Source organism: Streptomyces sp. NPDC041796 (genome assembly GCF_055590785.1).
This window is the reverse complement of sequence record NZ_JBVJAH010000017.1, coordinates 1-115,343: the sequence shown is the minus strand read 5'-3', so window position 1 is coordinate 115,343 and position 115,343 is coordinate 1. Positions and strand designations below refer to the sequence as shown.

Below are 115,343 nucleotides of genomic sequence, written 5' to 3'. Positions count from 1 at the left end.
CAGCATCCGCAGTCGCCGCCGGATCGGCAGCCGACGAACTGCCGTGGCGACCAAGCGTGTTCGGGTACGCACAACGCTGCGGCGACAAGGGCGACGCCGATATGATTTGTCCGCTCGGCAACGTGTTGCCGCAGGTTGTCATGGAGGGGGCCCCTTGGAACCGCTGTCGCCCGATGATCCACGTAAGGTCGGTCCCTATCAGATTGTCGCGCGGCTGGGCAGTGGCGGGATGGGCCGGGTCTATCTCGCCCGTTCGCCGGGCAATCGGCAGGTCGCCGTCAAGGTGATCCGGCCCGACCTCGCGCAGGAGTACGACTTCCGCAGACGGTTCGCCAGGGAAGTGGCCGCCTCGCGGTCGGTGAGCGGGCTGTTCACCGCCGGGGTGGTCGACGCGGACCCCACGGGAACCCCACCGTGGCTTGCGACCGCCTACATCCCGGGCCCGTCGCTCCATGACGCGGTGGTCGCCTCGGGGGCGTTGCCGGAGCGTTCGGTTCGGGCGCTGGGCGTGGGGCTCGTGGAGGCGCTCGCGGCGATCCACCGCGCCGACGTGGTGCACCGGGACCTCAAGCCGGGCAATGTGCTGCTGGCCCAGGACGGGCCGCGGGTCATCGACTTCGGGATTTCCCGTGTCGGCGCGGCCAGCGTGCTGACCGAGGTCGGCACCACCATGGGCTCCCCCGGATACATTTCGCCCGAGCAGATCCAGGGCGGCCGCGTGGGACCCCCTACGGACGTGTTCTCCCTCGGCGCCGTACTGGCGTTCGCCGCGACCGGCAACGGACCGTTCGGCGTGGGCTCGGTGCCCGTGATCCTGTACCGCATCGTGCATGAGCCGCCGGACCTCGGTGATGTGCCACCGGGGCTCCGGCAGGTCATCGACTCCTGTCTGGACAAGGATCCCGAGTGCCGGCCCACTCTCGGCGAGCTCGCTCACGCGCTCGGCGAAGGCCGCGCTGTCACGGAGCTGTTCGTGCCGGGCTGGCTGCCCCGTACGGTGCCGCCGGGCACCATGGATCCCCGGGCCATCCTTGCCCGCGGGCCCGCGGCCGCCCCCTCGGCCGCCTCGTCGGTGCAGCACGCCTCCGTCCTGGAAGCACCCGCGCCGACCCCTGCCGAGCCGGACCTCGCCGACGCGGTCCCCGAGAGGCCGCGTGCCGGGCCGAGCCGCAGGCAGTTCCTCCTCGCCTCCGGCGGTCTGGCCGCCTCCGGGGCACTGGGATACGCCGGGCTGCGGTTCCTGCGCACGGAGAACGAGCCGTCGGGTACCCGGCTGTGGCGATTCCCCACCACGGGGACACTCGTCAACTACCCGCGGGTCGCCGGTGATCTGGTGTACGCGGCGAGCAACGACGGCACCTTGTACGCCGTGGACGTCGGCTCGGGCGAACAGCGGTGGGCGTACACCACGGACGCGGCACTCGGCTCGGCCCCCTTCATCCTCGGTGGTGTGGCGTACCTGGGAAGCGACGACGGCAAGCTGTACGCCCTCGACGCGGAGAGCGGCCGCCGCCGGTGGACGTTCGCGACCGGCGGCATCGTGCACTCCCCTGTGGTGACGGGAGGCGTCGCGTACATCGGCAGCGCGGACGGGTACCTGTACGCCGTCAAGGTGGACGACGGTGGTCGCCTGTGGCGGTTCAGGACGGGCAACGACACCCACTCCCCCGTCGTCGCGGGCGAGACGGTCTACGTCGGCTGCAGCGACACCAATCTGTACGCCGTGGACGCCCACGCGGGCACGGTCCGCTGGAAGTTCACCACGGCGGGCGCCGTCTCGTGGTTCCCCGCGGTGGACGCCGGTCTGGTGTTCTTCACCAGCACGGACGGAAAGCTGTACGCCGTGGAGGCCACGTCGGGAAAGCTGGTCTGGAAGGCCGACGGCGTGGCGGCGCAGGCCGGTCCGGTGGCCGCCCGGGGCACGGTGTTCGCCGGTGGCGGGCGCCGGCTGCACGCCTGGGACGCGGCCGGCGGCGAGCACCGCTGGACTCTCGACACCGAAGGTGATGTGTCCGCCCCCGCGGTGTCGGACGGGGTGGTGTACGTGGGCAGCAGCGACCAGCTCCTGTACGCCGTGGACGCCGGGAGCGGCAAGGCGCGCTGGAAGCACACCGCCGCGGCCTCGGTGCATCCGCCCACCGTGACCACGGGCGCCGTCTATTTCGGTGGCTCCGACAACAACCTCTACTCCGTCCGGATCTGATCGGCTGGAACCACACGTGCACGCTGTGTGTCTTAGGCGTCGCACACAGCACTGTGCGGGCGCGCATGCCTTGTGCGGCGGCCCGGGGGGGGAAGGGGGACTCATGCCCGTCCGCGTGTCCGAGAAGCGAGAACGCCGCAATCGGGAAGCCCAGGAGGCGTACCGGCGTTGTGCCCGTATCACGGGCCCGCTGATAAGGCCGGAGACGGATTCGGTGCGGGTGGCGTTCCGCTCGGTGCTGTCCCGCGGGGAGCGGGGCGTGCTCACCCTTCTCGCGATCTCGACGGCGCTGAGCGGCTGCGCGCTCGTCGGGTGGCTGCTGCTGCCCGGGCACGTACCCGGGCCGCCGTCCGGTCCAGGCCCGGACGGCGCGGGCACCCCGTGGGTGGGAGACTGGCGGGTCCTGCTCGCCCGGATCAGCTTCTGCGTGGTCGTCAGCGTCGAGGTGATCAAGCTGGTGCAGGCTTTCGCCGTCTGGACGTTCACCGTGCACGCGAAGGACCCGGTGCCGCTCACACCGCCGCCGGGGCTGCGGGTGGCGATGCTCACCACCATCGTCCCGTCCAAGGAGCCCATCGACGTCGTGGAGCGGACCCTGGAGGCGATGCTCCGCGTCACCTACTACTCCGGCAGCGTCGACGTGTGGATCCTCGACGAGGGTGACGACCCGGCGGTGCGTGCCATGGCCGCGCGGCTGGGCGTGCACCACTTCACCCGGAAGGACCGTCCCGAGTTCAACCGGCCGACCGGTATCTTCCGGGCCCGGACCAAGTCCGGCAACCACAACTCCTGGCGGGCCGAACACGAACGGGGTTACGACGTGGTCGCCCAGATGGACCCGGACCATGTACCACTGCCGTGCTTCCTCGAGCGTTCCCTGGGCTACTTCCACGACCCGGACGTGGCCTTCGTCGTCGCGCCCCAGGTGTACGGAAACATGTACGACAACTGGATCGCGCACGGTGCGTCCGTACAGCAGTACCTGTTCAGCGGACTCGTCGAGCGCGGCGGTAACGGCCTCGACGCTCCCCTGCTCATCGGCACGAACCACCTGTACCGGACCGCCGCGTGGCGCAGCATCGGCGGCTACCAGGACTCGATCATCGAGGACCACCTGACCAGCATGCGGGTGCACGGCACGGTCAACCCCGCCACCGGCAACCGGTGGCGTGGGGTCTACACACCCGATGTCGTGGCCGTCGGCGAGGGGCCCACCAGCTGGACCGACTACTTCAACCAGCAGAAGCGCTGGGCCTACGGCGTCTGGCAGATCAAGCTCAACCGGCGTCTCACCGAGGGCATCCGGCTGAGTGCCCGCCAGCGGATGCTCTACGCCATGGTGCAGTTCTACTACCCGAGTGTGGCCCTCACCCTGCTCCTCGGCACCGCGGCCACCGCCCTCTACCTGGTGCTCGGCATCACCTCGGCGGAACTGGACGGATCGGTCTGGGCGGTGTTGTGGTCGGCAGGGATGACGAGCTGGCTCGCCATGTGGCTGTGGCTGCGCCGCTTCAACCTCGCCGAGCACGAGCGGCGTGACGTCGGGACCCTCGGCTTCGCCCTGGTCCTGTTCACCGGCCCGGTGTACGTGGCCGCCGCCGTCTCCGCGCTGCTGCGCCGTCCCCTCGCCTACGCGGTGACCGCCAAGGGTGAGCTGCGCAGCCCCGATTCACCGGCGACGTTCCGGCTCCACCTGGTGTGGGCGGTGTTCGCGGCGGCCCTCCTCGCCGCGAGCTTCGTCCGGGAGTACGATCACCCGGCCCCGAGGATGTGGGCGGTGCTCGCACTGGTGGCGGGCGCGCTGCCGCCGCTGCTGGCGTCCGTCGGGAACGCAGCGGCGGACCGGGGCGCGCGATGAGGTTCACGGTCACGAAGGTGTTCATCGTGGTCTTCGCGGTGCTGCTGGGGGGCTACGCCTTCGTGGTGGCGCCGCACCTCGCGTGGGAACGAGAGCGCGAGCGGCGGGCAGCGATCGACGCCGCCCTCCCGCCCAGCGTCGCGATCCCGTCGGCCACGGGGCCGGCCCGGCCGGGGCCGGTGTTCCCCGCCCGTGGTGACGCCTTCGTCGGCATCATGACCGGGGAGGGCCTGGACGACTTCGCCGAGGCCGCCGACTTCACGCGGCGTACCCGGCACCGGCCGCAGGTCTACCAGTTCGCCCAGGACTGGGCGCACGACCGGTTCGACGCCGAACGCCTCGACCAGGTCGCCCGGCGCGGGATGATGCCCATGGTGGCGTGGGAGCCCTGGGACCACACCGAGGAGGCGGAGGAGCCGGAATTGCGGGGCGAGCAGCCCGACTTCCGGCTCTCCCGCATCATCGAGGGCGCCTTCGACGGCTACATCAGGTCGTGGGCGGAAGGCATCGCCTCGCTCGGCTATCCGGTCGGCATCCGCTTCGCCCACGAGATGAACGGCTACTGGTACCCGTGGTGCGAGCAGTCCAACGACAACCGCCCCGGCGAGTACAAGAAGGCATGGCGGCACGTGCACGACCTGTTCGACTCGGCGGGCGCGACCAACGCCGTGTGGGTGTGGAGCCCCAATGTGGACTATGCGAACGCCACGCCCTTCAAAGCGCTCTACCCGGGAGACGCCTACGTCGACTGGGTCGGCCTGTCCGGCTATTACGGCACAGTCGGCAAGGAGAACTACCAGTCCTTCGAACGGCTCTTCTCCCCCTCGAAGGCGAAATTGCGCCGGCTCACCGACAAGCCGCTCGTGATCACCGAACTCGGCGCCACGGACGCCGCGGGCCGCAAGGCGGAGTGGATCGCGGAGATGTTCAGGACACTGCCACGACATCGCGACATCATCGGCATCATCTGGTTCCAGGCGGTCAAGGAGATCGACTGGCGGGTCACGTCGTCGGAGGCCGGCCTCCGCGCCTTCGCGGCAGGAGTCGCGAACGCCCGCTACCGCACCGCCTGGACCCCCGGTTCGGTTCCGCGAGGGACGGGGTGAGCGGGGTGCCCTGGGGCCGCCGCCCGTGTCGGCAGGACGTTCACCGGCGTTGGGAATCGGCGACGTCACCCGCCCCGAGCCCTATGCCTGGACGCGCACCTGCGAGGTCTCCCGCGGCTTCCTCCCGGAGGACGGCGCGGACCGCACGACGGGCCCGGGCCTTTCTGAGAGGGAAACGATGAGCAGGGGGCAGCGGACGCATGCGTGCTCGTGGACGCAGTCGGTGCCGTATGCGCGCCCGCAGTCACCGAGGGCAAGCTTGCGGCGCTCGAAGTGTCCGAGGAACTCCTCCCACCCCTGCGCCGTGACGGCTCGGTATTCCCAGGGAGGCCGAGCCGCACGACGGCGGGCGATAAATGGCCGGTGAGCCTCGATAGCGTCCTTGGGGTAGATCGCGGCATAGCCCATCGTGGTGTTGAGTTGCCGTGACCAGCAATGACTTGCGCGATGCGCGTCGGCAGGCCGTTCATGGTGGCGTCCGTGATGAAGATCCGCCGGAAGTCGTGGGCTGCGAAGGTGAGAGGCCTGCCAGCAGCATCGGTGAGTCCGACGCTTCAAGGGTCTCGCGAGATCCGGCGGTTCTCCCCACTGACATGCCACTGGTGGTGAAGCGGCATGGGCGGGTTCCACGTGCTCTCGTGGGAATCGTAGCGATGGACCAGAGGCACGGTGCCCTCGACGGAGACGGAACTGCGAGATCACAGCGCTGAGCACGTCCGCGAGTTCAGGAGTCACCAGTAGAAGCCGCTCTTGACCGTTCTTCGGGTGCGATCTGCAAGGAGCGGAATGAGTTCTCGGCTGATCGGCAGCTGGTAACTGATGACCCTGTGGTGGCGGATCTCGCTGAGCTCCTCGACCCGGATCATCCGGTGGTCAGCAGAACATTACTTCGCAGGACCCTCCCCAAAGAACGTCACGCTCGTCGGCCTCTGGCAGGACCGCAAGCTCAACGAGGCGTTTGCTACCGGTGATCCCCTCAAGCTGCTGCGGCTTTTCGGGATCAGCGCGAAGACCGCCATGCGCCATGTCGGCGCCGCCTGCCCGGAGCGAACCGCGAAGCTGCCCAGGTAGCGGGCCGGCTCCGAGCCCGATCCAGCAGCTGAAACCCCGTGGCGGTGCAGCAGTGGGTCGGGCATCATCCCCGTGTGATTTTGATGCAACCCGTTCTGGAGATCTCCGCCGCCGTCGACTTCGCGCTCTGGCCGGTTGGCGAGCACGAGTCATATGGCTACCTCGTGCTGAACGGGGAGCTGACGCCGGCGGAGGTCGGCACGGCGGTCATGCAGATCGCCGAATGCAACGACTTCGAGTCGGAGGAGGAGCACGGGCCGTGCCCGACCGACCCGCTCGGCACATTCCTGCACGGGCTGCTCACCATGCCTGATCTGTTGGCCGCCGGAGGGTTCCGGGTGACCGAGAATGCCACCGACACCGTCTTCGTCGAGCCGGGCTGCTGCAACGGCCTGGAGACCTGGCGGGACTGGCTGGAGGTGCTCGACGGCACTGGCTGCACCTACTTCGGCCACGATCCGTCGTCGGTGGCCGAACGCGTCGGCGACATTGTCCGGCTGACGTTCGACGCTTACGGGACGGATGGCAGCCCGGTGATCGAGCTGCCGGTGGACCAGATACGCAGGCTCGTCGCGGGCGCTCAGCAGGATTTGCAGGACTTCCTCGGTCTTGCCGGAATCTGGGCCGAACAACACCTGCCGGCACAGGCTGCCGCCGTCACTGCCGCCCTGGCACGGGCACTGGACCTGGCGCCCACACGATGACCAGCTTCCTGACCCACCGAGCGCACGTGCACGACGCCCGTCTGCCCCTCCGCCGTCGGCACAGCGCGCTGCGGACCTGCATCACCCTCTTTGCTCCGTACGGCTTCCGGGCGACGTACCACCACCTCACGCTCAGCGCCACGATCCCCCGGCGGCTGGAGGCTGACCCGGACGCGCTGGTGCGGGCGGTGGAGGAACTGCATGAGGCGCGGGTGCTGTGGCTCGCGCGAGCGGAGGAGTACGCCGTGCAGCGTCGGGCGGAGAAGCGGGCGGGGCGGCGGGCTGTACCGAACCCGCGACCGTGGTGGCTACGGAGCAGGTGGGACGGCCCCGACCGCGTCTGGCACCAAGACCCGTTTCGCCACCCGTCCCTGCGACTGGCCCAGTACGTCCGGCGACAGAACGCGATTCTCGACGGCGCCGATCTGCCCGGCTGCCCGGCTTATGGGGATGAAGGACCGCGGGTGCTGCCCTCTCGAGGCGTCACCTCGGTGAGGGCGCCTGCGACGCGCTCAAAAACCTGGTTTTGAGGTCGGCACGCCAGGTGCCGCTCACCCGGGCCAGCATGGCATCCTGTCTCGGTCCGTTAGAGGGTGTTTCGAAGTGAATAGAGGCGCGGCCCGGTCATCCTGCTCAACGCGAGCGATCGGCGAAGCGCTCGCGTTGAGGCCAGTACGTGTGCAGGGGGTGCTTCCTGTGATCGGCGTGCCCTTTACGCTTCCCTCGGCATCGGTTCTTCTGGGGTGGGGAGACGCATGTACGAGGACAAGGCGCCTGATTCGGTATGGCTTCCGAAGCGGCGGCTGCGTGCGCTGAAACCGGTGTGGGAGGCCCGGCACGACGGTCGCGCCGATTCCGAGGCGCTGGGCACCTGGCACTGCAATGGGCTCGTCGTGAGGGCCGCCTTCGATCGGCTCCGGGCCTTCGACACCGGGACCGGTGAGCAGCGCTGGGCCTGGGAGGTACCCGGCCGCGACGTGCTGTCGGCCATGGCCGACGAGGTGGTGGACGGTGTCGCGCTGCTGGCCCACTGGCCGGACACCTCAAACGGTCGGAAGGACGCCACCGTCACCGCCCTCGACGTGACATCGGGCAAGGAGCTCTGGTCGGCACGGCAGAACCTCGAAGGGCTCTGGCCGGGCGCCTCCGGTCTCAGGGCCGGCACCGTTGCCCTGTCCGGGGAACGGGCGATGGTCGCCACGGGAGCGGGCGTCGTCGCCCTGAACATGAGGACGGGCCGATCGGCATGGACCGTGCCGCACGGCCCAACGGACGAGGCACAGATCGGGGCCGCAGGGGATCGGCTCGTTCTCGTCACGCGGCGGGCGGGCACCACCACCGTCAGGTCGGTGGATGCCGGCGACGGCACCGTGCGCTGGGAGAAGCCGATGCCCGTCGACGGCCCCGTCGCGCGGGTACGGATCGTTGCCGCGGACCCCCTGCTGCTTGCCGTCGAGGGCGAGGGCCGTCGCGGCCCGAACTGTGTGCTGCGACTGGACGCGGACGGCAATGCCGTCGCGGAGATCTCGTCGGCCTACGACACCTCGATAGCCCCGTACGCCTCCTGGGTCCTCGCCGACGGACGACGCCGGGTCACCTGGGCCGGGGACACGCTGATCGCGTTCGTCAGGTTGTCGGGGTACGACTACCTTGCCCGTCTCGCCGGCTTCTCGCTGTCGACGGGCCGGCACCTGTGGACGTGGGACGACGGCCGGGGCATCGACGCGCTGGCCTGCCATCGTGGTCATGTGGTCGCGTTGCGCCACTACGAGGATGAGCAGGAGGGGCAGCATGTCGCTTGGCGATGCCAGGCACATGTGCTCGACCCCGCCGATGGCCATGAGGTAGCGCGGCGTCGCCTGCAGGTGACACGGGACGGGCCGTACACGATGCACCTGTCCGGCAACCGGATGCTCTGGATCAGTAAGGAGGGCAGGCCCCGCACGCCGCCGGTGAAGGCCTTTGATTGGCGCTGAGCGCGGGTGGCCGATGCTCAGCCGATTGAGACCTTCAGCAACCTCCGGAATGAAGTGATCTTGATGTGGCAAGATCCACTTTCTGAGGAGGCATGATCTGGACCCGGACGGCCGCCGGTGCACACCATCGTCCGCGCCCACCAGCAAGCGGCGGGTGCCCGCAAAATGGGGATCTGCAGGTCGAGCCGCCAGGCGGTGTCTTCACCGAGCTCGACGACCACGGGCTCGGACGCTCCCGCGGCGGGCTGACGACCGAGCTCAACCTGGCGGTGGAGCAGGCCCAGAAGCCGATGTCACTGGTGATCACGGCCGGGCAGCACGGTGACTCCCCGCAGTTCCAGGTGGTCTTGGGCCGTATCCGGGTGCCCAGGCTCGGGGCGGGCCGCCCGAGCAGCCGACCGGACAAGGATCGCGCCGACAAGGCGTACACCTCCCGCGCGAACCGCGCCTACCTGCGCAAGCGCGGTACCCGCTGCACGATCCCGGAGAAGCGCGACCAGATCGCCAACCGGTCTGGCTGCTGAGCGGGCCATCGACGAAATCGCGAGGCCACAGCCCAGCACCCGACGGGCACCGAGCGTGATCACCGCGGGGGTGAGGACGCCTTCCAGGGGGCGAACGCGTTGTTCACCGACTTCATGGTCGAACGCAGCTCAGGGAAGTGCCGCAACAGCACGCTGACCATGGTGTTGTTCTCGATCCAGTCCAGCCCGGTCTGCGTGTACACCTGAGGCGTGTAGTCCTTGGTGAGGAAACGGTCGCTGTTGAGCCGGCGGGACGCCATGAGGACGAAGATCCGGAAGGCCGTGTCGCTGAAGGCGAAACCCTTCGGCCGGGGTTCGGCGAACATGCCCACCATGAGGTCTACGCGTTCGATGTCGTCCTCGTACACCCGGCGCAGCTCCTCGGCCCAGACGGGGTTGTCCGTGAGCGAGTCGAAATCCTTCGCCGGGGGAAGATGCAGCAGGCGTCTGAATTCGTTGTACCGCGGTACGCCGAGTTCGCGGATCCTCAGGATGTCGACCGCCCCGAGGTCCATCAGCTTGCCGTCGGGGCGCTGGAACTCTTGCAGGAACTTCGGGAAGTTGTGCAGGGTCACCAGACCCGGATGGGAGGTGCCGAAGGAGTAGAAGAGATCCGGCAGGGTGTGTTTGCCGAGGATCTCATAGGCCTGCCGCCCGGCCAGCTCCCGGAACGTCGCCTCCTGCAGCAGCGAGTCGTCCGCGACCGAGCGGAAGCTCCAGTCGTCGGGGACCAGCGGATGCATCCGGTAGACGGCCACGAACTCCTCGGTCAGGGAGTAGGGGACGCCGAAGTGGTCGGTACGCCCGCCCACGATGCCGCTGAGCACCTCGCTCGAGCTGATCCGGCCGAGCAGCCGGTGCACCCGCTCACCCAGGACGCCGAACCAGTTGACGCGCATTCCAGTGACCATCGTGGGATGGCTGATGACCGCCGGAGTCCATTCGATGGTGTGAATCTTGGCGATGAGTGCCGCCGTGATCAGGCGCGCCCGCTGGAAGATCTCCTCATCCGACCAGCCGGGGTACTCGTCGCGCAGCCTGTCGCAGATGGCGTTGTGCTCCAGGATGAACAGGGTGTGCATCATGGCGAGGCCCACCCAGAACCCGGGCACGCTCGCCGGGTCCCGTTCGGGGTCGTCCGAGAACAGCGATCCGTTCCGGGGGACCTTGAGTTTGCCGTCCTCGCCCGTGCGCAGCTGTCGCTGGGAGGCCAGGTCGTCGCCGTAGAGCTGGGACGCATCCCACCAGTGCGATTTCTCGTTGATGTACGTCGGCGGCAGCCCGTCGTCACTGTCCGGGCGGGTCGGGTCGGCGAGCGTCCGCGGCACGAGCATCGGCCGGGCGGGCCAAGGGTCGTCGTCGGCCAGCTGGATGTGCCAGGAGTGATCCAGTGTGCCCTGCCCGTGGCTGACCCAGTCCCGGATCATGAACTGCAACCATGCCGCGACCAGGGCGTTGACGGACTCCGCGGGGACGAATTCGTGCCTCGTGAGGAGGGCTCGACTCACCTCACGCGGGCTCGGAGACATGATCTGCGGCTCGGTTTCGGGGAAGCTCCGCTCCGGCGGGGCGTTGCGGCCGAAGCGTGAACCGGTCATACCCATACGAGGGTTCGCCAGGTCGTTGTACGTTCCGTCGGCTGTGCGCTCGGTGAGGTGCCGCGGTTCCGGCGGCCCGATCGGTGGCAGGTTCTGCGTCGGGTAGGTGTTGGTGTCGAAGAGGTTCTTCCGGCGCAGATTGTTCCGGAGACCGATGAGGGTCAGCATGCCGAGCGGCTTCGGCAGGTTCTGCCAGCCGACCCCGTGGTCGACGGCCAGCGCCAGCCTGTTGTGCAACTGGACGAACCAGGATGCGGTTCCGGTATCGCCGGCACTGCGCGGTGTCGTGCGGCTCGCTGAGCCGTCGTGAGCTCTGCCCATTGTGGAATTCCTTCCGGCGTCCGGTGCGGGTGTTCGTGAAGGCATCGTCAGCGCGTAGCCGGACGTCAGCAGCTGCGCCGCTGGGCCAGAAAAGTGAGGGCGACGTTGACCGTCGAGATCGCCGTGGCGGCCATCGCCGGCCGCCGGGCGAGCGTCCCTTCCTGCCCGGCCCAGGCGGCTGACAGCGCATCGCTCGTATGGATGAGCGTGCCGACGCGCAGTGCCCGGTCGAGCTCGTCCGGGTTCTTGACGAAGAGCAGCTCGGCGCCCAGGACCACGGTTCGCACACCGAACATCCGCAGCGCGTAGATCAACGCCGGCCGGCTCGGGTCCGCTCCCAGCCGGCGGGCCACCACCTGGGGGGCCAGGAGCGCCGCCACGCCGTTCACCAGCCGGATGCCGGCGAGGCTGTACCGCGCGACTGTGTGGCCGTCCATGGTCAGATGCCCCTTCCCAAGCGGTAGTGCATGCCACGTATGACGCTAGGGCATGTGCCGTCGGCACGCGCGGCGACTGCTCCGCGTGGCCGAGCCGTGTCAGGTGCCGTCACCGGGGAGCCTCGTGAGGTGTACCGTTCATCGATTGCCGGAGCCCGGAGAGCCGCAGATAGATGGCACGGCGGGCACGGTTCTGGTTGCCCAGCGGCCGGTGCTCGGGCAGCGCGTGCCAAGGGTTGAAAGACAGCCGGTCGGCAAGGGCGAATTGTTGCGTCGCGTCGAAATCCTGTCTCGGGAGCCGCAGCGTGGCCACGGGGATGAACGGCGAGAGCCGTTCGGGCCAGACCACCGAGGCGTTCTCGATCGGCATCCGATGCGGATCGGTTTGCAATTGGATGAGGAAGTCGAAGGTGACGTCGCGGTCCCGCAACGTCGTGGCCAGCGCCTCCCGCAAGTAGTCGTCCGGCGGGTTCCACGGCGCCCGCGTGCGGGTTCCGTCGCGCGGAACCACGGAGTACTGCATGGCCTGGCCCTCACCGAGCAGATACGGCGTGCAGCTCCAGTACCGGGCCTCCAGCGGACTTGAGTGCGTTTTGGCGTACAACCCCTGCATCACCATGTCGCACAGGTGCGGGTCACGGGGACCCAGGAAATACAGGAGGGGCGTGCCGTCGAAGACATGCCGCTGCAGCTTGAGGTTCTCCACGACATCGGGAGTGGTGAAGGTCGGCGCGCTGATGCCCGTGAAGTCCTGGGTGCTCCGTTCGTCGTCGAGCAGCTTCTCGCCTTCGACCCCGAGCAGCTTGACGCCGATGCTGAGGACGCCGTTGTCCTTGATGTCGGGCGGGGAAAGGGGGCCCGGCCCGGCGAAGCGGACCCAGGCCCGGAAGGTGGTGGGACGGCTGAAAACACCGTGACGCAGCCGCTCGGGCAAGTCGGCGGACACGGTGAACTCCCCGCGCACGACCCCGTAGGTCTTGGTGTTCCCGGCCCGCTGCGCGCACCCCGGCGCGTACTCGCGTGTGATGAACCGGGCCATCCGACGTGCGATGTCCTCGGCGATCCCGGCCTCCTCGGGCCGGACCATCTCCTCGGCGGGACGAAGGTGCTCGTCGCGGCGGCGGACGTTGATGAGCCACTGCACCAGAGCCTGTACCGGTCGGCGCAGCAACCGGTCGAGCAGCGGGCGGATATAGGGATCGACGCGCCGTTCGTGCTGGACGCACCACAGGATCGCATTGTTGACCCGCTGCGCCGCGGTCACCGCTGCTCGCCCTTGCCGGTGGCCGAACACAGGAAGTTCAGTGCCCGCAGGCCGGGAAGGAAGAAATAGGCGCCACCTCGTACGGAGACGAACTGCGGAAGGTCGAGGTGGCGGGTGCGTAGGGGCCTTGCCTGTTCGGTGAAGGTAGAGCGGTGGTTGGAGCGGGGTGCGACGAGCGGGTCGGGGGAGTCGTAGAGCCCGTTGAAGTTCGGATTGTTCAACCAGGTGTGCTGAATGAACTCGAACTGGCGTGAGATGTTCGCGTTGAGACAGAGGAAATGCAGCCCGCGTTCACCCCCGCCCTCCGTCCCACCATCCGCGTAGGCCCGGCCCCGGCGCAGGATCCGGTGCCGTCTGCCGATCGCGATCGATTCGGCCGATCCCGGCCGGGGGTCCAGCGAGTCACGCGGGTGGGCGCGGCGGATGTGCGCCCCGAGGGGGCAGCTCAAGCCGTCCCGGTCGGTGGAGAAATAGCCGAAGTCGTTGTCCGTGGCAAGGGCCGGGTCGTCCTGCAGCGGCGCGTGGACCAGTGGTGCACCGCTGGGCCAGCGTCCCACCATGCGTGCGGCGAGCGCGTCGCGCGCGGCGGGATCGCCGCTGCCGTCGGGGCGCCTGGTCGCCTCGTCGAGGTAGCCCCAGAACGCGTCGACGTCCTGATGGAGCTGCCGGAAGACCAGATAGCTGCCGTTGTGTCCGAGATCCGCGTCGGTGCCACCGGGGCCGCGCGGCAGCAGGCCGGCGGAGTCATGCGAGAGTGGCAGTAGAGGCCGGTCCGTCAAAAGGCCGTACTCGTTGGGGTAGCCGAGGACGAACTCCCCGGCCTTGACCACCTCGTCACCGGCTGTGGCGTTGGCACGAGCGGCCGTGGCCTTGGGCATCCCCTCGATGAGCGGCTGCGAGATGCCGTCCCGGAAGCCGAAGGGTTCGCGTTCGGTCAGCTCGGCCGTTCCCAGCCGAACGAGCTCGGCGAGACCGCCCGTGGCGAGGACGACCTGGCGCACCTCGGCCTCGAGCCGTCCCAGCCCCGCCTCGTCGCGCGCGTACAGCAGGGCGAGAACGTGTACGGGAGGGGTGGCCGGGCCGCCCCATCGCCAGTACCGCGGGGCGTTCTCCCCGGTGTCGCCGAGGAAGCGACTGCGGTTGGGGTCGGTCATTCCCGAGACGAACTCTTCGGAAAAGCCGTCGGGGCTGGGGATTTCCAAACCCAGAAGCCGTATGCCGTCCGATGTGAAGGCGAGGTTCACCGCGGTGTCCGGGGGCTCCGCGCGGCCATTCGTCACCCGTGGCGTCAGCTCGCCGAGAGCGGCGCGTGCGCTCGCGGGGTTGTCGATCGTGAACATCAGGAAGCTCGCCCAGCGCAGGGTGCTGTAGCCACGGGGGATGAGGCCCTGCATGTCGTTGAGGTCCAACGTCGCCACCGTCACGTTCCCTTCCCTCAGTTCTTCTCAGATGTCCTCAGAGCAGGGCGAGCCAGGCCTCGGTCTCGGCCGGGCTGAGTGTGCCGAACAAGCCAGCGCGTATATCGGCATTGGTACGGAGGTTGTGCGCGGTCAGGGTGTCGTACGCGGAGTACCAGACGTGGGTCGGCAGCTGATGGGAGCGGAGGTAGTGCTTGAACGCCAGCTCGTCGTTGGCGCCACCCAGTACGAGCCACCGGGTGCGCGGATAGCCCAGCCCGTTGCTGAAGACGGCGTTGAGGCCCCAGGCGACCTTGTCGATGAAGTCGTCCATGTAGCTTTCCAGGCTGCCGTCGTAGTTGCTGGCGAAGATCATCCGGGGTTTGCCGTCGATGAACAGCCAGCGCGCGAAGTGGATGGTCTTGACCCCGGCGAGATTCCCCCGCTTGTAGAAGTGGCGGACTCCGTAGTCCACGACGAACAGGATCGCGGTCAGTGTGATCCGCCTGAACCGGCCGGGCTTGACCACGCCGACGGCGGTGAACGGGTTCTGTGCGACGAAGTCCTCGTAGGAGGCGAGCTCGCGCACGTGGTCGCGGTCCGGACGCTTCCGGCTGGGAACGTCACGACGTTCGTGCCATCTCACCAGCACGGCCCAGACCGGCAGAACGACCACGAGGAAGGGCGACAACGCCAGCCCCGCCAGCGGGACACCGACGAGATGAGTCGCCTGGCGGATCCGCCAGGGCAGGGCGGGCCGCGCGGGCCGCGAACGCGCCCAGGCCAGGTCCTCGCGACCGGTGACGTATTCCTGGACGGCGGCGCGTATCCGGGTGGGACTCCTCCCCGACAGTTCGGCAGCGTGCCGGTCGAGGAACTCCTCGATCGCCTCGCGCAACCGGGCCTCGTTCAGCATCTGCCGCCGCCCCCTGCCGACGGTATTGACGTAGAAGGCCGCGCACGGCACGCAACGCGACCGGAGCCAGACGATCCGCTCGCCGTCCGGAGCCCCGTCCGCCGGATATCCGTCGCAGTATCCGAACACCTTGTCCAGCTCGTCGCCCGCTGCACGCACAAGGTCGGCGAGGTGGGCGGACGGTGATATGTCCACCTCGCTCATGTAGACGACGCTGGCCGGCAGCAACGCCCCGGCGTTGTCGAAGCCTTGGGGAACAAGGAGCAGCCGCGCGAAATGGAGCCCCTCCACCTCGGCGAACCGGAAGACCTTACCCGCTCCCTTCCGGTTGGCTTCTTCGAGCACCTCCCGCACGTCATCGACCCGGGCCGGGGGCACGGTGGCCAGGACGGTGACTGCCGACTGGTGCGGCATATCCAGCACCTCCCACCTGCCTCGCGGCTGACAGGTCGTCGCCGCGGTGTGTGGCAGGACGTCTCAGGTATGTGGACCGGCGAAGTGCAGGGAGAAGTTGAGGATCCTGCGCCGCCCCCAGTAGACGATTCCCAGATAGAGATGGGGGCCGACCTGGCGGATCTCGTCACGTATCCAGTGCGCGACAAGCGAGGTGCGGGAATAGTCCAGGACGATGCATTCACCGCCGTCCAGCAGGCTCTCGTCCCGGTAGACCTTCGCGCGTATCGCCCGGATGCCGAACGGCGTGACCCTGTTGCGCAGTCCGCCGCCGTCGCGGTCGAAGACCTTCCCCTGCCATGCGAGGAGACGTGCGAGCGCGGCCACTGCCTTGGACACCCTCGCACCGCGCGCCGTAAGCACGGTGCCACGTGCCTCACCTCGAGGTGTCTCCCCCGGATGACTGGCGCGGAACAGCCGGTCGAGCTCCGGCCGCGACATGGTCAGCAGCTCGTCGACGTCCGCACCCGTGTCGTGGCTCATCGCGCACCTCCGGTCCCGTGCGTCACGCCGCCGTGTTTCGATTCGCCTTTCCCGGCATCTCAGACCCCGGCAAGGCCGGTGCGACCAGCCGGTACAACAGCCGGTCCGTCCGAGGTGCCCCACGCCACAGAGTCATCGGCGCCGACGGGCCCCGGCCCACGGTCGACCCTGTGGCCCCACGCCAACCTCTGCGAGGCCACCCATGACTGGATCCGGGGCGAGTTCGCCAAGGTTCTGATGGTCTTCTTCACGCAGATGAACAGGAGCGTGCGGGCCAGCCACATGGTGGCGGCCGGCGACGTCGAGGGACTGCCGCCGTCCTTCGCCGGACGGGCACCGCGGACCGACGCCCGGATCGCGCTGCCGGCCGGGGAGGACAACCGGTGCTTTCTCGCGGAGAGCCAACGCCACACCTTCGACTTCCTGAACCACTACCGCCCTGGCAGCGAAGCCTGCACCTCCTGCCCGGCCAAGGGCACCTGGACGTCTTCCTCGGCCGCCGCCGCGGTCACCGACATCTTTCCGCTGATCCTGGATGAGCCGGCGCGATGAGTCCCGCACCGGACCTGGCCCGGATGTTCTGGCGGCGCGGCCGTCACCCGCACCGCGCCGCCAGTGGCGCCTCGCCGGACGGCAGGCGCTCGCCGACGGCATTCCCTTCGGGCTGCCGGTGGAGTCCGCCGACACCCCCGCGCTGATGCCCGCGTTCCCCCTCGACCGGGCGGCCGCCGCCCGCCTGCTGCCCGCCGGTGAACTGCATCCGCTGACCCTGCCCGGCGGCCGGGGCCTGCTCGTCGTCACCGCGGTCGACCACGCCCGCACCGACATCGGCCGCTACATCGAGTTGTCCGTCGCCCTCGCCTGCACCCACGGCCCCCGGCCCGGGCCCCCGCTTGTGCCGGACTGCTGCGCGGCCACATCGGCACCGGCCAGTACGTCCTGGACCTCCCGGTCAGCAGCCAGGGCTCCGTCAAGGGCGGCAAGGGCGGCAAGGGCATCCGGGGCATGCCGAAGCACCGCGCCGGCCTCGACTTCTTCCGGTGGGCGAGCGGGCCGTGTGGAGCCAGTACGAGGACGACGGCCGGCTCGGCATGTACATCGAGTAAACCCGCCTGCCAGAGACCCGGCTACCGCCGAAGGTGGCCGCGATCAACTCACTACTGTGCGTTCCGGAGCATGCTGATGAAGTCCACCCTCTACCTCGAAGGCGCCGCTGGCTGGCGAGCCCGCGCCCGCTTTGATTTGTCGGGAAGGTAGGCCGGGCGCTCTCCTGGGGTGAGCTCGCGGTCGAAGGTGCGGCAGATGTGCTTGATTGCCTGGGCTGGTTCCAGGGAGGTATTGACGTCCCACAGTTGCACTGTCCCGTTGTACCTGGATGTGGCCAGGGTGCGGCTGTCGGGGCTGAACGCATCTCATACACCGCGGTGTCGTGTCCTTTGAGCGTGGTGCGTTCCTCCGACGACATTGTTTGAACCCCGTTCGAGCCGTCGTCTCCCCCGCCGGCCCGCCCGCCGGGGCGACCTGCCGCACCGCACCATCACGCAAGGTGTTGCGCGGATGCCAGGCGACGGTAGAAGGCGTCGATCGCGAGCAACTGCGCGTGGGTGCCGGCGGCCCGTACCCGCCCGGAGTCCAGCAGCAGGATCTGGTCGGCCTTGGTCACCGTCGACAGCCGGTGGGCGATCACCAGAATCGTGGTGGTGCGGCTGATGTCCGCGAGGGTCTCGTGCAGCGCGGCCTCATTGGCGGCGTCGAGCTGGGAGGTGGCCTCGTCCAGCAGCAGAAGTCCCGGGCGGCGCAGGAGGGCACGGGCGATGGCCACCCTCTGCCGTTCGCCACCGGACAGTGTGCTGCCGCGGTGGCCGATGGGTGTGTCGAGTCCGTCGGGCAGGCGCGCCACGAGGCAGTCCAGGCGGGTGCGGCGCAGGACGTCGCGCACCTGCGCCGCATCGGCATCGGGAGCGCTGAGGAGGAGGTTGTCCCGCAGGGTGCCCGACAGGATCGGGGAGTCCTGCTCGACGTACCCGATCAGGGCGCGCAGTCGGGACAGCGGGAGACGCGCGATGTCCTCCCCGTCGAGGAGGATGCGGCCACGGTCCGGTTGGTAGAAGCGTTCGAGCAGGGAGAAGACGGTGGTCTTGCCCGCTCCGGACGGGCCGACCAGGGCCGTGGTGGTCTTCGGTGGCACGGTGAACGTCACGTCCTCGTGCACGGGCGGGGCCTCGGGACCGTAGGAGAAGCGCACACCCTGGAAGACGACCCCGACCGGCCGGCGGGGTTCCGGCGTGGTGGCCGGGTCCTGGGGCGGACCGACCGGCTCGGTGTCCATGCAGTGGACCTCGCCGATACGCGCGGAGGCGGCCGCTCCGGCCTGCAACAGACCGACTGCCTCGACCAGTTGGCCCACGCGGGGGGCGAGGGCGAAGACGTAGAGGAGGAAGGCGACGAGGGTCGACACGGTGATGGCCCCGGTCGCCACGCGCGCTCCGCCCACGCCCAGTACGACGAGGAAGGACAGTTGCACGGCGACGGTGGAGGTGGTGGCCGACAGGGCCTGCCACCGGGCGGCCCGGGTGCCGGCCCGACGGGCGTCCTCGGCAGCTTGGTGCAGACCGGCCGTCTCCCGGCCCTCGGCACCGGACGCCTTGATGGTGCGCACGGCGCCCAGGGTGCGTTCGAGCAGGGAGCCCATGCGGCCGACCGCCTCCTGGGCCTGGCGGGCGGCCCGGGCGATGTGGGGGACGGCCGCGGCGACGGTCGCGCCGATCAGCGCGATGGTGACCAGCGTGATGCTCAGGAGCACCGGATCCAGCAGCGCCATGAAGGCCAGCGTCGCCACCACGACCAGCAAGCCGCTGCCCGCTGAGGCGATCGATCGGGTGGCGACCTGGCGCAGCACCGTGGTGTCGGACGTCACCCGGGAGATCAGCTCGCCCGGCTCGGTGCGGTTGAGCACGGGCAGACGCAGGCGCAGGAGGCGCTCCGACAGGCGTCGGCGCGCTGTGCAGGCGACCGACTCGGCGGTGCGCTCCAGCACGTACTGGCCCAGTGCGGCGGTCGCAGCGCCGGCGACGACCAGGGCACTGAGCAGGACCAGTGCGCCGGCCGCGGGGCGCCCGCGGTCCAGGGCGTCCACCATCTGCTTGGCCACCAGCGGCTGGGCGAGCGCCAGCAGGCTTCCCGCCAGGGACAGCGCGCTGCCCAGGAGGATGCCGGAGCGGTGCGGCCACAGGTGGGTGAGGACGTGCCAGGGTCGTGTCCGCTCGTCGCGTACGCCTGCCCCGGGGCGTGCGCCGCCTGCCTCCGGGGAGCCGCTCGGCCTGGGCTTCGGCGGTACGGAAGGCTCTTTCCCGGCCGGCACCGACTGTGTGCGGCGGTCCGTCGGCCCGGGCGCGGGCGGTCGCAGGGGAGGCTCCGCGAAGTACGAGGAGGGGGTCACCTGCGTTCAGTCCACCGTGAAGAACCGCTGGAAGTAGTCGGCCGGGGCTCCTTCGCCGACGAGGACGCCCTCGGCCTCCACCCAGGCGTGCGCGGCGAACGGCGGCTGGGTGCGCACGCCGACGCACCAGGTCGGCCACTGACCGCGCAGGCGGCACAGCAGCACGGTGGCCAGCGACCGTGCGAGGCAGCCCTGTTGCCCTCCGGCGGCCAGGCTGACGGCCAGGACCGTCTCGCGGGCACGGCCGGCCTCGGCGAGCGTCGCCGGCCGGGCGCCCTTGCGCAGCCACCGCAGTACGCTGCGGATAGCGGCCGGGGACCGGCGTGCGAGGACATGGGCGCAGACGACGACCAGCCGGGTGACCAGCCGCCGGCCGAGCGGAACCGACCTGGGGTCGTACGGGACGACTTGCGAGGTGGACACTGCTCTACCCTTTCGGAGACGACGACGGATGCGGGCCGCAGACGATGAGGGACACGGGCGGAAGCCGGGCCGGGCAGCTCTCGCGAGAACGCCGGGCGGCCTGACGGCGACGAGGCGCGTGCCGGGACGCGCCAGGACTCACCCCGTCAGCAGCCGGGCGTCGCGCAGCTCCTGCAGAATGCGGGCGATGTCCTCCTCGACCTGCTCGGCGCTCACGTCGTACTGGCCGGTGAGCGCGGTCACCGCCTGGTCGGTGGTGGTGCCGTCGAGCAGGGCGCGCACGATGACGGCGGCAGTGGGGTTCAGGGTGTAGTATTCGCCGCTGCTCTGGTCGAGCAGGGCCATCCCGTACTCGGTGTCGGCCGTCACCACGCCGGGGCGCAGGGTCATCGTCATGCGGGGATGCCTCCTGTGTCGGTTCGGGGCCGGCCCCTTCGGCCGGCGGAATTCTCCTGGGAACGCAGCCAGACCTCGCAGCCGACCGTGGCGTGCAGCAACGCGCTCTCCAGGTCCGCGGCGAGTGGTCGGCGGCACCACGCACGGACGGCCTCCACATCGATGAGTCCCAGGCCGTGCAGACGGGCGTCGTTCCACAGGGCGAGCAATGAGGAGCGGTGCTTGCGCAGCCCGGTTTCCTCTTCGAAGGCCGCGTGGGCCTTGGTGGTCCGCCGACGGCTGGCGTCGGGTACGACGCCCCGCATGGCCTCCTCGATCAGCGGCTTGTACCGCCAGGGGGTCACACGCTCCTGGGGGCGGACCGCGAGCGCCGCCTCGACCAGGAGGTCGTCGTAGTAGGGCGAGGCGAAGGTGATGCCCAGGGGCTCGGACATCTGCTGTACGTGCCGGGCGAAGCGGGCGAGGGTGCGCATCGTGGCCAGCTCGCGGTGCACACCGTGTCCGCTGCCGAGCGGCTCCGCCCGCAGGGCCTCCGTACGGATGAGGTCCCGCACGGCCTCGACGGCCCGGCCGGTGGCCCAGGGGGGCAGCCGTGGCGGGATGCCCCACTCGAAGAGGGGTACCGACATGGGCGGTTGGGGCAGCGTGAGGTCGCGGGCCACCTGGCCCAGCCAGGCCCCGTAGGAGCGGCCGTCGAGCAACTGCCGCAATGCCGTCCGGCGCGACCACCGGTGCCTCGTGACGAAGCCGCGGGTGTGCCGCAAGCCCGTACGAGGATGCCGGCGCAGCAGGCCGTGGACATGAGCGCTGGCGCCGCTGAAGAGTTCGTCCCCGCCCATCCCGCTCAAGTGCAGCGAGGAGCCACGCTCCGCGGCCCGCTCGATGATGTACATGCGCCGGTGGCGGTTGACGGAGTACAGCGACGGGGTGTCGAGCGAGTCGTCGAGTTCGTGCACGCCGTCGAAGGTCAGGGGTACGGCGGTAGCGGGCACCACGTGGTGTTCCAGCGAGTCGAGCGCCTCCGCCGTGCGCTGCGCGTAGGTGACGTCGTCGCCGAGGACATCGTGGACGGCGGCCGTGTAGGCGACGATCTTCACTCCTTGGCGGGCCGCGGTGCAGACCACCGCGGTGGAGTCCACCCCGCCCAGGTCGGCGGTGACCGGTCCGCCGCCCGCGACGCGTACGGCGACCGCGTCGGCCAGCCTGTCGCGGACCATCCGGGCACCGTCGGCCAGCGACAGCTCGGCCGGCGGCGGCGACCAGTGCCGACTCGTACGGGCGCGCCCGTCGCGGTCGAGCGTCAGGCGGTGGTCGCCGGGCACCACATCGACGCCGCGCCACACCGTCTGTGCCGTCAGGGGGTGGAGGATCCCGGGGCTGAGCAGGTGGACGGCCAGCCGGCCCTCGTCCAGCTCCGCGTCGACCAGGCCGGCCAGGACGTCGGCGCGGTCGGCCGCGACGCACGCGCCGCCCGCGCCGCGAGCCGACGCCACGAAGAGGCTGCGTACGCCGGTGACGGTGCCGAGGGCCAGGGTTTCGCCGTCGAAACTGGCGAGCAGATGGTGACTGCCGGGCCAGGTACGGGCGAGCCGCTCGGCCGCCTCGGGGGATCCGGCGCCGGCCGCACGCGCCGCTTCCCGCTTTGTCACCGCGTGCTGTCCCAGCACGCACAACCGGGTCCGTCCGCAGACCGCCGTCGTCACGCTGGCCTCCGGCCAGCACCCCAACAGCCAGGGCCGGCCCGAAGCATGCCGGATCTCCTGCACCGCACCTGAGCTGACCTGCGCGGCCAGGCCCGCGACGGCGTCGGTGTCCGGAAGGACCAGGAACCAACTCGCCCCCGGGGGCAGTGACGTACCGGTCGCCATGCACAGGCCTCTCTTGGTCGATGCGGTTCCAGCAGCGGTACGAGGGACGAGTGTGGGCGGCGCGGTACGCCGCCCACACTCCGGACCCGACGTGCCCCAGGACGTACCGTCGGTGTTCAGAGCGCCCGGGGCCGATGGGCGAGCCGGATCAAAGCAGGCTGTGGCCGCCCAGCAGGTCGGGGCTGCCCTTGCCGGCCAGTCCGGTGACCTTCTGGAAGTCGCCGACCTTGGTGAGAGTGGGACGCTCGTAGGCCATCGTCATACCCTTTCGTCGTGGGATGAACAGGACTCGTGCTGTTTCCGTACTGAGCCGACGCCCCCGGCACGATCGAGCGGGTCTCGCCGACGCAGTGCACAAAGCTAGGTGCGCGCATTTCCTCCCGGCAACGGCGCACACAAGCCATTCGGCAAGGCGCTTCCGCAGTATTCCGTGCGTGCTTCACCTGCGTGTTGCATAAGCGGCCCGAGCATCGGTGATAATCCTGAGCAATCGGGGTATGAGCGATGCCACTTTCGGCGGGCACGCGCGTTTCGAGACACGTGCGGCGGGCCACGGCGGCGCAGTTTCCGGCCGTCTCCCTGGCCTGACGTGCGGTGACGGACCGTTGGGTCGTGTCTGGAGGAAGTCGATCCGGCCAACCTGTCCCCCGCCGTCCTGGAATGCGCACTTGCATGTGTCCGGCTCACAGAAAACACGACGTACGCCTCGCCGGCCGCAGGAGAAGAACACCGCGTGCATCCGGCTGGAACACCAGATGTTCACTGCGCCCTTACGCGCCGATTACATGGAGGAAGCGGAGGGAAACGCGTACGGGGCTTCTCGAAAGGACAGAAGACCGTCTACCTCGCCGCCCCGGCCCTCGCCGTCAAAGACCTCCGCCCCAGCCTCGGCCACCGCCCCCTCGGCCCCCTCCGCCTCGCACTCGGCGACGTCCACACCTGCCCCGTCCCCGCATGGGCCGACATCGTGCAACACAAGGCGATCCCACGACGCGCGCACCGGAACCCGGAAATCGCGTGTAATCGTCGACAGGGGCAAGAGAGGTAAGCCCGCTGTGGGCGTGGTGATCACAGCCGGATCGTCGGTGCGCTGGTCGAGCCAGGCAAGACAATTCATGCCAGAGGGGAAGAGAGCCCGATGGACGGTCGATACCGGTAGGCAGTGGATCGGAACGATCCGGGCTGGGCCACGCTCTCGGGCACGGCGGAGAGGGCGTAGACAGGGTGCAGCCCCGGCGCGCCACCGGCGCACCCCTGTGTGCACTGAAGCACGGCAGAAAGCGACGGCTTCGGCGCGTACTCCCCGGTCCTGCTCGGCATCACCGACCACATCCGGGACCGGACGCGTGGCACCTGCACCGCCACACTGGCTCCGGACGCCTACTGGGTGCGCTCGGTGGCCATTGCGCCGGACGGTACCTGGCTGGTGACCGCCGGCAGCAACAGCGGCAGGCGGATCTGGGACCGAGGCAGCAGCGACCGCATCGCCATGCTGCCCCGGCAGACGCGTGGGGTGAGCTCTGTGGTGATTTCGCCGGACGGGACCTGGCTCGCCACCGTCGGCACTGACGCCACGGTGCGGAGCTGGTCCCGGCTCGACGAGCGGGTCGTCACCCTCGCACGCGCGGAAGGCCCGCTGATCGCCTGCGCGTGGGCCTCCGACAGCCGCCACCCTGGCCGGGGCCGGAGAGCGCGGGGTGTACTTCTTCGAGCTCCGCACGTGAAGCCGGCACGTGCGGAGCTGGGCCTGCCGTTCGTGCGGCGGCCGCACGAACGGCAGGTGCGGGTCAGGTGGTCTGCTTCACCCGGCCGCTCGCGAGGGGCCATTCGCGATGGAGGGCGCCCAGGGGGATGCGTTTCTGGAAGAGGGGGGTGCCGAAGACCGAGAGCTGGAGCTGAAGGTTGCCGCTCAGGTCGAAGCCGCCGTGGAGCGCCCAGGCACCGGTCAGGGCCGTGGCACCGTCCGTGGAGGCGGAGGCCTGGGCCTCGCCCTCGGCACGCAGGTACGGGGCGAAGTCGGCGGTGACGCCGGCCATGCCGTACAGGCCGACGGACGCCTCGGCCCCCAGGGCGGTCCTCGCCCGGCCGGCTGCCGTGACCGTGGCAGTCATGGGGGTGCTCGTCACGTCGGAGATGCTGACCGGGGCCCAGCCCGTGCCGGGTGTGTAGCCGCCGCCTACGCGGAAGTCGCCCTTGGTGACCTGCCGCACGTCGAGGGTGACGCGGCCGTCGGCCTCGACCTGGAGGTAGACGGTGAGGTCGAGGTTGACGACGACGGGCACGGGGCCGACCTGCACCACGGGGTCGGCGTGCAGCTTGGCGAGCGGGATGCGCTGGGATGTCCGGGCGGCCGCGCGGCCCTTCACCGCCCACTGGGCGGACCAGTCGCCGGACATGCCGAGGAACGCCGAGCCGGGTCCGGGCTTGCCCGCCTGCCCATGGGCGCTGCCGTCGTAGGAGAACTCCACCTCGGGTGCCAGTTGGACGAAACCGGAGACGGATGCGGCGGCCGAGACGGGCGCGTCGTCGGCGGTGGCGAGCGAGGTGCCGACGTCGAGGCGGAGCCGGCCGACCGGAACCTTCGCCCCCTGGGGACCGAAGCGGATACCGCCGGGCTTGGCCCAGGAGAACTTCACGCCCTTCACCAAGGGTTCGACGTCGACGCTCGCCGGGTCCACGGGTATCCGGCCGTCGGCCTTGTCGTCGGCGAGCAGCGCGCTGAGCGTCGCGGGCTCGGTGGCGACCTCGGTTCCCTCGTCCGTGGTGCGCACGACCTTCGTCACCTGGACGAGGAGGCCCTCGGGGGCGCCGGGCGCCGGGGCGCTGGCGATGATGTCGCCCGTCTTGACCGGGTCTTCGGCGCCGGGCTCGGCGGACCGCCCGGGCGTCGGGGCCGGCGAGGGGGCGGACGGGGTGGCGATGACCGCGTGCCGGGTCCGCCGGTCGTAACCGGCGACCTTGAAGGTGCTCTTGCGGGTGCCGGTGCTGCCTTCGGCCGCCGGTCGTGCCACGGCGGTGGGCGTGTCCCGCGGTGCCGGTGTGACGTCGAGCCGTTCACTTCCCTCCCCCACGGCGGCCGGGGTCGCGGCCGGGGTGGCGGCGGATGCCACTCCGTCGGTGGTGGTGGCGGTGTCGGCGGGTGTGGCAGAGCATCCGCTCGCCGCAAGGGCGAGGGAGATCAGCGTGGGTACCAGGAGTTTCCTGGTGTGAGTGCGCACGGGGGTGTCCTCCGGCGATGAGCGATGTGCATGAGGGGGGTTGGCTGCTGTCACCGCATGTACCTACTTGCCAGTAACAGCAGTCGGATCATGCCATGCCCGCCGACGGGCGCAGGACTCGACCCCGGTTACCTGCCCGGGAGTTGGCCGGTCTCCTGGGCAATTGGCGGGTTGTCGACCGCCCTCCGGGCGGCACTGCTTCCAGCGCGGTGGCCACGGTGGACCGCGGCGCGCCGTACGTGCGGGCCGACCACAGCACGCCCACCGATTCCCGGCGCATGACAGCGCGGGCGGGACGTACGACAGCGCCGGCGGGACGCACTTCGGGCGCCAACACCGGATCGCCGGGCGGATTCGAGAACGCCCGGAGGGCTGGGCTACCGTGCGGCGCATGAATGCCCAGGACGAGATCGCACAGCCCCTTCTCCGATTCCGGGACGTGGTGGCGCGCGGGGCCCTGTACGGGGTTGTCGCCGTTCCCCTCCTGGGGGTCGCCTCGCTGTTCGTGGCCGACCATCACGACCGGATGACGTTCCTCGCCGTCGTCGGTGGGTTCGCCGCCTCCTTGGCCGCGGTCGGCATGGTGTTCGGTCTCCTCTTCTGGTGGACCTGCGGGGGTGACATACGGCGCTGCCGCGACTGGCGCACCGTCAAGGGCCAGACCGAGAGCGTCACCGTCGCGGCCCCGGTTGTGCTACGGCTCGGTGTGCTGGCCCTCGTGCTCTTCCCCGGCGCCGTCGGGCTGTACCACGCGGTGGACAGCGCCGGGTACGACAGCTGGCTCTACGGCAGCTGACCCCACGCAGGGGCAGCGCCGCGCTCGGCCCTCCGGCCCACGAGCGGCGCACGTACGCCCGGTGACACGGCGGTGTGGCTTCCGCCGCTACGTCGAACGTCGAAGCCGTGCCGAAAGATGGTGCTGCAGCGGCTGACCGACCGCGGAGAGGTCATGGGTGAAGTCGAGAGTGTCCTCGTCGGTCAGGACGTAGCGGCGGCGGGTGGCGTCGACCTCCTTGGCCGTGGGTGCGAGGGTCACCTCATGGGTGGTGAGGTCGACCGTGCCGTCACCCGCACGGCCGACCGAAATCTCCGCGATGCCGGTGGGCTGGGTGATCAGCGCCTCCACGCGCCCGTCGGGCTGCAGCCGCCACCAGCCGCTCTCCCGCGCCGACGGCCGCAAGGGAGCCCCGTCCGCGTCGAGCAGCCAGGCGCGCGCCTCGTAGCAGAGGAAGGGACGCCCGTCGTGGCTGAAGGTGACCTCCTGTGCGTACGTGAACTCCTTCGAGAGCGTGGGGTATCCGCCGCTCCCCCGGCCGACCCAGGTGCCCAGGAGTCCGGTCACGGGCGCGAGCAGTGCGTGTGGCGCGGGCTCTTCGTCCGGACGGAAGGCGTCGGGGTACGGGTGCGGGTACTGGTGCGGGTGCGGGTTCGAGGGCGGTTGGTCGCGGGACATGCGGTGTCCTCCTGGGTCGGGACGGTACCGGTTCGGCAGCCCAGGGCGTCGGTCCGTCCGGCGCCGTGAGCTGAACCCTTCGTACCACCGCTGTATGAAGGGAGGCCCCGAAGCGGGTGGTTGCCGGGGCACGGCGGGGCGTCTCGGCGTGGGAAATCCAGGTGCCGCGCCGGGTCGGGATCACTACGCTCGGCGTAACGCGCTGACATCGGATCTCGGCGCGCATGCCGTGAACGAGACAGCCGAGGGGAGCCCGACCATGCGTTGCCGTGGTGTTGTCGTCGCCGCTCCCCGGTCCCGGTTCGACGTGATCCTCGTGTCTCCGTCCGCCCGGCGCCGGCTGCGCGGCCGTCGCCGGTTGCCCGTGACGAGCATCTGACCTCTCCCTGTACCGGTCCTGGCAGCCGACTGTCAGGACCCACCGCGCCCCATCAGGCCATTCCAGCCTGACAGGGTGATCCGCTCAGGGACTCTTCCGGCCTTCCTCAGGCCGCGTTCGCCCGGGAATCGCGCTGCCCTGATCTCGAACACACCGAAAGGCTTCGGGCCGTGCGTACCAACCTTCCGCCGTCTGCCATCCCTTCGCTCTCCGGCGTCCGCAACCTCGGCATCCTCGCTCACGTCGACGCGGGCAAGACCACCCTCACCGAACGGATCCTGTACGTCACCGGCGCCACCCACAAGCGTGGTGAGGTCCACGAGGGGACGACCGTCACCGACTTCGACCCGCAGGAGCGTGATCGTGGCATCACGATTTTCGCCGCAGCGGTGAGCTGTACTTGGGACGGCCACCGGCTCAACCTGATCGACACGCCGGGCCACGTCGACTTCTCGGACGAGGTGGTCCGCTCGCTGCGGGTCCTCGACGGTGCCGTCGCGGTGTTCGACGCCGTCGCGGGCGTGGAGCCGCAGAGCGAGGCGGTGTGGCGTCAGGCCGACCGGCTGGCAGTGCCGCGCATCGCCTTCGTCAACAAGCTGGACCGCGCCGGTGCCGACCTCGACCGGGCGGTCGAGTCGATCCGTACGCGGCTGGGCACGGTCCCGTTGGTGGCGCAGCTGCCGATCGGGCGGGAGGCGGATTTCACCGGAGTCGTGGACCTCGTGCGCATACGCGCGTTCGTCTGGGACGCGGACCGCGACACGGCCGAGGAGGGCCCGGTGCCGGACGCACTGCGGGAAGAGGCGCACCGACGGCGCCGTCTGCTGGAGGTGACGGTGGCGGAGCTCCACCCGCTCGCGCTGGAGGAATTCTGTACGGAGTCGACGCTCTCGGCAGACACGCTCGACCTGGCACTGCGCGACCTCACGCGCGACGGCGACGGTGTGGTGGTGCTGTGTGGGTCGGCCTACCGCAACCGCGGCATCGAGCCGCTGTTGGAGGCCGTGGTGGCGTACCTGCCCTCGCCTCTCGACGTACCGGCGGTACGGGGTACGTCGGGTGGCACGGTTGAGGAGCGGGCGGCCGACCCGGAGGCACCGTTGGCCGCACTGGCCTTCAAGGTGAGTGCGACCGCGACGAGCCGACTCACCTACATGCGCGTGTACGCCGGAACGGTCCGGAGAGGAGAGGCCGTGCTGAACACGGGCGTGGGGCGCACCGAGCGGATCGGGCGGATCCTACGGGTCCAGGCCGACCGGCACGAGGAGGTGGACCGTGCGGTGGCCGGGGACATCGTCGCCGTGACCGGCCTGAAGGCCGCACGCCCGGGGACCACCCTGTGCGATCCGGCGGCGCCGCTGGCGCTCGAACCGCCCAGCACGGCCGACCCGGTCGTCTCCGTGGCGGTCGAGGCGCGGAGGAGTCCCGACACCGGCCGGCTGGCGTCCGCGCTGGCCAGGCTGGTGGAGGAAGACCCTTCTCTGGTCGTACGGACCGATCCCGAGACCGGCCAGACGGTGCTGTCGGGGATGGGTGAGCTGCATCTGGAAGTGGCGGTGGAGAAGATCCGTCGCGACCAGGGGCTCGACCTCACCCTCGGCCGTCCGCGCGTGGCCTACCGTGAGACCGTCCTCCGCGGGGTCTTGGGACTGGTGTATCGGCACGTCAAGCAGGACGGTGGCGCCGGTCAGTTCGCCCATGTGGTCCTCGATGTCGAGCCGCTGGACGCGGCGCTCGAAGGCACGGGCGCCGAGGCTGCGGACGGCGGCGACGATGGCCGGGTGAAGGGGTTCGCGTTCCGGTCGACGGTTGTCGGGGGCCGGGTTCCGCAGGAGTACGTCCGTGCGGTGGAGGCCGGTTGCCGGGACGCCCTGGACGAGGGTCCGCTCGGTGGGCACCCGGTGACCGGACTGCGGGTGACGCTGACGGACGGGGCCACCCATCCCCAGGACTCCTCGGAGATGGCGTTCCGCACCGCGGGCCGATTCGCTCTGCGAGAGGCGTTGCGTGCCGCTCAGCTCGCGCTCCTGGAGCCGGTGGCCGAGGTCACGGTCGCCGTTCCCGGCGAAGCCGTGGGCGGCGTGCTCGGGGACCTGGCGGCACGGCGCGGCCGGGTGTCGGGCTCATCGACCCGGGCCGGCACAGTGGTGATCACCGCGACCGTGCCGCTGGCCGAACTGTTCGGCTACGCGACCCGGCTGCGCAGCCGAACACACGGCCGGGGAACCTTCACCACCCGGCCGGCGGGCTACGCTCCCGTGCCGGCGGCGGTCTCCCACGCGCTGCTGACGCGGTAGACCGAGGGCCGGCCCGCCTGTTGTCAGGCGAGCCGGCTCCACCCGGAGGTGTGATTGAGGAGCTGAAGTAGAGTGATCTTCCTGCCGTCGTATCCGTTGCCCTGTACCAGTATCGGCAGCCACTTTTCGACGGTGTCGTCCAGGCTCAGTCGCCCTTCCGACTCCAGGCTGGAGCAGGACGGTCGCGACGAACGTCTTCGTGTTGCCGGCCCCGTGAGGCGGTCGGCGGCCGAACGCTCGCGGCCTGTGGCAGTGTCCGCGTAACCCACCGCGCCGAACCACGTCCCCTCGCCGTCCTGGGCCGTCCTGGCAGCCGCTCAGCGGAGTCCCCAAAGGAACGAGCGCCGCTCCTACGGCTGCGGCAAGGACCGGAGCGAGTAAGGCGGTAGTACGTGCGGCTCGCTGCTTCATACGGGTGGCGCCCAGGAATTCCGAGGAGCCGGTCGCGGCCCCGCGGGGAGAGTGACGCCGAACGCTGACCACAGGGCTGATCCTCGGGTCAACGGCGCGGAGGTGGGCACCCCCGACCGCATCGCCCACGGCCAACCCGGCCAGGTGGTTGGGGCATTGCGGATGGGGCTACCCCCCTGGATGATCGCGGTGTGTTGGTCAAGGTGGAAGCAGCGAGGCAGGCCTCGGCGGGGCCCGTGACCGTCCGGGTGAATACACGGGCGGGCACCGTCGCGGTGCTCTGGCGGGGCGACTCGCGTGATGTGGGCCGCGTGCATCATGTCGAGTGGACCGTCGACGAGGACATGGTCTGGGCAGGCAACACGACGTCTGCCGGTGCGGCCTCGCCCGCATTGGGCGAGGAAGGGGACCGGATCGTGCTTCGGGGCCGACTCGGCCTGACCGGTGACGGGGCGGCCTCCCTCCAAGTCGCCGACGCGCACATCCTCTTCGATCTCGCCGACCCACCGCCACCGGCTGCGGTCGACGGAACGTGGGTGGAGGTCCGCGTCGGACGGGACAGCGTCGGTGTGTGGCCATACCGGGTCTGACCATAGAGGTCTTCCTCCTCTGCCGGTTACCATTTTCGAGGCTCCGCAGTGGGGCCTCCGGCCTTCAGGTCCGGCATGACTTCCCCCTTGTTGTTGATGATCCGGGGGATGGTGTCACCGGGTCCGGAGGCATCGACGGACCGCTGATGAGGGGCTTGAGCACCGGTTTTACCCAGGGCAGAGCGCCGGCCCCCCGCCGGGACGAGCCCCACCCGTTCCAGGGCGCGGTTGAGCCGCGTGGTGAACCGTGAGTACCGGACAGTCAGCCGGGAGAACGGCTCGGCGAAGGTCCGGCGTAGGCAGTCCGTCGACCCACAGATGAAGCGTCGGACCTTCAGCAGAATCACGCAGCCCTGGTCAGCCAGAGGAAGGCCCTCAGCCTGCGCTGATAGCGGTCGTGGACTCGGCCCAAGAAGCGGCCTCAGTTTGGACATGAAGCGCCGCCTGCACGTCCTCTCGATACCGTTTCGACCGTGCCGAACACGGCTGTAGCCGCCTCGACCTCCACATCGGTGATCTCCTCGAACGCCAGCGGGCTCCAGAACAGGGCGTTGGTCTGCGTGACCAGCACCATCACTGCCCATCGCCGACCACAGCGGCGAACGGGCAGAACCTGAGGCAGCGTCACTTCCGGCTGTCAGCGACATGGCGTACGCCGTCTCGCGGGAGCCAGACCCTCGTAATCGACCACCGAGGTAACACTCCGCGACGGCTCCCCGAGATCTGTGCCAGAACCGAGAAGTAGGAGCACCCCTGGGCGGCGGGGCTCGATTCTGTGTGCGAAGCCAGATGGGTTCGTGGCAGGATGGCGGCATGCTGCTGATCAGAAAGGGCGATGCCGCGTAGGCGCCCGAAGGCCGTCCGCGCCGAGCGATGGCGGCCTCGCAGACACGTTGTAGTTCGGCGGATCCCTGACGTCACCGCGAGGACTCGCGCAGCTGTCCGCCGCGTCGAGGATGAGCGGATGTGGCCTGGCGCAGTTGCTGAGGCGCTCGCCCGTTTCGAGTGGGCGTTCAGGCAACCAGGCCGTTATCTGAACGCGTCTCAGGTCTGGCAGCCCGGACTGGAGATCGAGTATGCCCGAGATGATCTGGAAGAGGTCATGCTTCACCTCCCTCGCGGTGCCCGGAGCGACTCGGCCGGTTGATTGCTCGTATCGACGATGAGTTCGAGCGTCGCACTCTGCCGAACCCTGGGCCGGTGAACGCCTTCACGGTGGGCGGCTGGTGGTGGTCAAGGATCCGTGAGCGCTGAGGATGCTCACGGATCCCTGTGCGCCCAGGTCAGCTCGTGGCCAGCTGTTGTTCGGCGCGGGCTCGAGTGGTGGCGAGATGGGAGAAATCGGTTCCTGTCTCGATGATGTTGCCGCCGAAGGCAAGGCGATCGACAATCACAGCGCAGAGCCTGGGGTCTGTGAAGGTGACCAGGAAGAGAAGTTCGGCGCCGCGGCGGTCGGGTTCCACGCCGAGCTCGTCGATGCAGAGCAGGTCGACGCGGCTTTGGCGGGCGATGGTCTTGGTCAGCTGCTTCTCGTCGGCAGCTTCGACCAGCTCGTTGACCAGCTTCGTCGCCAGGACGTACTGGAACTGGGCTTCGTTCATCTCTAGGGGTTCTGGCCCAGTTCTGTGACGCAGCCACGCTCAGTGACGGCTGCGATTCTCCGGGCAGTATGTGAAGTGTCCTCAGAATAGGCCGCGGTCACGGCGGTTGGCATGACAGTTCGGGGCGTGGACGAGATGTGCCCCGTTGCAAGACCTGTTGTTCCCGTCGATCACGGACGTCGTGGTGCTGTCGGTGGACTTGAGCATTGAGATAGTGCGAGCCTCGACGCCGAAGGCACTGCGAACGGTGCTACTTGCCCGGCGTGCGAGGTCTGGACGAACCGGGTTCATGGTCCCTAACTGCGGTTTCCCGCTGATGTGTCGAGCGTCGGACAAAGCGATGTTCTTCGGCTGAGGGTCTGTCGGTTCACCTGCGGTAACCCCGGGTGCGCACGCCGGACCTGCGTCGAGCGGATAACCGGCCTGACCCGTCCGTGGTCAGGGGACCAAGCGGGTGCGCTCGACGATGGCCTCGGTCGGTCTTGCCCTGGCGGGCCGGGGGCCGGCGGTCGGCTGAGCTCCGTGCTCCGGGGGCTCCATCAGCCGGAGCACCGTTCTGCACCTTCAACGCTCTTCCCGGGCCGGAGGTGCCCGCCCCGCGTGTAGTCGGCGCTGACAAGTACGCCACCCCCAAGGGCCGCCACTTCGGCACCGTTCTCGTCGACGTCGAAACCCGTCGTCCTGTCGACCTACTGCCCGACAGGGGACCATCGAGCCTGGCGGCGTGGCTCGCCGATCGGCCCGGAGTCGAGGTCATGTGCCGGGACCGGTCGCCATTCTTCGCCGAGGGCTCAAGCGCCGGTGCTTCGCAAGTCGTCCAGGTCGCAGGCCGGTGGCATCTCTGGCACAACCTGCGCGAGACTGCCGAGCGGAGCGTTGCCCAGCACCGTCGCTGCCTCCGCGCTCTGGTCCCCATGGCCGCTGGCCCTGGACCCGATCCCGAGGCCGTTCCAGCCGCGGACTCGTCCGGTTCTCCTTGGCCGCACGAACACCGATTCGCCGATCGGACCCTGGCCCGGCACGCCGCCGTCCACGCCCTGCTGAAGGCGGGGCACAGCCGGCGCTCGGTACAGCGGCAGCTCGGGACGACCTACCGCACCGTCAAGCAGCTGACGACGTCGCAACACCAGAAGAGCTGTTCACCGGTCAGTGGCAAAACCGGCCTCTGTCCTCGACGACTACAAGCCCTGCCTGGACGACCGCTGGAACGAGAGCTGCACCAACGCCTGGAAGCTGTGGGAGGAGAACCTGCCACTCGGGGGCTGCTGCTAGCGCGGCCGCGCCCACCGGCATGACAAGCGCACTCCACCCCACCGGTAACCGCCCGGCCGCCCTCGCCTCGGACCGTCGCCGGAGGGATCCTCCGCCGTCCGGCGCCCCTCACCGAGACCGAACAACTACAGCTCAAGACCGTCCGGGCGCACTGCTCAGACGTGAGTGGAGGAACAGGCATACCCCCGGACCTTCCACACCGCAACGACCGTCATACGAGCAAGCGAGAACGTCGTCCTGTGTCACGCTCATCACCCTTGGATCGCCTTCGCCCGGACGCGTCGGGACTGGTACGGAGAGGAGTTCCTCGCCCGGCCCCCGTGGGCTCATGCTTTCACGGACGCGGGCTTCGCAGTCCTCGGTAGTGAACAACTCGCCACACCACTTTCCAAAGTGGACACCTCAGTGCTCACACAGGGCGAGTGGCGTGAGATGCGCCTTTACGGCATCACCACGTTGGGCGGAGTGCTCTTCAACGCCGGCGCGCATCTCAACCGGTGTGGCCTCCGGAGCCAATGCGACATCACGCGCGAAATGCGCGAGCCATGCGGGCAATTGCTCCGCAGTGTGCGTGCCGGGTCGGTGACCGCGCGCCGACGGCTCCGCATCCTGGGGCAGCAGGAGCAGGGATCGTTCCTCAGCCGGTCCGACTCGTTGAGCCGCGTGCCATCCGGCTGACAGGCCGGGCCGCTGTCGGAGAGGTTGCACACCCATGCGTAAGACGATGCCGGCCACACTGCTGGCCCTGGTGATGCCCGCCATCGCACTGGCGACCCCTGGGCCGGCCAGCGCAGAGATGACACGATCACCCGCCGTTGCTCTCCAGGCTGCCGTGGACCTCATCTATACCGAACCGGTCAGGGACGGGCAGCGCATCACCTGGGAGTGGACAGCTGCCAATCACGGCGACACCGCGGCCGCCGACGTCGTCGTCACCACCGAGTCACGCCCACCGTACCCGTGACGCTCACCTCACCCTGCGAGGGCACAGCTGAGAAGATCACCTGCTCCGTCGGCGAGCTGTCCCCGGGCGCGACGTTCGAAGGCAGGATCGTGGCCGAACTGCCACCCGCCCACATCGACAACGCGCAGATTGAAGGCCGGGCCACCTGGACGGACACCCCGGCAACCCCATAGGACGATTGGTAAACAGGCGGTGTTCCGACCCTTCGCTGTCCCTTACCGAGCGCGGTTGGGACTTCGCGTTGGCGGGAACGAACCCGCGGCAGCAGCAGCTCCGCAGCGCAACCGCGCGGGCGGGTCGGGGCTCGGACCGGCGCAAGTCGCGAGGTGCTGAGGCGCCCCACCCGGCACCGCGTGACGGCGGGTTCCGAGTGTCGGTGGACGGTGCGAACCCGAGCCGGGCCCCGGGGAGATGGCTGATCCCACTGAGGGGCCCGCAGTGTGTCCGGCTGAAGGTCAGCCTTCGTAGGCTCGGCGAGCCAGGTGCCGACTTCGCCGTCATTCAACAGGACCGCCTGCGTCTCGTGCACGCCGTCGTACTGGACGACGTGGGCGCGGGCCGCACGGCCCGCCGGCGAGCCACCTCGAGCCGGTGACGGCCGGGGACGTCTTCGGGTCCTCCTCGTGCCGGAACGTCTCCCCGTAGCGGGCGTGCTGCCCGACGGTGGTTGGCCTCATCGATCGCGACAATCAGGCGCGGCACTTCGTCGAGGTCGCCGTCGAGGTCGAGGCGGCACTTGAGATTGGAGACAAGGCCGACAACGGCGTCGTGGATGCCGGCGACACTGCCGCAGCGAGTCACCGCCGACAGGTCCCTGGCCAACAGATGGAAGATCCACTGGAGGCCTAGAACCTCAAGGCGCGAGCACCTTGCTACAGCAACGGGACCTTCAGGAAACGGTGATAGATCGGCGCCTGTGCACCGACGGCCGCACCGACCCATCACCAGGTCGGGGGCACCGGGGGTCTCCTGCCCCCCGAGCGTCAGCGAGCGTAAGCCGAGCACAGGTCGGCGACGAACTCCCAGGGGAAGAGCTCAGTTCAGAGGAGGCGGCGGGGCTGGTCGAGGATTTCCCGACCCTACCTCCACCTCGGCATGGACGCGTCCCGGAAGGGTCCGGTACGGACCTACGCCTCCGGATGTGGCGCGTCCCGATGGGCCACGACCCGAAGCTCGGGCGCCGCATTGCTGAGTACGGTCGACCGGTTCGAAGACCAGCGAGGCGCACCTGGTCCGGCGGGGCTACGTTCCGGGGCGGAACTCGTACAGGTACACCCCGCCCATGCCGCCCACCGCCAGGTGGCGCCGGTTCTGTGACCAGGTGCAGGCGTAGACCGGACCATCGACGCGCATCATGGTCAGGGGGCGTCCCGTCGTCGCGTCCCAGATCCGTAGCGTGCCGTCGTCGCCACCGGTCGCGAGCCATGCGCCGACCGGATCGACCGCCACCGCGCGCACGTGGCCCGAGTGGCCGGTGAGGGTGGCCACGACCTCGCCCGTGGCCCGGTCCCACACGCGTACTTCGTCGTCGTCGCCCCCTGCGGTGGCGAGCCAGGTGCCGTCGGGCGCGAACGCCATCGCCTGAACCCAGCCCGCCCTGTGACTGGTGAGGGTGGTGGTGTTCACGCCGGTGGCCGGGTCCCAGATCCGGACGGCGCCGTCGCCGTAGCCGGCGGTCGCCAGCCAGGTCCCGTCCGGCGCGATCGCCAGAGCACGCACCTGGGAGTTGGGGCTCATGACGACGGGGGCGTTCCGGCCGGTGGCCCGGTCGTGAATCCAAACGCGACGGTCGGCGGCGACGGCGAGCCGGCCGCCGTCCGGAGCGATCGCCAGCGCGTGTGCGACGCCTCCGTCGGTGGTGTGGACGACAGTGTTCCGGCCCGTCTTCATGTCCCAGATCCGTACGGTGTGGTCGCCCCCGGCGGTGGCGAGCCAGGTGTCGTCGGGAGCGATCGCCAGGGCGTGAATCCGGCCGGTGTGCCCCGCTAGGGTCCTGGTGTTCCGGCCGGTGGCGCGGTCCCAGACGCGTACGACGTTCTTGTCGTCCACGTAGCCGGTGGCCAGCCAGGTGCCGTTGCGGGCGATCGCGACCGAGTTGACCCAGCCCGCACGTTCGGTGGGAGGAGGGGCGGTGCGGTCGCCGCCGGTGTCCCAGAGGCGCACGGCGCCGTCTCCGTAACCGGTGGCGAGCCAGGTGCCGTCGGGTGCCACCGCCATCGCGTGCACCCATCCGGGGCAGCCGAGGCGGGCGGTGTTCTCACCCGTGGCCGGGTCCCAGATCCGTACCGTGCCGTCGTGCTCGTTGTTGCTGGTGGTGGTGGCCAGCCAGGTGCCGTCGGGCGCGATCACCAGGGCCACCACCCGGCCCGCCGGGTCGGTGAGGGTACGGGTGACACGGCCGGATTCCGTGTCCCAGATGCGCACCGTACCGGTGCCGCCCGTGGTGGCGAGCCAGGTGCCGTCCGGGGCGATGGTCGCCGATTCCACCCAGGGATCGCGGCCGAGCGCGGCGACGCACTTCCAGGTGGCGGTGTTCCAGATGCGTACGGTGCCGTCGTGGTGGGCAGTGGTGGCCAGCCAGGCGCCGTTGGTGGCGACCCCCACCGTGACCACGGGTCCGGCGTGGCCGGTGAGGGTGGTGGTGTTCCGTCCGGTGGCCAGGTCCCAGATCCGTACCGTGCCGTCGCCGTGGCCGACGGCGAGCCAGTCGGCGTCGGGGGCGAGCGCCACTGCGTTGGCCGGGCGTGAGGGGCCGGTGAGGGTGGTGGTGTTCCGTCCCGTGGCCGGGTCCCAGATCCGCACGGTTCCGTCACCGTGGCCGACGGCGAGCGAGGCGCCGTCCCGGGCGATCGTCACCGCGCTCACGCGGCCGGAGGGGCTCTCCAGGGTGGCGAGTCGACGGCCGGTCGTGCTGTCCCAGAGGCGTACGGTGCCGTCGTGGCCTCCGCCTGTGGCGAGCCATGCTCCTCCGGGTTCGATCGCCATGGCGGCCACCTCACCGAGGTGGCCGGTGAGGGTGCGGCGGAGCCGGGGGTCGGGCATGTCCGGCGGGGGCCAGGCATTGACCAGGACGGGGGGTCCGGGGCGGCGTTCCTGTGCGGTGACCTGATCGTGCCAGGCGGAAAGGGGCTTGAGGCGGCTGCGGAGGACCGCGCGGAGGGCGTGGGCGGGCTGGGTTGCTTCGAGCAGGTGCATGGCACGGGCCAGGTCCTGGGCCCGTGCCCGTGCGCCGGGAGCGGGAATCCGGGCGAGGTCGCTCCATGGGGCGAGGGGGCCTCGTCGGTTCAGCCGGGCCTCGACCCAGCGCAGGTCGGAGGCCACGGTCTCGGCCTCATCGCTGTGCCCGGCCGCCATCATGTGGTCAATGGTGTGATCGAGCAGGTATCCGTCCGTCAGCTCCCACCACGCGGCCCGGTGGCGGGGCCCGGGGGCACGGCGTTCGCGGGTGGGGGCAGAGTGGCCGCCACGGCGTCGAGCAGCACGTGGTGCAGCTCGGTGACGCGTTCCGGCCCGAGGTCATGGCGCAGGTAGTCGCGGATAACGTCGTGCAGGGTCAGCCGGCCTCCGTCGGCCTTGTCCATGGTCAGGAGGGACAGGTCGTGGAACGTCTTGCACAGTTGCCGTGCCCGAAGGTCATCGAGCCCGGCGGTGGCCTGCCACAGCGTGACCGCGAGAGAGACGGGTACCGCCTCGTCCGCGGTGAAGACCGCGAGTTCGGCCAGACACCGCTGACTTTGCACGGGCAGGAGTCCGGTCGCGGCTTCCACACTCGCTCGCACCAGTCGCTTGCGCTGCTCGGGATCATCGAGCAGTTTCCTTCGCAGTTCGGGGTCGTCCGGTTGGGAGAAGCCGGGGAAGTGGGCCAGATCGTCCACTGCGGCAGGCCCCTTCCCCTCCAGCTGTTCCAGCACGCCGTGAGCTGCTGCCGCGGGTTCGGCACCCGAATCGAGCTGGGTGGCGATCACACGGTTGGTCAGGCGCAGCAGCAGCGGCCAGCGACCGGTGGCCGCCAGCAATCCCCGTACCGTCTCGCCGGGAAGTGGCGGCAGCTCCCAGGTGAGCACCGTCCGTGCCTGCTCCTCGGACATTTCGTCGACGCGGATTCGCTGGACGCCGCGCGGGAGACTTTCCAGGCGACGGGTCGTCACCAGGCGCACACAGCGACTCCCGCCGGTCAGGAACGGGGCGAGCTGCTCTGTCTCCCATACGTCGTCGATCACGAGCAGGAAGCGGTGTTCGCGGTGCCGGTCCAGCAGGCGCCCCAGGTGGGCACCGGCGAGATCCGGATCACCGAAAGGGGTGGTGTCGTCGGTGATGAAGCGCGCGGCCTCGCAGACCTTCTTGGCGATGTCGGCCCTGTGGCGCACGTCCCGGCCCATGCCGAAGACGTACACCCGGTCTGGATGAGGTCATGCCCCTGGCCCGAAACGGTTGACCTGCCGGTTGTGGTTGCCGAACTGGATGGCCGTGGGTCCGTTGAACGTGTTCCCGGACACGCCGCCCTCGGCCGCCGGGCCCGGTGTGTACTCCTGGACCAACGCTCGCAGCTCGTGCACGACCAGAGTGCGTTCCTGGCCGTCCACACCCGCCAGGAGGTCCTCGAAGCGAGTCTGCCAGGCAACGGCCTGCTGCGACCGCACCTGCTCCGCGTCCTCTTGACCCACCGACTCCAACGCTGCCGCCGTCCTGCCGAGGCACTCCTCCGTACGACCCGAGTGCTCCTCTTGGCCGCGGCCGAACAACCGGCCCACCGCCTGGCGCAGCCCTGTCCAGGCTTCCGTGCCCGCGGCCTGCACGACAGCGGTGCCACCCGCCGCCGCCAGCATCGTCAGCGCTTCGTCCAACACGTCAGTACCCCCGCCGCGTTCCGTTCGGACACTCGTGTGCGGTCACCTCCCGGCAGACACCCCGAAGGTGCCGGCTGGCACGCCACCGACAACGGAGGCTACCGCCCTTTTCCACGGGGCAGGGCGTGATGGGGCGAATCGGGCACGCGCCGATCGGTTGCGCGGGGTCGGGAAAGGAGGCATGCCTTCGACGAGGCCCTCGACAGGAGGGAGCGGCATGCGGGGCCGGGCATCCGGCTCTTCAGCACCTTGGTCCGGTGCAAGTGACCTTCCGGGACGCGCCTCGGGTAGTCGGTACTGATCGTGGGCCTTGGAGCTCGCGATCGGGCTGAGTGAAGGCGGCTGCGGGGCGACGAAACGCCGGCGCGGGATGGTGCGCTACGGCGGCGGCGCGCCGCGCACGGCAGTCGGACGACCGCCCGGCGGTGAGCCCAGCCGCTACCGAGCATCACCCGCACATGGTCATCGCGCCCCCGTCGGCACCTGGCCGGTGTCCAACAACTGCCCGCGCTGGTCACGGCCGGCGGCAGACCGCCCCTGTGCCGCGGCGCAAGCCGGCGCCTGGGTGCTCGACCCACCACCTGGAGACGCCTCCTGTGGACGCACGCTCCGCCGCCGATGACATAACGGTGGCGGTCGGCAGCAGCACTGCCCGCGGCCTCTGGTGGCCGCGCCGTCAACGGTCGACAGTTGTCCTGGAGCATCACCAACCGGAACTGGCGGGCGTGGAGCCGGCAGCACCTTTCACCGGCGGCGCCGGATGAGAACAGCCTTGGGCGCTCGACGTCGGGCTGATGGAGTCTGTGCGGTTTGGCCTGATCGGCCGGTCACACCGATCTGGACGTGGCCCCCGAGCCGGCCCCGGCTGTGCACCACCACTTCGTCTCCCACGGCACCGACGGCAAAGGCAGAAACATGGATGACGAGAACGTGGCGTTCGTCATCCAGGCCCCACCGCGCCGCCTGATGCGCCTTGCCGTGAAGCCGCCCCACCTGGCCGTTCCGAGCGTCCGTACCGGCAAGGTGAAAAGTCGTCACGGTCAGTGCGACGCTGGGAATGTGGGTCGGGAGGCAGCTTGAGCCTGCCGTCCATGGCTCCATCCATGTCGCCTGATAGGAGCACCGTGAACAGCCGGAACCCCATCCCGTACTTCCGCTGGCAGCGCCACTTGCCGCGTCTCATCCAGGACCGGACCGCAGGCCTGATGATGGCCTGGGCGGCAGCCGCCGCCCTCTCGCTAAGCGTCGTCGGCGCTGTCGTTGAGCTGTCCGGCCCATCATCGGATCCGTGCCAGCGGGCCCGCGACATCGCCGACGACGCCCGCCCCGCTGACGGAAAGGTGGATTCCGGTCTGGAGCGCGAGCACATCATCGAACCGGCAGGCGAGTGGCTCGACGCCGCGAACGAATGCCTCAAGCGCGGCGGCAACCCGGGGCCCGGATTCTAGCCACCGTCCCCGCACCAGCCTTCGATACCGGCGGATCGGCAGCCAGGGGCGCTTCCACTGAGGGCACGGGGCCCATCGGCACGGGGCTGGGCTTGCGTGTTCGGTTCGAAGGCGGACCAGTTGTTCCGTTCAATGACCGGGCCGGCACAGCCCGTACCGCGTGGTCGGGCCAGAGCCCTTCCGCTGAAACCGTGACTCGGTACCGGTCGGGGCCCTGGAATCCCTGACACGAACCGCCCCATCAAGAGTCCGGATCGTAGGTGCAGGTGGCCTGGACCTCGGCGCGCTTCTCTTGGATGTTGGCCTCTTTGCGAGACGGGAGGACCACGGCTGCGGTGACCGACCAGGTCAAGGACGACGCCACGACGTACTGCGCTCACGAGTGATACCGGATGGTGGACAACAGACCGCCGAACCAACCGACCGTCCGCCTGACGGGCCCCTCCACGACCAGGGCATCGCCTCGGGTCCTTGTGTGGTGTCGACTCCCTGGCCCTGCATGGTCGCACACTGTACGCAGCGCGGGACCGTTCACCGGCCCACACACGGTCGACATCGCCCCCGAGCGGGCAGCGATCGGTGTCTGCGCACGTGCGGGCGGTCCGCCGGCCCCCGGCCGAATGGGCGGCTTGTGTTCCCGAGGTTCCCTACCTCGACGTCTGCCCCCACCCCGAACCGAGCATCACGAGCCGGTTCAGTTCCGCCAGAACCGGCGCTACGAGTGGCGCCAGACCGCCGGATCCCCTTCACCTCATGCGGCTGCTCGGCCTGAGCGACGGCGCCGCCATGCCCGACGTCACCGCCGCGCGTAGCCCGGATCGTAGTGGGCCCCACTCGACAACGGCGGCGCACCGATCCGCGGGGCCTGGACCAGTGCTCGCCGCAGGCCTTGCGTGACAGCCGGGAGCAGTCGGCGCCAGCCACGATCCTCACGGCGTGCTCTTCGACCATGGTCCGCCTCCTGAACGCTGTTCTCGCCCGGCGCCGGTCGGCAGCAGCGCCTGCTGGAGATCTTCTGCTGCGGGGCAGAAAATCTGCCGGGTCCTGCGGTGCGGTCGACCGGGCTCTGCGTCCAGGAGTGGCCGGGGGCGCCCGGCGCCGCGATGATGGGGGCAGACCGGTCGGCGCACCGGTCGTCGCGGGTCGTCCAGACGCGGTAGGCAACCTGGCGGACGTGCTGGTGCTGCAGATGTGAGGCGCTCCGCGCTTGCCGCCGCAGCCGAGGAGGCGCTGTGAACGACTACCCCCCGATCGCGGACCACGGCATCATCGGCGACCTGCAGACGGCGGCGCTGATCGCCGCCGACGGCACCGTGGACTGGTGGTGCACGCCCCGGTTCGACTCCCCCAGCGTGTTCGCCTCCCTTCTGGACAGCGACCGCGGAGGCCACTGCCGTCTCGCCGCCGATGTCGGCGACGAGGCGACCGTCCGCCAGCTCTACCTCCCCGACACCGCCGTCCTCATCACCCGCTTCATGACCCTGGACGGCGTCGGCGAAGTGGTCGACTTCATGCCGCCCGACCCGTCGACCACGCCGTCCGCCCGGCACCGGCTGATCAGGGCCGTGCGGGTGGTGCGCGGCAGCATGCCCTTCGAGCTGATCTGCCAGCCCCGCTTCGACTACGGCCGTGCCTCGCACGACCTGACGCACCTGGACGACGGATCCGTGCTGTTCCGGGGGCCCGGCACGGACCTGCACCTGCAGGTCACGGCGCCGATCGCCCTGCACACGAACGGCACCGACGTCTCCGCTCGCTTCACCCTGCGGGCCGGGGAACGCGCCGCGGTCGTCCTGACCTGCGAAACCGGCGCCACTGGCGCTCTGAGCGGCCGTCCTGGCGGTCCTGTCCCCGCCGTCGAGGCCATCCTGGACGAGTTCGAGGCGTGCACCGCGTTCTGGCTGGACTGGCTGCGCGCCTCCCGCTACCGCGGCCGCTGGCACGAGATGGTCACCCGCTCCGCCATCACCCTCAAGCTCCTCACCTACGCCCCCACCGGCGCCCCGATCGCCGCCGCCACCATGGGGCTGCCCGAACAGATCGGCGGCGAGCGCAACTGGGACTACCGCTACACCTGGGTGCGCGACGCCTCCCTGTCCGTGCGGTCCCTGATCGACCTGGGTTTCACAGCGGAGGCGAACGCCTTCCGCCGGTGGCTGCGCGACCGCCTGGACGCGGGCGGGACCGCGTCGGGCGAACCCTTGCAGATCATGTACCGGGTCGACGGCGAACCGCACCTGACCGAGGAGGTGCTGGACCACTTCGAGGGCTACCGGCGCTCCGCCCCGGTGCGGGCCGGCAACGCCGCCGCCGACCAGATCCAGCTCGACATCTACGGCGAGGCCGCCTACGCCCTCGCCCAGGCCGAGGACATCGGCGGCCTCCGCGGCTGGCAAGCCTTCGCCCGCGTCGTCGACTGGCTGGTCGACCACTGGGACCGGCCCGACGAGGGCATTTGGGAGACCCGCGGCGGCCGCCAGAACTTCACCTACAGCCGCCTGATGACCTGGGTCGCCTTCGACCGCGCGGTCAGACTCGCCACCGCCCACTCCCGTCCGGGCGACCTCACCCGCTGGCTCGGCGCACGAGACGCCGTCCTGCAGCAGATCGTCGACCGGGGCTGGAACAGCGAGCGCCGTGCCTTCGTCCAGCACTACGACACCGACGTCCTGGACGCCTCCCTGCTGCTGATGCCCAAGGTCGGCTTCCTCACCCCCACCGACCCCGACTGGCTGACCACCCTCGACGCCATGGACAGCGAACTCGTCAGCGACAGCCTCGTCTACCGCTACGACCCCTCCGCCTCCCCCGACGGCCTGCGTGGCTCCGAGGGCACCTTCAACCTGTGCTCCTTCCTGTACGTGGAGGCGCTCGCCCGGGCCGGACGCCTCACCCAGGCCCGCTACGCCTTCTCCAAGATGCTCACCTATGCCAACCACGTCGGCCTGTTCGGCGAGGAGATCGGCCCCTCCGGCGAGCAGCTCGGCAATTTCCCCCAAGCCTTCACCCACCTCGCGCTGATCGACGCCGCCATCGCCCTGGACGAGGAGCTCGACCGGGCCGAACGCGGCACCCACTGAGCATCGGCCCGTGCCGGCCGCACCACCCGTCACCTGGGCCGGGCCCGGGCTCGTCGGGCGGTGACGCGGCCGCTCGGTTGCGCCTACGGCGTGCCCAACGGTCCCTCCGCACCGGCACCTGCCGCCGGGTGGGCGCGAGGGAGCAGGGTGGCGGCTGCCAGGCCGCCCAGGCCGATGACCGCAAGGGCCGCCATCGCCGCCGCGTACGCGCCCTTGCTCAGCCCCGACACCAGGATGGTGCCCGCGACCGCCGTGCCGAGCGAGGAGCCGAGGTTGGAGACGCTGCGCGACAGGCCGGAGATCTCACCCTGCCGCTCCTCGGGGAAGCACGACTGGACCACGTTCACCGACGGCGTGAGCATCACCCCCAGCCCCAGACCGATCAGCAGCAGCCCGGGGGCGAATGCCCAGGCGCTGGGTGATCCGGCGACGAGAGCGAGGAGCACCGCGATTCCGGCGATCGTCACGGCGAAGCCGGCCATGATCAGGGTGCGCTGGGCGCGGCGGCGGGCCAGCTTCTCGGCGGCCAGGGACGAGGTGAGGATGCCGAGGGTCGCGGCGGTGAAGATGACGCCGGTCCGGATCGCGTCGTAGCCGCGGACGACCTGCAGGTAGGCGGCCACGGTGAACGAGACGCCCATCAGCATCAGCCACTGGGTGTTCTGGGTGACGAGACCCAAGGTCGAGGTGCGGTTGCGGAACAGGCTGGTCGACAGCAACGGCTCCCGCCCCGCGTGCTCCCGCCCACGCACCCAGGCAAGGAAGCCCGCCAGCACAAGCGCGCCGGCCACCAGCAGTGCCAGCGCAAGCCAGCCGTTGTTGTCCACGGCCAGAATGCCGGTGACCAGCAGGACGAGTCCCGCCGCCGACAGCACCGCCCCGACCGTGTCGAAGGGACGGGCCGGGTCGGGCGGCAGCGGGTCGTCGATCCCGCGGCTCAGCAGCACGATCACCACGATCACCAGCGCCTGGAACACGAACGCCGCACGCCAGCTGATCGCGCTGGTGATCAGCCCGCCGATCAGCGGACCGGCCGCCGCGCCGATCCCGCCCATCGCCATGATCGCGCCGAACGCCCGTGCCCTCGACGCCGTATCGGTGAACAGCAGCGTGGTCAGGATGTAGACCGGCGGGATCAGCAGCGCCGTACCCACACCCTCCAGGATCGAGTTCCCGAGGATCAGCACACCCAGCCCCGGCGCCGCCGCGCTGAGCACCGCCCCGGCCCCGTAGACCACCAGCCCTGCCAGCAGACAGCGCTTGCGCCCCCACTTGTCCGTCAGCTTGCCACCAGGGATCATCAGCGCGGCCATCACCAGCAGGAAGAGCGTGATCGCCACTTGCACACCCTGCACCGTGGTGTCCAGGTCCTCACTGATGTCGTTGATCATCACGTTCATGTTCGATCCCGCGAAGCTGCAGATGAACTGGGCCAACGCCAGCGGGGCGAGCACCCGCCGTGCCCCGACCGGGCCTCCTCCGGATCCCGCCGCTGCTGTCCCCGCCATCCCGCCACCTGCCCATCCGCCGAGTTCGATGCCCTGAGGAGCTGCGACTTCGTCCGCAAACAGCCCGGTGCTGACCGAACGCAACCGCCACCACGACCGTCGCATGGACAACCGCCGTGGGGCCGAAGGCGCGCGCTGACAGGAAGTCAGCAACGACTACCGCGGGAGGGATGGGCGGTCCTGGAGCCATTGCTGCTGGTGAGTGACTTCGGTGCGGCCGGTGAGTAACGAGCGGCGTGGCCGGTGGTGGGGCCATAGGCCGGTGGTCACCGGGATCATTCACCGGCTCAGCCCGGTGCACAAGCGATACTCGCTCGGGTCGGCTGCACGGCATCTGGGAGAGGTTGCTTCAGCGAGTCGCCTTCTCCGTATTCACCGATGGTGACGGACAGCCCCTCCTCGAGTACGAGGAGGAAGTGACCTGGGATGAGATGGACGAACGCGCCCTACCAAGACGTGGTCGTCGCATCAGGACGTTGCGAGCCGTCTGCGGCCCGCCGGCGCCACTGGGGCGGATGACAACCCGCAGTCCAGGGTCGATCTGCATGCGGCTCTGCGGTGATGCAGGACGCTCCGGGATCGGAGCCCGGACGGAGCCAGCCATGCCTCATCGACGCAGGACGACCTCCTGTCCACCAGCGGTTGGGCAGTCACCGGTCTGGGCGGCCGGGCGCGACCGGGGCGGTACTCAGGCGCGACCTCCGTGACAGCACGGCGGGCGGCGGGACCACGCGGGCCGGCGACGCAGCCACGGCCGTCTTCTCCAACGGGCGGCGGACGGGCGGCGCTGCGTGCGGCCGGGCCGTCACGCCTCGCAGCCGGGGAAACTCACGCCCCCGGTTACCGTGGCCCGCAGTTCTCTCACGAAGGTGCGCACGACAGCGGATCCGGCAAGCTGGGACGTGGTGACGTAGCCGACCTGGCGTGTCGGGCGCTCGGGGCCGAGATCGGCTATCCCGACCGAGTTCGGCGCTCCGACCAAGGAGAGCGCGGGCATGATCGCCATTCCGTGGCCCCCACTCACCAAGGAGAGCACCGCTCCGTCGTCCTCGGCCTCGACGGTCGCCGTCGGGATCCACTCCTGGGCAGCCCACCAGTCGCGGGTGTACGAGCCGCAGTTCTCGGCCCAGTCGACCAGCGGCAGCGAACGCGGAGCGGCGTGTCCCGCCGCGTGCACGAGGGCATACGGCTCCTCGAAGAGTCCTTTCGCGACCAGGTCCGGTACGAGTGGCAGGGAGCCGCCCAGCGTGGCGATGGCTATGTCGGCTTTCCCGTCGGCTACTTCGCCCGCGCTGCCGCGCCCCACCTCGCGTACGATCCGCACCCTCGGCTCGATGGCGGGATGCCGGGCGCGCAGCCGCTGGAGGACGGGGGGCAGCAGGTGGAGAGCCGCGCTGCGGAAGGCCGCGATCCGCAGCGGCCCCTCCACCACGTCGGATCGGGCCGCACCGCGCGCCTCGGCGGTCAGGATGTCCAGCATGCGCAGGATGCGGCGGGCGTACGCCACGGCCTTCTCCCCTGCGGGGGTGGGGCGGGCGCCGGAGCGGCCGCGTTCGAAGAGGACGGCACCGATTTTTTTCTCGCTGCCGCGTATCGAGTGTGAGACCGCGGACTGCGTCAGGCCGATTGTCGCGGCCGCGGCCGAGAAGCCTCCGGTGTCCGCGACCGCCACCAGGACGCGCAGTTCGTGCGGGGCGAGATCGGAGTCGGTCGTGCGGGCCACGGGGCGCTCACCTCAATGTATGAGAACTGCTCATGGAACGGGGTGTCGCATGAGCCCAACCGGCTCCCCGCCGGGCGCATTCCCGTCCTACGGTTCGATCATGAACGACACCGCGCTCACCGTGCACCAGACCTCCCGCCCTCATGGCTTTCCCACCGCCGAGCACTTCGCCTTCGTCGAGTCCACGCTTCCGGACCCCGCGGCCGGCAGTGCGCTGGTGAAAAACCTCTACTGGTCCGTCGACCCCTATCACCGCGAAATGATGGACGACGTGCCCGGCGGCTTCGCGCTCGGCGCACCGCTGGAGGGCCGCACCATCGGGCAGGTCATCGCGTCGCGCACACCCCGCCTGGCCGAGGGCGAGATCGTGTTCCACCGGAAGGGCTGGCGCACGCACGCCGTGGTCACGCCCGACGAGATCCGGCGGCTGCCCCGCTTCGACGGCGTGCCCCTGACCGCGTACCTGAGCACCCTCGGTGGAACCGGCCTGACCGCCTATGTGGGCCTCACCAGGATTGCCCGGTTGCAAAAGGGCGAGGACCTGTTCGTGTCGGCCGCGGCGGGTGGGGTCGGCACGGCCACCGGGCGGTTCGCACGACTGCTCGGTGCCGGACTACTCGTGGGCAGCACGGGCTCGGCGGCGAAGGCCGACCATCTCAGGCGGGAGGTCGGCTATGACGCGGTCTTCGACTACCACGACGGGCCCGCCGCCGACCTGCTCGACGAGGTCGCACCGGACGGCATCGACGTGTTCGTCGACAACGTCGGCGGCCAGCAACTGGCCGCCGCGGTGGGAGCGCTGCGCGAGTTCGGGCGCATCGTCCGCATCGGCACGGTCAGCCAGTACAACACCCCCGACGCGCCGCCGCCGCGCTTCAACTACGCGGACATCGTCGAGAAGAGCCTCCGTATGGAGGGGTTCCTGGTCAGCAACTACCGTGATGTGCAAGAGGAGCTGTACGAGTTCGCCGTACCGCATCTGCAAAGTGGTGAGCTCGCTCTGGACGAGACCGTGGTTGACGGGTTCGAGCGCATCGCGGACGCGTTCCTGGGAATGCTGCGCGGCCAGAACACCGGCAAGATCATCGTGCGGGACCGCACGCAAGCCGCGCACGTGAGCTGATCACCACTTCGCCTTCGCCGAAGAACCTGAGGGCGCGGAGCGGCGCCATCGGAACCACGGGGCGGGCGGCTCGGACGCGGGTGGACTGTGGCGGGGGCGGGGGCGGGTGCAGGCGCGACTGCAGAGGCGGGGTGAGACCGTGGCAGGAGCAACTGCGGACGCGGGTGGACCGTGGCGGGGGCGGCGTCGCATCCGGGGCGGATCGGGGCGCGTGACTGGCGCCGGATACCGCTGTGGCCCCCTCTGCACGGGCTCCAACACCGACACGCTGATGCCTCATCTCGACAAAAGCCCTCCGGGCGGCGGCGGGCGGCCGACCGGACGGGAGTGCGCGGGCGAGCGGCGGGCCCGAGCCGCATCCGACATTGCGGGCACAGCACAGCACCGGATCGGACGCGACGACGCAGGCCCGCCAGCAGCAAGGTGACCGCCCTGTCCCGGCGCAACAACGGGGACGACGGGCCAGGGCGGAGCCGGGGCAGCGGAACGGCGCCGATGCGGCTTCGGCACGGGGCTCGGGAGCGGGCGGGGAACCGGAGTACCTCCCGGGCGGCACGGTTGAGCTCGGCGCGGCAGCGGAACGGCGCCGGCACCGCGAGTCGTCGGTCGGCAGGGCGGAGGCCGCGACGCCGTGGGACGGCTGGAGCGGGGTCCAGCACCCGTTCGTACGGCGGCGGTGTGGCGTCAGCACGGGCTGCACGGTGCCAACGCCGGCGGCCAAGAAGGCGATCCGCTTGAGGGGCTCGGTGACACGCCGCCGACCTGCGCATGGCGGGGCGCGGGCTCCGCGTCATGACGGCACGTCATTGCCCACCGTGGATCGCGGCGTTGTCAGTGGTGGCCGATAACGTCCGGGGTGGTGGAAGGACCGTTTCCCGACAGGAGTGGACGATGACCGAGAATCTTGTGATGCCCGCGCTCAGGGTGGTGTTGACCGACGTCAACGAGCGCGTGGTGGAGGCGTGGCGTGCGGCATTCGCCGACACGCCGGCGGTCGAGATCCGCCGGGGTTCGATCCTCGACGAGGATGTCGACGCCTGGGTCACTCCCACCAACTCCCGCGGCCGGATGGACGGCGGGGTCGACGCCGTCATCAAGCGGCACCTCGGAGCGGGCATCCAACTGCGCGTGCAGCGGGCGATCCGCGACCGGTTCGCGGGGAGCCTCCCCGTGGGCAGCGCGGTCTGCGTCTCGTCCGGGGCGGCCGTCCCGCGATACCTGATATCGACGCCGACCATGGTGCAGTCCTCACAGAACGTGAGTGCCACCCTGAACGTGGCCATGGCCTGCGCCGCCGCGTTCCAGGCCATCCACCGTCAGAACCGGAAGGCCCCGGGCAGCATCCGCTCGGTGGCGCTGGTCGGCCTGGGCGCGCAGACCGGCCGGGTGCCCGCCAGGATCTGCGCCAACCTGATGTGGACCGGCTACACGCTCTTCCACGACCACTGGTTCCAGGACGACGACGAGCTGCGCTCCACGATCAGCACGCAGCTCAACGGCATCGAGAAAGCGCCGGTCACCAAGCGGGTACGCATCGTTCCACCGCACGGACAGTCCCCTGCCTCCGACCACCTCCACCCCACCGGCCACCCGGCCGGCAAGCCCCATCCCTCCGCCACGACGACCGGGAGCCCTTCCCCCATGAGCGATGCCACCTCCACCACCCCGGCCCAGCCCGACGCGAATGATCCGCTCGGCCTCACCGATCTCTTCAAGGGTGGCGGTGAACCCTGGCTTCCGCTCCTGAAGCCGGTCATCGAGGCGCAGCCGGACGCCGCCGAATTCATCGGCCAGAGCCGCAGCCCGGAAGTCGTCCCGGTGCGGGAACTGACCTTCCAGGCGCTCAAGCCCAACCCGCCGCACAAGTGGAAGGTCGTCGTCTTCGGCCAGAACCCGTACCCGCGGCCGGAAAGCGCCACGGGCATAGCGATGTTCGACAACACTTTCAACGACTGGCAGGACAGCCAGTTCGGGAGGGTCGTCAGCGTCCGCTGCATCATCAAGGCAGCAGCGATGTGGAAGTACGGCATCGCCAAGAAGACGGCCATCGCCGACGTCCGGGCCTTGCTGAAGGAGCGGGAGACGGTCCAGCCGCCGGAGTGGTTCCAGGCGATGCTCACGCAGGGTGTGCTGCTGCTGAACGCCTCGCTCACGGCCAGCGGTGACGGCGCGATGGGGACCGATCGGCACACCGCGTTCTGGCGGCCCGTCGCCGAACGGATCGTCGAGGAGATCTTCAAGGCCAAGCAGGACGCCGACGAGGAGGACCGCGGTGTCGTCTTCGCCTGGTGGGGTGCCCACGCCCGCAATCTGAAGAAGATCGTCCTCCGGCTCCAGGAGAAGTACCCCGACGTCGAGGTCCGGCACATCGATCATGCCAATCCCGCGGCCCAGGGTGACATCTTCTGCGAGGGCGACCACTTCGCCATGGTGAACGCGGCCCTCGCGTCGCTGGGCGCGGACGAGATCGACTGGCTGCCGAGCAAGGGCTGGAACGAGGAGACGGCCGGTGCCGCAGGCGGGGGCGGTGATGTCGCGGCGCGCATGGGCGCCTTCATCGCGTCGACCATGGAGCTGCACCAGCTGTACCTGGAGCGGCTCACCAGCGTCAAGGACGAGGGACTCGTACTCCCGGCGATCACCGGTGTATTCGACACACCGCTGATGGACTTCCATGACGCCCTCGCCCCGGTCACCGGCGTGCTGTCCGGGCTCCGCCGGCACATCGAGCGGTCCCACGAGTTCGGCAAGCGGCGGGCGGACGAGATGGCCGGCTGCCTGTCCGCCGACGCGATCGCCGCGCTCTACCTCTACACCTGCGAATCGGCCTTCTACCGTGAGATCAACGCCGTACTCCGGTCCCCGGACCGGACCAAGGCCGTGCCCTACCTCCCCTACCTGCGGCTGCTGTTCTCGGCAGTGTCGGGGCTGCCCGCCCAGACCCGGCCGCTGTGGCGCGGCGTGTCGCTGGACCTGCGCGCGCAGTACCCGGTCGGACGGACGGTGACCTGGTGGGGTGTCTCCTCGTGCACCTCGGAGCTGAGCGTCGCCCGGGCGTTCCTGGGCAACCGTGGCAAGCGGACACTCTTCGAGGTGACTCCCGCGCGGGCGGTGGGTATCCGCAGCTTCTCCGCCTTCACCGGAGAGGAGGAGTACATCCTCGCGCCGGGCACCCAGCTCAAGGTGACGGACATCAAGACCGAGCGCGGCGGTCTGTGCACGGTCAAGCTGACCGAGGCGGACGACGCTCCCCTCGTCTCCTGATCGATCGGGTCCGGCGTGCGTGGCCGGGGACGCCGGTCACCCGGCCGCCCCCCGTGCCACGTGCCCCTCCCCCATGCCGTTTCGCATGGATAAGCAGGCGGACCATGTGAAGACGCCGGTGGTGTGGAGTCCGGTCGGGCAGATGGCCGAGGTCTTCTCCTGGCGCGTGGCGATGCCGTGCCACGGCTTCAGGCGCTTGATGCACGGCCCGGCCGGGCTGGGGCCAGCAGCCGCCCGGCCCTGGGCCTGAACGACGACGGGAACGGATATTCGCCCCGGGCAGCCCGGAAGCGGTACGGGGACGCTCGATAGATGAGGCCGGTGGGAAGTGGGGCTGGCCAGGAGCGACGTATGACCTGTCGTCAGACCGTATGCTGCACCGGTGCAGCGGCTGCCCTACTGCTGGGACTGGTTGCCTTCTCGAACAACCAGGCCGGCAAGTCTTCCGGGAGCCGAGATGCTCACACCACCACCCGGCACCGAGCCCGGCAAGCAGTTCTGCGTCCTGACCACGCGAGCCGTCAGCGCCGGAACGAACATGGCGACCCGGAACGGCGACAACACCGTGAGGAGCGCGGCGGCGCAGGACGCCGATATGACAGCCTGACGGTACCTGAGCAAGGCAAGGGCTAGGCGGACGAGAAGGCGACGGGCAGCCCGCCCGGCACGTCAACACGAGCGGCAATCAGGTGGGGCGGAGCGACCGGCGGGCGGGTGGGCGGCACGACCACGGCGCGCAGCGCGACACAGTGGACCGTAGTGGGCCTGACGCCCCACAGAGGCACGGTCGCGGCGACCGGCCCGAGCGACGACTCAGCCGGACACGGCAGGCACGACGCGGCACCCAAACAGCAGGGGGTGAGACGGAGGGCCGACAGCAGACCGAGGAGACGACTGCCAGACGCCGCGATCAGGAGGACCCGACATCACGCCAAGGTTCGGCGGCACGCCGAGCGGATGAGCTCCTCCGCATGGACTCGACACGACTCCGGTCAGCCGTCCTGACGTAAGACTGATCCGAAAGCACCCGGAAACAGTGGTCCAGCTGCGGCGCGCCCGCGGACAGGACCGTCACTCACCTGTGCGCTCTGTTCTAAGACGAGCAGGCGCCCGGCAGGCGGGACGTGACCGACTGCTGGGCCGCCACCGGCAACGGAGCGACGGGGCCGCGCGACACGCCTCGGCGGCGGCGGTCCCCGGCCGGTGGATGCTACGACAGGTGCATGAACAACGGTCACGGGCAGTCGGCGCCACAAGAGGTGGCGCACCGGATGCCCAAGCACAGGATCCTCGCCCTGACGGACGGCGTGGTGGCGATCGCCATGACCCTGCTGGTGCTGGACATCGAGCTCCCGGACGGGCTGGGCGGCGCGGCGCTGGACGACGCCCTGGAAGACGTCCTGTCCCAGATCGGTACGTTCGTACTGAGCGCGGTTGTGATCGCGCTGTTCTGGCGGGCCCACCACGCCGCGCTAAGAGAGGCCGAGTCGGTGGACGGCCACTTGTTCTGGCTGAACGTCGTCTTCCTGGTCCTGGTCTCCCTGATGCCGTTCCCGACGCGCGTTCTGGAGGAGTACTCCTACCTGCCCCTCGGCCCGGCCCTGTACGGGGCTGTCATCGGGGCGGCAGCGCTGGTGCTGTACGCGGTGGAGCTGCACATCGCCCGTACCCACCGCCGCGCGTCCTGGCGCAGCGTCGCCCTGCCGGCGCAGGCTGTGGTGTTCCTGCTGTCGGTGGCCATCGCGTTCTGGTCGCCTCCCGCCGCCATGTACAGCTGGATCGCCGCCGTTCCCCTGTCGCTGCTGGCCCACCGTGTCTCCGCCCTGCCCGGGTCGTAGGGGTGACCCCGCGACCCGCCACCCGCGGTGCAGTCCGCGGCCGTCACGGCGGGCATGTTCGGCGGTCCCCCGCGTCAGAGGTGCCCCGCATCGTGCGGCGGGTCTCCTGCTGGGCAGTCCGGGTCGTCACCACGTCGCGCTCGCCGACCTGCACCACACCGGTGCACGGCAGCTGCTGTCGGACGCCCTGGAGCAGCTCGACTATGGCGGTGAGAACGGGACCTGGCGCAACGTCTACCTCATGGGCGTCCTGGAACTGCGCCGGGGTGCGGTGGTGACCCCCACCTCCACCATCGCGCCGCGCCCGACATGATGGCCGCACTGCGCTGGAACCTGGCCCTTCGGGTGGACGGCCCACGCAGGGAGCCGGACACCATCTGCCTCGACCTCAGCGACGGCGGATCACCAGCGCAGACGGCACCTCTCGACCACCACCGCCCGCCATCCGACCACAGATCAGGACACCCCCGGACCGGCGACCACCGTCGTCACGGCTACCGAGGCACCAGCACCGTCCGACCACAACCCCACCCCAACCTGATCGACCCAGGCCAGAACACCCGTTCCTGATCACAGAAACTGCTCCTGGCCAGAAGCGCTGCGCGAGCTGGGCGGGGAATGGGCCGGTCACCGGAGGAGGCGAGCAACGAGCAGGCCGACCTGCTGGGTGTTGGCCCTCCGCTGGAAAACGGGAGAAGCCTTGCCCTCGCCCCTGACCAAGCGATTCGGTCAGAAGGCACCGGGCCAACGGTGACGATGCCGCACCTGTCAGAGACGGCCCCAGAGGCACGGGACGGGGTCAGTGGGAGCCCTGCTAGTTTTCACGCATGGCCGACTTCACCAACAGGCGACAGATCACTTCGGTGGCACAGCTCACTCCCATCCAGGCCGAGCAGGTCGCCCTGTGCGGTGCTGCTTACGACGACGAGGACCTCCCGGCCGACCGTCGCCTCTCCCCCGATCCCGACGATGAATCCGTACTGAACTACTGCGAGCTCTGGGACGTGGTGGTCGACGGTGCGCCCGTCTACGAGGCCTGGTTCTACCAGTCGGACAGCGGGTCGATCTTTCTGGCCGGGACCACCGAGATGGTCGCCCAAATCATCCAGTGCGGCCTGGAGTGCCCGGACGAGGATCGGGAGCTGGAGCTGGGCACGGCCATGGTGCGGGCGGGCCTGCTGCCGTCAGGAGACTCGGAATTCGAGCGGTTCCGCCGAGCCGCCGACGCGACACCGTAGTCACTGGCGACGGACTAAGACTCCGGTTGGCAGACCCCAACACGGTGTGTGGCGAGCGGCACGGTGCAGCAGGCGGTGGTTGGTCCCACAACCCGTCCTCGGCGTGGCACAAAGAGGCGGCCTGAGCCTGGTGATTGCCACCAGCGCGAGGGCAAACACCGTCCGGAACGGCCCGGGACGGCACGCGGCCCGGGGCGGCACGGCCCCGGCGCGGGTGCCGGCACGGTGGCCGTACACGTTCAGTCCGGCAAGCGCCGGCGGACGGACGGCGGCACCCCGGCGGAGCCGCACGATCCTGCGCAGCGGACGAGGCGGTGACGGGCCGACCTCGGCACGCGGACGGCGGCGGCCCGTGACTGCCTCGGCGCCGGACGGCCGCGGGACGGCCACGGGGCGGAGTGGGACGGCGGCCGGCGGCCGGCGGAGCAGCAGCGGAAGGGCGACCGGACGGGCGAAGCGGCTTCCGGCCCGGGCGGTGCGACGACGACGGCCAGCGACAGAGCGGGCGCCCGGGCGCGGTAACCGGGAGCCGGCTCCTTTGCTGAAGCCAGCCGCTGAAAGCAACTGGTGACTCCCTCCCAGCGCGTCCGCTGCGGTAGGGAGCGCCTGATCGACAGGTGAGGCGGTTCCCTCCCCATCCGCCGCTGCCCGCCCCGGAAGCCGGTCATGAGTACGCCGTCCCACCACCACCGCGAGGCGCTGCGGCGCAAGGGGGTCGTCTCGGTCACCGTGTCCCAGTCGCACGGGGTCCTGGCAATCCGGACATCGGATGCCGCCCGCCTCCGCTGTCGGCGCAGTTTTCCACCCGCTTGGACGCGAGCGCCGCCAACAGGGGTGTCGGTGCCGGGAATAGGGGCATCCGGATCAGGCCGTCGCCCTTCCATCGGGACAGCGCCATGAGCGATATCAGGTCAATATCCCGTTATGTGAAACATGTCCTACTGGCCGGTAGTGCCGGGAGCTAGCTTCTGGGCCATGACCAAAGCCAAGAAGACAACAGCGGAGGCACGCCGGGTGCTGGCCGCCGCGGCCGCGGCCGTCGGTGTCGCCACAATGGTTCCGGGCACGGGCCAGGCGCACGCGGCAACGGCTCAGCGGATCATGGTCGACCGCGTGATCGACGCACCGGACGCGTCCGCGCAAGACGGGAAGTGCCTGTCGACCAAGGGCGGTTGCACCCTGCGTGCGGCAGTCATGGAGGCCAACGCACACCCGGGTTCGACGATCGCCCTCCCCGCGGGCCACTACAGCCTCAGCATCCCGCCGCTGCTCGGCCGGCCCTTCACCGACTACACCCTGGCCGATACGGCACACGGCAACCTGAAGATCTTCGCACCCACCACGATCACCGGAGCCGGGGCGGACGCCACGGTCATCGACGGGCGTGGGATCGACCGGGTGTTCACCGTCATGCGACCGGCGACGATCTCGGACCTCACCATCACCCGGGGCCGCTCAGAGCCCACGGCGTCCCTCTACAACTACTACGGCGGTGGCGCCGCGCTGAACTCCTCGCAGCTCACCATGGAGCGAGTGCGCCTCACCAGGAACACCGGCAGGATCGGCGGCGCCGTACAGAACATCCCCTTCAGCTCCTTCACCCTGCGCGACAGCCTCGTGGACCACAACGAGGCCGGCGAAGCCGGTGGCATCCGGTTCGACTCGGCGGGCCTGGTCGAACGGTCCACGATCAGTAACAACCGGGTCATCGACCCGTACGAGCCCACGCGGCCGGGCGAACTGGCGGGCTACGGCGGCGGCATCGATGTACGAGGAATCAGGGACGTCACCCTTGTGGACACCAAGGTGACCGACAACTACGCGGAGAAGGGCGGGGGCGGCATCAACATCACCCTCGGCTACACCCCCGCCCCGCCAGTACGAGTCGGCCCCGGCAGCGTCCGGTTGAAGAACTCCACCGTCACCGACAACTCCCGGCTGGAAGGCGCGGACAACTGCCGGGCCGTACTCGCGAGGTTCGTGGACCTCGGTGGCAACACCGACTCCGACGGCACCTGTGGGCTGAACTCCTGACCGCCGTCGATCGGCTTGGGGACGATCATCCCGCTCAATGCCTGGACGCACGGCCTCATGGCGTCCGATGCTTGGTGTGGGCCCGGGCGAGAGCGCTGGCGCCCACGGACGATGGCGACCACCCGTACTGTTGGTGCACGCAGCGCGTCATCCGGCCGCCCGAGGTGCCGGTGTCCACCAGGGGCGGCAGTCGGGCCCTGGGTACCGGCGCGACCTCTGACGTTCGACACCCTCAGGAGGCCCATCACCTCGTACGTCTCCCTGCGATCAGACCGCCACGGGTTCCTCGGCGACGAACTTTTCCACGATCTCCCGGGCGCGCCGGTCGAGATCGGCGTACTGCGCCTCGCGTTCAGCGCCCCCGACCGCTTCGCCGACCAGGAGGTTGCCTTCGGCGTCGACGCGCTGCGGGCGCTCCTCCGCGTCGGTGAGCAGGCCGACGGCGGAGAGGGAGAAGCCGCAGTAGTAGGCGATGCCTTCGCTCAGATTCGTTTCAAGGACGGTTTGCATCCCCTCCACGATGGGATCGCCGGAAGTGGCACCGGCCAGGCCCAGCCACAGCATGCGCTTGCCGGCGAGGCGGGGCTTGCTGCGGCCGTAGGCGAATCCGTAGTTCCATACGCGGTCGATCCATCCCTTGAGGATGGCGGGCACGCTCTGCCAGTACACCGGGAAGACGGCGACGACGACATCGGCATCGAGGATGCGCTGCATATGGGCGTGCACTTCGTCCGAATACGCCTTGTCCCTGTTGCCCCAGTCCGGCTGGTCGGAGGTGTTCATCCGCGGGTCGAACCCTTCGGCGTGCAGGTCGAGCAAGTCAATGCGGTATCCGGCGGCTTCGAGCCGGGCGGCAGCACGGCGAGCCGTGTGCGCGGTGAGGGAATCGGTGCGGTGGTGTGCAACGACCACGAGGGCTGTCCTGGCATGGGTGTCGTACTGCGTCACGGTGTCTCCCGGCTGATCTCGGTCGGTTCGATGGATCCAGTACAGCCGCGACGAGGTGGATGATCCATGGGAGAAACGCTCCAGAACATAGGAGATCGTCTACGCTGAGCTCCGTGGATCCTTTGAGTTCACTCCTGAGCGGCATCCGGGCAGAGGGCTCGGTCCTCACCCACGCCATACTGACGGCGCCCTGGACCATCCGCTTCGCCGACGACGCACCGCTCACCATGATCAGCGTGCTGCGTGGCGGGGGCACCCTGATACTGCCCGACGGCACCGAACGCGCGGTCGGCGTGGGCGACACGGCCATTGTGAACGGCCCCGCACCGTTCCATCTGGCGGACCGCCCCAGCACTCTCCACAGCCCCCATGCCGCGTACGAGATCGCCTGCTTCACCACGGACACCGAGTGCACCGCCCAGGAACTCGGCGGTATCGGATGGGGCACCGACTCGAAGGAGGCGACCGCGCTGATCGTGGGCGCCTACCGCGCGTCAGGTCACCGCCACGAGCGGCTCCTGCGTGCCCTGCCGCCCGTCTTGGTGATCAAGGAGGACATCGAGGTCTGTGCCTGGCTGGAGACGGCCGCCGTCGACGCCGCCCAACTCTCGGCCGGCTCACAGGCGCTGATGGACCGGCTTCTCGACTGGGCCCTGGTGTGCACGTTGCGCAACTGGTTCGACCGGGCCGGCGCCGACGCGCCCATCTGGTACCGGGGTCTCGCCGACCCAGTCCTCGCCCCCGCCTTGCAGGCCTTCCACGACCGGCCCGCCGAGGCCTGGACGGTGGCGTCACTGGCCGCTCGATCCGGAGTCTCCCGCGCCCTGTTCGCCAAGCGCTTCACCAAGCTGATGGGCCGTCCGCCCCTCGCTTACCTCACCGAATGCCGCATGGACGAGGCCGAGACTCTTCTGGCCGACACCGATCTCAGTATCGCCCAGATCGGAAGGTTGGTCGGCTACGCCGACGCTTTCGGTTTCAGTGCCGCGTTCAAACGCCACAAAGGCCTGAGCCCCAGCACATTCCGCGCCGCGGCGGCCTGAATTCCGGTTCGGCGAAGGAACCTGCGGGTGGGAAGCCTCGTCCCACGCGCAGAAAGTGAGACACCCGCAGGTGCTGGAGCCCTTGCCTGAGTACCCAGTTGAGGTGGTCGTCGCCCTGGTGCGCGCGTTCTGGCTGCCCACAGACGCGCCGCTTCCGCCGGCAGGCGTGCGGACTGGGGTTATCGTGGCCCACCAGCAACGGCAAGGCGCTGCTGGCCGTGCGGACCGCCGAACAGTTCGACGCCGGCCGCATACCTGGTCCTGATTCCCTCGCTCGTGGTGAGCAACGGGTCCGTCCGCTGGAGCGTGGCAGCCGCGGCGAAGGACGGTGAGCCTTGGGGGTAGCCCCCTCTGACGGCGGTACGCCGTGATACCGCAGCACGGCCAAGTGGGCCCAGGATCAGCACCGCGCCCACTCTCTTACACAAGGGCAATGGCCGAACCGGCCGAGAGGGACAGCTTGGTGGCATGGAGGAGTTGCAGGCAGACGTAGGACTCGATGCCGTAGCGCTGCCAGCCGCCGGCGACCGGCATCCCGGCTTCGGCCGCGTCCCAGACCTCGTCGGAGTGCGGGTGAAGGTCTTCGGGCAGACCGAGAGCCTGAGCGAGACGGCGGGTCTCGGCGAGCAGCCGTACCGAGGAGCCCATGTAGCCACCCGGGGCGGCTTTGTCGACGATGACGTGAGGGAAGTCGACGGGGACGTAGTAGCCCTCGCAGTCGGAGTGGTGGATCAGGTGGTCGAACGGGCCCGGCCGGTCCCTGTCCGGCACGGTTCGATACACCTCCCGCAGGAGCGGATCGTCGGTGGCGCGCGAACCGTCGAGCGGCAAAGGTTCAGGAAGCCGCCCGTCGGCCGCCAGGTGGACGGCGAGGCGCCGAACGGTGTGCAGCCCGGCGTAGCCCACATCTCGAACTCGGTCTCCCGTGCGTCGACCCGGTCCGGCTCGGTCCACGAGGGCGCTCCGGCCCGCTCCAGCAGCTTGCCGAGCGCGGCGAAGTCGGCGCCGAGCGCCTCCGCGTACTCTTCCTCGGCATCGGTCAGCACGCCGACGACCATGTTCAGCCCCATGCCGCAGATCCTGCCAGCAGCCACTGACAACGCACCTGATCACGAAAACCCACGTCGCTGTTCGACGCCGCCGGGTCACGCGTGTGCACGGGAAGGGTGGCCCCTGCGGGAGAGCGCCGACATCTCGGTGTTGAACTTTCCCGGAACGGAACGGCAACCGTGCCGCTCTCGCTGCTCCCCGTGTGCGCCCGATGGCGCGCTGCCCGTTGCCGGCCTTCACGGCTGTCAGCTGAAGATGTCCAGGACATCCAGCCGGGAGCCGGCGGCGGCGGAGCGAACCCGCAGCGGGCGCGGCTCCGGGTAGGTTTCCGCTGCGGCCCTCGCGCGGACGATGTCGGGCCCGCCGCACGCCGCGACCGCGAAGGCGCCGAAAACCTTGGCGAACGCGGCCGGGTCGCGAAACTCCATGCCGAGCGCCTGGCCGTCCCACAGCGGCACCCACACCACCCGGTCGGACCGTGACCATGCCCCCACCGGCTGGTCGTCCGCGGTTGACCGCCCCTCCAGCCACAGCCGCGCCACGTGCAGCAGGTTCACCTTCTCTATCGGCAGCCGCCTACGGCGTACCCGCAGTTCACGCGTGGTCAGCTCGATACGCTGGTCCTTCTTCGGGTACCAGAAGACGCCGATCCCGAAAGGCGCCCACAGCAGGATCCCGATCATCGGCCAGACCACAGCGTGGCCCCACGACCGGAGCAGCCCGCCGTCCACCAGGGACAGGGCCCCGAAGACCACAACCCACTTCGCCGTCATCCGCCAGAACCCACTGCTCTGCCGGTACAGGACCTGCCGCTTCCCCGTTGTCGTCATGCCCGCACGCTATCCGCCGCCCCGGAGCTCACTGTAGGCGCCCTCCGCCACCGCGGGGCAGGCGGCTCATCGAAGCCACCCGTCGAGCCTGCACGCGGCATTGACCACGGCGCCCGCGGGACACCGAGCAGGCGCACTCGTGCTTGTCGCGAAGGGCGGGCCGGCTGCTCAAGCGGGAGACAGGTGCGTCTGGCGCAGGCCTCAGGCCGCCTTCCTCCAGACGCTCATGCCCAGTTGCAGGAAGGCGGCTTCTCGTAGGGCCGTCTGCTTGACCTGGATCGCGAGGACCGCGATGTCGCCGGAGGCGTTCTTGACGCAGAGCTGGGTGCCGACGTCCGCCGCCGCGAGCGACCAGGTGCGGTATGCGGAGCCGGTGGCGCCGCTGAGGAGGTGACGGCAGGTGTCGAGGGAGGCAGCCTTTCCGTTGAACAGCTGCACGAACACGCTGGTGTCACTCTGCAGCGCGCAGTCGACGTCGTCCTCGCAGTCGAGGCGGATGTCGCCCGTGCGGTCCTCGCGCAGCATCGGCTTGGTGAGACTCAGGGAGTTCTTCTCGTTCAGCCACACGGGGGACTCCACGACGGCTCCCGGCGCCGGGGACGTGTTCGGGGCGGGCTGCGACCCCCGGGGGGAGCCACCTGCGGCCGGCAGGGGGCCTGACGGCGGCGCCGTGGACCGTGCGGACTTCGTCGCGCCGGGTGTCGAAGCGGGCGTGTCCGCGGCCCGCTCGCCGAGGCCGAACCGGTCTCCGGCGAGCCATGTCAGTCCGGTGAGCACCAGAGTGCCCGCCGTCACGGCCGCGGCCGTGATCAGCACGGTACGCCGTCCCGGCACACGCCGCCGGGCGGGCTTCAGCATCCGCGTCGCGGCCGCGGTCGACGGAGCCACGGGGGTGCGTACCGGGTCGGGAACGGTCGCCTCGGGTCCCGTGATCTCGCGCCACACGGCCGGCCCGGTGCTCGCGTCGGCCTCGGTGTCCAGTTGCCGCCGGCACCACTCGACAACCTCCGCCGGCGTGGGACGCGCTCCTGGATCAAGCGCCAGGCACCGGGCGATCAGCGGCCGCAGCGGCTCGGGCAGCCGGGACAGGTCGGGTTCCTCGTGCACGATCCGGTACAGCACGACGGGCGCGATGCCGTCCCCGTACAGCGGTTCACCCAGCGCCGCGAAGGCCGCCGTCTGGGCCAGTGCGAAGACGTCGGTCGCCGGGGTGATCGCACCGGCGGTCGCCTGCTCGGGGGCCATGAAGTGGGGTGTACCGACGGTGGTACCGGTGGCGGTGTGCGAGGAGAGGTCGGCGGCGATCGAGATGCCGAAGTCGATCACGCGCGGACCGTCGGCGGCCAGCAGCACATTGGACGGCTTGAGGTCCCGGTGCACGATTCCCGCGGCGTGGATCGCCTGGAGCGCCTCGGCCACGCCTGCCATCAGCCACAACACGGCGGACACCGGCAGTGGGCCACTGCGGGCGACGGCCTCCGTGAGGGAGGGCCCGGGCACGTACACCGTGGCGAGCCAAGGGGGTACGCCGTCGGTGTCGGCGTCGACGAGTTCCGCGGTGTAGGCGCCCCTGACGCGGCGGGCGGCCTCCACCTCCCGGCCGAACCGCCGCCGGAAGGCCGGGTCGTCGGCCAGTTCCGGCCGTACCACCTTGATCGCCACCGGGCGGCCGCCCTGGGTGTGCGACAGGTACACCCGGCCCATGCCCCCCGCGCCGAGCCGGGCCGCGAGGCGGTAACCGGCCACGACGGGTGGGTCATCCGCCTGGAGCGGCTGAAACACCTCGGTGGTGCTGCTCATCGGACTGTCGTCCCCCTGATCCCCTACCGGCCGACGGGCCGGCCCGGGACGGCAGCCTAAACGGAATGAATGGACCGCGCTGACCCGGGAGCCCCTCCGTCACCCCACGAGGCATCGGACCCAGCCGCGCCATCGGCACCGACTGGACCAGCCCGCCGACCAGGCGGCGTCCTTCGGTCAACCGCCGGCCGCCTGACGGCCACGTTCTACCGCCGACCGCCTGACGGCCACGTTCTACCGCCGTCGGCGTTGCCGACCGGCGCTTGCCCTGCCCCTCGGCCCGACGGCGAACTGATGCCACCGCTCCAGCCGCGTTGCATGCCTATGTGCGGAGCTGTACGCGGTCCCGCTCAGTCGGGGCCGGCGCAACAACCGGAAGGGCTCCTGCTCGGGGACGGCGCCGCGACTGCGACCGCGCATCGTGCGGCTCTGCCGCTCCACCGCCTCCGCAATCGGTCAGGTGGACCGGCCCGGGACGGCGGTGCGACCTCGCGGTGTGCCTGGAGGGCACAGCGGTCCCCTCGCACGCCGTCCGCCCGGGCTTCACCGGTCCGGCGGGGGCGGGCCCGGGCCCGGGTTCGGTGCGGCGTCGGCCGGCTCGGAGACCGGCACGGCGCCGGGGGGAGGATCCGCAGGGCACGCGCGACAGCCCGGCCCGCCGCCTTGTTGGCGACCGCGGTGACCCGGGTGTGTTCCGAGTGGGTTTCGTCGCCCGGGCTGACTGCTTCAGGCATGCGGTGGGCCGGCCGACGACCGGATCGAAGCCGACGGCGGCGACGTGCCTGGTGAGCTCAGGGGCGATGCCCGTCCACCGCTCAGGCAGCGTGGCGCCGAGGGGTGCTCGAAGCCGCCGGCACCGCTGCCGTCGCGATCCTGCGAGGGAGCCCCGGCCAGTGGGTGAGGCGGGACACCGCAAGGTTTCTCCCACGAGCCGCGTCTGTCCCGACGGCGCTCCCGGAACCGGCGACCTGGCGACCGGCCCCGGTACGGATGCATCGGAAGCCGGGTCGCCGGAAGGTCCGGTGGGTCGTCAGGCGCGGCAGCGCAGCATTTCCAGCGGGGGGTTGGCGTGGAGGTCCGCCCAGTGGTCCTCGCCGAACTCACGTACGCCGGCCTGGGACACCTCCACCGGGACCCAGGTCAGCTCGCTGAATCCGGCCGCCTTCAGGCAGCGCTCGTAGACCTCACGGCGCGGACGGTTGGCGATGAACGAGACGGGTGGGTCGAGCAGAGCCGTGGTGCGGACCTGCGGTCCGGTCTCGGCCTCCTCGCCGGTGAGCTCGCTGCGGAAACCGTACTTCTCCGGAGACGGCCCGTCGAAGCGGAAGTCCGGCGACTGGTTGAGCAGGAACAACTCGGCGCCGGGCTTCAGGCTTTGGTGGATGTTGCGGCACATCAGCTCAGTAGTGGCGATGTCCGGTGCGTAGCTGAGCAGCTGGACCGCCAGGCCCACGTCGAAGGGCTGCTCGAAGGCCCGCAGCGTGGACACGTCGCCGACCTCGTAACGCACGCCCAGCGGGTCGTGCTCCTCCAGCTTCTGCGCCACGGCGACCATCTCGCCGGAGATGTCGATTCCGAGCACGTCCGTGGCGCCCCGTCGCTTGAACTCCCGGCTGTAGAAACCGGTGCCGGAGGCCAGGTCGAGGACCGACTTGCCGCTCACGTCCCCGACCAGGGACCAGGAAGCTGGGCACCACCGCGTACTGCTCCAGAGGCAGGGCCTTGAACCCCTCGTACGCCTCACCGATCTCGTCATACTGTTGCTGCGCGCTCATCGCGTCGTCCTCCCCGCGTGTTTCACCATGTCACCGGCTCCGGCCGCCCGCGATCGGGACGGTTCGCCGCCTGTGGCTGGCAGTCTCTCCCAACCTGGTTGACCGTCAGGCTTGGCGGAAGACACGAAAATATGGACGTCGTCCCGGGTTCCCGCACAGGCGGGTGTCCCCGGTCCGCCGGCCTGCACCCCGGCCCAATCGAACGCACCCGCACCCGCCGGGCAGTCACAGGGAGGCCATGCCCCGGTCCGCTCTGGCCGCCCGCGATCTGCTGGGGAGAGATTCCAGCGGCACCAGTGCCAGTCCCCGGGGCTGGGGGCAGGCGCCCGCCGCGACGCAGCCCCTGTGGCGCGCTGAAGTCGGCCGAGGCCAAGGCCGCGGGGGCCTGGCTCTGTGGGCGCGCGGGACCGGAGCCACAGCGGTTCCTCACCCCCGGGGGGTGGGGTGGGCTCGGAGGGCACCGCCAGGGTCAGCAGGTGCTTGGTGCGCTCCTGTCGGCGAAGCGGTCCACGAGCCAGGGCAGGCCCTCGGTGCTGGTGGCTTCGGTCACTGCGATGTGCCCCGGGACGAGGTTGCCGGCGAACTTCACCGTCGCGTCCCGGCTGCACCATTCGGCGGCCAGGTTCTTGCCGACCTGCTGGGGGACGACATCGTCCAGGGCACCGTGGGAGAGCAGGACGGGAACCGCGGGCTTGCGCCTGCCGAGCTGCTGTTCCGCCACGATCGTGGCCCACGGGGCGCGCCCCAGGCGCTCGGTCAGGGGGCGCCCGTCCACCGTCAGGAAACGTGAGTGCAGGAAGGGGTACTTGGCGAGGGCCTGTGTGGTGCACAGGTTGTCCCACAGGTCGTTCGTCACGCGCTTGCCGTGGGCGTTCAGGTACGGATCGATGTCGATGCCGTACGCGGTGGCAAGGCCGGACAGGATGTAGTTGAAGAACGCCCCGTAGGCCGAGCCGTCCATGCTGTCGGCCACCTTGTTCAGGTCTGCGGGCGGTGCGCCGACGACGGCGAGGGGGCGCACTTGTCCGCCAGGCCTTGGGTGCCGGGGGCGAAGGCGATGGTGGGGCGCCGGCCGTGAGGGGATGTCCGGGGGATTCAGTACGGTGCCGGTGACGGCGATGGTCCGAAGGCGAGCACGGCGGAGGCCGCGGCGGTGAACGCTGCCACAGCACGCCCGCCCAGGGCGCGACGACAAGCCATGAGGGCTCCTCGGTCAGGGAAGCGGGAACAGAACACTCACGCAGTCGTGGGGGCGCGGCCCCTGTTGTTGTGCCATGGGGCCGCACGGGTCGCCTGGTGCGGGTCAGTGCACCGCGTTGTGGAACGCGTTGTGGAACGCGTTGTGGAACGCGTTGGGATTGCCGCCGCCGGAGTGGCTGTACGTTCCGACGGTGACGCCCTTGCCGCTCGTACGGGTGCCCGGAATGGCCCGGAGCGTCGAACCGGGGGTGTCGCGGGGAGTGGCGATGACGATCACCCGGGACAGATCGACATCACGGTTGTCGGCCTCGACGCGGTACACATGGCTCGATCGAGGCGGTGACCGCTCTCACCACGTGGAGTGCAGGACCGTGCCATCGGTGTTGACCAAGGCGCCGACCTGTACGTACGGCACTTGGGAGACGCTGCCGTCGCGGAGCCACGACGGCCGCCCCGGTCGGCACCGTCGCCGCCACGGCGAGGCCCGCGCCGGTCAGTGCTATGAGGCGGGTCCTCTTGACCTGGAACATGCACTCCTCTTCCACTCGAGATGCGGCCACCTCCCGGGGCGCCACACAAAAACGCTATGGCGCCTTTCAGTGACATCCCGAACTTTCCGCGGTAAACCACTGGTTGGAAGGGTGCGGAAGCTCATGCGGTGCGATCCCGGTGACACCACCGCACGCCGGATTGGGCCTGCTGTACACCAACTACCGGTGACGACACATCAGATCTGCGAGAGATCCCGGGCCGCCTGTGGGTTCCGCCTCCCTTGCCCTGGTCCTCGCGGCCGCCTCCGCGTGGGTGCGGCGCACTGCAGCTGTGATGCGCGCGTGCGGGCACCGGCACGCGCACCGGTGCGTCGGACCGGTCGTGGCCCGGCAGGTCAAGGCGGTCCGTCCGCCTCCGAGGGCATTCGGACCGGCCGGTCCGAAGGTCTTGTCCGGCGGATCATGCCTGTGCCGCGGCGCCCGGGCCTGCATCGGACCATCGCTCACCAGCACGCACCAAGCACCGCCCCGCGAAGACGGTCCGATGCGCTGGACGGCCCGCCCCCAGGGAACTTTCGTACAAGACAAGGCGATCGAAGTCGGCGACGGTAGAGGCATGCGCAGACACGAAGTGGGGACCAACCCCTTGGACCGCGATGCCGAGAAGGGCTGGGAGGTAGCCCACCCTCTCGGCGGCACATCCCTCGACGGCGTCCGGATGGCCGGATTCCGTGATCGCCTCGCCGCCGGGCTTGATATGCGGGTGCTCCCCCAGCCGGCCGTGATCGTCGTCATCGGGCTCGGGGGAAATCCGCTCACGATGGAGACTGCCACGGGGCACCAGCCCATGAGGAGCCTTGTTGCCTCGTTGTCGCCCGGCCCGGCCCGCATCCGTGGCGAGCGCGTCGAGTGCGTCGAAGTGTGCTTGTCACCCCGGGCCGCCTATGCGCTGCTGGGCGTGTCCCCGCACGAACTGGACGGATCTGTCACCGGTCTCGAGGACCTGTGGGGGCGGTCCGAGCGACTCCTCCGCGAGCAGTTGACCGACGCCACGACGTGGCAGGAACGCCTCGCGCTGACAGACGAGTTCCTGACGAAGCGGGCTGCGGGAGCACCGTCGATGTCGCCCGAGGTCGCCGCCGCCTGGGACGCCATCGTGGCCCGTCGAGGCAGGATACGGGTCGGGGACCTCGCCGCTTCCTGCGGATGGAGCCGCAAGCGGCTGTGGTCCAGGTTCAGTGCCCAGATCGGCCTCACCCCCAAGCGTGCTGCCATGCTGGTCCGCTTCGACCACGCTGCCCGAGCACTCCGCGCGGGCGAGAGCGCCAGCGACGTCGCCCTGGCGTGCGGGTACGCCGACCAGCCCCATCTCCATCGCGACGTACTGGCCCTCGCCGGGTGCACGCCGGGCGCTCTGGCCGGCAGGGCTCCGTCCACCGGCTGACCCGTGCCCGCATCAAGGAGACCGGCTACGCACGCGTGCCCACGCCGGTTCGTGCACGTACCACCCTACGAAGGAAGGAAACCACCTGTGGTGAACACCGATGTCCGAGCAGCAGGCATGGCTGACCGCGATCTGATCGTCCGGCTCGCGTTCGGGAGCATGGCCGCGCAAACCCTGCGTGCAGCGGTCCGATTGAGGGTGCTGGAGCTGGTGGGCGATACGCCACGCCGGGCCGCCGATGTGGCCGTCGACGCCGGTGCCGAACCCCAGCCCATGACGCGGCTGCTGCGCGCCCTGGCCGGTCTCGGCCTGCTGCGGGAACACGCCCCCGATTCCTTCTCGGTGACACCTGCGGGCGCACTCCTCGACCCCGGCCGCCCCGACTCGCTCGCGTCGTTCGTGGGGATGTTCACCGAGCCGGCGATAGTACGCGCCTGGGAGCACCTGGACGGCAGTGTCCGCACCGGCGAGGTCGCGTTCGACACCGTCTTCGGCACGGACTTCTTCAGCCACCTCGCCCAGCACCCCCAGTTGTCGGAGGCGTTCAATGTGGCGATGAGCCAAGCCGTCTCGGAGACCGCCGCCGCGCTGCCGTGCGCCTTCGACTTCGGCCGGTTCACCACGGTCACGGACGTCGGTGGGGGCGACGGGACCCTTCTGGCCGCCGTGCTGGCCGCGCACCCGGGCCTCACCGGTGTGGTCTTCGACACGGCGGAGGGTCTGGCCGAGGCTCCGAAGACGATGGAACGGCACGGGGTGGAGGGGCGCTGCTCCCTGATCGCCGGGGACTTCTTCCGTTCGGTCCCGGAGGGCTCGGATCTCTATCTGATGAAGAGCGTTCTGCACGACTGGACGGACGACCAGGCGGTCACGATCCTCAGCCACTGCCGCGAGGTGCTGCCACCTGGCGGTCTCGTCCTGATCGTGGAGCCCGTGCTTCCGGAAGTCGTCGACATCAGTGCGAAAGCCGACGTCATCGACGGCGGGGTCACCTATTTGAGCGACCTCAACATGATGGTGAACCTGGGCGGCAGAGAGCGCACCCGCAAGGACTTCGAGGAAGTGTGCCGACGCGCGGGACTGTCCCTCGCCTCGGTCACTCCGCTCACGGAGGCCACACCGTTCTCCCTCATCGAGGCGGTGGCCGGCTGACGGCAGGCCGCGTGCCGGCAGGCCCCTGAGGCACCGTCTCGCCCGGGCCGTTCCTAGGGCGTGGTCCAACGCCACTCGAACGGCACAGCGAGCATCGTCAGCCGGTCCACCAGTTCCCGCTCCGCCCCGCGCGCGGCCAGCCGGGCCGCGGCGTGGCGGGCGAGCCAGGCACTCAGTTCCTGTACGAGCGCCATCTCGTCGTCGTCCCAGTGCAGGTCGTACGAGGGGTACTCGTCCCTCTCCAGGTCGTCGACCCACGCCGACGCGGCGTCGAGAAGGTGCCGGTCGGGGACGGGGCCTGTTCGCCGCGCCCATTCGGCCAGCCAGGGGGTGACCGAGCCGGCCGCGAGGACGCACACCTCGAAGACGTCGTCCGCCGGGAGCGGTGGCTCATCCTGTTCCAGGGTCCATGCCCACCAAGCCTCGAGAAATTCGCGGATGACCGCCGCCTGTGGCCATGTGCGCCACTTCGCCAGTGCCAGCGATCGCCCGGCCTGCCCTGCATGGGTGCACTCCCCCGCGGCCAGGGCTTCGGCGAACTGGGGAAGAATGCGGCCCATCACCGCCCCGTGGTCGCGCCAGTCCGGCGCTGACCAGGTGCGGTACAGCAAATCGGGTTCGAGCGGCACATCTGGTGTCCGGAGCAGCTCGAGCTCTTCCTGGCTGCCCCAGTGGCAGTCGCACTGGTTCTCGTCGGCTCGGGCGGTCATCCCCGCGAAGGTCACGCGTATGCGGTCGAGGGCCGCTTCGAGACGGTCGGCCGGGGAGGTGGTGACGGAGGTCAAGGGAAACCCCTCGGAGGACTCCAGCCGGCTTCCACCGACCGAAGGTTCGGACTTTACCAGTGGACTGTCACAGCGGGGGCACACGGTCGGTCTACTCGGTCGGCAGGAAGGCCGCACCGGGACGGCGCAGGGGTCGACGGCAACGAGTCGGCGAATGGCGACCGTTAGCCGACGACCGACAACCCTCGACGGCCGGTGAGGTGAGGTGGGGTGGGGTGAGGTCGGCAACCCGGCAGCGCCCCTTGCGGCCCCGCCGGCGCGACTGGCGACAGGTGGGACGCGGGCTCGTACCGGGCCCGGTCGCCGCGGCCAGAGCCACCCGGACCCGGCCGGCCGCGCCCCCGGAGCCACTTACTTCCTCCTCCCGTCCGGCCCAGCGACCTCCCCGTTCGCCTGGGACTCCGGCGGGACACCCCCCCGGTCCCCCGCCGCGGCTCCGCCGCCAGGTCCGACGAGGCCGCGACCCACTGAGCAGCGGATGTAGCGCCCTCCCTACGTCGTCCAGGGGCGCGGGTTTGCAGAACGCTGCGGGGAGCGGGACGTACAGGAAAAACTGCGATCGGACGCGGGGAGACCGTCTGAGCCGGGCGTACAAAGACCGGGGGGATCATGGACATGGGGATATCGCTTTCCGAGGTGCTCGGAGAGTTGCGGCGGGAGCTGTATGCGGCGCAGGCCGTGGGGAGCGACCAGCAATTCCGGTTCGAGGTGGAGCAGGCGGAGCTGTCGCTGGAGGTGGAGTTCCGGCGGGACGCCAACGGCGGTGTCAAGGTAGAAGTCGGCCTGCCGGGAGCCAAGGTCGGTGGCGAGGCCGGCAGCGTGTCGGGCAGCACCCGGCGCCAGATGCTGACGCTCACGCTGCAGGTCCGGGACGAGGCCCTGGGCGGGCAGCGGCCCCTGATTCGCCGTAGTGCCGGAGGCCTCGACACCCCAGGCAACGACGGGCCGGGGCAACAGCCCCAGGCCGAGTCGGCCGACGGCGGATCGGATGCCTCGCAGGGGAGCGCTCAGCCGCGGCCTTGGGAGGCGTGAGATGGATCCACAACGTCTTGCCTTGGTACGCACGGGGGCACCGCACGGTTCGGGCTCCGGGTACCTGGTCGGTCCTCATCTGGTTTTGACAGCGCTGCATGTCGTGCGTCCTCACGAACGGTGGGCCGGGCGCGTTGAGGTGGAGGTGGGGCACCCCCGCTACGGGACCGACCTGGTTCAGCGGTCAGCGCGCGTGTGCTGGCCCGACCCGCAGAAGGCCTCCGGGCCCTCGGAGACCGTCGACGTGGCGCTGCTGTGGCTGGATGAACCGGTGGTGATCAGTACGGGACCGGTGCGGTGGGGCCGCCCTGGCGGCGTTGTCCCCGTGCCGTTCGAGGGTGCCGGCTTCCCAGCCTTCGCGGCTGACGCCGGGAGCGTGGCTCAGTGTGAATACCTGCGCGGTGAGCTACCGGCGGTTTCGACGTCGTCGTCGGGCTGGGTGCTGGACTGCCCTGTCTGGCCGGCGCCCGGAGGTGGCGGAGAACGGCCGTGGGCGGGCGCCTCAGGCTCGGCCATCTTCTGTCACGCCGACTGGTCGGTGTGGCGGTCGAGGACAACCGGACCATGGGCTGGCGCCGTCTGCACGCCGTCCCCATCCAGGAAGCCCTTGACCAGACCGACTTCGCCGACCTCATCACTCGGCACGGTCATCCCGGCACCACCAGCGCGCTGGAAGAAGTCATGGCGCAGAACGCGGTCATGTCGGGCCGTCCGCCGGCTGAGAGCGCCGGCCCCGTAATGCTGCCCGCAGGCCCTGCCGACCTGGTCGGACGGCACGGACCGCTCCAACAGGTACTGGCGTGGTTGAACCCCGACCCGCACCCCGAGGCGGAGTCCGGCCCGGAGGCGGGGCCGGTGGTGGTGTCGGCGGTGGTGTCGGCGGTGGCCGGGATGGGCGGGGTCGGCAAGACCGCGTTGGCCCTGCACGCCGCCCACCAGGCTTCTCAGGACGGGCGGTTTCCCGGCGGGGTGCTCTTCGCGGACCTGCGCGGCTACAGCACCGACCCTGAAGTCGGCCCGCCGGCGGTGGCCGACCGCTTTCTGCGCGCGCTGGGTGTCAAGGCCGAGGACCTGCCCGCCGGCGCGGAGGAAAAGCTGGACGCCTGGCGGATAGTCGTCAACGACCTGGCTCGCCAAGGCCGCCCGCTTCTGGTGGTGCTGGACAACGCGCGCACCGCCGACCAGGTGCGCTCCTTGCTGCCGGGCTCCCCGCACCGAGCCCTGATCACCTCCCGGCAGACCATGTCCGCGCTGCGCGGTGTCCGCCGCATCACCCTCGAGGCCCTCGAAGCCTCGTACTCGCTTGATCTGCTGGAGCGCGCCCTGCGCGCAGTCCGAGCCGACGATGACCGCATCGCCACCCAGCGCGAGGACGCCCTGCGCCTGGCTGCCTTGTGCGGCCACCTTCCCCTGGCCCTGCACATCACAGCCGCCTTGTTGAGCGACGTACGCACTCGGTCCGTGGCCGCCCAGGTCAAGGCTCTGGAGGACGTCCGCACCCGCTTGGACGCCCTTGCCTGCGACGACAAGGACGATGAAGGCCGACCACTGGCTGTCCGGGTCACCTTCGAACTGTCCTACCAGCACCTGAACGCCGACCAGGCCCAGGCGTTTCGCCTGCTCGCCTCAGCTCCCGGCCCCGACTTCTCCACCGACGCGGCTGCCGCCTTGCTCCCACACCCGGGCTCTGAACGCCTGTTGCACGCTCTGGCCCGAGCCCACCTGCTGCACCCCGATCCAAGACGTCAAGACCGCTGGTCCATGCATGATCTCGTCCGCGTGTTCGCCGACGACCACGGCCGCGTACATGCCGACACCGGCCAACGCGCCGCCGCGCTGGCCCGTCTGCTGGAGCACTACGCCACCCTCGCCGCCGCAGCAGACACCCACCTGGAGACCGTGGCCGGCCTGCCGGTCTCCGACCGCTTCCCCGACCGCGCCACGGCCCTGGACTGGCTGGACACCGAACGCCCCAACCTCCTTGCCGCTGCGGCCGCCGACGCCGGCGCATGCACCGTCCTGGCCTCGGTCCTCAACCGCTTCCTCGACCACCGTCGCCACTTCGAAGACGCAATCACCCTCAAGACAGCAGCTTTGGGCATCCACCGGGACACCGGCGACCGCCGCAGCGAAGGCGGGACACTGACGAACCTGGGGCTGACCCTGACCGAGGTGCGCCGCTTCGACGAGGCCATTGCCGCCCACACTGCGGCTGTGAACATCATGCGCGACTGCGGCGACCGTCATGGCGAGGGCAAGGCACTGACCAACTTCGGGCTGGTCCTGTCGCAGGTGCGCCGCTTCGACGAGGCCATCGCCGCCCACACCACAGCCGCAGGCATCTTCCGCGACTCCGGCGACCGTCGAGGCGAAGGCATTGCCTTGACCAATCAGGGGGCTGTCCTGGACAAAGTGGGGCGATTCGATGAAGCCATCGACGTCCATGCCACTGCGGCGGGCATCTTCCGCGACATCGGTGACCGCCATAGTGAAGGCAAGGCACTGAACAACCTGGGGCTGGTTCTGTGGGAAGTGCGGCGGTGGGAAGACACCGTCGAAGCCCTCACCGCCGCAGTGGAGATCTTTCACGACACCGGCGACCACCACAGTGAAGGCAGCGCACTGACCAACCTGGGGTACGCCCTGCGACTGGCGAGCGGTGGCTGCGGCAGGGAGGACTCCAGGTTGACTGGTTCTCATGACTGGACTTGGCCGCGGCTTCCCCTTGAGCACCTAGGGCGTGCATCGAAGTATTTCCGGAGCGGTCGTCGGGCCGCTCCACTACGGTGCGGCCATGGCGAACTTTGTGCTCATTGCGGGTGCGCGACTCGGATCGTGGGCGTGGGCCGATGTGGTGCCGTATCTGCGTGCGACCGGCCATGGCATCCACCCGCTGACGTTGTCCGGTCTCGCCGAGAAGCAAGGCGTGCCCGCGGGGCAACAGACCCACGTCCAGGACATCATTGATGAGGTCGAGCGCCAGGACCTGCGTGAAGTTGTCCTGGTAGGTCACAGCTACTCGGGTATTCCGAGCGGTCAGGCCGCCGGGCGGATCGGTGACCGGCTAGCTCACCTGGTCTTCCTCGACTCCAGCGTTCCGGCCGACGGTGAACCGTTCGTCTCCGCGTGGCCGGACGGCGGGGCGAGGGTGAGGGCATCGATCGCCGAGAACGGAGGATTCTGGCCGGTCGCGCCCGCGGCCCACTTCGAGGGCCACGATCTCACCGATGAGCAGATCGCCCGGATCATGGGCGGTTCGACGCCGCACCCGGGTGCCACGCTGACCGAACCCGCCGTGCTGGAAAGGCCGCTCGGTGACCTCCCGGCGACTTACATCAAGTGCACGCTCGGTGACCCCGAGCCGAGCGACGATGTGGCCAAGCTGCTGGCCGGCGAGCGCTGGCGGCTGATCGAGATGGACACCGGCCACTGGCCGATGTTCTCCCAGCCACGCGAACTGGCGCGGATCCTCCTCGACATAGCCGGCGCGTGAACCGCGGTTCCATGCTTGCGGACACCTTGCCGGCGTTGTATCAACTGCGCTGATCACAGACACTCGTTGACGGCCGCGACGACGACGGCGTTCAAGCGGGCCGTCCCGACGGTGAAACGGGTTCCGAAGGGGTCGTCGGCGCCGTTACGCGCGGTCCGTGGCTGCGTGCCGGGTGAAGTCCATGTGCCAGTTGGTGATCCATGTCTGCCCGTCGTCGAGCGAGAACGCCTGCTCCCAGTGGGCGTGGTCGGTCGTGATGCCGGACCATAGGAAGCGCGCGAGGACCTTGCGGCCGTCGTGCTCGTCGTCGCCGTGGAAGACACCGGTGCCGTCGGGGCCGAAGCTGCCGGTGACGGGTGGGAAGAGTGTGCCGGTGCGCTTGCTCACCCAGTACAGCGACCACTGTGCGGTCGCCGGATTGAACAACCGCAGGGTCAGCCCGGAGAAGCCCTTGGTGAGGAACTCGATCTCGTCGAAGCTGGCGGCGCCGTCGAAGTGACAGGAGGCACGCGTGATGCCGGGGAACTCCTCCCAACGGTCGTCCCCCTCGGTCGGGTCGAGGAAGTCCTTGCGCCACCGATTGACGACGTCGTAGGTGCCGGTGAAGAACGCGAAGTCGTTGTTCGTCATGTCGCAGACGCTAGGACCGGTCCCCTGACATCTTGTGTCAGTGAACGGGCGCAGGTTTGCGGCCATGCGCACCGGACCACTCCTGTCGCTTCCGCTCCTGCCGCGCCGTCGCGGCCGGACGACGGGACGCGCCGGGGTGGCACACAACAGACCATGTCGGCCCGCTGTCCGAAGCGTCCGCGAATCCCCAGTCGCATCGCGACGCGAACGGCCCCGGCACGTGCACGCGGTGACAGTTCCGAGCTGCGGCTGACCTGGGGTATGACATCGCGAGACTGAGTAACGGCATCCGGAAATCTCTGCACACGCGAGCCCCAAGGCATCCCGGTCTGCCCCGGACCGCCTCCGGCACCAGCGTCGCAACCGGTCAGCGCGGGAGCTTCCGCCCGCGCCGTTTTGTCATCACCCCGGACCCGACCGGTCCGCCTGGCAGGTGATGCCGTGCGGGAGCCGGCGACCTGCCGCCGAGCCGTACGCCGTGAGACGCCGAGTGCCCGCAAGGCCGCCGGGACTTCCACGAAGTCCGCTTCACCCTGCTCGAAACGGTGCGGAAGACGCCGCAACGACGGTGGCGACACGGCGGCGCGGCAGTTACGGCGGTGGCGCGGCCGTCACCGGGGGAAGGGCCACCGGCCGCACAGAGGCGGCGATGGTATGCGGCGGAGCGGCATTCTCAGGTGGCCGGCGGGCGGCGGCCGGACCGGCTCGGCGGCGGGTGGTGTGTCCTCGGCCGATCGCACGACCACGGTGTGGAGGGGCCGGATGATACGTCACCAGGGAGGCCGCGTCGTTGATGTGTACCGGCCCACATTTTTTCCTCACATGATCCTCACCGATGCGGACCGACGCGATCCGGCCGGACGCCCGGGGCGAACGAGCCGTGTGCCGTCTGGGCCGGGAGCATGCCACGGGTGCGGTGCGATGTCGTACTCCTTGGTCACTCACCACATGGAACCCGACATTCCACGTTACTCACGAGTTCCCAACCAGTCGGCGCAAGTCGCCTTTGAGTCAAAGATTGACGTCAAGTAATGCATTAAACGGCTATACCGGCGACTGATCGGACAGGAGCTGTCAATTCCACTTTGACTCCCCCTGAGTGATCTCCAAGACTGCGCCCCGACCACCTGGCACGCGTCGGGAACCGCGTGCGGGACCTAGCAGGGGGACCGAAAGCAGAATGAAGAACAGCAACCCGAACTCCGCCCGCGTGCGGAGAGCCGTCACGCGCGGAATCGTGACCGCAACCGCGCTCGCCTCCGTCACCGCCGTGGCCGCGCCGCAGGCCGCTGTCGCCGCCCCGCCGGCCGCACCGGCCGCGGCAGCCGGGATCGGCACCACCGACACGCAGCGGGTGGACGCCGCGGCCGTGGTGCGCCTCGACCCGAGCCCGGACGTACTGCTGCTCAGCGACCACGACTTCATCCACGCCATCTGGCAGAAGGCCCGCGACGGCGGTGAGACCTTCGACGCGGTCCGGCAGGCCGCCGAGGCCGCCATGATGAGCGAATCGGCCGACGCCCACGTGCAGTTCATCGTCACCGGCATCCACGAGGCGTACGCCGTCGACAAGCAGCGCGAGAAGGACAAGGCCGACGCCGCGCGCGCCGCCCGGCTCGCGAAGTCCCAGGCGCTGATCGCGGTCGGCATCCCGAACAGCCCGGACCTGCTCGACCTGAGCGACGACAACTTCATCCGCGCCGTGATGCGGCACGAGGCCGCCGGCCCCGAGGTCCGTGCCGCCGCCGCGACGGCCCTCGCCGGAGAACCGGCCGCCTGGCAGGAGTTCATCGCCAACGGCGTCCGGGAGGCCCACCAGCGCGACGTGGCCAACGAGCTCAAGGAGCTGGAGGAGAGGGACCGCGCGGAGGCCGAGCGCCGCAAGGAGCTCGCCGCGCGCACCAACGCGGCCGCGCTCTTCCGCATCACGCCCTCCGAGGCCATGCTCGCCCTCAGCGACGACAACTTCATCCGCGAACTGCTCCGCACCGCGCCTGCCGACGCCAAGGGCAGCGAGCTCTACGCGGCGGCGCAGCGCGCGGTCCTCAGCCCCGACCCGGCCGTGTGGAAGCAGTTCATCCACACCGGCGCCGAAGAGGCGTACAAGAAGGACGACGAGGCGCGCCGCAAGCAGATCGCCGAAGCCAACCGCCGGCTCGCGCTCCAGATCCAGGCCGCCGCCGAGAAGACCGGCGTCCATCCCCACCTGGTCGCCACCGCGAAGAAGGCCCTGGCCGGCACCGACGAGGCCGTCGCCCAGTTCCTGAGGGAGGACAGCCAGTACCGGGCGAAGCGCCAGTCCTTCCAGCCGGCGAGCGGCAAGCCGGCGGGCTTCTACGTCCGGCAGTCGACGCCCGACGCCGGGGAGGCGTTCATCGCCCCCCTGTCGGCCGCGTCCAAGCAGGCCGACCGGGAGGACGCCACCTGGGTCGTCGTCCCCGCGCTCAACGGACAGCCGGGCTGCTACTCGTTCGAGTCCTCCCGCAAGCTCGGCCACTACCTCACGCACAAGGACCTCCGGGTCAGGATGGCCGCGAGCGACAACAGCGCGCAGTTCCGCAAGGACGCCACCTGGTGCGCCAAGAAGGGGCTGAGCGGCTCCGGTACGTCCTTCGAGTCCGCCGGTCAGCCCGGCCGCTTCCTCCGCGAGTACTACGGCGATCTGTTCGTGGCCAACAAGACCGCCAAGAACCGCTTCGACGTCGAGAAGGACTTCGCCCAGGACGCCTCCTGGAAGATCGTCACCCCGCTCGCGCGCTGACCGCCCGCCCGCCGAGCCCCTCCCTTCAGACCTGAGAAGAACGGAAGCACCCATGTCCCGGATCGTCCGATCCGCCCTGGCCGTCGCGGCCGGTGTCGCCGCGCTCGCCGGCGGCGTGACCGTCGCCGTCGCCGACGAGGCGCGTACCCCGTCGACCTCCACCGCCGGCACGGTGTCCACGGCCGGCACGGTGTCCAACGCCACCACGGTGTCCACGGCGACCGTGGGCGCCGACGCCGTCAAGGCCGCCGCGGCCCCGGCCCCCTCGGCCGTACAGCTCAGGGTCGCGCACAGCGACCAGTGCCTCACCGTCCCCGGCGCCAGCCTCCGCAACGGCGTCAACACCGTCCAGTCGGCGTGCGCCGACGACGCCGAGAACCAGCGCTTCGACATGGTGCCCACCGGTGCCGGAACCTTCGAGCTGCGCTTCGGGCACAGCGGCAAGTGCCTCGACGCGGAAGCCTCCGGCACCAAGACCGGCACGGCCGTCCAGCAGTGGTGGTGCGTGGGGGCACAGAACCAGCGCTGGCGCCTGGTCATGGTCGACATCGCCAAGGAACTGTACGAGCTGAAGCCCGCCCACACGGCCGTGGGCGCGAACCTCTGCCTGGACATCGAGTCCGCGAGCAAGACGGACGGGGCGACCGCGCGGCTGTGGGCCTGCAACGGCACGCCCGCCCAGCAGTGGCGCATCCAGCCTGTCACGGCCGCCTGATCCCCCTAACGCGCGAGAGAAACGGATCCCCACATGTCTCGGATCATCCGGGCAGCCTTGACCGCGGGCGCGGCCATTGCCGTCCTCGCCGGCACGGCCACCGCCGTCCAGGCCGACGGCGACACCGACAAGCGCACCGCCGCGGCGACCGCCGCCGAAGCGGCCCGCGAGGCGGCGATACTCGCCGCGGCGGCGCGGCAGGAGGCCGTGGCCCGCGCCGCGATGCCGCAGCAGGTGGTCACCCTCACTGCCGCACACAGCGGCAAGTGCCTCGAGATCGAGGGCGGCAAGACCACGGACGGCATCAACGCCCAGCAGTACACCTGCAACAGCACTGACGCACAGAAGTGGACCGCCGTCGCCAAGACCGGCGGAACCTTCGAGCTGCGTTCCGTCAAGAGCGGCAAGTGCCTCGAAATCCAGCAGCAGAGTGTCAAGGCCGGCGCGGCCGTCCAGCAGTTCACGTGCGGCCAGGGGGAGCACCAGCGCTGGCGGATGATGCTGGTCGACCCCGTGCGCAAGCTGTACGAGCTCCAGCCCGCGCACGCCGAGGGCATGTGCGTCGACATTCCCAGCGGCAAGCAGGACAACGCCGTCGACGCCCAGCTCTACACCTGCAACCGCACCGACGCCCAGCTGTGGCAGGTCCGGCCGGTCGCGTGAGCCGGCCGGCCGGCGCGCGCGGGCGCGCCCGTTGAACGCCGCGGAGGGGCGGGGCCGTACGCACGGTCCCGCCCCGGCGGTTGTGAACCGTATTTCATTCCCGAGGGGGGCTTTGAATTGAGTCGTCAGTCGAGATGCGCGCGAGCGGTGACCGTCGGCGCGCTGGTCGGCGCGATCGCCCTCGCGGGCGGCCTACCGGCGTGGGCGGAGACCGCCCCGCCCGCCGCACCGCCGCAGGTGGCGTCCACCGTCACCGCCGTACCGGCCGACCCGCCGCAGCAGCAGGCACTGTCGCCGGAGCTGGCCGCGGCCGTCGAGGAGGCCCGCAAGCGGGTCACGTCGATGGCGAAGACCCACCCGGCCGCCGAGGTGCGGACCTCGGCGTGGAACGCGTTGCGCAGTTCCCGGGGCGACCAGGCAGTCGTCGAGTGGCTCGCTCCCGGCGGCGGCTTCGACGCCGCGAAGCAGCGGGCACGGGACACCCGCGCCCGCAACAGGGCGTTCTGCGAGCGGGTGATCGCCACGCACACGGTGGAGTTCTCCCCCCAGGTGCGGGCGGCCGCGACACGGGCGCTGAAGGGCGGCGCCGCCGAGCAGGCGGCCTTCGTCGCGTCCGGATACGCCGAGGCGCAGCGCCGTGACCGCGCCGCGCGGGAGGCCGACGAGCAGCAGCGGACGGACGTCGCCGCCGCCGACCGGGACTTCGTCCGCGGCCTCGGCGTGCGGGACCCGGGCGAGCAGGTGCGGGTCGCGGCCCAGTGGGCGCTGCGCCCGGGGGCCACCGACGCCGACGTGGCGGAGTTCTTCGGCTACGGCTGGGCCACCGGGGCCGCGCTGGACCTGGCGGCGTACCGGACCCGGGTGGCCGACGCGGAGGCCGTGCGTCACCACACGCTGACCCGCCTGATCGCGAAGGCCACGGCGGCCGAGGCGGCCGTGGCCGACGCGGCGGACGCCGCAGGCGCCCGCGCCGAGGCCGAACGCGCCTGGCAGGCGGTGTCGGAGCACGCCGACGCCGCTCAGCGGGCCTGGCAGGCCGAGCAGGCCGCGGCCGCCGCCCAGGCGGAGAACTGGCGGAACGTCGCCCAGCTGTCCCGGGAGTCCGCCGAGCGCCTCTGGCAGGCGATCTCCGGCACCGCCGACGACCACGAGGCCGCCTGGGCCGGGGAGCGTGCCGCGGCGGACGAGGCGGCGGCGTTCTGGAAGGCCATGTTCGACCGCGCCCAGGACGGCGAGAGCCGCAGCCGCGGCTGAACCCGGTCCACGCCCGGCGGGCCCAGGGCCTGCAGGGCTGAACCCGGTACATGCCCGGCGGGCCCAGGGCCGGCCTGCCGGGGCTGAAACCGGTCCACGCCCGGCGGGCCCAGGGCCTGCAGGGCTGAACCCGGTACATGCCCGGCGTGACCTGGCCTGCCGGGGCTGAAACCGGAACGTCCCCGGCGGAACCAGGGCCTCCAGGGCCTGAACCCGTAACGCGCCCGGCATGACCGGGGCCTCAAGGGCTGAACCCGTAACGCGCCCGGCATAACCCGGGTCTTCAGGGGCTGCCCCACCAACCCATCGACTTGTCCATGTGTCGATCCATTGAAGGAGTTTCCCGTGAGGGAAGGAGTCCGGCGCAGAGCCGGAAGAACCCGCGGCCGGACATCCGGTCTGCTGGGAAGGGCAGTGTCGACCGTCCTTGCCCTGGCCGTTCTCGGCGGTACGGCCGGGGAGGCCGGTGCCGTCACCCCGGCGGGCCACGGCGACGTCGCCCGTACGGGCGTCACGGCCGGCGTTCATGCCGCCGGGACCGTCCAGCCCCCGCCGGCGGCGTCGGAGCTGGACCGGATCAGCGACGAACGGGACCGGCAACTGGTCGAGGACTTCGCGGAGTTCGACGAGGAGGAGGAAGTCCGCGAGGCCGCCAAGGCGGCGCTGGCGAGCACCGACCCGAACGCGATCCGCGACTTCCTGGAACGCGGCGAGGCCGAGGCACGGAAGCGTGCCAAGGACAAGCGGGACGCGGCCGATGCCGCCAACCGTCGCCAGATCGAGGCGCTGCGCGGAACGGGCGGACCGTTCTTCAACGCCGAGGTCGAGCGGGTCCTGAAGGGGACCGCGCAGGACCGCGCCGACTTCCTGGCCTTCGGCGCCGACATCGCCCGCCAGCGGGACAAGGCCACCGAGCAGAACGACCAGCAGCGCGCGGCGGAGAACCGCAAGCGGGTCGAGATGCTCGCCACGGTCGGCGGACCGGAGGTGAAGCGGACCGCGCAGGCCGCACTGGCCACGGGTGACGACAAGGTCATCGCCGAGTTCCTGGAGAAGGGCTATCTGGTCGCGGCGCAGAAGGACGCGGACGACCGGGCGGCGCACGAGAAGGCGCAGAAGGAGGCGGCCGAGGCGGCGGAGCGGCTGCGCGAGTTGGCGGAGAAGGCGGCCACCGCCGCCGCGGCCCGCACCAAGCTGATCGCCGCTCATGGTGAAGCGGTCAAGGCCTTGAAGACCGCGTCGAACGCGATGAGCGCGGCGGCGGCGCAGTCCCGTGAGGCCGACCGGATGCTGGCGGCCGACAAGGCCGGGAAGCGGCTGTCGGACTACGGGCCGGTGAAGGCCGAGGTCGCCCGGCAGGTCGGGATCGCCGAGGACGCCGCCAAGGCGGCCCAGGTGGCGGCCGGCCAGGCCAAGGTGCAGGCCGACGTGCTGGTCGGGACCGGTCTGACCCATGGGGTGCAGTGGTCGGAGGTGGCCACGGGCATCGCGGGCTCCGCGGACGCGGCGGCGAAGGCCGCGGCGACCGCGCGGCACGCGGTGGACGCCACCGCCGCCGACGCGGCCGGGCTCAACTCCAAGAACCAGGCCGAGCTGCACGCCCAGCAGGCCGCCAAGTGGCGGGCCAACGCCGAGGAGCACGCGAAGGCCGCGGCCCGCCTCGCCGAGGCGGCGGCCAAGCAGGCGAAGATCGCGGCGGACGCGGCGGCCAAGTCCCGCCAGGCCAGGGTCGCGGCCGAGCAGGCCGAGAAGGAAGCGTGGGAGCACGCCCGCAAGACGCGGGACGCGCGGATCGAGGCCCAGCGCCAGGCCAAGATCGCGGCCGAGCAGCGGGCGATCGCCGAACGTGAGCGTGACCTCGCCGCAGCGGCCCGGGCACGGGCCGAGCGGGAGCGGGACATCGCCGCGGCGGCACGCGCGCGTGCCGAGGCCGAGGCCCGCACCGCCTCCGCCCGCAGGGCCGACGCCCAGGCCGCGGCGGCCGTGGCCGCCGAGAAGCGGGCCACCGCGCAGGCCCAGGAGGGCATCGCCGCCAAGGCCGACGAGCTGGCGCGGGGCGAGGAGTCCAAGGCCCGTACCGCCCGCAACAAGGCCGTCGAGGCCGAGCGCGTCCACAATGCCGAAGCGGCGAGGGCCAGGGCGACCGAGGCGATGGCCGCCAAGGCCAAGGGCACCGAGCACGCCGAGACCGCCCGCGCGGCGGCCACGGAGGCCAGGTCCGCGGCCGACGCCGCCGGCACGGCGGCCGGCAGTGCCCGGGGCGCGGCCGACCAGGCATCGGCGGCAGCGGTACGTTCCCGTTCGGCGGCCATCGAGGCGGCCGGAGCTGCGGCCCGCGCCCGTGCGGCGGCCGCCGAGGCCACCGCGCACGCTGCTCGCGCCAACGCCGCCGCCAACAAGGCCGAGGCAGCCGCCTTCGCGGCGAACGCGGCGGCGAACAAGGCCGAGGCGGAGGCCGCCGCCACGCGTGCCGCGGCCCAGCGGGCCAACGCCCAGGCGGCCGAGGCCACCGCGCAGGAGGCGCGGGCCGGTATCGCCGCGCACGAGGCGTCCCGGCTGGCCGGACTGGCCGCCGTCCACGCCAACCAGGCGCTCCAGGCGGCCAACCGCACCCGCGACGAGGCCGACGGCGCCACCCGCGAGGCGGCGATGGCCCGCCTCCAGGCCGGCATCGCGGTCCAGGCCGCCACTTCGGCCCGTACCACCGCCGCCGGCATCGCCGACCCGGCGAACACCGCCATCATGCTCACCGCGCCGTTCACCGGCACGGACGTCGACGCCGACTTCGCCACCGAGGTGGCCAAGGCCGCCCAGGCCATGGGCCAGGCGGAGGTCACCAAGGCCGAGGCGAGGGCTGCCGAGGCGCTCAAGGCCGCCGAAGCCGCCGAGGCCGCGGCCAAGCGCGCCAACGCCCAGGTGGCTCCGGCCTTCAAGGCGGCTGCGGCAGCCGCGCGTTCCTCCGCCGACGCGGCACGCTCCTCGGCGGCCGCGATGAAGTCCGCCGCCCAGGCCGCCGAGGACGGCGCCAAGGCCCGCGCCGCCGCGGCCCGCGCCAACGAGGCCGACGCCCAGGCGCAGGCCGACGCGAAGCTCGCCCGCTCGGCCGCCAACCAGGCGTTCGCCGACGCGGCAGCCGCACGCAACGCCGCCACCCAGGCCGAGGCCGAGGCGGCCCGCGCCCGGGGCGCCGCAGCCGAGGCCGACAACCACGCGGCCGCCGCCAACAGCGCCGCGAGTCTGGCCGAGAAGGAGGCCAGCGTCGCCCAGGGCGCTGCCGCCCAGGCGGAGAAGGACGCCGCCGACGCCAACTCGTTCGCGGAGTCGGCCGAGAAGCACGCCACCTCCGCCGAAACGGCCGCCAAGAACGCCGGCACCTACGCCAAGGAAGCCGACGAGGCCGCCAAGAAGGCCGAGGAATACCAGCGCGAGCTCGAACGCAAGGAACGCGAGGAAGCCGCCAAGGCCAAGGAGAAGGGCGACCCCTACTCCCTGGACGCGGCCGAGCGCAAGGCGCTCGAGGCGGCGGGGATGAGCCCGGCCGAGTTCGAGGCGGCCCGCGCCCTCGCCCAGCAGGACCTGCTCGACTACCTGATGGAGAACGGCGCCGAACTCCTCGTCGAGATCGCCGCCGAAAAGATCAAGGAGTGCTGGGACGACCCGGACATCCCCACCTGCCTGTGGGCGATCGTCGAGAACCTGCCGTGGACGAAGGCGGCCGCCATCGTCAGCAAGCTCCCGAAGATCGGCAAGGCCATCTGGGGCATCAAGGAGTTCCTCGACAAGTCGGCCAAGGCGAAGAAGCTGGTCGACAAGGGCGAGGAGATCCTCGACGACGTATGGAAGAAGCTCCCGGCCTGCGCGACGGACAAGAAGAAGAGCGGTCCGGCGGCCAGGAGTGCCGCGGCGAAGGCGGCCGCTCCGCAGCGCGCCCTCGCGGCGCGGTCCGGCGGCGGCAAGGACGCGGAGGACATCGGCCTGGCTCGTGAGGAGTACATCGCCAAGCTCATCGGCGGGAAGGTCGCCAAGGACGACAAGGGCCAGGACATCAAGATCGTCATGCCCAACGTGGGTTCCAGCGGCCTCGACGTCATCGGGCCCGATGGTTCGTACGTGTACGTCGGAGGTGGCGCCAAGGCGGCCAATCCGTCCAAGTTCGGCAAGGCCCTTAAGATCAACAAGTACGCGGCCGACGAGGCGGGCGTGAAGGCGGTCTACTACCTCGCCGACAACACCCCGGAATCGGCCATCAAGCAGGCCAAGAAGGTCTTCGGAGAAGAGAATGTCCACATTTTCACGCTGCCGAGCTGCTGACCATGGCTGACGGATACATCCGCTGGTACCGCGAGTCGGCGGCCACGCCGGTGTTCGCCGCACAGGCGGAGCTGTTCGAGGAGCAGGGTCTCGGGCTCGTACACCCCGCCAAGGGCGCGGCCGTCGTGCTCGACATCGAGGGGGACGACGTCCTCATGAGTCCGGAGGAGCTCGGCCGGCTGCTGGGGCTGCGGATCGCGTCCCTCACCATGAACTGGTGGCTGTCCGCCGACGTCGACGTGGTCGACGAGTACGCCTACGAGCCGCTCGGCTGCGAGATCCAGACCTTGTGGCTGGACGGTCTCACGCGGGAGCAGGCGGGCACGGTCGAGGCGGCCGTCCTCGCCACGGCCGCCGCGCTTCCCGTGCCGACTCGCGCCGTGATCGTCGACCGGCAGGGCGTGGGCGACCCAGGTGACTGGGACTCACCTGTGCTGTACGACGGGGAAGAGCTGCCGCCCCACCCGGACCGGCTGCTGCTGCACCCGCCGCTCGCGGACCGGCTTCTGACGGCCCGGCCGGAGCTGAAGGGCGAGCCGGCAGAAGGGGGGCTGACCTCGGTCGGTCCCGCCCCCGCCCGCTGACCCACCCCCGAGGAAGGCCCCGCCGGACCTGCGTCCGGCGGGGCCTTCCTCATGCGCGCGACGGGTTCCGAGGGCGGGCCGGGCTACTTCGGGCCGGGCTGCTGATCCCGTGCCGTCCGACCGCGCAAGGCAGTCCTGAAGGTCACCGCCGCAGCCGGCCGCCTCCGCCTCACCCCGGCGTCGCGGGTTCTTCATCTCGCGGCGGGAGTGCCGAGCTCGGTGACCTCAACCCAGTTGACGCCCTCGTCGTCCGCGCGAAGGGAGTTCTCCCAGTCGTCCACGGCCACCACGGCGTACATCACGGTCTCGCCGTCCGCCGTACTGCCGTGGAGGAAGGAGGTGGTGTTCTCGGCGATGTAGTCGACCCGGTGGGCGAGCCAGACCTGGCCGCCGTCGCCGTCGTCGTACCGCACTGCCTTGAAGAGCTCGTACCGCTTCAGGTCGGGCTCGGTGCTCGGCTGCCACTCCAGCAGTACGCCGTCCTCGCGGGCGGTCGCCTTCAGGCCGGTGACGGGGGCCGGGGCGACCCGGTCGCCGTCGGTGGTGGCGGACGCGGAGGCGGACACGGGGGACTCGTTGCCCGCACGGTCCACGGCGGTCACGGTGTAGGTGTACGTCCTGCCGTGGCCGACCGACATGTCGGTGTAGGTGCTGCCCCAGACCTCCTTGTACAGAACGCCGGAGCGGTACAGGCGGTAATGCGTGACGTCGTCGCTCGTCGAGGGGGTCCATGCGACGACGATGCCGTTGCGCGGCTCGAACCGGGCGGTCACGCCCGTCGGCACCGCGGGCGCGTAGTCGCCGCGGGTGGCGGACACCACGCTGCGCGTCGCGGACGTGTTGCCGGCCGCGTCGGTGGCGGAGACGGCGTAGGTGTAGCCCGTCCGCTCGGCGGCGGTGGCGTCCGTCCAGGCGGTGGAGGTCACCGCGGCGAGCTGGACCACGGGGTGGGTGCTTCCGGTGTCGGTCTGCCCGTGCTGCTGCCGGAAGACGGTGTACTTCGTCGCACCGGCGACCGGCTGCCACGCCAGCACCGTTCCGCCCTGGGTGTCGGTCGCGGTCAGCCCGCCGGGCGCGGCGGGCGCGGTCCGGTCGACGGCGGTGACCGTCTGGTCGGCACTGCCCAGGGACTCAAGGCCGGCCTTGTCGACGGCTCGGACTTCGTAGAGGAACGATTCGCCGGTGGCAGGCGGATAGGTGACGAAGGAGGTCCCGGTGACGAGGGCGGTACCGCTGACCTTCACCCAGGCGGTGGAGCTCAGCCGACGGTAGACCCGGTAACCAGCGAGGTCCATTTCCTTGTTCGCCGACCAGCGCAGCGTGGCCTTGTTCGTGACCCGGTCGTGGACGACCGAGGTACCGACGGGCGCGAGCGGCCGGACGGTGTCGACGGTGGCCGCTGTGCGGGGTGCGTAGGTGAACTGCACGTTCGCGGAGCCCGTCCAGGCCACGTAGTCCACCCGGACGGTGTGGCGTCCGGCCGGGACGGTGACGTTGACGGTCTTGCTCTGCGTGGCGGAGACGTTCCGCCACAGGTCGATCTTGCGCACCCCGTCGAGGTACACGCGGATGCCGTCCTGCGTCGCGGCGGCGAACGTGAAGGGCCCGCCGGATCCGAAGTCGCGGGTGACGGACCAGCGGACGGAGAAGTTGTCCCTGGGCAAGGTGACGCCGGCCGGGTCGCCGGTGCCGTAGTTCTCGTTGATGGTGGCGTCACAGCTCGTGAGCTCGGGCGTGCCGCTGAACGCGGTATTGGCGAAGAACTGCGCCTTCCAGATGGGAGAGGTGCAGGTGACGGCCGCCGAGGCCGGGGTGGCGGTGAGGAGACCGCCGGTGGCGGCGAAGGCGGCCGTCGTGGCCAGCGCGCTCAGCCGGGTACGAGTGATCACAGAGTAAGGGGCCCTTTCCGGACCACGCGGCGCAAGGCCGGGGCAGCACAATATGAGGGAGCGATGCGCGGGGGGAGGGCGGTGCGGGTGGGGCCGGTGTTCCGCCGGAACGGCACTGTACAGCGCTGTTCGGCTCCGCATGGCAGAGGGCCGGTCCGGGGATGTGACAAGCCTGCCGATTGCAACGGGTGGCTCGTGGGGCGGCCTGTTTCGCGCTTCCGTCCCCGTTCCCAGGTCACAACACCATCATTGGTTCATGACCACGGTTGGCCCAACTCACCTGCTTGCTGCCCACCTTCGGTCCGCCTCTGGTGGGGCACGAACCCGGCGGACTGGAGCACGCCGTACGGCGGTTCACGTCGCAGGCCGTTCAGGGGCGAGATGGGCAAGGAGGCTGCCTGAGCCCGTCACGGGCGTCCACGTCCGGGCCGTGATCCCGTTCCCGGCCGGAGGCCGACGAGTTCTTTTCCTCTCCCCGTTGAGGCGTGCCGGTCCGCGGACAATCATGGCCGCCATGCAGCGACCGAGGGAGATCATCGGGTGTGGAGACTTCGTCCTGCGGCGCTGGCGGGGGCAGAGCGACTTCGCCTCCGCCTTCACGTTGATCGAGGAGTCCCTGGACCACTTGCGCCCCTGGGAGCCGTGGGTCGCCCGTCACAGCGAGGAGAGCACCCGGGACTTCCTCGCGAGGTCCGAGGCGAACTGGGCGCGCGGTGACGTGTACACCTACGCCATCGCCAAGGACGGCACCCTCGTTGGTATGTGTCAGTCCTACCGTGGGACAGAACCCCAGGGCCGGTGCATGGGGTACTGGCTGCACCCTGCTGCCACTGGTCAAGGCATCGCCACGAGAGCTACGGCGGCCATGGTCACCGAGATGTTCACCCTGCCGGACGTGGAGTACCTGGAGATCGCGCACGACCTGGCCAACACCTCCAGCGCCGCCGTACCACGCCGGTTGGGCTTCACCGAAGTCCGGCGCGAACGGGCAACGCCGCCCGCAGCGCCCTCCGGCAGCGGGATCAACGTGGTCTGGCGGCTGAACCGCCCTGCGCCGTCTGCCGACGGCACTTCCCGCCCCTGAAGCCCTGCCTTCGCGGAACCGTCCCGAGAGGCGCCGGGCCCTCCCCGCCAACTGGAAGTGAAACATTCCGGTCTCCGCGTCACGTCATCAGAGCGTAAGCACATGGATCCCATGTGTGCTCAATGGCCTCACCGAGGGGGACAGTTGCGCAGGAGACACAGCACACCGGCCAGGGTCGCCGTGATGGCGGCGCTCGCTCTGGCGACGGGCACAGTCACGGCGCTGCCGGCCACCGCCGCCCCGCCCTCCGCTCCACCCGCCGCCGACCCGGCTGCCGACAGGCCCGCCGCGGCGACGGCCGGTGGCCGGGCGGGCTCGGGAACCGGGACGGGCGGCGGGATGGGCGCCGGGCCCGTGGAACGCTGGATCACCCTGATCACGGGTGACGCGGTGGGCGTGAACGCGTCGGGCGAGCCCGTGCGGATCGTACGCGGCAAGGGTCGCGAGACCATACCGATCAGGGTCGAGCGAACCAAGCGGCATACGCTCGTCGTTCCGCACGACGCACGGCAGCTCATCGACGCCGGCCGGGTCGACGAGCGGCTGTTCGACATCACGGAGCTGAGCGGACCGGCGTACCGGAAGCGCGAGGCCTCGGGCATCCGGCTGATCGTCGGTTACAACGGCTCGAGGGCGGGCGGCACGGCCGGGAAGGCGGCCCGGGCGCTGAAGTCGGAGTTGCGGGAGGACGGTACGGCCAAGGTACGGCGTGCCTTCCCCCGCCTCGACGCGGAGGCGGTGACCGTGCCCGCCGCGTCGGCGGGAGACCTCTGGGAGACGCTGACCGGTACACCGGGTACGGCGGGTACACCGGGCGCGTCGGCCAAGGCCCGTGCCGGCCAACGGAGCGCGGACCCCGGGCTGCGCCGCGTTTCGCTCGACGGGGTGCGGAAGGCGAGCCTCGACCGGAGCACCGCGCAGATCGGGGCTCCCGCCGCCTGGAAGGAGGGCTACGACGGACGGGGGGTTCGCATCGCGGTCGTCGACAGCGGCGTGGACGAGACCCATCCCGACCTCGCGGGCCGCCAGGACGCCGAGCAGAACTTCTCCGACGCGCCCGACGCCGTGGACCGCGTCGGACACGGCACCCATGTGGCATCCATCGCCGCCGGTACGGGGGCCCAATCGGCGGCCTCCTTCCGGGGCGTCGCCCCTGGGGCCCGCATCCTGGACGCCAAGGTGCTCGACGACGACGGCTACGGCAGCGACTCCGACGTCATCGCCGGCATCGAATGGGCGGCCGCCCGGAACGCCGACATCGTCAACCTCAGCCTCGGCGGATACGATCTTCCCGGCGTCGACCCGGTGGAGGAGATCGTCAACCGGCTCTCGGCCGAGCGCGGCATCCTTTTCGTGGCCGCGGCGGGCAACAAGGGCCCGGCCGCGAACAGCGTGGACTCCCCCAGCAGTGCCGAACGCGCGCTGGCGGTCGGCGCGGTGGACGACGACGAAACCGTCGCGCCCTTCTCCGGCCGCGGCCCGACCGCCGACGGCCTGGTCGTCAAACCTGACGTCACGGCGCCGGGGGTCGGCATCACCGCCGCCGTCGCGCCCGGCAGCCGCGTCGCGCGGGAGGCCGGCGAGAAACCGCCGGGATACGCCACGATCTCCGGCACGTCCATGGCCACCCCGCACGTGGCGGGAGCGGCGGCGCTGCTCAAGCAGCAGCACCCCGAGTGGACGAGTGCGGAGCTGAAGGCCGCGCTCGTCGCCGGTACCCGGCCGGCCGGCGCGGGTGTCTTCGCCGAAGGGGCCGGACGTATCGACGTGGCCGCGGCCGTGAAGCAGACCGTCGTCGCCGAGCCCTCGTCGGTGGCGTTCGGCCGGCAGGCCTTCCCGCACGCGGACGACGAATCCGTCACCAAACAGGTCACGTACCGCAATCTCGGCACCGAACCGGTCACCCTCGACCTGTCGGTGGGCGCCGTCGGGCCGGACGGCAAGCCCGCACCGACGGGCATGTTCACGCTCGACGCCGAGCGCCTGACCGTTCCGGCGAAGGGCGGCGCCACCGTCGGTCTGACCGCCGACACCCGGCAGGGCGGCGACGTCAACGGTGTGTACAGCGCGACCGTGACGGCCCGGGGCGCGGACCAGGCCGTCCGGACGGTGGCCGTGGTCGAGCGGGAGGTCGAGTCGTACGACGTGACCGTCCGTCACATCGGCCCCGACGGCGCGCCCGCGACCCACTACTGGCCCTCCCTGCACCGGCTCAGCGGCCTCGGTGCCGTGGGCAAGGAGTACGCGCGGACCACGACCGCCGGGACGTACACGGCCCGCCTGCCGAAAGGCGTCTACTACCTCGACGCGCTGATCTACGGGGTCGGCGACAACCGCAGCCAGATCTCGGCGCCGCACTTCGAGGTCACCGAGGACACGACGGTCACGCTGGACGCGCGTACCGCAAGGCCGGTCGACATCACCGGTCCCGAGCCGGCCGCGCAGCGTCTCTTCGCCGAGACGTTCATCGAACTGAGCACCCCGGACTACGGCTTCTCGACCGGTATGACGGGCACCTCCTTCTCGACCATCCGGACCGCCCACCTCGGACCGGACTTCGCGACCGAGGGCATGCTCTACCAGCAGTTCAGCGCGTTCGACATCCACGGCGCCAAGGAGTACCGCTACGCCTACGGCGACAAGGTGACCCGCCTGGCCACGGGCTTCGAACGCCACGCCGGGCCACGGGACATGGCGGAGATCGCCATTCGGCAGGGGGCCACGGTCCCCGGCAAGCAGGGCCAGCTCGTCGCCCGGCCGATCGACCCCGACGTGTTCGGTTCCTTCATCAGTCCGGGTGTGACACGCCCGCTGCCCACGGCGACGACCACGTACGTGACGACAGCGGGCACCGACTGGTTCATGGCGCTGGAGCAGCTCGACGCCAACGGGTCCTATCCGGAGCTGACACACGGCACGGGGATCCAGCGGTACGAGGCCGGCAAGTCCTACCGCCGTGACATGGGCATCGGGGTCTTCAGCCCCGCGCTGAGGACCGGCGAAGGGGTCTTCCGCAACGGTGACAGGATCACCGGCTGCGTCGGACTCCTCAGCGACAGCACCGGCAACTGGGGTTACGCGTCCGAGGACACCGTGACCGCGGCCCTGTACCGGAACGGCGTCGAGGTCGCCTCCTCCCCGGAGCTGCTGGACTGCTCGACCGGTGTGAGCGTCCCGGCGGAGACCGGTGCGTTCCGGCTCACCGCGTCGGCTTCCCGGAGCGGCCCGTCCGCCGCCCCCGTCGAGGTGACGGCGGACTGGACGTTCCGGTCCGGTCACACCGCCGCCGACGAGGCGCTTCCCCTCTCCGTGGTCCGCTTCGCGCCGCGCCTGGACGGTGCGTCGGCGGCCCGGGCGGGAGTGCTCACCAGGATGCCGGTGAAGGTGCTGGGCGCCGCAGCCGGGAGGAACCTCAAGTCGCTCGGTGTGGAGGTCAGTTACGACGGTACGACGTGGAAGAAGGCCAAGGCGGTCAAGGGCGGCTTCCTCGTGCGCAACCCGGCGGCCGGCCGGAGCATCTCGCTGCGTGCCGTCGCCGTCGACAAGCAGGGCAACACCGTGACGCAGACGGTCCGCAACGCCTACCGGCGGAAGTGACCCCGCGCGACAGCCGTCGCGCACCCCGAGCGGCCCGGCGGCACCCGCCGCCGGGCCGCACCCGTGTGCGGCGGTGTCCGGTGGGGTCCGCTGTGGTCCGGTGGGGTCCGGGCAGGGCTCCACGCCGAGGCCGCCGGCCACTACAGTTGGCCGACCATGCCTGATCTCCTCGGAATCAACCACTTGACGGTGTCCACCACCGACCTCGACCGGCTCGTGACGTACTACACGGAGGTGCTCGGAGCGACGCTCGCGTTCGAGCGTGCCGCGACCCCTTCTGATCCTCGGATCGCGGTCCTCGACGTCGGGGGGAACGACCATCTGATGGTCGTCGAAACCGCCACCACCTCCGCCATGGATCTCGATCCCCTGGGGCGGGCGGGTTGGGGGCTGCGCGTGGGAACGTACGCGCGACTGTGTGAGGCACGTGAACGGATCCTGGGTGCCGGGTGGCCGGTCGGGCAGATCGAGACCCTGCCCACTCAGTGGACGATGACGGCTCGTGATCCCGATGGACGCCCCGTGGACGTTCGCGCCCATCGCCCGCGCACCGCGCCGCCGCTCTCAACCACTGACTGACGAACGGCCGGCGGCGGGGCTGCCGGCAGGGCCGCGCCCTCCCGGCAGTCCCGCCTCGCGGTTCAGCAGGCGTCGACCTTGGCGACCGGTGTCCAGTCGCCGTTGCGGTCTTCCGAGTAGGCGCCCGGCGTCGTGCAGATCAGGCGGCCGGAGCCGTTGTACATGCGCGCCCTGGTGCCACTGGACTGATTGTTGCTCCAAGAGCCCGGGCCGTTCCAGACGATCGAGATGGGCTCGCTGCACAGTCGCTGCCGCTTGACCGTTCCGGTGAAGTCGGTGCCGGAGTACGCGCAGAAGGTGTAGGAGGCGCAGGAGGAAGGAGCTTGCTGATCTCGTACCCGCGCAGGAGCGTCGAGGTCGCGGGCGTACACCTCGCCCGGCAGCGGCAGGAGCAGTTCGCTGCCGTCCGGCAGGCGGATCTCGTTGGCTGCCGTCTGGGCACCTCCTGAGCGTTCCAGCTCGGCTTGCACCTGCGCCTGTAACACGTCCGCCTGGGCGCCGCTGAAGCCGGCATCACGGGCCTGCGCGTCGAACCCGGTCCGGTCGGCTGCGGTTGCCGTGTGTGCGGCGAACGTCGTGCCGGCGAGCAGCACCGCACCGCTGGTGATGGTCACGGCGAGGCGCATCAGTCGGCGGTCCGGCGGTGGCGCGTTCGTACAGACCATGGCCACGCGGGAAGAGCGGCTTCCTCGCTTGTGCCGTCGTCCTGACTCCGCGGTGGGCCCGGTGACGGAGCCGGGCCGTACATTGGCGCGTACCGGCACCGGCACACGGACACCGGGCAACACCGGTCCGGCTCCGCGGGGAGCCGGACCGGGACGTTTCCAGGACCCGTCCGTCGCCGGGTACCGGGATACCGAGGGGTGAAAACCGGAAAAGCACACAAGCGCTTCACCCGGGCCCATACAGTCGTTCTGTGCCCATACCCTCAGTACCCTCGGTGCTCCGGGAGCTCTTCACCACACTGTTCGCAAGCATTGTCTGGGCCGCCGTGGCATGGATGGTGGCCGCGCAGTTCAGTGACGACAGCCAGGTCCGGTGGACAGCGGCCGCGATCTTCGCCGCCGGGCAACTGTCGGAACTGGTACGGCTGGTGCCCGATCCGCGCGTGCGCACATGGATGATGACGATCGGCGCATCGGCGGCCACCTTGGTCCTCTGGGCCGCAATCGGCGCGGGTACGGTCCAGTTGCTGGGCGACCGGGTCACCGGCACCGCCGCCGTTCTGGTGGTGGCCGGCGCGGTCGCGTACGGCTTCTTCGGCCGTCCGGTGGTGGGCAGACTGCTACCGCCGGTCCTGTCGGTGCTGCTGAGGCTCTGGATGGCTGTGGCCCGCTACGGAGTCGTCCGAGTGGTGTTCTGGGCCCTGGTCGGCCGGCTGCTGGCCGATCCGTTGTGTGCGCAGGTCCAGGCCACCCATCCGGCCGTGCTCATGGGCCTGGGCCTGCTGCTGGGGCTGTTCGGTGTCCTCGCCGTCGGCGTGGGTACCGGAGCGGTGCTCTTCCTGGCGGATGCGGGCCCCGCGCTGCTGTGGTGGCTCGTCCCCCTCGTGGCAGGAGCGTCGATCGGTTTCGTCCGCGCGTACCGGCAGGCGCGGCCCGGATGGTGGCGCTACCCGGCGTACTTCGCCGGGCCGACGGGCCGCGCGGGCCCCGGCCCCGGCGTGCGTCTCGTCGGCGTGGCGAACGTGCTGGCCGGCCTGGTGCCCGTGGCGGCCGTCGCCATGACGGGCAGGCCCGGCGGGCTCGGCTCGTTCACGGCTGCCGCCGCGCTCACCGCGCTGCACTGGTACGTGCACGCCGAGAGTGGGCGGATGACACGCCAGAACCGCCAGGAAGTGCGGTTCGCGTCGGTTCTCTGGGTGCTCCACCTCACCGCGCTGTCCACCGGTCCGGTGGGTGACTGGTTCGTCAGCGCCTGGCGGGAGCAACCGCTCCTGTACACGCACGCCGTCGTCGTCGCTCTGCTCGGCGCGTGGCTGTTGTACTTCCTGCACGGCGCCTACACGGCCACGCTGGCCCGGGCCTTGACCGTGTTCTCCGGTCCGCGGCTGCGACTGGGCCTCGCCGCGTCCTACGGCCTCTTCCCCGGACCGGCGCTGGCCCTCTTCCTGGCCGCGGGCGTCCACCGACCGGACGAACGACTGCTGGTGGCCGCGCAGTGGCTGATCGGCTCGGCCACGGTCCTGTCGCTCTACCTGGTCCGGCGCACCGGTGAGGCGCAGGCGAAACTCGACGCCTCGATCTTCGTGCACATCGACCCGGTCATGCGCGCCCGTACCGTATCGGCGTGGCTGCACGACGCGATCCTCGCCCGGCCCGGCTATCCCGACTTCACGCTGCCCCGCACCCTCATCCGGGAAGGGATCGGTCACACGCTCGGCGATCGGTCGTCGCCCCCGGTGCGTCTCACCGGAATGTGGCCGCGGGCCGACCGGGACGCCCGGCGGTTCAGGCTCGACGAATGGCTCATCGCCTGGATCGACGACGCGGCGGAGCTCCTGCGCGCCGCGGAGGAGGAGGCCCGGGCCCGGCTCACGGGCAAGGAACTGGACAGATTCCGCGCCCGGCACACCCTGGTCAGTGGCTACTGCGCCAGGACGCTGGCCGAGGTCTATCAGCTCCTCGGTTTCCGCGAGGAGGCGGCGGCCTCCTATCTCGACGCGGCACGGATCTGGGGCCGGCGGGAGAACAGCGACCTCGCGGCCGTCTGCCGGCTGGAGGCGGCGATGGTGGACTACCTGACGCCGGAGAAAGCCCTGGCCGCCCTCGCTCCCGTACGGGAAGACCCATCGGTGCTGCCACTGCTGCTGCGCCGGGCCGTCATGCTCACCGGAGCGTTCCAGCTCCGGCTCGGCGACACCGCGGCCGCCGAGCGGTCCTTCGGCGAGGGCGCGGCGATCGCGGTCGGACAGGACGACTTCACGCGGCTCGGTTTCATGGAGGGCCGGATCGACGACCGGAGTGTGACGTTCGTCGTCCGGCGGGACAGGCGGGTGGACGACTGGCTGCTCGCGGCGCTGGAGCGGGTGTCCCCCGCCGCCCTGGCCTGGACGGGAATCGAACCCGACGACCCCGAGGCGCCCGTGTCGGTGCGCGGGGTGGACCTGGATTTCGCCGCTGTGGCGTCCACACCGGCCGGTGCCGGTATCTCCGCCGCGCTCCAGAACTGGCACAGGCGCCGGTACCGACGGGCCGTCCGTCATGTGGTCCGTACGGCGCGGACGTTGGAGCGGCTGGGCCTGATCCAGGCGGCCTTCTCCTTGTACGGGTGGTTCGGGTTCGCGCTGCGCCGCATCGATCCGCCGGCCGCCCGTGGGCTCTTGCTGAACGCGCTCGACTGGTACGAGGAACTGCGCGTGCGCGTCACCGACGAGGACCTGCGCATCGCGCTGTTCGAACAGGCGGAGGAGATGTACGAGGCGGCAGTGCGCCTGACGACTGTCGAGTCGCCCGAGGCCGGGTCCCCGGGGGCCGGGTCCCTGGGGGCCGGGTCACCGGACATCGTGGACATGGACGACCCGGACCGGCTCGCCGGACTCGTCGCCTTCGAGCTGACCGAGCGCGCCAGGTCCCGCGTCCTGGCGGAACTCATGGGCAGCCGGGTGCCCGCCCCTCACGACCCCGAGCGCGGTGAGCTGATCAAGGAGGAGCGGGCCTCGGCCCGCCGTTTCGCGAAGGCCCGGGAGCAACTACGCACGGGCGGCGCCCGACGGGAGGCCGTGGTGGAACTGCGCGCCGCCCAGGGCGAGCTGACCCGCTGCTGGACGGAGATGCTCGCGCACGGATCACTGGCCGAGTACGCGGCGCTGCGGGCCGGCGCGCCGGTCGGTTACGACGACGTGCGCCGTCTCCTGCGCCGTGAGGAGTCCCGCACCGTCCTCGCCGAGTACCTCGTCACCGAGGAGAGCACCCTGCTGTTCGTCGGCCGGGCGGACCTGGACCGCCCGGTGGTGGTGAACGTGCCTCTCGGCCGTGCCGGACTGCACGCGCTCTGCGACGGTGTGTTCACCGGGCCCGGCGCGGCGCGGCGACTCCGGCACAGCTCGCCGGGAACGTGGCAGGACGGGCTTCGTCCGCTGGTCGCCCCGCTGACCCGGTGGTGCGCCCCGGGCGACACCGTCTGGTTCGTCCCGCACGACGTACTGCACCACGTTCCCCTGCACGCCGTACGGATCGACGATCGCACCTGCGTGGCCGATCACCACCCCGTCCGCTACACCCCCAGCGCGTCGACCGGCCCGCACACGACGCGTAAACGCGACCCGGACCGCGACAGGGTGCTCATCCTCGCCGACGGCCGGGCCGACCGTCCGCTCATCCACGCCCGGCAGGAGGCCGCGGCGATCGCCGGCCTCTTCGACCACCGGGCACGCCTCTTCGTGGGCGAGGCGGCGACCGCGCGGCGCCTCACCGGCCTCATCCCCCGGTCCGACCGGGCGTTCGACGTGGTGCATCTCGCCTGCCACGGAGAGTTCGACCCCGCCCAGCCCATGCGGTCGGGGCTGCTGCTGGCGCCGGAGGGAGCCGGTGACGGACGGCTCAGCGCCGCCGACATCCTCCGCCTCCGACTGCCGGCGAACCTCGTCACGCTGAGCGCCTGCGACACCGGACGCAACGACCGCCGCTCCGGCGACGAACTGATCGGCCTCACCAGAGCGCTGCTGTACGCCGGCGCCTCCGCCGTCGTGGCGTGCCTGTGGTCGGTCGACGAGCTGTCCACCAGCCTGCTCATGCGCGGCTTCTACCAGGCCCGGCTGTCCGGGATGAACGAGGCGGCGGCCCTGCGTCAGGCCCAGCTGGACGTGCGCCGGGTCACCGCCGCGGACGTGGTCGAGTACTGCGCCGGGATCCGGGCCGAGCAGCCGGCCATGGCCCCCGGCCTCGACCTCGACATCGCCACGGCACGGTTCTGGGCACGGGACTACCGAGCGGCCGCGGACGCCTTCGCGGCCGTGACCCGGGAGCAGCCCGTCGGCTCACCGGTGTGGACCCGCGCCCGGATCGGGGCGGTGCAGGCCCGCCGGGCTGCCGCCCACTCCGTACGCGCCGAGGTGGACTACAGCCGGCCGATGTTCGACCATCCGTATTTCTGGGCGCCATTCCTCGTGATCGGGGGCGGACCATGACGATCGACCCATCAACCACCTTCGCCCGACTGGCCGACCCGGCCTACACCACCATGGAGGTCACCAGCAGCGGTACACCTGTCCCACCGGTGGACGGGTACGTGATCGTCACAGCGCATGGTGTGCCGTTCTCCCTGACCGAGGCCGACCGGTTGCGCCGGCTCACCCGTCCCCCTGCCGATCCCGGGTCGGGCCTGCCGCCCCTGGTACTCGTCGACGGCTCGTGCACCCTCCCCGACCTCCTCGACAGCCCCTCAGTGACACTGCTGGACCTGCCCGTCATCGGTGTCGCGGTGACGCGGGAACACAGCCTCGGTTCCGGCATGGAGGGCACCGCGGAAACGGCCGGAGTCGCCGGAGTCACTGGAGTCACCGGGGCGGAAAGCATCACCGGCATCGTCCCCGCGAGCGTCATCGACCAGTACATCGTCGACCAGGAGGCCGGTCTGCAACCGGTGGTCAAAGGCCCCGGATGGTGGGGCAGTCCGCCCGACAGACTGGGAGGTCCGCCCCAGACCGGCCTTGCCACGGTCCGGTGCGGGCGGTGCGGGACGATCAACCGGAACATCGTCGTCTACGACCCCGACGATCCCCAGCGGTGCGAGAACGACACCGACGAGCATCCGCTCGAAAGCGGGTGAGCGGACCCGTGATCGGGACGGTGATCAAGGGGAGCGCCGGTCTGTTCGACCGTCGCTTCTTTCTCGGTGTCCTGCTGCCCACCCTGGCGTTCCTCGCCGGTGCCGGCGCGCTCACCGCGGTCGTGGCGCGTGGTCCCGGCGGCGCCAGGAAGGCCTGGTCGGCCCTGCCTCTGCTGGACAAGTCCCTGACCGTCGCCGCGGCGATCGCCGTCGCCGTCGTGGTCGCGACGCTGCTGAGCGGCTCGGCGGTGGGGCTGCTGCGCTGGTACGAGGGGTACTGGCCGACTCCGCTCGGCCGCCTCCTGGCGGAGCTCGGCAGCACCTGGCATCGGCGCCGGCGCGGAGAGCTCGCGGAGGCGGCGCGCGCCGACCCGGTCGCCCGGGGGCTCCTCAACGACTACTACCCTCCGGCGACACCGAACGAGCCCGCTCTGCCGACCCGGCTCGGCAACGTCCTGCGGAGCGCCGAACGGCATCCCCGGTTGCGCTACGGCATCGACACGGTGACGGTGTGGCCCCGCTTGTATCCGCTGCTGCCCGACCGGGTCGTCGCGGGGCTCAACGCCGGCCGGGCGACCATGGAGGCCGGCCTCGTCACGGCCACGCTGTTCGCCGTGTTCGCGCTGTACGCCGGCACCCTGCTCGTGCTCGGCCGGGACCGCTGGTGGCTGTTCGTCTGCTGTTTCGGCGGTGGCATGCTCGTCGCACGACTCTTCTACCGCACCGCGGTCAGCGCGGCCGTCGGCTACGCCGAGCAGCTCAAGGCGGCGTTCGACGTCTACCGGCTCGACCTCCTGCGCCAGTTGGACGGGGCGGCCCAGGACGGATCCCCGGGAACCGCTCCACCCCCATGGACTCCCCCGGCCGCTCCGGCCGACGAACGGCGCCGCTGGCAGCAGTTGTCCCTCTTGTGGCTCACCGGCGTTCATGACGGCGTCGAGGAGCCTCCGCGCCCTCAGCCCCCCGTCGACCGGGGAGCCCGACTCATGGTCGTGCCCTTGAGTACCTGGCTCCTGGTCGTCGTCGCCCTGGTCTGCCTCACGGGGGCGGTCGTCCTGGGCCACTCGGGCTGATCCGGCAACACGCGCACCGTCAATGGGCGGTTCGGTCATGGGAGCTCGCCGTGCCGGGATGTGGGGGACGTCCCGGTAGAGTCGGTCCGAGGAGAGGCGCAGGTCTGGGGGATTCATGACGACAGCGGACGCACCGCCCATCGTCCTGGTGCACGGAACACGATTCAGCGCGGGTCAGTGGAGCCCGCAGGTCACCGCCCTCCGGGGGGAGTTCCCGGTGGCCGCCGTCGACCTACCGGGCCACGGCACCCGCTCCGCTCAGCCCTGGAGCCTGGACGCCGCGGCACGGATCATCGCTTCCGCCGTGGACTCGCTCGACCGCGGGCCCGCTCTGGTGGTCGGACATTCGCTCGGCGGATACGCCTCGCTGGAATTCGCGCGACGGTGCCCCGAGCGCCTGCGCGGGCTGGTCCTCGCGGGCGCCAGCGCCTCGACGCGCGGCCCGTGGGCGTCGCCGTACCGGTGGGTCGCCGGGCTCGTCCCCCGCGTACCGGCGGACAGATTGGCCCGGTGGAACGACTGGTTGCTGCGTCGGCTCTATCCCGCCGAGGTCGTCGAGGCGACCATTCGCTCCGGCTACGCCTTCCACACCCTTCCGGCCGCCTGGGGCGAGGTGATGGGCCGCTTCGACGCGAGTGCCATGCGTCATGTGACGGCTCCCGTGCTCATTCTGAACGGCGAGAAGGACACCGTCTTCCGGTCCGGCGAGAGGGACTTCGCCCGTGCGCACCCGCACGCCCGCGTCGAATTGATCCCTCGGGCGAAGCACCTCGCCAACTTCGACGATCCGGACGCGTTCACCGACGCGGTCCGCCGCTTCGCCCGCCAGCTCCCCATCAGCGGCTGAGCGCCCCCGAGCCGGTTCCGTCGGACCTGCCTCAGCGCAATGGCAGCCTCACTGGCGGCCGTACCAGTCGAGGCAGACCACCATGGCGTCGTCGTCGGCGTCGATGGGGCCTCGGTGGCCGGCGAGTTCTTGGAGCACCGCTCGGGGCACCTGGGAGGGCGGCAGCAGGCGGGTGGCTGTCATGGCGCGGATGAGGGCCTTCTCGCTGTAGCGTTCGCCGGCCGGTGAGGCGACGTCGTAGACGCCGTCGCTGAGGAAGAAGAGACGGTCGCCGGGCAGGACGGTGAATGCCTGAGCCGTGTAGATGGTGTCCTCGAACATGCCGAGCGGAAGCTGTGCGTCGAGTTCGATCGGCTCGGCCTTGCCCTGCCTCAGGCGCCACATACGCGGTGATCCGGCATCCACGATCTCCACCTGCCCGGTCCCGAGGTCGAAGCGCAGGAGGAGGACGGAGAGATGGGCGGCCCCGTGGTAGTGGCCGTAGATGGCCTGGTCGGCGAGGAAGGCCTGGTCGGTGAGGGAGAGTCCGGCTCGGCGAGCGTTGCGCAGTGCGTTGATGGCGAGGTTGGTGAGGAGAGCGGCTTCGATGCCTTGCCCCATGCCGTTGGTCACCGTGAGCGTGAGGTGGTCGGCGGAGGTGGACCAGTCGAAGTTGTCGCCGTAGATCGCGTAGGCGGGCTCGAGCTGTGCGCCGATCTCGTACTCGGGCCGCGCGCAGGAGCGGCCGGGCAGGAGTTGCCACTGCATTTCGGCGGCGAGGGTGAGCCGGCTGGCCCGGCGGGCCTGGAGGTAGAGGTCGGTGTCGCGTTCGGCCACGACGATCTCGTGGCCGAGGATCTCCGCGATGTCCTGCAGTTCCCGCTCGGTCTGCGGCGTGTAGTGGCCCTCGGGCAGGCGGACGGTGAGGACGCCGATGCGATCGCCGCGGACGGTGACCGGGAAGTGAGCGATGACGTCGGTGGCGCGTGCGGGTCTTTCCACATGGGGGCGCTGCGACCCGAAGGCGCGTCCCGGGGCGCTGGCGTGTACGGGTACGGGCTCAGCGGTGTAAGGGAGGGCGTTGACGGGTTGCAGTATGGTCATCGCGTAATCGGCCATGAGCAGGTCGACGGAGGCGGCCGTGTAGTGGGTGACGAGCCCGTCCCGTACCGCTTCGAGGAGGGCGTGGGCAGGGGCTCCGCGCAGTGCGCGTTCCACAGCCGAGAGTCTGTCCACCGTTCGATTACCACCTGTTCAAGAAGAATGAGCAAAAGGAGCGGATGGCCTCTCATGTCTCAGAGACTGACAGGGCCGTTGCGAAGTGTCACAGTTGAGGGCATGCATTCCGAGACTTCTCCAGGCGCCGACCGGGATGCTGCCGCACACGCCGCCCGGGAGGTCATCGAACTGCTCGAGGTGCTGTGGAACAAGGGCCGGGACATGGCATCGCCGGCTCCGGTGTCCTCCTCGCAGCTGCGCGTGCTGTACATCCTGGACCGGGACCAGCCGATCAATCTGCGCACCCTTGGTGAAGTGCTCGGATCGGCACCGTCCTCGGTGAGCCGCATGTGCGACCGTCTGGCCGCGCTGGGCTTCGTCGAACGATCTGCCAGCGCGGCCAGCCGGCGCGAGCTGGAGCTGCGCCTGTCGAGCCGCGGTGAGACCTACCTGAAGGACCTGCGCGCCCGCCGGGAGACGGCGCTGGCCGATGTCATCTCCGCCATGCCACCCGCGGAGCGCGCGGCACTCGCGGCCGGTCTGAGCAGTTTCCACCTTGCCGTCGAGGGCGCCGCCTCCAAAGCCACTGGTGACGCAGCGGAGTCCGCCTGACCCCCGGACGGGGCCGGCATGTCGTCCGCTTCACAGGTTCACCTGCCTTTGTTTCTCGAGCGTGCGACCGCGGGGCGGGCACGCCGACGCAGACGGGCCCACTACGTAAGGGTGTTTCCTCCGACGTACAGTTGTCAAACGGCAACAGTTTCCGTGCATTAACGGATTGACAACATCGGAGAGCCGCCACCTGACGCGCCCCCGGCCGCTTCGCGATGACGATGGGTTTCCGTGCGCCACCACCCCCCGGTCGCCGGCGAGGGAGCGTCGGGACGGAGCTCCGCGCCTTCCAGGAACGCGCACGGACAGCCGGCCGAAGGCGCCACCACATCCCACGCCCGCCGACGCGGGCACTGTGGGGCAAGGAGGCCCGGATGCGCACGGATCAGCACGCATCCACACTGTCTCGGGCACAGCGGCTGCCGCCTTCACGGCACCGGCGTCGCGCCGGTCCGCCGCCCTCGTCGTGCGCACACCACTCTCGGGTGGCGTTACGTCCCTGTCGCTCATGTACCGCTCGGGTGGCTTCCTACCTGTTCGTTGTCCCTGCTGGTGCCCCACCATCGGCTCCGGCATGCCTGCCCCTTGCGGGGTTTCGGCGGTCCTCGAGGGCGGAGTACCTTTGCCGTGCGACAACTATTGCGAAGGTGGATCGGAATGAACGCCAGTGAGCCGGAGGCTCGCGTCCATGTCCTCGCGGTGCTGCGGGAGCAGCCCGAGAAAGTGGCCGACCGTTGGGTGCAGCTGCAGTTGGAGCAGGCCGCGCCGGGACACGGTCCGAGCGAGGCCGAGCTTCGCGAGGAGGCCGACGTGCTCGTCGACGCACTGCGGTCCGGTCTGGAGAGCGACCAGCCGGCGGACCGGATCGTCGCCACGCAGAAGGTCCTGCGCGAGGGGATCGCCGAGCTGTCGCTCCGCCGGGCACGGAGCGGGGCCACGCCGACGGCGACGTCGCTGGCCGTGCTCACGCTCAAGGAGGCGCTGCTCGAGGCGGTGCAGTACTTCACCCGCGAGGCCGACGCTCTCTACTCGTCGGCGCTGTTGGTCAACCGCCTTCTCGATGCCGCGGGTGCCCTGTCCTTCGAAACCTACGTGAAGGGGCGCGAGGAGATCATCCACAGGCAGAGCCGACAGCTCCTCGACGTGTCCACCCCCGTGGTGCGCCTGTGGGACAAGGTCTTGGCGGTACCCCTCATCGGGACGCTCGACACGACCCGCACACAAGTCGTCATGGAGAACCTCCTGGAGGCGATCCAGCGGGACGAGGCGCATGTGGCGATCATCGACATCACCGGCGTCCCCACGGTGGACACCGCGGTGGCCCACCACTTGATGCAGACGGTCAACGCGGTGCGCCTCATGGGGGCGGACTGCCTGATCAGTGGTATCCGCCCACCGATCGCCCAGATCATCGCCCAGTTGGGCATCGACCTGTCCCCCATCCTCACCCGTGCGACCCTCGCCGACGCACTGGCCGCCGCGATGAGGCTCATCGAACAGCCCGCCCAGCGGGCCGGTTCCGCGGCGATCGCGTGAGCACGCCCTTCGGTGCAGGCGTACCCGTTCTGCGTCCGGGCGAGTACCTGGCGACGGGAGAATTCACCGGGTTCGACGACGTGTCAGCCACGCCCTCCACCCGCCCGGGGGGACGAGGGGCGGGGGCGGGCATCCGCCCCTTCACGCCCCTCACACCAGGGAAACCTGACTCAGGCCTTCCCGGCACGACAACCGCCCTCAACGCCGAGCACGGCATGGCCGCGCTGGGCCGGTACCGAGGTCGCAGGCCTCAGGAAGGGGCTGCCGATGCTCCCCCATGACGACCCGGACGAAACGCGGCACACCCCGCCCTCAGCCACTACCGCTACGGAGGCGGAGCACAGTGACTCCGTCCCGGCTCAGCCGTTGCGTTCTGAGGAGGACCTGCTGGCCCTGCGTCACACCGTGCGGGCCGCCACGCTGCGAGCCGGGTTCTGCCTCGTGGACCAGACCCGGATCGTCACCGCCGCGAGCGAACTGGCGCGCAACGCCTACATTCACGGGCACGGCGGTACCTTCGAGCTCAAGACCATTCGACGCGCCGGCCGCGTCGGACTGCAGCTCTCGGTGTCCGATCAGGGGCCCGGGATCCCCGACCTCGACACGGCCTTCATCGACGGATACACCACCGGGTCCGGTCTCGGCCATGGGCTGGGCGGCGCTCGCCGCCTCATGGACGAATTCCACGTCCGGACCACTCCGGGGCGGGGAACCACCGTCGTCGCGGTGCGCTGGGGCTCACGCCCATGACCCCCGGCGGCCGGACCGGTCCCTCACCGTCACGTGGCCGGGCTGCCGTAGTAGCCACCGATGAGGTTTCGGTACCCGGGGTCGTCGAGGTGCCTGTCCTGGTCGAAGTCGGGAGCGTTCTCGATCTGCTCCCGCGTCCGGCCGACGAAGACCGTGTGCGTTTCCAGGTCGATCTCGGTCACCGTGCCGGCCGGCAGCAGCACCCGCTTGCCCAGGATCCAAGGCCCGGTGTCGACGACGAGACAGGCGGAGCCGACCTCGTCCGTGTGCTTGTCGACCTTGCCGATGCTCCCGTCGGTCGCCTCGACCTGGTAGCCCACGAGCAGGGCTCCGTCGACGTGCCCCACGGCCGGGTGATATTCCCAGATGTTCTCGCTCATGAGGGTCTCCCTTCGCGTCCTCGAAAGGCCCGAGCGCGTCCTCGAAAGGCCCGAGCCGAAAACCGCGCCTTGTTGGCTGCTGGTGCCCCCGGGGGCCCGATGCACGCCTCCATCGAAGGACGGTGGGGCGCGTGCCGAAGGGGTGGAGGGACGCCCTCGGAACGGTGGGGGAACGCATGCCGAAGTGACCGGGGAACGCATCCGGACGCCGTGGATGCCGCGCCCCTCCGACCGAGGGTGTGGATTTGTGGTGGGCCGGGCATACGCGCAGCAGGACCCCGCCGTGCATCCCCCGTCACGGCGGGGTCTTTCGCTGCCGCCGCTGGCGGCAGCCCGCCCCGGTGTGCCGATGGTCACCTGCGGCCCCGCGAACCGCCCTCCGCGTCGGCGCGAAGCCGTAGCCTGATGCGGCGGCGCGTGAACGGCCGATACGGCGGCGACAGAGGGCCTCGTCACAGGGGGGCGGTTGCCCCCTCCATGGATGTCGGGATTCGGACAGCACGCGCAAATCGCGCCCTGGGACTCGATTGCCCATGTGACGCCGTGTGGGTTAGCCTTCAGCGTATTTGTCATACGGCAACGGTTAAGTGTCGAAAGAATGGCATGGGGCCGCCCGCTCCGGGTGTGCGTCTGCTCGGTCTTTTCGTCGTGGCATCTGAGTGGAACGAGGTTGGTCATGGCTGAGACGGCGGTCGAGGGTTCGCGTTCGGTACCGCGGTCGCGGCCGGCCCCCGGGGGCGGCAAGGTGGGCGAGTCGGAGCTGCGGCAGTTGCTCGCCGGTCTTACGGCAGTGCGCGACGGAGACTTCGGCACACGGCTTCCCGACGAGGGAGACGGGCTGATCGGTGAGATCGCCACCGTCTTCAACGGCATGGTCGACCAGCTCTCGTTGTTCACCTCCGAGGTGACCCGTGTGGCACGTGAGGTGGGCACCGAGGGCACCCTGGGCGGACAGGCCGTGGTTCCGGGCGTTTCCGGCACATGGGCGGACCTCACCGACTCGGTGAACGCCATGGCGGGCAATCTCACGACCCAGGTCCGGGACATCGCCCAGGTCGCCACCGCCGTGGCCAAGGGTGACCTGTCGCAGAAGATCGACGTCGACGCGCGCGGCGAGATCCTGGAGCTGAAGAACACCGTCAACACGATGGTCGACCAGCTCTCCGCCTTCGCCGACGAGGTCACCCGCGTCGCCCGCGAAGTGGGCAGCGAGGGCCAGCTGGGCGGTCAGGCCCAGGTGCCGGGCGTCGGTGGCGTCTGGCGGGATCTGACCGACTCGGTGAACTTCATGGCCGGCAACCTCACCGACCAGGTGCGCAACATCGCACAGGTGACGACGGCCGTGGCCAAGGGTGACCTGTCCCAGAAGATCACCGTCAACGCGCGCGGTGAAATCCTGGAGCTGAAGAACACCATCAACACGATGGTCGACCAGCTCTCCTCGTTCGCCGACGAGGTCACCCGCATGGCGCGCGAAGTGGGCACCGAAGGGATCCTCGGTGGCCAGGCCGACGTCAAGGGCGTGTCCGGCACGTGGCGGGACCTGACCGACTCGGTGAACTTCATGGCCGGGAACCTCACAGCCCAGGTCCGTTCCATCGCGCAGGTGGCCACGGCCGTGGCCAAGGGTGACCTGTCCCAGAAGATCAACGTCACGGCGCGCGGCGAGATCCTGGAGCTGAAGGAGACCATCAACACGATGGTCGACCAGCTCTCCGCCTTCGCCGACGAGGTCACCCGCGTCGCCCGCGAGGTCGGCACCGAGGGCCGGCTCGGCGGGCAGGCCGACGTCAAGGGCGTCTCGGGTACCTGGAAGGACCTCACCGAGTCGGTCAACGTGATGGCCGACAACCTGACGGCCCAGGTACGTTCGATCGCCGAGGTCACCACCGCCGTGGCGCAGGGCGATCTGTCGCAGAAGATCCGGGTGGACGCCCGGGGCGAGATCCTGGAGCTGAAGGAGACCATCAACACGATGGTCGACCAGCTCTCCGGCTTCGCCGACGAGGTCACCCGCGTCGCCCGCGAGGTCGGCACCGAAGGAAATCTCGGTGGTCAGGCCACGGTCCGCGGGGTGTCGGGCACGTGGAAGGACTTGACGGACAACGTCAATGTGATGGCGTCCAACCTGACGGGCCAGGTCCGCTCGATCGCACAGGTGGCCGCGGCAGTGGCGCGGGGTGATCTGTCCCAGAAGATCATGGTGGAGGCGAAGGGTGAGGTCGCGGCTCTCGCGGGTGTGATCAACACCATGGTCGACACGCTGTCCGCGTTCGCCGACGAGGTCACCCGCGTGGCGCGCGAGGTCGGTACGGAGGGCATCCTCGGCGGCCAGGCCCGGGTCCCCAACGTGGCCGGCACCTGGAAGGACCTGACCGACAACGTCAACTCGATGGCGAACAACCTGACCGGTCAGGTTCGCAACATCGCCCTCGTCACCACCGCCGTCGCCAACGGTGACCTGTCGAAGAAGATCGACGTGGACGCCCGGGGCGAGATCCTGGAGCTGAAGACCACGATCAACACGATGGTCGACCAGCTCTCCTCGTTCGCCGCCGAAGTCACCCGCGTCGCCCGCGAAGTGGGCAGTGAGGGCCGCCTGGGCGGCCAGGCCGAGGTCGAGGGCGTCTCCGGGACCTGGAAGCGCCTGACGGAGAACGTCAACGAGCTCGCCGGGAACCTGACCCGGCAGGTTCGCGCCATCGCCGAGGTCGCGAGCGCGGTCGCCGAGGGCGATCTGACCCGCTCCATCACGGTCGACGCCTCCGGTGAGGTCGCCGAACTCAAGGACAACATCAACTCCATGGTGGAGTCCCTGCGCGAGACGACCCGGGCGAACCAGGAGCAGGACTGGCTGAAGTCCAACCTGGCACGCATTTCCGGCCTGATGCAGGGGCACCGCGACCTCGCTGTGGTGGCGGAGCTGGTGATGGACGAGCTGACACCGCTGGTGTCGGCCCAGTACGGGGCCTTCTACCTGGCCGAGGAGGCCTCCGGCGGCACCGTGCTCACGCTGGTCGGCTCCTACGGCCGTCCGGCGGACTTCACGGAGCACACCCGCTTCAAGCTGGGTGAGTCCCTGGTGGGTCAGGCGGCACGCAGCCGGCGGACCATCACCGCCGAGGGAGTGCCCGCGGACTACGTCAGCATCTCGTCCGGGCTCGGCCGGTCGGCGCCGGGCAGCCTGGTCGTGCTGCCCATCGTGGTCGAGGACCAGGTCCTGGGCGTGATCGAGCTCGCCTCGTTCACGCCGTTCACCGCGGTGCACCGGGACTTCCTCGAGCAGTTGATGGAAACGCTGGGCGTCAATGTGAACACCATCGTCGCCAACGCCCGCACCGACGAGCTGCTGGACGAGTCCCAGCGGCTGACGGCCGAACTCCAGGTGCGCTCCGAGGAGCTGCAGGTGCAGCAGGACGAGCTGCAGCGCTCCAACGCCGAGCTGGAGGAGAAGGCCGCGCTGCTGGCCGCGCAGAACCGCGACATCGAGACCAAGAACCTCGAGATCGAGCAGGCCCGGCAGGAGCTGGAGGCCCGCGCCCAGCAGCTTGCGCTGGCGTCCAAGTACAAGTCCGAGTTCCTGGCCAACATGAGCCATGAGCTGCGTACGCCGCTCAACAGCCTGCTCATCCTGGCGCAGTTGCTGGCACAGAACCCGACGCGCAACCTGACCCCCAAGCAGGTGGAGTACGCGGGCATCATCCACTCGGCCGGGTCGGACCTGATGCAGCTGATCAACGACATCCTGGACCTGTCCAAGGTCGAGGCGGGGAAGATGGACATCAACCCCGAGCGCGTTCCGCTGCGCCAGCTGCTCGAGTACGTCGAGGCCACGTTCCGGCCGATGACGACACAGAAGAGCCTGGACTTCACCATCAGTGCCGCCCCCGGCGTTCCGGCGGACCTGCTGACGGACGACTCACGACTGCGGCAGGTGCTGCGCAACCTGCTGTCCAACGCGGTCAAGTTCACCGAGCACGGCAGCGTCGAGCTGCGCATCGAGGTGGCCACGGAGAAGGAGCTTCCTCCTTCCGTGCACCGAGGTGAGGCGGTGCTGGCGTTCCGCGTCAAGGACACCGGTATCGGTATCGCCGAACAGCAGCTGGAGGCGATCTTCGGTGCCTTCCAGCAGGCCGACGGCACCACCAGCCGCAAGTACGGGGGCACAGGGCTGGGACTGTCGATCAGCCGGGAGATCGCCCACCTGCTGGGCGGTGCGGTGACGGCCGAGAGCACGCAGGGGCAGGGCAGTACGTTCACTCTCTATCTGCCGGTCGAGCGGGCCGACTGGGAGATCCGTGCCGTCGCCGCGGCCGTCGGACACGCGGCAACGGACGAGGGAGCCGATGCGGCGGAGCGCGGCCGGACGACGCCCCGGCCTGCCCCGGCGCCCCGGCAGAAGCGCCGGCTGCTGGTCGTCGAGGAACGCACACGCGGTCTGCTCTCCCTGGTCGCCGAGAGCGCGGTCGCCGACCTGTCCGGGAACAAGGACCTGCCCAAGCACATGGCGGACATCGAGGTCATCACCGCCGTGGGCGCGCAGGAGGCGGCCGAGAGCCTGGCCGCCGGGCCCTTCCACTGCGTCGTCCTGGAACTGGACATGCCGAGGGACGAGGCGCTGCTGTTCCTGGACGCCATGGACGGTGACGCCGCGGTGACGACCGTGCCCGTCCTCGCGCACAACAGCCGCCGTCTGGAGCCGACCCAGGAAGAGAAGCTGCAGAGCCGTTCGGACAGCCGGCCGCTGGAACTGATCTCCAGCCTTGACGAGCTCCGCGAGCGGATCGCCCTGCACCTGTCCGCCGAGGAGCCGGGGGACGTCCTCCCCCTGGTACGTCCCGAGGAGACGCGCCAGCAGCCCTCGCAGCCCGTCGACGGGACGTTTGCCGGCCACACGGTCCTGGTGGTGGACGACGACGCCCGCAATCTGTACGCCATCAGCGGGATCCTCGAACTGCACGGCATGAAGGTCCTGCATGCCGAGAACGGCCGCAGGGGCATCGAGGCACTGCGCGAGCACCCCGAGATCGACCTGATCCTGATGGACGTGATGATGCCCGAGATGGACGGCTACGCCGCCACGTCCGCCATCAGAGAGGATCCCGCCTACGCCACGCTGCCCATCATCGCGGTGACGGCCAAGGCCATGCCGGGAGACCGGGAGAAGAGCCTTGCCTCGGGGGCGAGCGACTACGTCACCAAGCCCGTGGACGCCAATGATCTCATCGCCTGCATCGGTCACTGGCTGACCGTCCGATGAGTGACGCGGGCCGGCCGGCCCGGCAGCCCCACCTCCCCTCCCCCGCCGACCGAGGAGTCAGCAGCACAGTGAGCACTCCTGACCATGTTGGAGAGTCCGTGGCCGACGACGGGCTACTGACGCCTGCTCACTCGGTCGTTTCCACCTCCGGCTCCCCCGTCTCCGTCCCTGCCCCTGGTTCGTCTCCGGCGGAGCGGACCGCGGAGTCCGCACCGGCCGATGAGCCGGCAGTGCCGGCCGCTCCCACGGCGGCCCCGGTACGGGAGGAGGGCACCGGCCTGGGACGGCTGGCAGCGACGGTGGAGAGGCTGCGTAACGAGATCCGCGCGGCGCAGGCCGCGGCCGACGGCCGCGCTCTGATCGAACTCGCGAAGGGCGTGTTGATCGAACGGCTCCAGTGCGGGCCCTCGATGGCCGCCCAGCAGCTGGCGGCTCTGGCCGACGAGTCGGGTGTCTCACAGCTGGAGCTGGCGGCGGACATCGTCAACCAGGCGGCACGTGACCACGTCACCGAAGTGGCCAGTGATTTCGTCGAGCGAGCGAAGGGCTCCGTGGACGCCGCGGAAGACGGTGTCTCCGTCGGAGTGCGGCTGCGTACGGCTGAGAGCGGTGCCCTCGCGGCGGGAGACACCCAGGCGGTCGCCGAGTCGCTCCTGGAACACGCGCTGACGCCCTTGGGGGCCGACGCCGTCGCCGTGTGGACGGCGGGTCCGGACGCCTCGCTGACCCTCGCGGGCCATGCCGGGTTCCCCACCGACGAGGCCGTCCGCTGGCGCTACGTACCCCCCGGGGTGTCGACGCTGGCTCGCCAGGCGCTGGCCGAGCGTCAGGCGGTGCACGTCACGTCCTTGTCCGCGGCGGGCCTGCCTTCCATCGGCTGGGCGCAGAACCCGGGCGGCGGCCGGGTGGCACTCCCGGCGGGAACCGGCGGCCGCGTGCACGGGATCCTGGAGATCTGCTGGCCGGGTCCCCTGGAACCGCAGCCGCCGCAGATCGCACGCCAGATCGAGGCGCTGGCGGAGCTGTGCGCCCACACCCTGGAGGGCCGGCCGGGCGCCGCCGTCTCCCCCGGCGGGAACCCTTGGGCGACCACCCCGGACCTCAGCGAACTGGTCGACCTCGCTGAAGGCCTTTACGACCCCGCGCTGGTGCTGATTCCGTATCTCGACCCCCATGGCCAGCTCGCCGACTTCCGGATTCATCACGCGAACAGCCACTTCGTCGATCCGGCCGGTCGCCCGCGCAGCGCAGTGAACGGAGCGCTGCTGCTCGAGGCCTACCCCATGGCCCTTGGCGGCGGCGAGCTCTTCGAGAAGATAGAGCGGGTCTACGCGACCGGCGAGCCGTTCCGTGCCCAGCGGATGACCCTGACCGCCCTGGTCGACCAGGTCCCTCTCGCCGCCGTCGCCGACATCAGTGTCAGCCGCCACGGCAGCAGCGTGCTGCTCATCTGGCGGATCGAGGACGAGACCGCCCGGCTGGCGAGCCTCCTCCAGCACGCTCAGCGCCTCGGCAGGATCGGCGGCTTCGAGGAGAACGTCGCGACCGGTGAGATCACCTGGAACGACCAGCTGTTCGATCTCTACGGCCGTCCCCACAACACCAGTCCCGTACCTCTGGAAGAACTGACCGCCCACGCCCACCCGGACGACGCCGTGACCATCGGCCGGTTCCTGCGCGCCGTCCTGCACCACCGGCGGCCGGCGTCCGCGGCCTTTCGCCTCCAGCGCCCGGACGGTGTCACCCGGCACATTCGTGTGATCGCCGAGCCGGTCCTCGACGCCGACCATCGCATGCTGGCGGTGCGGGGCGCCTACCAGGACATCTCCGCACAGCACTGGACGGAAGTGGCCCTGGCGGCGACCCGCGACCAGCTGGCGCACACCGAGCAGCAGGCTGCCGAACGCAACCGCATGACCCTGCAGCTCCAGCACGCCATCATGCCGCCCGCTCAGGCTCCGCTGGACAGTCCGGGCCTGCAGGTCGCGGTGCGCTACCGCCCGGCCGAATCCGAGTCCATGGTGGGCGGTGACTGGTACGACGCCGTCGTCCTGCCCTCCAAGAAGATCATGTTGTGCGTGGGAGACGTGGCCGGGCACGGCATCGAGGCCGCGACCAGCATGGTGGTGCTGCGCAACGCCATGCGGGGTCTCGCCGTCACCGGCGCCGGGCCGGGCCAGCTCCTGTCCTGGCTCAACACCGTCGCTCACTACCTGACCGAGCACGTGACGGCCACAGCGGTGTGCGGTTTGTACGATCCCGAGCGGCACACCTTGCGCTGGGCCCGGGCGGGGCACCTCCCGCCCGTTCTCATCCGGGGCCAGAAGGCGACCACGCTGCGCACGGTGGGCGGGATCCTCCTCGGTGCTCTTTCGGAGGCCACCTTCGAGGAGGAGGAACTGCAGATGGAGCCCGGTGACACTCTGCTGATGTACACCGACGGGCTGGTCGAGCGCAGGGACCAGTCGGTTCAGGACTCCCTGGCCCAGTTGCTGACCAACGCCCGTATACCGACCACCACGCTGGAGCAGCGGCTCGACGGGCTGCTCACGCACAGCAAGTCCGACACCGACGACGACACCTGTCTCATCGGCATCCAGGTTCTGTGACACGTGTGCCGCGTTCTCGCGACGACACGTACCTGTTCCTGATCCCGAGGGGTGACGATGTCCTCACTGGGCTGTGACCGGCAGTGGGCATAGGCTGGGCTGCATGCGCATGTGTAATCGCCCCGGGGAGGCGTTCCCGGGCGCGTCATGGCGGTGAAGCCCTTGCCCAGCAGTACAAGGAGGAGTCCCTGTGTCCCAGCGACTGACAAGGCCGTTGCGAAGTGTCACAGTTGAGGGCATGCATTCCGAGACTTCTCCAGGCGCCGACCGGGATGCTGCCGCACAGGCCGCCCGGGAGGTCATCGAACTGCTCGAGGTGCTGTGGAACAAGGGCCGCGACACCACGTCGCCGGCTCCGGTCTCGACCTCGCAGCTGCGGGTTCTGTACATCCTGGAGCGCGACCAGCCGATCAATCTGCGTACTCTCGGTGAGGTGCTCGGCTCCGCACCGTCGTCGGTGAGCCGGATGTGCGACCGTCTCGACGCGCTGGGTTTCGTGGAGCGCTCCCCCAGCTCGGCCAGCCGACGCGAGCTGGAGCTGCGCCTGTCGAGCCGCGGTGAGAGCCACCTGAAGGACCTGCGCGCCCGCCGGGAGGCCGCACTGCTCGAGGTCATCTCCGCCATGCCGCCCTCGAAGCGCACGGCGCTCGCCGCCGGTCTGAACAGTTTCCGCCTCGCCGTCGAAGACACCACTGCCCAGGGGGACGACGTGGCCGGTGGCACGACGTCGTCCGCGGAATCGGCCTGAGCGGCGGTACGGCATCCGTCCCGTGCTCCCCGCCCCGGAGCATCCGGGTCACGGCCCCGGACCGGGGTCCGGATGAATCGGTTCGGTGATCCTCGCACGAGCCGCTTCGAGCTGAGCCGCGAAAGCGACGCCCAGGAAAAGAGCGATGCCGGTCACGTTCGCCCACAGCAGGAGGGCGACGAACGCGGTCAGCGGCCCGTACACCGCTCCGAACGATCCGCTGTTGTTGACGTAGAGGGAGAGAAGCCACGTCGCGGTCACCCACAGGAGCAGATGGATGCCGGAGCCGAAGATGAGCCAGGTGTAGCCCGGCTGGTCCCGGCGAGGGGCCCAGCGGAAGATCACAGCCGAGGCGACGGCCGCGAGGAGGATCCCGACGGGCAGGTGCAGATGATGCCACCAGCTCAGCAGCGACGGCGGCCAGTGCAGCGCCTCGACGACCGCCTGCCCGATGCCCCGGCCCGCGACCATCGCGAGGAACCCTCCTCCGAGCGGGAGGCCCGCACACAGTGCGAGGAGCACTCCTCGGCCGTACTTGGCGGGGAAGGGACGGTCACGCTCGATGCCATAGATGCGGTTGCAGCCGCGTTCGATCTGTCCCATCGCCGCTGCGAGGTTGATGACGGCGAAGCCGAGACCCAGCCACATGGCCACGGCTCCGGCAGTGTCGGCGTCCGCGCTGCGCCGGGTGTCGGAGAGCGCCTGCCGCACCAGTTCCGTACTGGTGCCGGGAATGATCTGGGCGAGAGCCAGTTCAATGGCTTGCCCCACGCTTTCCGTGTGCATGGTGGTGGTGATCCCCACCAGCGCGATGGTGAACGGCACGATGCCGAGTACGACTTGGTACCCGAGGGAGCGGGCGGAGCTGAACCCGTCGGCGTAGCGAAAGCGTGTGAAGGCGTCGATGAACAGCTTCCGCCCCCCGTAGTGCCGCAGCGCCGAGAAGGCTTCGTCGCCGGAGAGTTCCTCGCCGAGCATGTCCCGCGTCTGCGGTACGTGTACTGCCGTTCCCATCGATCCTCCCCAGGACCGGGACAAGACTGGTGATGCGGCACTGTTCCGCCCTCATCATGTGGGCGCTCGTCCGTCTCCGCCGGCAGAACTCGCGCACGGCGCGGTGGCAGGGGCGTACGAGGGGATTCCCGATCAGGGGGGATCGGCTCCGTCCCGGGGGTGGGACGGAGCCGATCGCTCGTTCACGACAGCGTGATGCGCAGCGGCGCAGCCCGCACGCCGCAGCGGGCGGGCCGCTCGGTGGCGCGCCGCGCGGTGGGCGGTGCCCTCAGTGGGCCGTGAGCATTCCCGCGCGCAGCCGCGCCAGGATGCGGGTGAGCAGTCGCGACACGTGCATCTGTGACACGCCGAGGTGTTCGCCGATTTGCGCCTGGGTGAGTTCTTCGACGAAACGGAGGTGGAGGATGCGGCGGTCGCGGTCATCGAGCTTGTCCAGGAGCGGGGCCAGCGTCTGGAAGTTCTCCACGAGTTCCATGGCCGGGTCCTCTTCGCCGATGAAGTCCGCCAGGGCGGTGTCATCGTCCTCGCCGCTGTGGAGCGCCGCGTCGAGTGAGGTGGAGCTGTAGCCGTTGGCGGCCAGCCGGGCCTCGTTGACCTCGTCCTCGGAGAGGCTCATCAGGTCGGCGAGTTCGCGGACCGTGGGCGCACGGCCGAGGCGGGTGCTGAGCTCGTCGGTCGCCTTGGCGAGCTCGACGCGGGCCTCCTGCAGGCGCCGCGGCACGTGCACGGCCCACGATGTGTCACGGAAGAACCGCTTGATCTCGCCGACGATGTACGGCACGGCGAACGTGGGGAACTCGACTTCGCGGGAGAGCTCGAAGCGGTCGATCGCCTTGATCAGTCCGATCATGCCGACTTGGACGATGTCTTCCATCTGGTCCCCGCGGCTGCGGAACCTTCCGGCGGCATAGCGGACGAGCGACATGTTCATCTCGATGAGGGTGTTCCGGGCGTACTGGTACTCCGGTGTGCCCTCTTCCAGCACGGTCAGCCGGTCGAAGAACATCCGCGACAGGGCGCGGGCGTCCTTCGGCGCGAGCCTGCCCGGGTCCGCCACCATCGGCAGCTCCGCGACACCCGCATCCGTCAGGCCTCTCGTGGCCACCGAAGTCGTCATCGTCCTGTCCCCTCCCACGTCAGCACCGCCTCATTGATCTTGGCGGTCAGTGAGCCGCGCCTACCCCGTCCATGCAGGTCTCATGCATATTTTTTTCACGACGTGTGTCGCGACCTGTGCCGTGCCCGGGTCCTGCCCCGTCAGCACCCGTACACGGGCGGGCTCGCGCGCTGTGCGCGCACGCGGCTAGGGCCTGTTGCGAAAGTGGATCTTGCTCGTTGATGATCGTGCTTCGTGGGACGTGGGGATCTGACGAATGGCCAGTGGGCCCGGATGGAGCCGTTACTGCCGCGAGGCATCAAGCCGGGACGTCCGCAGGTGTGGACGCGGCGGCAGCTGATAGACGGCATACGGTGGCGGACCCGGACCGGTGCCCCGTGGCGGGACGTGCCCGAAAGGTATGGCCCGTGGGACCGGGTCTATGACCTGTTCCGGCGCTGGCAACGGGACGGGACCTGGGCCAGGATCCTCACGCAGCTCCAGGCCGAGGCGGACGCGAAGGGCCTGATCACCTGGGAGGTCAACGTCGACTCCACCGTCTGCCGGGCCCACCAGCACGCCGCCGGGGCGGCGAAAAAGGGGACCTCCAGAAGGAA

87 protein-coding genes and 6 pseudogenes are annotated in these 115,343 nt (G+C 70.3%); 54 read left to right on the top strand and 39 right to left on the bottom strand.

Annotated elements, in window-relative coordinates:
* Positions 1–154 precede the first annotated feature (154 nt).
* The 8 genes and pseudogenes from ACZ6C1_RS29210 to ACZ6C1_RS29175 form a co-directional block, all read left to right on the top strand.
* Entirely contained in the window at positions 155–2,203 is a 2,049-nt protein-coding gene (locus ACZ6C1_RS29210; protein ID WP_469244825.1) for an outer membrane protein assembly factor BamB family protein, read from the top strand.
* A gap of 115 nt (positions 2,204–2,318) precedes the next feature.
* The gene (locus ACZ6C1_RS29205) at positions 2,319–4,061 is read left to right on the top strand and encodes a glycosyltransferase family 2 protein (RefSeq protein WP_469244823.1); all 1,743 of its coding nucleotides are present in this window, start codon (positions 2,319–2,321) and stop codon (positions 4,059–4,061) included.
* Positions 4,058–5,167 carry a glycoside hydrolase family 26 protein gene (locus ACZ6C1_RS29200; protein WP_469244821.1) on the top strand — a complete coding sequence of 370 codons (1,110 nt, stop codon included), beginning with the start codon at positions 4,058–4,060 and terminating at the stop codon, positions 5,165–5,167. Before ACZ6C1_RS29205 ends, ACZ6C1_RS29200 begins: the two co-directional genes overlap by 4 nt.
* Positions 5,168–5,986: 819 nt before the next feature.
* Positions 5,987–6,238, top strand: a complete 252-nt coding sequence (locus ACZ6C1_RS29195) for a hypothetical protein (protein ID WP_469244819.1) — start codon at positions 5,987–5,989, stop codon at positions 6,236–6,238.
* A gap of 38 nt (positions 6,239–6,276) precedes the next feature.
* On the top strand, positions 6,277–6,942 hold the full coding sequence (locus tag ACZ6C1_RS29190) for a hypothetical protein (protein ID WP_469244817.1): 666 nt from the start codon (positions 6,277–6,279) through the stop codon (positions 6,940–6,942).
* A complete protein-coding gene (locus tag ACZ6C1_RS29185) occupies positions 6,939–7,472 on the top strand; it encodes a hypothetical protein (protein WP_469244815.1) in 534 nt (177 codons plus the stop codon). Before ACZ6C1_RS29190 ends, ACZ6C1_RS29185 begins: the two co-directional genes overlap by 4 nt.
* A gap of 225 nt (positions 7,473–7,697) precedes the next feature.
* A complete protein-coding gene (locus ACZ6C1_RS29180; protein ID WP_469244812.1) occupies positions 7,698–8,918 on the top strand; it encodes an outer membrane protein assembly factor BamB family protein in 1,221 nt (406 codons plus the stop codon).
* A gap of 224 nt (positions 8,919–9,142) precedes the next feature.
* Positions 9,143–9,430, top strand: a pseudogene (locus ACZ6C1_RS29175) (transposase family protein); the annotation flags it as partial.
* Between the two features lie 71 nt (positions 9,431–9,501).
* Here ACZ6C1_RS29175 and ACZ6C1_RS29170 read toward each other — a convergent pair.
* The 6 genes from ACZ6C1_RS29170 to ACZ6C1_RS29145 all read right to left on the bottom strand — a co-directional run bounded on the left by ACZ6C1_RS29170 (position 9,502) and on the right by ACZ6C1_RS29145 (position 16,311).
* A complete protein-coding gene (locus ACZ6C1_RS29170) occupies positions 9,502–11,361 on the bottom strand; it encodes a peroxidase family protein (RefSeq protein WP_469244811.1) in 1,860 nt (619 codons plus the stop codon).
* 65 nt (positions 11,362–11,426) lie between these two features.
* Positions 11,427–11,798: a hypothetical protein gene (locus ACZ6C1_RS29165; RefSeq protein WP_469244809.1), complete on the bottom strand. Its 372-nt coding sequence runs from the start codon at positions 11,796–11,798 to the stop codon at positions 11,427–11,429.
* 109 nt (positions 11,799–11,907) lie between these two features.
* Positions 11,908–13,062, bottom strand: a complete 1,155-nt coding sequence (locus tag ACZ6C1_RS29160) for a catalase family protein (RefSeq protein WP_469244808.1) — start codon at positions 13,060–13,062, stop codon at positions 11,908–11,910.
* Positions 13,059–14,480 carry a Dyp-type peroxidase gene (locus tag ACZ6C1_RS29155; RefSeq protein ID WP_469244807.1) on the bottom strand — a complete coding sequence of 474 codons (1,422 nt, stop codon included), beginning with the start codon at positions 14,478–14,480 and terminating at the stop codon, positions 13,059–13,061. Before ACZ6C1_RS29155 ends, ACZ6C1_RS29160 begins: the two co-directional genes overlap by 4 nt.
* A gap of 37 nt (positions 14,481–14,517) precedes the next feature.
* On the bottom strand, positions 14,518–15,789 hold the full coding sequence (locus tag ACZ6C1_RS29150; RefSeq protein ID WP_469244806.1) for a hypothetical protein: 1,272 nt from the start codon (positions 15,787–15,789) through the stop codon (positions 14,518–14,520).
* Between the two features lie 63 nt (positions 15,790–15,852).
* On the bottom strand, positions 15,853–16,311 hold the full coding sequence (locus ACZ6C1_RS29145) for a hypothetical protein (protein ID WP_469244805.1): 459 nt from the start codon (positions 16,309–16,311) through the stop codon (positions 15,853–15,855).
* 237 nt (positions 16,312–16,548) lie between these two features.
* On the opposite strand from ACZ6C1_RS29145, the gene ACZ6C1_RS29140 reads away from it, so the two are divergent.
* Complete coding sequence (locus ACZ6C1_RS29140; RefSeq protein WP_469244804.1) at positions 16,549–16,863, top strand: hypothetical protein; 315 nt, start codon at positions 16,549–16,551, stop codon at positions 16,861–16,863.
* Between the two features lie 43 nt (positions 16,864–16,906).
* On the opposite strand, the gene ACZ6C1_RS29135 is transcribed toward ACZ6C1_RS29140, so the two are convergent.
* From ACZ6C1_RS29135 to ACZ6C1_RS29110, 6 genes are all read right to left on the bottom strand, one after another.
* Complete coding sequence (locus ACZ6C1_RS29135) at positions 16,907–17,182, bottom strand: hypothetical protein (RefSeq protein WP_469244803.1); 276 nt, start codon at positions 17,180–17,182, stop codon at positions 16,907–16,909.
* A gap of 666 nt (positions 17,183–17,848) precedes the next feature.
* Positions 17,849–19,750, bottom strand: a complete 1,902-nt coding sequence (locus tag ACZ6C1_RS29130) for an ABC transporter ATP-binding protein (protein ID WP_469244802.1) — start codon at positions 19,748–19,750, stop codon at positions 17,849–17,851.
* A gap of 6 nt (positions 19,751–19,756) precedes the next feature.
* Entirely contained in the window at positions 19,757–20,173 is a 417-nt protein-coding gene (locus ACZ6C1_RS29125) for a lasso peptide biosynthesis B2 protein (RefSeq protein ID WP_469244799.1), read from the bottom strand.
* A 138-nt stretch (positions 20,174–20,311) separates the two neighbouring features.
* Positions 20,312–20,569, bottom strand: a complete 258-nt coding sequence (locus tag ACZ6C1_RS29120; RefSeq protein ID WP_399426515.1) for a lasso peptide biosynthesis PqqD family chaperone — start codon at positions 20,567–20,569, stop codon at positions 20,312–20,314.
* Positions 20,566–22,437, bottom strand: a complete 1,872-nt coding sequence (locus ACZ6C1_RS29115; RefSeq protein ID WP_469244797.1) for an asparagine synthase-related protein — start codon at positions 22,435–22,437, stop codon at positions 20,566–20,568. The genes ACZ6C1_RS29120 and ACZ6C1_RS29115 overlap by 4 nt, the downstream gene beginning before the upstream one ends.
* A gap of 148 nt (positions 22,438–22,585) precedes the next feature.
* The gene (locus ACZ6C1_RS29110; protein WP_344420958.1) at positions 22,586–22,693 is read right to left on the bottom strand and encodes a keywimysin-related RiPP; all 108 of its coding nucleotides are present in this window, start codon (positions 22,691–22,693) and stop codon (positions 22,586–22,588) included.
* A gap of 1,131 nt (positions 22,694–23,824) precedes the next feature.
* Here ACZ6C1_RS29110 and ACZ6C1_RS29105 point away from each other — a divergent pair.
* Positions 23,825–23,983 (top strand): annotated as a pseudogene (locus tag ACZ6C1_RS29105) (WD40 repeat domain-containing protein); the annotation flags it as partial.
* A gap of 241 nt (positions 23,984–24,224) precedes the next feature.
* Here the strand turns inward: ACZ6C1_RS29105 and ACZ6C1_RS29100 are convergent.
* Complete coding sequence (locus tag ACZ6C1_RS29100) at positions 24,225–25,655, bottom strand: hypothetical protein (protein ID WP_469244795.1); 1,431 nt, start codon at positions 25,653–25,655, stop codon at positions 24,225–24,227.
* A gap of 391 nt (positions 25,656–26,046) precedes the next feature.
* Here ACZ6C1_RS29100 and ACZ6C1_RS29095 point away from each other — a divergent pair, with 391 nt between their 5' ends.
* Positions 26,047–26,451 carry a DUF6336 family protein gene (locus ACZ6C1_RS29095; RefSeq protein ID WP_469244793.1) on the top strand — a complete coding sequence of 135 codons (405 nt, stop codon included), beginning with the start codon at positions 26,047–26,049 and terminating at the stop codon, positions 26,449–26,451.
* A gap of 87 nt (positions 26,452–26,538) precedes the next feature.
* Here the strand turns inward: ACZ6C1_RS29095 and ACZ6C1_RS29090 are convergent, their stop codons facing one another.
* The gene (locus ACZ6C1_RS29090; RefSeq protein ID WP_469244791.1) at positions 26,539–27,108 is read right to left on the bottom strand and encodes a heme-binding beta-barrel domain-containing protein; all 570 of its coding nucleotides are present in this window, start codon (positions 27,106–27,108) and stop codon (positions 26,539–26,541) included.
* 549 nt (positions 27,109–27,657) lie between these two features.
* On the opposite strand from ACZ6C1_RS29090, the gene fusA reads away from it, so the two are divergent.
* Positions 27,658–29,784, top strand: a complete 2,127-nt coding sequence (gene fusA, locus ACZ6C1_RS29085; RefSeq protein ID WP_469244789.1) for an elongation factor G — start codon at positions 27,658–27,660, stop codon at positions 29,782–29,784.
* A 41-nt stretch (positions 29,785–29,825) separates the two neighbouring features.
* Here fusA and ACZ6C1_RS29080 read toward each other — a convergent pair.
* Positions 29,826–30,095, bottom strand: a pseudogene (locus tag ACZ6C1_RS29080) (serine hydrolase domain-containing protein); the annotation flags it as partial.
* Positions 30,096–30,386: 291 nt separating this feature from the next.
* Here ACZ6C1_RS29080 and ACZ6C1_RS29075 point away from each other — a divergent pair.
* Positions 30,387–30,785: a hypothetical protein gene (locus ACZ6C1_RS29075; protein ID WP_469244787.1), complete on the top strand. Its 399-nt coding sequence runs from the start codon at positions 30,387–30,389 to the stop codon at positions 30,783–30,785.
* Between the two features lie 421 nt (positions 30,786–31,206).
* On the opposite strand, the gene ACZ6C1_RS29070 is transcribed toward ACZ6C1_RS29075, so the two are convergent.
* The 3 genes and pseudogenes from ACZ6C1_RS29070 to ACZ6C1_RS29060 all read right to left on the bottom strand — a co-directional run.
* On the bottom strand, positions 31,207–31,359 hold the full coding sequence (locus tag ACZ6C1_RS29070; protein ID WP_469244785.1) for a hypothetical protein: 153 nt from the start codon (positions 31,357–31,359) through the stop codon (positions 31,207–31,209).
* A gap of 709 nt (positions 31,360–32,068) precedes the next feature.
* Positions 32,069–32,206 (bottom strand): annotated as a pseudogene (locus ACZ6C1_RS29065) (IS21-like element helper ATPase IstB); the annotation flags it as partial.
* Between the two features lie 6 nt (positions 32,207–32,212).
* A pseudogene (locus tag ACZ6C1_RS29060) lies at positions 32,213–32,368 on the bottom strand (IS21-like element helper ATPase IstB); the annotation flags it as partial.
* A 404-nt stretch (positions 32,369–32,772) separates the two neighbouring features.
* Here ACZ6C1_RS29060 and ACZ6C1_RS29055 point away from each other — a divergent pair.
* From ACZ6C1_RS29055 to ACZ6C1_RS29035, 5 genes and pseudogenes are all read left to right on the top strand, one after another.
* Positions 32,773–33,225: pseudogene (locus ACZ6C1_RS29055) on the top strand (hypothetical protein); the annotation flags it as partial.
* Positions 33,226–33,535: 310 nt separating this feature from the next.
* Positions 33,536–33,658 (top strand): hypothetical protein, encoded by a 123-nt coding sequence (locus tag ACZ6C1_RS29050; protein WP_469244872.1) that lies wholly within the window; start codon positions 33,536–33,538, stop codon positions 33,656–33,658.
* Between the two features lie 712 nt (positions 33,659–34,370).
* Positions 34,371–34,622 carry a hypothetical protein gene (locus ACZ6C1_RS29045; protein WP_469244783.1) on the top strand — a complete coding sequence of 84 codons (252 nt, stop codon included), beginning with the start codon at positions 34,371–34,373 and terminating at the stop codon, positions 34,620–34,622.
* Entirely contained in the window at positions 34,619–34,795 is a 177-nt protein-coding gene (locus ACZ6C1_RS29040; RefSeq protein ID WP_469244781.1) for a hypothetical protein, read from the top strand. The genes ACZ6C1_RS29045 and ACZ6C1_RS29040 overlap by 4 nt, the downstream gene beginning before the upstream one ends.
* A 490-nt stretch (positions 34,796–35,285) precedes the next feature.
* Positions 35,286–35,471, top strand: coding sequence for a hypothetical protein (locus ACZ6C1_RS29035; RefSeq protein WP_469244779.1), 186 nt, complete (start codon positions 35,286–35,288; stop codon positions 35,469–35,471).
* A gap of 393 nt (positions 35,472–35,864) precedes the next feature.
* On the opposite strand, the gene ACZ6C1_RS29030 is transcribed toward ACZ6C1_RS29035, so the two are convergent.
* From ACZ6C1_RS29030 to ACZ6C1_RS29020, 3 genes are read right to left on the bottom strand one after another with little or no spacing between them, the layout of a single operon-like run.
* The gene (locus ACZ6C1_RS29030; RefSeq protein WP_469244777.1) at positions 35,865–37,979 is read right to left on the bottom strand and encodes a WD40 repeat domain-containing protein; all 2,115 of its coding nucleotides are present in this window, start codon (positions 37,977–37,979) and stop codon (positions 35,865–35,867) included.
* Between the two features lie 35 nt (positions 37,980–38,014).
* The gene (locus ACZ6C1_RS29025; protein ID WP_469244776.1) at positions 38,015–39,016 is read right to left on the bottom strand and encodes an NB-ARC domain-containing protein; all 1,002 of its coding nucleotides are present in this window, start codon (positions 39,014–39,016) and stop codon (positions 38,015–38,017) included.
* 15 nt (positions 39,017–39,031) lie between these two features.
* Positions 39,032–39,469 carry a hypothetical protein gene (locus tag ACZ6C1_RS29020; RefSeq protein WP_469244774.1) on the bottom strand — a complete coding sequence of 146 codons (438 nt, stop codon included), beginning with the start codon at positions 39,467–39,469 and terminating at the stop codon, positions 39,032–39,034.
* 1,124 nt (positions 39,470–40,593) lie between these two features.
* On the opposite strand from ACZ6C1_RS29020, the gene ACZ6C1_RS29015 reads away from it, so the two are divergent.
* Together ACZ6C1_RS29015 and ACZ6C1_RS29010 are read left to right on the top strand one after the other, a co-directional pair.
* On the top strand, positions 40,594–40,917 hold the full coding sequence (locus ACZ6C1_RS29015) for a hypothetical protein (protein WP_469244772.1): 324 nt from the start codon (positions 40,594–40,596) through the stop codon (positions 40,915–40,917).
* Positions 40,918–42,149: 1,232 nt separating this feature from the next.
* Complete coding sequence (locus ACZ6C1_RS29010; RefSeq protein ID WP_469244770.1) at positions 42,150–43,997, top strand: glycoside hydrolase family 15 protein; 1,848 nt, start codon at positions 42,150–42,152, stop codon at positions 43,995–43,997.
* A gap of 83 nt (positions 43,998–44,080) precedes the next feature.
* On the opposite strand, the gene ACZ6C1_RS29005 is transcribed toward ACZ6C1_RS29010, so the two are convergent.
* Positions 44,081–45,505, bottom strand: coding sequence for an MFS transporter (locus ACZ6C1_RS29005; protein WP_469244768.1), 1,425 nt, complete (start codon positions 45,503–45,505; stop codon positions 44,081–44,083).
* Positions 45,506–46,310: 805 nt separating this feature from the next.
* Positions 46,311–47,228 carry a LysR family transcriptional regulator gene (locus ACZ6C1_RS29000; RefSeq protein ID WP_469244766.1) on the bottom strand — a complete coding sequence of 306 codons (918 nt, stop codon included), beginning with the start codon at positions 47,226–47,228 and terminating at the stop codon, positions 46,311–46,313.
* 100 nt (positions 47,229–47,328) lie between these two features.
* Between ACZ6C1_RS29000 and ACZ6C1_RS28995 the strand changes: the two genes are divergently transcribed.
* The 8 genes from ACZ6C1_RS28995 (at position 47,329) to ACZ6C1_RS28960 (ending at position 56,725) form a co-directional block, all read left to right on the top strand.
* Positions 47,329–48,351, top strand: a complete 1,023-nt coding sequence (locus tag ACZ6C1_RS28995; RefSeq protein WP_469244764.1) for an NADP-dependent oxidoreductase — start codon at positions 47,329–47,331, stop codon at positions 48,349–48,351.
* Positions 48,352–49,242: 891 nt separating this feature from the next.
* Positions 49,243–51,615, top strand: a complete 2,373-nt coding sequence (locus ACZ6C1_RS28990; protein WP_469244762.1) for a macro domain-containing protein — start codon at positions 49,243–49,245, stop codon at positions 51,613–51,615.
* Between the two features lie 85 nt (positions 51,616–51,700).
* Positions 51,701–51,865 (top strand): hypothetical protein, encoded by a 165-nt coding sequence (locus ACZ6C1_RS28985; protein ID WP_469244760.1) that lies wholly within the window; start codon positions 51,701–51,703, stop codon positions 51,863–51,865.
* A gap of 207 nt (positions 51,866–52,072) precedes the next feature.
* Positions 52,073–52,222, top strand: coding sequence for a hypothetical protein (locus tag ACZ6C1_RS28980; RefSeq protein WP_469244758.1), 150 nt, complete (start codon positions 52,073–52,075; stop codon positions 52,220–52,222).
* Positions 52,223–52,886: 664 nt separating this feature from the next.
* Positions 52,887–53,453, top strand: a complete 567-nt coding sequence (locus ACZ6C1_RS28975; RefSeq protein WP_469244756.1) for a TMEM175 family protein — start codon at positions 52,887–52,889, stop codon at positions 53,451–53,453.
* Entirely contained in the window at positions 53,428–53,766 is a 339-nt protein-coding gene (locus ACZ6C1_RS28970; protein WP_469244754.1) for an alkyl sulfatase dimerization domain-containing protein, read from the top strand. The genes ACZ6C1_RS28975 and ACZ6C1_RS28970 overlap by 26 nt, the downstream gene beginning before the upstream one ends.
* Before the next feature lie 514 nt (positions 53,767–54,280).
* A complete protein-coding gene (locus ACZ6C1_RS28965; RefSeq protein WP_469244752.1) occupies positions 54,281–54,691 on the top strand; it encodes a hypothetical protein in 411 nt (136 codons plus the stop codon).
* A gap of 975 nt (positions 54,692–55,666) precedes the next feature.
* Positions 55,667–56,725 carry a right-handed parallel beta-helix repeat-containing protein gene (locus tag ACZ6C1_RS28960; protein ID WP_469244750.1) on the top strand — a complete coding sequence of 353 codons (1,059 nt, stop codon included), beginning with the start codon at positions 55,667–55,669 and terminating at the stop codon, positions 56,723–56,725.
* Positions 56,726–56,992: 267 nt separating this feature from the next.
* Here the strand turns inward: ACZ6C1_RS28960 and ACZ6C1_RS28955 are convergent, their stop codons facing one another.
* Positions 56,993–57,673 carry an NAD(P)H oxidoreductase gene (locus tag ACZ6C1_RS28955; RefSeq protein WP_469244748.1) on the bottom strand — a complete coding sequence of 227 codons (681 nt, stop codon included), beginning with the start codon at positions 57,671–57,673 and terminating at the stop codon, positions 56,993–56,995.
* 113 nt (positions 57,674–57,786) lie between these two features.
* Here ACZ6C1_RS28955 and ACZ6C1_RS28950 point away from each other — a divergent pair, with 113 nt between their 5' ends.
* On the top strand, positions 57,787–58,716 hold the full coding sequence (locus ACZ6C1_RS28950) for an AraC family transcriptional regulator (protein WP_469244746.1): 930 nt from the start codon (positions 57,787–57,789) through the stop codon (positions 58,714–58,716).
* Between the two features lie 420 nt (positions 58,717–59,136).
* On the opposite strand, the gene ACZ6C1_RS28945 is transcribed toward ACZ6C1_RS28950, so the two are convergent.
* From ACZ6C1_RS28945 to ACZ6C1_RS28915, 7 genes are all read right to left on the bottom strand, one after another.
* Positions 59,137–59,487 (bottom strand): hypothetical protein, encoded by a 351-nt coding sequence (locus ACZ6C1_RS28945; protein WP_469244744.1) that lies wholly within the window; start codon positions 59,485–59,487, stop codon positions 59,137–59,139.
* Positions 59,448–59,786, bottom strand: a complete 339-nt coding sequence (locus ACZ6C1_RS28940; protein ID WP_469244742.1) for a hypothetical protein — start codon at positions 59,784–59,786, stop codon at positions 59,448–59,450. Before ACZ6C1_RS28940 ends, ACZ6C1_RS28945 begins: the two co-directional genes overlap by 40 nt.
* Positions 59,787–60,011: 225 nt before the next feature.
* A complete protein-coding gene (locus ACZ6C1_RS28935) occupies positions 60,012–60,596 on the bottom strand; it encodes a hypothetical protein (protein WP_469244740.1) in 585 nt (194 codons plus the stop codon).
* Positions 60,597–60,797: 201 nt separating this feature from the next.
* Complete coding sequence (locus tag ACZ6C1_RS28930) at positions 60,798–62,396, bottom strand: serine/threonine-protein kinase (protein WP_469244738.1); 1,599 nt, start codon at positions 62,394–62,396, stop codon at positions 60,798–60,800.
* 1,030 nt (positions 62,397–63,426) lie between these two features.
* Complete coding sequence (locus tag ACZ6C1_RS28925; protein ID WP_469244736.1) at positions 63,427–64,059, bottom strand: class I SAM-dependent methyltransferase; 633 nt, start codon at positions 64,057–64,059, stop codon at positions 63,427–63,429.
* 581 nt (positions 64,060–64,640) lie between these two features.
* On the bottom strand, positions 64,641–65,192 hold the full coding sequence (locus ACZ6C1_RS28920) for a lipase family protein (RefSeq protein WP_469244734.1): 552 nt from the start codon (positions 65,190–65,192) through the stop codon (positions 64,641–64,643).
* Between the two features lie 282 nt (positions 65,193–65,474).
* Positions 65,475–65,693 carry a hypothetical protein gene (locus ACZ6C1_RS28915; protein WP_469244732.1) on the bottom strand — a complete coding sequence of 73 codons (219 nt, stop codon included), beginning with the start codon at positions 65,691–65,693 and terminating at the stop codon, positions 65,475–65,477.
* Between the two features lie 785 nt (positions 65,694–66,478).
* On the opposite strand from ACZ6C1_RS28915, the gene ACZ6C1_RS28910 reads away from it, so the two are divergent.
* Positions 66,479–67,306 carry a helix-turn-helix transcriptional regulator gene (locus tag ACZ6C1_RS28910; protein ID WP_469244730.1) on the top strand — a complete coding sequence of 276 codons (828 nt, stop codon included), beginning with the start codon at positions 66,479–66,481 and terminating at the stop codon, positions 67,304–67,306.
* A gap of 87 nt (positions 67,307–67,393) precedes the next feature.
* The gene (locus ACZ6C1_RS28905; RefSeq protein ID WP_469244728.1) at positions 67,394–68,458 is read left to right on the top strand and encodes a methyltransferase; all 1,065 of its coding nucleotides are present in this window, start codon (positions 67,394–67,396) and stop codon (positions 68,456–68,458) included.
* Between the two features lie 53 nt (positions 68,459–68,511).
* On the opposite strand, the gene ACZ6C1_RS28900 is transcribed toward ACZ6C1_RS28905, so the two are convergent.
* Positions 68,512–69,243, bottom strand: coding sequence for a hypothetical protein (locus ACZ6C1_RS28900; protein WP_469244726.1), 732 nt, complete (start codon positions 69,241–69,243; stop codon positions 68,512–68,514).
* A gap of 609 nt (positions 69,244–69,852) precedes the next feature.
* Here ACZ6C1_RS28900 and ACZ6C1_RS28895 point away from each other — a divergent pair.
* The 3 genes from ACZ6C1_RS28895 (at position 69,853) to ACZ6C1_RS28885 (ending at position 73,768) form a co-directional block, all read left to right on the top strand.
* Complete coding sequence (locus tag ACZ6C1_RS28895) at positions 69,853–70,275, top strand: trypco2 family protein (RefSeq protein ID WP_469244724.1); 423 nt, start codon at positions 69,853–69,855, stop codon at positions 70,273–70,275.
* A gap of 540 nt (positions 70,276–70,815) precedes the next feature.
* Positions 70,816–73,242 carry a tetratricopeptide repeat protein gene (locus tag ACZ6C1_RS28890; protein ID WP_469244723.1) on the top strand — a complete coding sequence of 809 codons (2,427 nt, stop codon included), beginning with the start codon at positions 70,816–70,818 and terminating at the stop codon, positions 73,240–73,242.
* Positions 73,127–73,768, top strand: coding sequence for an alpha/beta fold hydrolase (locus ACZ6C1_RS28885; protein ID WP_469244721.1), 642 nt, complete (start codon positions 73,127–73,129; stop codon positions 73,766–73,768). The genes ACZ6C1_RS28890 and ACZ6C1_RS28885 overlap by 116 nt, the downstream gene beginning before the upstream one ends.
* Positions 73,769–73,912: 144 nt before the next feature.
* Here the strand turns inward: ACZ6C1_RS28885 and ACZ6C1_RS28880 are convergent, their stop codons facing one another.
* Positions 73,913–74,398 carry a hypothetical protein gene (locus ACZ6C1_RS28880; protein ID WP_469244719.1) on the bottom strand — a complete coding sequence of 162 codons (486 nt, stop codon included), beginning with the start codon at positions 74,396–74,398 and terminating at the stop codon, positions 73,913–73,915.
* A gap of 1,237 nt (positions 74,399–75,635) precedes the next feature.
* Here ACZ6C1_RS28880 and ACZ6C1_RS28875 point away from each other — a divergent pair.
* The 6 genes from ACZ6C1_RS28875 to ACZ6C1_RS28850 all read left to right on the top strand — a co-directional run bounded on the left by ACZ6C1_RS28875 (position 75,636) and on the right by ACZ6C1_RS28850 (position 84,686).
* Positions 75,636–77,159, top strand: a complete 1,524-nt coding sequence (locus tag ACZ6C1_RS28875; RefSeq protein ID WP_469244717.1) for an AbfB domain-containing protein — start codon at positions 75,636–75,638, stop codon at positions 77,157–77,159.
* 52 nt (positions 77,160–77,211) lie between these two features.
* Entirely contained in the window at positions 77,212–77,874 is a 663-nt protein-coding gene (locus ACZ6C1_RS28870) for an RICIN domain-containing protein (protein WP_469244715.1), read from the top strand.
* Positions 77,875–77,907: 33 nt separating this feature from the next.
* Positions 77,908–78,537 carry an RICIN domain-containing protein gene (locus ACZ6C1_RS28865; protein ID WP_469244713.1) on the top strand — a complete coding sequence of 210 codons (630 nt, stop codon included), beginning with the start codon at positions 77,908–77,910 and terminating at the stop codon, positions 78,535–78,537.
* Positions 78,538–78,684: 147 nt separating this feature from the next.
* Positions 78,685–79,791 (top strand): hypothetical protein, encoded by a 1,107-nt coding sequence (locus tag ACZ6C1_RS28860; protein WP_469244711.1) that lies wholly within the window; start codon positions 78,685–78,687, stop codon positions 79,789–79,791.
* Positions 79,792–80,205: 414 nt separating this feature from the next.
* The gene (locus tag ACZ6C1_RS28855; RefSeq protein WP_469244709.1) at positions 80,206–84,102 is read left to right on the top strand and encodes an ALF repeat-containing protein; all 3,897 of its coding nucleotides are present in this window, start codon (positions 80,206–80,208) and stop codon (positions 84,100–84,102) included.
* Between the two features lie 2 nt (positions 84,103–84,104).
* On the top strand, positions 84,105–84,686 hold the full coding sequence (locus ACZ6C1_RS28850) for a hypothetical protein (RefSeq protein WP_469244707.1): 582 nt from the start codon (positions 84,105–84,107) through the stop codon (positions 84,684–84,686).
* A gap of 191 nt (positions 84,687–84,877) precedes the next feature.
* Here ACZ6C1_RS28850 and ACZ6C1_RS28845 read toward each other — a convergent pair whose 3' ends face one another.
* Positions 84,878–86,575: a fibronectin type III domain-containing protein gene (locus tag ACZ6C1_RS28845; protein WP_469244705.1), complete on the bottom strand. Its 1,698-nt coding sequence runs from the start codon at positions 86,573–86,575 to the stop codon at positions 84,878–84,880.
* A 514-nt stretch (positions 86,576–87,089) separates the two neighbouring features.
* Between ACZ6C1_RS28845 and ACZ6C1_RS28840 the strand changes: the two genes are divergently transcribed.
* The 3 genes from ACZ6C1_RS28840 (at position 87,090) to ACZ6C1_RS28830 (ending at position 91,835) form a co-directional block, all read left to right on the top strand.
* On the top strand, positions 87,090–87,659 hold the full coding sequence (locus ACZ6C1_RS28840; protein ID WP_469244703.1) for a GNAT family N-acetyltransferase: 570 nt from the start codon (positions 87,090–87,092) through the stop codon (positions 87,657–87,659).
* A 183-nt stretch (positions 87,660–87,842) separates the two neighbouring features.
* Positions 87,843–91,256 (top strand): S8 family peptidase, encoded by a 3,414-nt coding sequence (locus ACZ6C1_RS28835; protein ID WP_469244701.1) that lies wholly within the window; start codon positions 87,843–87,845, stop codon positions 91,254–91,256.
* A gap of 189 nt (positions 91,257–91,445) precedes the next feature.
* On the top strand, positions 91,446–91,835 hold the full coding sequence (locus ACZ6C1_RS28830; RefSeq protein WP_469244699.1) for a VOC family protein: 390 nt from the start codon (positions 91,446–91,448) through the stop codon (positions 91,833–91,835).
* 62 nt (positions 91,836–91,897) lie between these two features.
* Here the strand turns inward: ACZ6C1_RS28830 and ACZ6C1_RS28825 are convergent, their stop codons facing one another.
* Positions 91,898–92,449 carry a peptidase inhibitor family I36 protein gene (locus ACZ6C1_RS28825; protein ID WP_469244697.1) on the bottom strand — a complete coding sequence of 184 codons (552 nt, stop codon included), beginning with the start codon at positions 92,447–92,449 and terminating at the stop codon, positions 91,898–91,900.
* 302 nt (positions 92,450–92,751) lie between these two features.
* Between ACZ6C1_RS28825 and ACZ6C1_RS28820 the strand changes: the two genes are divergently transcribed.
* From ACZ6C1_RS28820 to ACZ6C1_RS28805, 4 genes are all read left to right on the top strand, one after another.
* Entirely contained in the window at positions 92,752–96,963 is a 4,212-nt protein-coding gene (locus ACZ6C1_RS28820) for a CHAT domain-containing protein (RefSeq protein ID WP_469244695.1), read from the top strand.
* Complete coding sequence (locus tag ACZ6C1_RS28815) at positions 96,960–97,604, top strand: hypothetical protein (RefSeq protein ID WP_469244693.1); 645 nt, start codon at positions 96,960–96,962, stop codon at positions 97,602–97,604. Before ACZ6C1_RS28820 ends, ACZ6C1_RS28815 begins: the two co-directional genes overlap by 4 nt.
* Positions 97,601–98,677: a hypothetical protein gene (locus tag ACZ6C1_RS28810; protein WP_469244691.1), complete on the top strand. Its 1,077-nt coding sequence runs from the start codon at positions 97,601–97,603 to the stop codon at positions 98,675–98,677. The genes ACZ6C1_RS28815 and ACZ6C1_RS28810 overlap by 4 nt, the downstream gene beginning before the upstream one ends.
* 115 nt (positions 98,678–98,792) lie before the next feature.
* Positions 98,793–99,524 carry an alpha/beta fold hydrolase gene (locus ACZ6C1_RS28805; RefSeq protein ID WP_469244690.1) on the top strand — a complete coding sequence of 244 codons (732 nt, stop codon included), beginning with the start codon at positions 98,793–98,795 and terminating at the stop codon, positions 99,522–99,524.
* A gap of 48 nt (positions 99,525–99,572) precedes the next feature.
* Here ACZ6C1_RS28805 and ACZ6C1_RS28800 read toward each other — a convergent pair whose 3' ends face one another.
* The gene (locus ACZ6C1_RS28800) at positions 99,573–100,739 is read right to left on the bottom strand and encodes a PP2C family protein-serine/threonine phosphatase (protein ID WP_469244688.1); all 1,167 of its coding nucleotides are present in this window, start codon (positions 100,737–100,739) and stop codon (positions 99,573–99,575) included.
* 102 nt (positions 100,740–100,841) lie between these two features.
* Between ACZ6C1_RS28800 and ACZ6C1_RS28795 the strand changes: the two genes are divergently transcribed.
* The 3 genes from ACZ6C1_RS28795 to ACZ6C1_RS28785 all read left to right on the top strand — a co-directional run bounded on the left by ACZ6C1_RS28795 (position 100,842) and on the right by ACZ6C1_RS28785 (position 103,619).
* Positions 100,842–101,333 (top strand): MarR family winged helix-turn-helix transcriptional regulator, encoded by a 492-nt coding sequence (locus ACZ6C1_RS28795; RefSeq protein WP_469244686.1) that lies wholly within the window; start codon positions 100,842–100,844, stop codon positions 101,331–101,333.
* Positions 101,334–101,990: 657 nt separating this feature from the next.
* Complete coding sequence (locus ACZ6C1_RS28790; RefSeq protein WP_469244684.1) at positions 101,991–102,869, top strand: STAS domain-containing protein; 879 nt, start codon at positions 101,991–101,993, stop codon at positions 102,867–102,869.
* A gap of 366 nt (positions 102,870–103,235) precedes the next feature.
* The gene (locus ACZ6C1_RS28785; RefSeq protein WP_469244683.1) at positions 103,236–103,619 is read left to right on the top strand and encodes an anti-sigma regulatory factor; all 384 of its coding nucleotides are present in this window, start codon (positions 103,236–103,238) and stop codon (positions 103,617–103,619) included.
* 29 nt (positions 103,620–103,648) lie between these two features.
* On the opposite strand, the gene ACZ6C1_RS28780 is transcribed toward ACZ6C1_RS28785, so the two are convergent.
* Positions 103,649–103,999 carry a PRC-barrel domain containing protein gene (locus ACZ6C1_RS28780; protein ID WP_469244681.1) on the bottom strand — a complete coding sequence of 117 codons (351 nt, stop codon included), beginning with the start codon at positions 103,997–103,999 and terminating at the stop codon, positions 103,649–103,651.
* 676 nt (positions 104,000–104,675) lie between these two features.
* Here ACZ6C1_RS28780 and ACZ6C1_RS28775 point away from each other — a divergent pair.
* The 3 genes from ACZ6C1_RS28775 to ACZ6C1_RS28765 all read left to right on the top strand — a co-directional run bounded on the left by ACZ6C1_RS28775 (position 104,676) and on the right by ACZ6C1_RS28765 (position 112,616).
* The gene (locus ACZ6C1_RS28775) at positions 104,676–109,259 is read left to right on the top strand and encodes a HAMP domain-containing protein (protein WP_469244679.1); all 4,584 of its coding nucleotides are present in this window, start codon (positions 104,676–104,678) and stop codon (positions 109,257–109,259) included.
* A complete protein-coding gene (locus ACZ6C1_RS28770; RefSeq protein WP_469244677.1) occupies positions 109,256–111,868 on the top strand; it encodes a SpoIIE family protein phosphatase in 2,613 nt (870 codons plus the stop codon). The genes ACZ6C1_RS28775 and ACZ6C1_RS28770 overlap by 4 nt, the downstream gene beginning before the upstream one ends.
* A 238-nt stretch (positions 111,869–112,106) precedes the next feature.
* Positions 112,107–112,616 carry a MarR family winged helix-turn-helix transcriptional regulator gene (locus tag ACZ6C1_RS28765; protein WP_469244675.1) on the top strand — a complete coding sequence of 170 codons (510 nt, stop codon included), beginning with the start codon at positions 112,107–112,109 and terminating at the stop codon, positions 112,614–112,616.
* A gap of 48 nt (positions 112,617–112,664) precedes the next feature.
* On the opposite strand, the gene ACZ6C1_RS28760 is transcribed toward ACZ6C1_RS28765, so the two are convergent.
* Together ACZ6C1_RS28760 and ACZ6C1_RS28755 are read right to left on the bottom strand one after the other, a co-directional pair.
* On the bottom strand, positions 112,665–113,630 hold the full coding sequence (locus ACZ6C1_RS28760) for a YihY/virulence factor BrkB family protein (RefSeq protein ID WP_469244673.1): 966 nt from the start codon (positions 113,628–113,630) through the stop codon (positions 112,665–112,667).
* A gap of 268 nt (positions 113,631–113,898) precedes the next feature.
* Positions 113,899–114,747, bottom strand: coding sequence for an RNA polymerase sigma factor SigF (locus ACZ6C1_RS28755; protein WP_469244671.1), 849 nt, complete (start codon positions 114,745–114,747; stop codon positions 113,899–113,901).
* Between the two features lie 234 nt (positions 114,748–114,981).
* Between ACZ6C1_RS28755 and ACZ6C1_RS28750 the strand changes: the two genes are divergently transcribed.
* Positions 114,982–115,343: IS5 family transposase (locus tag ACZ6C1_RS28750; protein WP_469244669.1), on the top strand; the 362-nt coding region annotated here is incomplete at its 3' end.

Coding starts and splice junctions, on each gene's coding strand:
- ACZ6C1_RS28965 (WP_469244752.1), top strand. CDS start 54,281: ATGGCCGACTTCACCAACAGGCGACAGATCACTTCGGTGGCACAGCTC.
- ACZ6C1_RS29045 (WP_469244783.1), top strand. CDS start 34,371: ATGCGTAAGACGATGCCGGCCACACTGCTGGCCCTGGTGATGCCCGCC.
- ACZ6C1_RS28755 (WP_469244671.1), bottom strand. CDS start 114,747: ATGACGACTTCGGTGGCCACGAGAGGCCTGACGGATGCGGGTGTCGCG.
- ACZ6C1_RS28795 (WP_469244686.1), top strand. CDS start 100,842: ATGCATTCCGAGACTTCTCCAGGCGCCGACCGGGATGCTGCCGCACAC.
- ACZ6C1_RS28790 (WP_469244684.1), top strand. CDS start 101,991: ATGAACGCCAGTGAGCCGGAGGCTCGCGTCCATGTCCTCGCGGTGCTG.
- ACZ6C1_RS29030 (WP_469244777.1), bottom strand. CDS start 37,979: ATGATGGCGGCCGGGCACAGCGATGAGGCCGAGACCGTGGCCTCCGAC.
- ACZ6C1_RS29005 (WP_469244768.1), bottom strand. CDS start 45,505: ATGGCGGGGACAGCAGCGGCGGGATCCGGAGGAGGCCCGGTCGGGGCA.
- ACZ6C1_RS29110 (WP_344420958.1), bottom strand. CDS start 22,693: ATGGCCTACGAGCGTCCCACTCTCACCAAGGTCGGCGACTTCCAGAAG.
- ACZ6C1_RS28805 (WP_469244690.1), top strand. CDS start 98,793: ATGACGACAGCGGACGCACCGCCCATCGTCCTGGTGCACGGAACACGA.
- ACZ6C1_RS29120 (WP_399426515.1), bottom strand. CDS start 20,569: ATGACGATGACCCTGCGCCCCGGCGTGGTGACGGCCGACACCGAGTAC.
- ACZ6C1_RS29140 (WP_469244804.1), top strand. CDS start 16,549: ATGGTCTTCTTCACGCAGATGAACAGGAGCGTGCGGGCCAGCCACATG.
- ACZ6C1_RS28865 (WP_469244713.1), top strand. CDS start 77,908: ATGTCTCGGATCATCCGGGCAGCCTTGACCGCGGGCGCGGCCATTGCC.
- ACZ6C1_RS29145 (WP_469244805.1), bottom strand. CDS start 16,311: ATGAGCCACGACACGGGTGCGGACGTCGACGAGCTGCTGACCATGTCG.
- ACZ6C1_RS29115 (WP_469244797.1), bottom strand. CDS start 22,437: ATGGCGACCGGTACGTCACTGCCCCCGGGGGCGAGTTGGTTCCTGGTC.
- ACZ6C1_RS28930 (WP_469244738.1), bottom strand. CDS start 62,396: ATGAGCAGCACCACCGAGGTGTTTCAGCCGCTCCAGGCGGATGACCCA.
- ACZ6C1_RS28840 (WP_469244703.1), top strand. CDS start 87,090: ATGCAGCGACCGAGGGAGATCATCGGGTGTGGAGACTTCGTCCTGCGG.
- ACZ6C1_RS28985 (WP_469244760.1), top strand. CDS start 51,701: ATGGATAAGCAGGCGGACCATGTGAAGACGCCGGTGGTGTGGAGTCCG.
- ACZ6C1_RS29070 (WP_469244785.1), bottom strand. CDS start 31,359: ATGGTGCTGGTCACGCAGACCAACGCCCTGTTCTGGAGCCCGCTGGCG.
- ACZ6C1_RS29185 (WP_469244815.1), top strand. CDS start 6,939: ATGACCAGCTTCCTGACCCACCGAGCGCACGTGCACGACGCCCGTCTG.
- ACZ6C1_RS29200 (WP_469244821.1), top strand. CDS start 4,058: ATGAGGTTCACGGTCACGAAGGTGTTCATCGTGGTCTTCGCGGTGCTG.
- ACZ6C1_RS28775 (WP_469244679.1), top strand. CDS start 104,676: ATGGCTGAGACGGCGGTCGAGGGTTCGCGTTCGGTACCGCGGTCGCGG.
- ACZ6C1_RS28815 (WP_469244693.1), top strand. CDS start 96,960: ATGACGATCGACCCATCAACCACCTTCGCCCGACTGGCCGACCCGGCC.
- ACZ6C1_RS28760 (WP_469244673.1), bottom strand. CDS start 113,630: ATGGGAACGGCAGTACACGTACCGCAGACGCGGGACATGCTCGGCGAG.
- ACZ6C1_RS28980 (WP_469244758.1), top strand. CDS start 52,073: ATGCTCACACCACCACCCGGCACCGAGCCCGGCAAGCAGTTCTGCGTC.
- ACZ6C1_RS29150 (WP_469244806.1), bottom strand. CDS start 15,789: ATGCCGCACCAGTCGGCAGTCACCGTCCTGGCCACCGTGCCCCCGGCC.
- ACZ6C1_RS28895 (WP_469244724.1), top strand. CDS start 69,853: ATGGACATGGGGATATCGCTTTCCGAGGTGCTCGGAGAGTTGCGGCGG.
- ACZ6C1_RS28850 (WP_469244707.1), top strand. CDS start 84,105: ATGGCTGACGGATACATCCGCTGGTACCGCGAGTCGGCGGCCACGCCG.
- ACZ6C1_RS28990 (WP_469244762.1), top strand. CDS start 49,243: ATGACCGAGAATCTTGTGATGCCCGCGCTCAGGGTGGTGTTGACCGAC.
- ACZ6C1_RS28770 (WP_469244677.1), top strand. CDS start 109,256: ATGAGTGACGCGGGCCGGCCGGCCCGGCAGCCCCACCTCCCCTCCCCC.
- ACZ6C1_RS28935 (WP_469244740.1), bottom strand. CDS start 60,596: ATGACGACAACGGGGAAGCGGCAGGTCCTGTACCGGCAGAGCAGTGGG.
- ACZ6C1_RS28995 (WP_469244764.1), top strand. CDS start 47,329: ATGAACGACACCGCGCTCACCGTGCACCAGACCTCCCGCCCTCATGGC.
- ACZ6C1_RS28940 (WP_469244742.1), bottom strand. CDS start 59,786: ATGGGGCTGAACATGGTCGTCGGCGTGCTGACCGATGCCGAGGAAGAG.
- ACZ6C1_RS28870 (WP_469244715.1), top strand. CDS start 77,212: ATGTCCCGGATCGTCCGATCCGCCCTGGCCGTCGCGGCCGGTGTCGCC.
- ACZ6C1_RS28910 (WP_469244730.1), top strand. CDS start 66,479: ATGCGCAGACACGAAGTGGGGACCAACCCCTTGGACCGCGATGCCGAG.
- ACZ6C1_RS29195 (WP_469244819.1), top strand. CDS start 5,987: ATGACCCTGTGGTGGCGGATCTCGCTGAGCTCCTCGACCCGGATCATC.
- ACZ6C1_RS28835 (WP_469244701.1), top strand. CDS start 87,843: ATGGCGGCGCTCGCTCTGGCGACGGGCACAGTCACGGCGCTGCCGGCC.
- ACZ6C1_RS28880 (WP_469244719.1), bottom strand. CDS start 74,398: ATGACGAACAACGACTTCGCGTTCTTCACCGGCACCTACGACGTCGTC.
- ACZ6C1_RS28765 (WP_469244675.1), top strand. CDS start 112,107: ATGCATTCCGAGACTTCTCCAGGCGCCGACCGGGATGCTGCCGCACAG.
- ACZ6C1_RS29165 (WP_469244809.1), bottom strand. CDS start 11,798: ATGGACGGCCACACAGTCGCGCGGTACAGCCTCGCCGGCATCCGGCTG.
- ACZ6C1_RS28960 (WP_469244750.1), top strand. CDS start 55,667: ATGACCAAAGCCAAGAAGACAACAGCGGAGGCACGCCGGGTGCTGGCC.
- ACZ6C1_RS28780 (WP_469244681.1), bottom strand. CDS start 103,999: ATGAGCGAGAACATCTGGGAATATCACCCGGCCGTGGGGCACGTCGAC.
- ACZ6C1_RS29170 (WP_469244811.1), bottom strand. CDS start 11,361: ATGGGCAGAGCTCACGACGGCTCAGCGAGCCGCACGACACCGCGCAGT.
- ACZ6C1_RS28975 (WP_469244756.1), top strand. CDS start 52,887: ATGCCCAAGCACAGGATCCTCGCCCTGACGGACGGCGTGGTGGCGATC.
- ACZ6C1_RS29180 (WP_469244812.1), top strand. CDS start 7,698: ATGTACGAGGACAAGGCGCCTGATTCGGTATGGCTTCCGAAGCGGCGG.
- ACZ6C1_RS29095 (WP_469244793.1), top strand. CDS start 26,047: ATGAATGCCCAGGACGAGATCGCACAGCCCCTTCTCCGATTCCGGGAC.
- ACZ6C1_RS29090 (WP_469244791.1), bottom strand. CDS start 27,108: ATGTCCCGCGACCAACCGCCCTCGAACCCGCACCCGCACCAGTACCCG.